This is a genomic window from Mesorhizobium sp. M0571 (genome assembly GCF_040320985.1).
Taxonomy (GTDB): domain Bacteria; phylum Pseudomonadota; class Alphaproteobacteria; order Rhizobiales; family Rhizobiaceae; genus Mesorhizobium.
Genome location: NZ_JAMYQT010000005.1, coordinates 113,033 through 227,566, shown reverse-complemented (window position 1 = coordinate 227,566; position 114,534 = coordinate 113,033). Strand labels below are relative to the sequence as shown.

General features: G+C 63.3%; 102 protein-coding genes, 1 other RNA gene and 4 pseudogenes (1 of these 107 running past the window's edge). 29 read left to right on the top strand and 78 right to left on the bottom strand.

Features of this window, described 5'->3' with window-relative positions; all coding sequences use genetic code 11:
- Nucleotides 1-27: 27 nt before the first annotated feature.
- Complete coding sequence (locus tag NKI85_RS09085; RefSeq protein WP_352776618.1) at nt 28-480, bottom strand: MarR family winged helix-turn-helix transcriptional regulator; 453 nt, start codon at nt 478-480, stop codon at nt 28-30.
- A 100-nt stretch (nt 481-580) separates the two neighbouring features.
- Here NKI85_RS09085 and NKI85_RS09080 point away from each other — a divergent pair, with 100 nt between their 5' ends.
- Both NKI85_RS09080 and NKI85_RS09075 read left to right on the top strand, forming a co-directional pair.
- Complete coding sequence (locus NKI85_RS09080; protein WP_352776617.1) at nt 581-886, top strand: Rieske (2Fe-2S) protein; 306 nt, start codon at nt 581-583, stop codon at nt 884-886.
- A gap of 1 nt (nt 887) precedes the next feature.
- Nucleotides 888-1,605, top strand: a pseudogene (locus tag NKI85_RS09075) (glutathione S-transferase family protein).
- Here the strand turns inward: NKI85_RS09075 and NKI85_RS09070 are convergent.
- Both NKI85_RS09070 and NKI85_RS09065 read right to left on the bottom strand, forming a co-directional pair.
- Nucleotides 1,562-2,800, bottom strand: a complete 1,239-nt coding sequence (locus tag NKI85_RS09070) for an FAD-dependent oxidoreductase (protein WP_352776616.1) — start codon at nt 2,798-2,800, stop codon at nt 1,562-1,564. The pseudogene NKI85_RS09075 and the gene NKI85_RS09070 overlap by 44 nt on opposite strands.
- Nucleotides 2,801-2,872: 72 nt before the next feature.
- Complete coding sequence (locus NKI85_RS09065) at nt 2,873-3,280, bottom strand: winged helix-turn-helix transcriptional regulator (protein ID WP_352776615.1); 408 nt, start codon at nt 3,278-3,280, stop codon at nt 2,873-2,875.
- Nucleotides 3,281-3,417: 137 nt separating this feature from the next.
- Here NKI85_RS09065 and NKI85_RS09060 point away from each other — a divergent pair, with 137 nt between their 5' ends.
- On the top strand, nt 3,418-4,308 hold the full coding sequence (locus NKI85_RS09060; RefSeq protein ID WP_352776614.1) for an SDR family oxidoreductase: 891 nt from the start codon (nt 3,418-3,420) through the stop codon (nt 4,306-4,308).
- Between the two features lie 43 nt (nt 4,309-4,351).
- Here NKI85_RS09060 and NKI85_RS09055 read toward each other — a convergent pair whose 3' ends face one another.
- The 3 genes from NKI85_RS09055 to NKI85_RS09045 all read right to left on the bottom strand — a co-directional run bounded on the left by NKI85_RS09055 (nt 4,352) and on the right by NKI85_RS09045 (nt 9,178).
- On the bottom strand, nt 4,352-6,271 hold the full coding sequence (locus NKI85_RS09055) for a potassium transporter Kup (protein WP_352776613.1): 1,920 nt from the start codon (nt 6,269-6,271) through the stop codon (nt 4,352-4,354).
- Nucleotides 6,272-6,427: 156 nt separating this feature from the next.
- The gene (locus tag NKI85_RS09050; protein WP_352524408.1) at nt 6,428-8,341 is read right to left on the bottom strand and encodes a potassium transporter Kup; all 1,914 of its coding nucleotides are present in this window, start codon (nt 8,339-8,341) and stop codon (nt 6,428-6,430) included.
- A gap of 78 nt (nt 8,342-8,419) precedes the next feature.
- Nucleotides 8,420-9,178, bottom strand: a complete 759-nt coding sequence (locus NKI85_RS09045) for a pyridoxine 5'-phosphate synthase (protein ID WP_352524407.1) — start codon at nt 9,176-9,178, stop codon at nt 8,420-8,422.
- Between the two features lie 115 nt (nt 9,179-9,293).
- Between NKI85_RS09045 and NKI85_RS09040 the strand changes: the two genes are divergently transcribed.
- Nucleotides 9,294-9,698, top strand: coding sequence for a SpoIIAA family protein (locus NKI85_RS09040; RefSeq protein ID WP_352524406.1), 405 nt, complete (start codon nt 9,294-9,296; stop codon nt 9,696-9,698).
- Between the two features lie 19 nt (nt 9,699-9,717).
- On the opposite strand, the gene NKI85_RS09035 is transcribed toward NKI85_RS09040, so the two are convergent.
- The 10 genes from NKI85_RS09035 to NKI85_RS08990 form a co-directional block, all read right to left on the bottom strand.
- Entirely contained in the window at nt 9,718-10,845 is a 1,128-nt protein-coding gene (locus NKI85_RS09035; RefSeq protein WP_352524405.1) for an ATP-dependent DNA helicase, read from the bottom strand.
- A gap of 146 nt (nt 10,846-10,991) precedes the next feature.
- Nucleotides 10,992-11,375: a nitrile hydratase accessory protein gene (locus NKI85_RS09030; RefSeq protein WP_502895991.1), complete on the bottom strand. Its 384-nt coding sequence runs from the start codon at nt 11,373-11,375 to the stop codon at nt 10,992-10,994.
- A complete protein-coding gene (nthB, locus tag NKI85_RS09025) occupies nt 11,344-12,003 on the bottom strand; it encodes a nitrile hydratase subunit beta (protein ID WP_352776611.1) in 660 nt (219 codons plus the stop codon). Before nthB ends, NKI85_RS09030 begins: the two co-directional genes overlap by 32 nt.
- Nucleotides 12,000-12,605, bottom strand: a complete 606-nt coding sequence (gene nthA / locus NKI85_RS09020) for a nitrile hydratase subunit alpha (protein ID WP_352524401.1) — start codon at nt 12,603-12,605, stop codon at nt 12,000-12,002. The genes nthB and nthA overlap by 4 nt, the downstream gene beginning before the upstream one ends.
- 56 nt (nt 12,606-12,661) lie before the next feature.
- Entirely contained in the window at nt 12,662-15,826 is a 3,165-nt protein-coding gene (locus NKI85_RS09015) for an efflux RND transporter permease subunit (RefSeq protein WP_352776610.1), read from the bottom strand.
- Complete coding sequence (locus NKI85_RS09010; RefSeq protein ID WP_352776609.1) at nt 15,823-17,073, bottom strand: efflux RND transporter periplasmic adaptor subunit; 1,251 nt, start codon at nt 17,071-17,073, stop codon at nt 15,823-15,825. Before NKI85_RS09010 ends, NKI85_RS09015 begins: the two co-directional genes overlap by 4 nt.
- Before the next feature lie 168 nt (nt 17,074-17,241).
- Nucleotides 17,242-17,838: a LysE family translocator gene (locus tag NKI85_RS09005; protein WP_352524397.1), complete on the bottom strand. Its 597-nt coding sequence runs from the start codon at nt 17,836-17,838 to the stop codon at nt 17,242-17,244.
- Nucleotides 17,839-18,025: 187 nt separating this feature from the next.
- On the bottom strand, nt 18,026-18,598 hold the full coding sequence (gene ilvN / locus NKI85_RS09000) for an acetolactate synthase small subunit (protein WP_023676680.1): 573 nt from the start codon (nt 18,596-18,598) through the stop codon (nt 18,026-18,028).
- A gap of 66 nt (nt 18,599-18,664) precedes the next feature.
- Complete coding sequence (locus NKI85_RS08995) at nt 18,665-20,446, bottom strand: acetolactate synthase 3 large subunit (RefSeq protein ID WP_352524396.1); 1,782 nt, start codon at nt 20,444-20,446, stop codon at nt 18,665-18,667.
- Between the two features lie 293 nt (nt 20,447-20,739).
- Nucleotides 20,740-21,078 carry a PcfJ domain-containing protein gene (locus NKI85_RS08990; protein WP_352776608.1) on the bottom strand — a complete coding sequence of 113 codons (339 nt, stop codon included), beginning with the start codon at nt 21,076-21,078 and terminating at the stop codon, nt 20,740-20,742.
- A 1,199-nt stretch (nt 21,079-22,277) separates the two neighbouring features.
- Here NKI85_RS08990 and NKI85_RS08985 point away from each other — a divergent pair.
- On the top strand, nt 22,278-24,080 hold the full coding sequence (locus NKI85_RS08985) for an NAD(P)-binding domain-containing protein (RefSeq protein WP_352776607.1): 1,803 nt from the start codon (nt 22,278-22,280) through the stop codon (nt 24,078-24,080).
- A 26-nt stretch (nt 24,081-24,106) separates the two neighbouring features.
- On the opposite strand, the gene NKI85_RS08980 is transcribed toward NKI85_RS08985, so the two are convergent.
- The 3 genes from NKI85_RS08980 to NKI85_RS08970 all read right to left on the bottom strand — a co-directional run bounded on the left by NKI85_RS08980 (nt 24,107) and on the right by NKI85_RS08970 (nt 25,582).
- The gene (locus tag NKI85_RS08980) at nt 24,107-24,634 is read right to left on the bottom strand and encodes a GNAT family N-acetyltransferase (RefSeq protein ID WP_352776606.1); all 528 of its coding nucleotides are present in this window, start codon (nt 24,632-24,634) and stop codon (nt 24,107-24,109) included.
- A gap of 70 nt (nt 24,635-24,704) precedes the next feature.
- A complete protein-coding gene (locus NKI85_RS08975) occupies nt 24,705-25,013 on the bottom strand; it encodes a hypothetical protein (protein ID WP_352776605.1) in 309 nt (102 codons plus the stop codon).
- Between the two features lie 2 nt (nt 25,014-25,015).
- Nucleotides 25,016-25,582 carry a helix-turn-helix domain-containing protein gene (locus NKI85_RS08970; protein ID WP_352776604.1) on the bottom strand — a complete coding sequence of 189 codons (567 nt, stop codon included), beginning with the start codon at nt 25,580-25,582 and terminating at the stop codon, nt 25,016-25,018.
- Between the two features lie 152 nt (nt 25,583-25,734).
- Between NKI85_RS08970 and NKI85_RS08965 the strand changes: the two genes are divergently transcribed.
- The gene (locus tag NKI85_RS08965; RefSeq protein ID WP_352524390.1) at nt 25,735-27,564 is read left to right on the top strand and encodes an ATP-binding protein; all 1,830 of its coding nucleotides are present in this window, start codon (nt 25,735-25,737) and stop codon (nt 27,562-27,564) included.
- A gap of 215 nt (nt 27,565-27,779) precedes the next feature.
- On the opposite strand, the gene NKI85_RS08960 is transcribed toward NKI85_RS08965, so the two are convergent.
- The gene (locus NKI85_RS08960) at nt 27,780-28,574 is read right to left on the bottom strand and encodes a GGDEF domain-containing protein (RefSeq protein WP_352524389.1); all 795 of its coding nucleotides are present in this window, start codon (nt 28,572-28,574) and stop codon (nt 27,780-27,782) included.
- Nucleotides 28,575-28,678: 104 nt separating this feature from the next.
- Entirely contained in the window at nt 28,679-29,671 is a 993-nt protein-coding gene (miaA, locus tag NKI85_RS08955; RefSeq protein ID WP_352776662.1) for a tRNA (adenosine(37)-N6)-dimethylallyltransferase MiaA, read from the bottom strand.
- Here miaA and serB point away from each other — a divergent pair.
- Together serB and NKI85_RS08945 are read left to right on the top strand one after the other, a co-directional pair.
- The gene (gene serB / locus NKI85_RS08950) at nt 29,661-30,548 is read left to right on the top strand and encodes a phosphoserine phosphatase SerB (protein WP_352524388.1); all 888 of its coding nucleotides are present in this window, start codon (nt 29,661-29,663) and stop codon (nt 30,546-30,548) included. The two genes, miaA and serB, sit on opposite strands and share 11 nt — an antisense overlap.
- Nucleotides 30,545-31,117: a GNAT family N-acetyltransferase gene (locus NKI85_RS08945; RefSeq protein WP_352524387.1), complete on the top strand. Its 573-nt coding sequence runs from the start codon at nt 30,545-30,547 to the stop codon at nt 31,115-31,117. Before serB ends, NKI85_RS08945 begins: the two co-directional genes overlap by 4 nt.
- Before the next feature lie 45 nt (nt 31,118-31,162).
- On the opposite strand, the gene NKI85_RS08940 is transcribed toward NKI85_RS08945, so the two are convergent.
- From NKI85_RS08940 to NKI85_RS08920, 5 genes are all read right to left on the bottom strand, one after another.
- Nucleotides 31,163-32,680, bottom strand: coding sequence for a DegQ family serine endoprotease (locus tag NKI85_RS08940; protein WP_352524386.1), 1,518 nt, complete (start codon nt 32,678-32,680; stop codon nt 31,163-31,165).
- 145 nt (nt 32,681-32,825) lie between these two features.
- Entirely contained in the window at nt 32,826-33,785 is a 960-nt protein-coding gene (gene hflC, locus NKI85_RS08935) for a protease modulator HflC (protein ID WP_352524385.1), read from the bottom strand.
- Nucleotides 33,785-34,879: an FtsH protease activity modulator HflK gene (hflK, locus tag NKI85_RS08930; RefSeq protein WP_352524384.1), complete on the bottom strand. Its 1,095-nt coding sequence runs from the start codon at nt 34,877-34,879 to the stop codon at nt 33,785-33,787. The genes hflC and hflK overlap by 1 nt, the downstream gene beginning before the upstream one ends.
- A 159-nt stretch (nt 34,880-35,038) precedes the next feature.
- The gene (locus NKI85_RS08925) at nt 35,039-35,557 is read right to left on the bottom strand and encodes a dihydrofolate reductase (RefSeq protein WP_352524383.1); all 519 of its coding nucleotides are present in this window, start codon (nt 35,555-35,557) and stop codon (nt 35,039-35,041) included.
- Nucleotides 35,557-36,567: a DUF4424 domain-containing protein gene (locus NKI85_RS08920; RefSeq protein WP_352776603.1), complete on the bottom strand. Its 1,011-nt coding sequence runs from the start codon at nt 36,565-36,567 to the stop codon at nt 35,557-35,559. Before NKI85_RS08920 ends, NKI85_RS08925 begins: the two co-directional genes overlap by 1 nt.
- 242 nt (nt 36,568-36,809) lie before the next feature.
- On the opposite strand from NKI85_RS08920, the gene cobF reads away from it, so the two are divergent.
- Nucleotides 36,810-37,586, top strand: a complete 777-nt coding sequence (gene cobF / locus NKI85_RS08915; RefSeq protein ID WP_352776602.1) for a precorrin-6A synthase (deacetylating) — start codon at nt 36,810-36,812, stop codon at nt 37,584-37,586.
- A gap of 35 nt (nt 37,587-37,621) precedes the next feature.
- Here cobF and NKI85_RS08910 read toward each other — a convergent pair whose 3' ends face one another.
- From NKI85_RS08910 to NKI85_RS08885, 6 genes are all read right to left on the bottom strand, one after another.
- A complete protein-coding gene (locus NKI85_RS08910) occupies nt 37,622-37,963 on the bottom strand; it encodes a winged helix-turn-helix domain-containing protein (RefSeq protein ID WP_023676697.1) in 342 nt (113 codons plus the stop codon).
- Nucleotides 37,964-38,047: 84 nt separating this feature from the next.
- Nucleotides 38,048-39,160, bottom strand: a complete 1,113-nt coding sequence (gene modC / locus NKI85_RS08905) for a molybdenum ABC transporter ATP-binding protein (RefSeq protein WP_352776601.1) — start codon at nt 39,158-39,160, stop codon at nt 38,048-38,050.
- Nucleotides 39,157-39,861, bottom strand: coding sequence for a molybdate ABC transporter permease subunit (modB, locus tag NKI85_RS08900; protein WP_352524378.1), 705 nt, complete (start codon nt 39,859-39,861; stop codon nt 39,157-39,159). Before modB ends, modC begins: the two co-directional genes overlap by 4 nt.
- 15 nt (nt 39,862-39,876) lie before the next feature.
- Nucleotides 39,877-40,668 carry a molybdate ABC transporter substrate-binding protein gene (gene modA, locus NKI85_RS08895; RefSeq protein WP_352776600.1) on the bottom strand — a complete coding sequence of 264 codons (792 nt, stop codon included), beginning with the start codon at nt 40,666-40,668 and terminating at the stop codon, nt 39,877-39,879.
- 321 nt (nt 40,669-40,989) lie between these two features.
- Nucleotides 40,990-41,784, bottom strand: a complete 795-nt coding sequence (locus NKI85_RS08890) for a thymidylate synthase (protein ID WP_352524375.1) — start codon at nt 41,782-41,784, stop codon at nt 40,990-40,992.
- A gap of 112 nt (nt 41,785-41,896) precedes the next feature.
- A complete protein-coding gene (locus tag NKI85_RS08885; RefSeq protein WP_352776599.1) occupies nt 41,897-42,208 on the bottom strand; it encodes a DUF2853 family protein in 312 nt (103 codons plus the stop codon).
- 160 nt (nt 42,209-42,368) lie between these two features.
- Here NKI85_RS08885 and ssrA point away from each other — a divergent pair.
- Nucleotides 42,369-42,724: a transfer-messenger RNA gene (ssrA, locus tag NKI85_RS08880) on the top strand.
- Between the two features lie 294 nt (nt 42,725-43,018).
- The gene (locus NKI85_RS08875) at nt 43,019-43,759 is read left to right on the top strand and encodes an SDR family oxidoreductase (protein WP_352776598.1); all 741 of its coding nucleotides are present in this window, start codon (nt 43,019-43,021) and stop codon (nt 43,757-43,759) included.
- An 84-nt stretch (nt 43,760-43,843) separates the two neighbouring features.
- Here the strand turns inward: NKI85_RS08875 and NKI85_RS08870 are convergent.
- Nucleotides 43,844-44,662: pseudogene (locus NKI85_RS08870) on the bottom strand (LysR family transcriptional regulator); the annotation flags it as partial.
- Between the two features lie 86 nt (nt 44,663-44,748).
- Nucleotides 44,749-45,954: a multidrug effflux MFS transporter gene (locus NKI85_RS08865; protein WP_352524369.1), complete on the bottom strand. Its 1,206-nt coding sequence runs from the start codon at nt 45,952-45,954 to the stop codon at nt 44,749-44,751.
- A gap of 169 nt (nt 45,955-46,123) precedes the next feature.
- Between NKI85_RS08865 and NKI85_RS08860 the strand changes: the two genes are divergently transcribed.
- The 4 genes from NKI85_RS08860 (at nt 46,124) to NKI85_RS08845 (ending at nt 47,979) form a co-directional block, all read left to right on the top strand.
- A complete protein-coding gene (locus NKI85_RS08860) occupies nt 46,124-46,813 on the top strand; it encodes a TetR/AcrR family transcriptional regulator (RefSeq protein ID WP_352524368.1) in 690 nt (229 codons plus the stop codon).
- Between the two features lie 117 nt (nt 46,814-46,930).
- Nucleotides 46,931-47,467, top strand: coding sequence for an SspB family protein (locus NKI85_RS08855; protein ID WP_352466938.1), 537 nt, complete (start codon nt 46,931-46,933; stop codon nt 47,465-47,467).
- A gap of 18 nt (nt 47,468-47,485) precedes the next feature.
- Nucleotides 47,486-47,731: a DUF4169 family protein gene (locus NKI85_RS08850; RefSeq protein WP_352524367.1), complete on the top strand. Its 246-nt coding sequence runs from the start codon at nt 47,486-47,488 to the stop codon at nt 47,729-47,731.
- A 17-nt stretch (nt 47,732-47,748) separates the two neighbouring features.
- A complete protein-coding gene (locus tag NKI85_RS08845) occupies nt 47,749-47,979 on the top strand; it encodes a ribbon-helix-helix domain-containing protein (RefSeq protein WP_352524365.1) in 231 nt (76 codons plus the stop codon).
- Here the strand turns inward: NKI85_RS08845 and NKI85_RS08840 are convergent.
- From NKI85_RS08840 to NKI85_RS08830, 3 genes are all read right to left on the bottom strand, one after another.
- Nucleotides 47,976-51,953: an AsmA family protein gene (locus tag NKI85_RS08840; protein ID WP_352776597.1), complete on the bottom strand. Its 3,978-nt coding sequence runs from the start codon at nt 51,951-51,953 to the stop codon at nt 47,976-47,978. The genes NKI85_RS08845 and NKI85_RS08840 overlap by 4 nt on opposite strands.
- A 115-nt stretch (nt 51,954-52,068) precedes the next feature.
- Nucleotides 52,069-52,590 carry a hypothetical protein gene (locus tag NKI85_RS08835; RefSeq protein ID WP_352776596.1) on the bottom strand — a complete coding sequence of 174 codons (522 nt, stop codon included), beginning with the start codon at nt 52,588-52,590 and terminating at the stop codon, nt 52,069-52,071.
- 88 nt (nt 52,591-52,678) lie between these two features.
- Nucleotides 52,679-54,091 carry an FAD-binding oxidoreductase gene (locus NKI85_RS08830; RefSeq protein WP_352776595.1) on the bottom strand — a complete coding sequence of 471 codons (1,413 nt, stop codon included), beginning with the start codon at nt 54,089-54,091 and terminating at the stop codon, nt 52,679-52,681.
- A gap of 120 nt (nt 54,092-54,211) precedes the next feature.
- Here NKI85_RS08830 and NKI85_RS08825 point away from each other — a divergent pair, with 120 nt between their 5' ends.
- The gene (locus NKI85_RS08825) at nt 54,212-54,718 is read left to right on the top strand and encodes a thioesterase family protein (RefSeq protein WP_352776594.1); all 507 of its coding nucleotides are present in this window, start codon (nt 54,212-54,214) and stop codon (nt 54,716-54,718) included.
- Between the two features lie 125 nt (nt 54,719-54,843).
- The gene (locus NKI85_RS08820) at nt 54,844-55,041 is read left to right on the top strand and encodes a hypothetical protein (protein WP_023676715.1); all 198 of its coding nucleotides are present in this window, start codon (nt 54,844-54,846) and stop codon (nt 55,039-55,041) included.
- Between the two features lie 22 nt (nt 55,042-55,063).
- Here NKI85_RS08820 and NKI85_RS08815 read toward each other — a convergent pair whose 3' ends face one another.
- Nucleotides 55,064-55,543, bottom strand: coding sequence for an Lrp/AsnC family transcriptional regulator (locus NKI85_RS08815; protein WP_352776661.1), 480 nt, complete (start codon nt 55,541-55,543; stop codon nt 55,064-55,066).
- 90 nt (nt 55,544-55,633) lie between these two features.
- On the opposite strand from NKI85_RS08815, the gene NKI85_RS08810 reads away from it, so the two are divergent.
- Nucleotides 55,634-56,542: an EamA family transporter gene (locus NKI85_RS08810; protein ID WP_352776593.1), complete on the top strand. Its 909-nt coding sequence runs from the start codon at nt 55,634-55,636 to the stop codon at nt 56,540-56,542.
- On the opposite strand, the gene NKI85_RS08805 is transcribed toward NKI85_RS08810, so the two are convergent.
- On the bottom strand, nt 56,543-57,436 hold the full coding sequence (locus NKI85_RS08805) for a dienelactone hydrolase family protein (protein ID WP_352776592.1): 894 nt from the start codon (nt 57,434-57,436) through the stop codon (nt 56,543-56,545). It lies immediately after the preceding gene.
- A gap of 415 nt (nt 57,437-57,851) precedes the next feature.
- On the opposite strand from NKI85_RS08805, the gene NKI85_RS08800 reads away from it, so the two are divergent.
- Complete coding sequence (locus tag NKI85_RS08800; protein WP_352776591.1) at nt 57,852-58,283, top strand: hypothetical protein; 432 nt, start codon at nt 57,852-57,854, stop codon at nt 58,281-58,283.
- 8 nt (nt 58,284-58,291) lie between these two features.
- Here NKI85_RS08800 and NKI85_RS08795 read toward each other — a convergent pair whose 3' ends face one another.
- Entirely contained in the window at nt 58,292-60,604 is a 2,313-nt protein-coding gene (locus tag NKI85_RS08795; RefSeq protein WP_352776590.1) for a glucose/quinate/shikimate family membrane-bound PQQ-dependent dehydrogenase, read from the bottom strand.
- A 264-nt stretch (nt 60,605-60,868) separates the two neighbouring features.
- Here NKI85_RS08795 and NKI85_RS08790 point away from each other — a divergent pair, with 264 nt between their 5' ends.
- Nucleotides 60,869-61,708, top strand: a complete 840-nt coding sequence (locus NKI85_RS08790) for a DUF2059 domain-containing protein (protein ID WP_352776589.1) — start codon at nt 60,869-60,871, stop codon at nt 61,706-61,708.
- A gap of 92 nt (nt 61,709-61,800) precedes the next feature.
- Nucleotides 61,801-64,524 carry an ATP-dependent helicase gene (locus NKI85_RS08785; RefSeq protein WP_352776588.1) on the top strand — a complete coding sequence of 908 codons (2,724 nt, stop codon included), beginning with the start codon at nt 61,801-61,803 and terminating at the stop codon, nt 64,522-64,524.
- A 14-nt stretch (nt 64,525-64,538) separates the two neighbouring features.
- On the opposite strand, the gene NKI85_RS08780 is transcribed toward NKI85_RS08785, so the two are convergent.
- The 5 genes from NKI85_RS08780 to NKI85_RS08760 form a co-directional block, all read right to left on the bottom strand.
- On the bottom strand, nt 64,539-65,588 hold the full coding sequence (locus NKI85_RS08780) for an ABC transporter permease (RefSeq protein WP_352776587.1): 1,050 nt from the start codon (nt 65,586-65,588) through the stop codon (nt 64,539-64,541).
- Complete coding sequence (locus NKI85_RS08775; protein ID WP_352776586.1) at nt 65,585-66,382, bottom strand: ATP-binding cassette domain-containing protein; 798 nt, start codon at nt 66,380-66,382, stop codon at nt 65,585-65,587. Before NKI85_RS08775 ends, NKI85_RS08780 begins: the two co-directional genes overlap by 4 nt.
- Nucleotides 66,383-66,468: 86 nt before the next feature.
- Nucleotides 66,469-67,482 carry a substrate-binding domain-containing protein gene (locus tag NKI85_RS08770; RefSeq protein ID WP_352524342.1) on the bottom strand — a complete coding sequence of 338 codons (1,014 nt, stop codon included), beginning with the start codon at nt 67,480-67,482 and terminating at the stop codon, nt 66,469-66,471.
- 102 nt (nt 67,483-67,584) lie between these two features.
- Entirely contained in the window at nt 67,585-68,493 is a 909-nt protein-coding gene (locus tag NKI85_RS08765) for a sugar phosphate isomerase/epimerase family protein (RefSeq protein ID WP_352524340.1), read from the bottom strand.
- Nucleotides 68,490-69,524, bottom strand: coding sequence for a Gfo/Idh/MocA family protein (locus tag NKI85_RS08760; protein ID WP_352524338.1), 1,035 nt, complete (start codon nt 69,522-69,524; stop codon nt 68,490-68,492). The genes NKI85_RS08765 and NKI85_RS08760 overlap by 4 nt, the downstream gene beginning before the upstream one ends.
- A 196-nt stretch (nt 69,525-69,720) precedes the next feature.
- Between NKI85_RS08760 and NKI85_RS08755 the strand changes: the two genes are divergently transcribed.
- Entirely contained in the window at nt 69,721-70,746 is a 1,026-nt protein-coding gene (locus NKI85_RS08755) for a LacI family DNA-binding transcriptional regulator (RefSeq protein WP_352524336.1), read from the top strand.
- Between the two features lie 31 nt (nt 70,747-70,777).
- Here the strand turns inward: NKI85_RS08755 and NKI85_RS08750 are convergent.
- From NKI85_RS08750 to NKI85_RS08725, 6 genes and pseudogenes are all read right to left on the bottom strand, one after another.
- Nucleotides 70,778-71,672, bottom strand: a pseudogene (locus NKI85_RS08750) (ribokinase).
- Between the two features lie 31 nt (nt 71,673-71,703).
- Entirely contained in the window at nt 71,704-72,579 is an 876-nt protein-coding gene (locus NKI85_RS08745; protein ID WP_023721163.1) for a MurR/RpiR family transcriptional regulator, read from the bottom strand.
- The gene (locus NKI85_RS08740) at nt 72,576-73,553 is read right to left on the bottom strand and encodes an ABC transporter permease (RefSeq protein ID WP_352776585.1); all 978 of its coding nucleotides are present in this window, start codon (nt 73,551-73,553) and stop codon (nt 72,576-72,578) included. The genes NKI85_RS08745 and NKI85_RS08740 overlap by 4 nt, the downstream gene beginning before the upstream one ends.
- A 16-nt stretch (nt 73,554-73,569) precedes the next feature.
- Nucleotides 73,570-75,096, bottom strand: coding sequence for a sugar ABC transporter ATP-binding protein (locus NKI85_RS08735; RefSeq protein ID WP_352776584.1), 1,527 nt, complete (start codon nt 75,094-75,096; stop codon nt 73,570-73,572).
- Between the two features lie 57 nt (nt 75,097-75,153).
- Nucleotides 75,154-76,215 (bottom strand): sugar ABC transporter substrate-binding protein, encoded by a 1,062-nt coding sequence (locus tag NKI85_RS08730; protein ID WP_352776583.1) that lies wholly within the window; start codon nt 76,213-76,215, stop codon nt 75,154-75,156.
- Nucleotides 76,216-76,254: 39 nt separating this feature from the next.
- Nucleotides 76,255-77,244 carry a TIM barrel protein gene (locus tag NKI85_RS08725; RefSeq protein ID WP_352776582.1) on the bottom strand — a complete coding sequence of 330 codons (990 nt, stop codon included), beginning with the start codon at nt 77,242-77,244 and terminating at the stop codon, nt 76,255-76,257.
- A 248-nt stretch (nt 77,245-77,492) separates the two neighbouring features.
- Here NKI85_RS08725 and NKI85_RS08720 point away from each other — a divergent pair, with 248 nt between their 5' ends.
- Nucleotides 77,493-78,971, top strand: coding sequence for an esterase-like activity of phytase family protein (locus NKI85_RS08720; RefSeq protein WP_352524321.1), 1,479 nt, complete (start codon nt 77,493-77,495; stop codon nt 78,969-78,971).
- A gap of 56 nt (nt 78,972-79,027) precedes the next feature.
- Here the strand turns inward: NKI85_RS08720 and NKI85_RS08715 are convergent.
- Nucleotides 79,028-79,815 (bottom strand): annotated as a pseudogene (locus NKI85_RS08715) (L,D-transpeptidase).
- 198 nt (nt 79,816-80,013) lie between these two features.
- Here NKI85_RS08715 and NKI85_RS08710 point away from each other — a divergent pair.
- Nucleotides 80,014-81,486, top strand: coding sequence for an MATE family efflux transporter (locus NKI85_RS08710; protein ID WP_352776581.1), 1,473 nt, complete (start codon nt 80,014-80,016; stop codon nt 81,484-81,486).
- A gap of 9 nt (nt 81,487-81,495) precedes the next feature.
- Here the strand turns inward: NKI85_RS08710 and NKI85_RS08705 are convergent, their stop codons facing one another.
- On the bottom strand, nt 81,496-82,704 hold the full coding sequence (locus NKI85_RS08705; protein ID WP_352776580.1) for an MFS transporter: 1,209 nt from the start codon (nt 82,702-82,704) through the stop codon (nt 81,496-81,498).
- A 157-nt stretch (nt 82,705-82,861) separates the two neighbouring features.
- Here NKI85_RS08705 and NKI85_RS08700 point away from each other — a divergent pair, with 157 nt between their 5' ends.
- A complete protein-coding gene (locus NKI85_RS08700; RefSeq protein ID WP_352524315.1) occupies nt 82,862-83,437 on the top strand; it encodes a TMEM175 family protein in 576 nt (191 codons plus the stop codon).
- 7 nt (nt 83,438-83,444) lie between these two features.
- On the opposite strand, the gene NKI85_RS08695 is transcribed toward NKI85_RS08700, so the two are convergent.
- Nucleotides 83,445-83,726 (bottom strand): hypothetical protein, encoded by a 282-nt coding sequence (locus NKI85_RS08695; protein ID WP_352524313.1) that lies wholly within the window; start codon nt 83,724-83,726, stop codon nt 83,445-83,447.
- A gap of 130 nt (nt 83,727-83,856) precedes the next feature.
- On the opposite strand from NKI85_RS08695, the gene NKI85_RS08690 reads away from it, so the two are divergent.
- The gene (locus NKI85_RS08690; protein ID WP_352524311.1) at nt 83,857-84,726 is read left to right on the top strand and encodes an SDR family NAD(P)-dependent oxidoreductase; all 870 of its coding nucleotides are present in this window, start codon (nt 83,857-83,859) and stop codon (nt 84,724-84,726) included.
- 69 nt (nt 84,727-84,795) lie between these two features.
- On the opposite strand, the gene NKI85_RS08685 is transcribed toward NKI85_RS08690, so the two are convergent.
- The 3 genes from NKI85_RS08685 to NKI85_RS08675 form a co-directional block, all read right to left on the bottom strand.
- Complete coding sequence (locus NKI85_RS08685) at nt 84,796-85,227, bottom strand: low affinity iron permease family protein (protein WP_352524310.1); 432 nt, start codon at nt 85,225-85,227, stop codon at nt 84,796-84,798.
- 169 nt (nt 85,228-85,396) lie between these two features.
- A complete protein-coding gene (locus NKI85_RS08680; protein ID WP_352776579.1) occupies nt 85,397-86,038 on the bottom strand; it encodes a DapH/DapD/GlmU-related protein in 642 nt (213 codons plus the stop codon).
- A gap of 127 nt (nt 86,039-86,165) precedes the next feature.
- Nucleotides 86,166-86,654, bottom strand: coding sequence for a CreA family protein (locus NKI85_RS08675; protein ID WP_352524307.1), 489 nt, complete (start codon nt 86,652-86,654; stop codon nt 86,166-86,168).
- A gap of 206 nt (nt 86,655-86,860) precedes the next feature.
- On the opposite strand from NKI85_RS08675, the gene NKI85_RS08670 reads away from it, so the two are divergent.
- Both NKI85_RS08670 and NKI85_RS08665 read left to right on the top strand, forming a co-directional pair.
- Entirely contained in the window at nt 86,861-87,439 is a 579-nt protein-coding gene (locus tag NKI85_RS08670; protein ID WP_352776578.1) for an SCO family protein, read from the top strand.
- 11 nt (nt 87,440-87,450) lie between these two features.
- Nucleotides 87,451-88,323: a 50S ribosomal protein L11 methyltransferase gene (locus NKI85_RS08665; RefSeq protein WP_352776577.1), complete on the top strand. Its 873-nt coding sequence runs from the start codon at nt 87,451-87,453 to the stop codon at nt 88,321-88,323.
- A gap of 39 nt (nt 88,324-88,362) precedes the next feature.
- On the opposite strand, the gene NKI85_RS08660 is transcribed toward NKI85_RS08665, so the two are convergent.
- Nucleotides 88,363-88,707, bottom strand: a complete 345-nt coding sequence (locus tag NKI85_RS08660) for a hypothetical protein (protein ID WP_352524301.1) — start codon at nt 88,705-88,707, stop codon at nt 88,363-88,365.
- A 35-nt stretch (nt 88,708-88,742) separates the two neighbouring features.
- Between NKI85_RS08660 and NKI85_RS08655 the strand changes: the two genes are divergently transcribed.
- The gene (locus tag NKI85_RS08655) at nt 88,743-90,587 is read left to right on the top strand and encodes an aminopeptidase P family protein (protein ID WP_352776576.1); all 1,845 of its coding nucleotides are present in this window, start codon (nt 88,743-88,745) and stop codon (nt 90,585-90,587) included.
- Here the strand turns inward: NKI85_RS08655 and NKI85_RS08650 are convergent.
- From NKI85_RS08650 to NKI85_RS08555, 20 genes are all read right to left on the bottom strand, one after another.
- Nucleotides 90,577-91,467 carry a LysR family transcriptional regulator gene (locus NKI85_RS08650; RefSeq protein ID WP_352776575.1) on the bottom strand — a complete coding sequence of 297 codons (891 nt, stop codon included), beginning with the start codon at nt 91,465-91,467 and terminating at the stop codon, nt 90,577-90,579. The two genes, NKI85_RS08655 and NKI85_RS08650, sit on opposite strands and share 11 nt — an antisense overlap.
- A 370-nt stretch (nt 91,468-91,837) precedes the next feature.
- The gene (locus NKI85_RS08645) at nt 91,838-92,134 is read right to left on the bottom strand and encodes an AzlD family protein (protein ID WP_352524294.1); all 297 of its coding nucleotides are present in this window, start codon (nt 92,132-92,134) and stop codon (nt 91,838-91,840) included.
- Nucleotides 92,131-92,859: an AzlC family ABC transporter permease gene (locus NKI85_RS08640; protein WP_352524292.1), complete on the bottom strand. Its 729-nt coding sequence runs from the start codon at nt 92,857-92,859 to the stop codon at nt 92,131-92,133. Before NKI85_RS08640 ends, NKI85_RS08645 begins: the two co-directional genes overlap by 4 nt.
- Nucleotides 92,860-92,981: 122 nt before the next feature.
- Nucleotides 92,982-93,674, bottom strand: a complete 693-nt coding sequence (locus NKI85_RS08635; RefSeq protein ID WP_352776574.1) for a DUF2461 domain-containing protein — start codon at nt 93,672-93,674, stop codon at nt 92,982-92,984.
- Nucleotides 93,674-95,881 carry an NAD-dependent DNA ligase LigA gene (ligA, locus tag NKI85_RS08630; protein WP_352776573.1) on the bottom strand — a complete coding sequence of 736 codons (2,208 nt, stop codon included), beginning with the start codon at nt 95,879-95,881 and terminating at the stop codon, nt 93,674-93,676. The genes NKI85_RS08635 and ligA overlap by 1 nt, the downstream gene beginning before the upstream one ends.
- A gap of 139 nt (nt 95,882-96,020) precedes the next feature.
- Nucleotides 96,021-97,694 (bottom strand): DNA repair protein RecN, encoded by a 1,674-nt coding sequence (gene recN / locus NKI85_RS08625; protein ID WP_352776572.1) that lies wholly within the window; start codon nt 97,692-97,694, stop codon nt 96,021-96,023.
- A gap of 13 nt (nt 97,695-97,707) precedes the next feature.
- Nucleotides 97,708-98,577, bottom strand: a complete 870-nt coding sequence (locus NKI85_RS08620; protein WP_352524287.1) for an outer membrane protein assembly factor BamD — start codon at nt 98,575-98,577, stop codon at nt 97,708-97,710.
- 204 nt (nt 98,578-98,781) lie between these two features.
- A complete protein-coding gene (gene lpxC, locus NKI85_RS08615) occupies nt 98,782-99,729 on the bottom strand; it encodes a UDP-3-O-acyl-N-acetylglucosamine deacetylase (protein ID WP_352776571.1) in 948 nt (315 codons plus the stop codon).
- Nucleotides 99,730-100,009: 280 nt separating this feature from the next.
- Nucleotides 100,010-101,680 (bottom strand): cell division protein FtsZ, encoded by a 1,671-nt coding sequence (gene ftsZ / locus NKI85_RS08610; protein ID WP_352524284.1) that lies wholly within the window; start codon nt 101,678-101,680, stop codon nt 100,010-100,012.
- Nucleotides 101,681-101,747: 67 nt separating this feature from the next.
- Complete coding sequence (ftsA, locus tag NKI85_RS08605; RefSeq protein WP_352524283.1) at nt 101,748-103,055, bottom strand: cell division protein FtsA; 1,308 nt, start codon at nt 103,053-103,055, stop codon at nt 101,748-101,750.
- On the bottom strand, nt 103,052-103,993 hold the full coding sequence (locus NKI85_RS08600) for a cell division protein FtsQ/DivIB (RefSeq protein ID WP_352776570.1): 942 nt from the start codon (nt 103,991-103,993) through the stop codon (nt 103,052-103,054). Before NKI85_RS08600 ends, ftsA begins: the two co-directional genes overlap by 4 nt.
- Nucleotides 103,981-104,907, bottom strand: coding sequence for a D-alanine--D-alanine ligase (locus tag NKI85_RS08595; protein WP_352776569.1), 927 nt, complete (start codon nt 104,905-104,907; stop codon nt 103,981-103,983). Before NKI85_RS08595 ends, NKI85_RS08600 begins: the two co-directional genes overlap by 13 nt.
- A 315-nt stretch (nt 104,908-105,222) precedes the next feature.
- Nucleotides 105,223-106,188 (bottom strand): UDP-N-acetylmuramate dehydrogenase, encoded by a 966-nt coding sequence (murB, locus tag NKI85_RS08590; RefSeq protein WP_352776568.1) that lies wholly within the window; start codon nt 106,186-106,188, stop codon nt 105,223-105,225.
- Nucleotides 106,185-107,591, bottom strand: coding sequence for a UDP-N-acetylmuramate--L-alanine ligase (gene murC / locus NKI85_RS08585; RefSeq protein ID WP_352524277.1), 1,407 nt, complete (start codon nt 107,589-107,591; stop codon nt 106,185-106,187). Before murC ends, murB begins: the two co-directional genes overlap by 4 nt.
- Nucleotides 107,588-108,715: an undecaprenyldiphospho-muramoylpentapeptide beta-N-acetylglucosaminyltransferase gene (gene murG, locus NKI85_RS08580; protein WP_352776567.1), complete on the bottom strand. Its 1,128-nt coding sequence runs from the start codon at nt 108,713-108,715 to the stop codon at nt 107,588-107,590. The genes murC and murG overlap by 4 nt, the downstream gene beginning before the upstream one ends.
- 1 nt (nt 108,716) lies before the next feature.
- The gene (ftsW, locus tag NKI85_RS08575; protein WP_023676765.1) at nt 108,717-109,868 is read right to left on the bottom strand and encodes a putative lipid II flippase FtsW; all 1,152 of its coding nucleotides are present in this window, start codon (nt 109,866-109,868) and stop codon (nt 108,717-108,719) included.
- On the bottom strand, nt 109,868-111,268 hold the full coding sequence (gene murD, locus NKI85_RS08570) for a UDP-N-acetylmuramoyl-L-alanine--D-glutamate ligase (protein WP_352524274.1): 1,401 nt from the start codon (nt 111,266-111,268) through the stop codon (nt 109,868-109,870). The genes ftsW and murD overlap by 1 nt, the downstream gene beginning before the upstream one ends.
- Nucleotides 111,269-111,276: 8 nt before the next feature.
- Nucleotides 111,277-112,359 carry a phospho-N-acetylmuramoyl-pentapeptide-transferase gene (mraY, locus tag NKI85_RS08565; RefSeq protein ID WP_352524273.1) on the bottom strand — a complete coding sequence of 361 codons (1,083 nt, stop codon included), beginning with the start codon at nt 112,357-112,359 and terminating at the stop codon, nt 111,277-111,279.
- A 24-nt stretch (nt 112,360-112,383) separates the two neighbouring features.
- Complete coding sequence (locus tag NKI85_RS08560; RefSeq protein WP_352524271.1) at nt 112,384-113,817, bottom strand: UDP-N-acetylmuramoylalanyl-D-glutamyl-2,6-diaminopimelate--D-alanyl-D-alanine ligase; 1,434 nt, start codon at nt 113,815-113,817, stop codon at nt 112,384-112,386.
- Nucleotides 113,814-114,534, bottom strand: partial view of a UDP-N-acetylmuramoyl-L-alanyl-D-glutamate--2,6-diaminopimelate ligase gene (locus tag NKI85_RS08555; protein WP_352524269.1) — the 3' end only. 734 nt of this gene lie beyond the right edge of the window; only the last 721 of its 1,455 coding nucleotides appear in the window; the start codon falls outside the window, past its right edge; it ends in the stop codon at nt 113,814-113,816. The genes NKI85_RS08560 and NKI85_RS08555 overlap by 4 nt, the downstream gene beginning before the upstream one ends.

Here is a 114,534-nt window from a genome sequence, read left to right as displayed (position 1 = left end):
CCGCGCCATCTTCGGCACGAAGGTGTGTCACTCCATGACGGCCGGATGGCGCAGCCGCCCAAGCAGAACTGACAGCGCGTCGAGCTCATCATTGGAAAGCCGGGCGCCGACCAGCCCCGCGATCGACCGGCCGTAGACGGCCCACATGCGGCGGCGCGTCTCGCGCCCCTTGCCGGTGATGCGGACCGTTTGCCCGCGGCCGTCATCGGCAACCCTGAGCTTCTCGACCAGCCCGTCGGCTTCGAGCCGCGCCAGGAGCCGGGAGACGTTGTATTGCGCAAACAGGGTACGCTCGGTGAGTTGGAACGGCCGCAATCCGCCCTCGCCTGCCTCGGCAAGCTCATGCAGGACGTCGTACCAGGCAAGCGACGGCAAGCCACTGTCCTTCAGCGCGTCCTCTGCTCTTTCCAACAGCTGGCGCGAAACCCGCATCAGGCGGGCCCAGGCCTTGATGGCTGGCGGTGAAGGAATCCCGGTCATGGTTGCAGCATAAGCGATAGATGCAATTGCATCAAGCTTGACGATAGATGCAAATGCATCTAGATAGATGCGATCGCATCAATCGTGAGAAGCAATTCCGATGAAGCATGAAATCTGCAAGATCGCCGACATTCCGGAAACAGGCAGCCTGATCGCTCCGTTTTTCGGCCGCGACGTCCATGTCTACCACAGCGGCGAACGTATCCGCGCCGCCGCCAATGTCTGCCTGCATTTCGGTGGCCCGCTCGACTGCAAGGACGGCAAGCTCGTCTGCCAATGGCACGGCGCCTCGTTCGACATGGCGAACGGTGATCGCCTCGAAGGCCCGGCGCCGAAGGGCTCCCGCCTGATGTTCCTCTCCACCCGCGTCGAGGACGGCGCCTTGAATTATGTCTGGGGAGAGTGAGATGACCGACAGGCTCACTCTCGTCAGCCACCATCTTTGTCCCTACGTGCAGCGCACGGCGATTTCACTTCGCGAAAAGGGCGTGCCGTTCGAGCGCGTCGCGGTCGATCTCGCCAACAAGCCTGCCTGGTTCAAGGCAATATCGCCGCTTGGCAAGGTGCCACTGCTTCGCATTGAGCATGACGGCCAGGAGACGGTGATCTTCGAATCGCTCGTCATCCTCGAATTCCTCGAGGAAACCCAGACCAATCCGCTGCATCCGACCGGTGCCTACGCCCGCGCCCGGCATCGTGCCTGGATTGAGTTCGGCTCGGCAATCCTCAATGCCATCGGCCGCTTCTATTCAGCACTCACCGAAGCCGCCTTTCTTGCGGAAAGCGAGGCTCTGTCGGCAGATGTTCGATCGCCTGGAAGTGGAACTGGCGAATGGCGCGGCTGGACCATGGTTCGACGGCGAGCGTTTTTCACTGGTCGACGCGGTCTACGGGCCGATCTTTCGCTATTTCGACGTCTTCGACCGGATCGGCGATTTCGGCATCCTGGACGGAAAGCCGCATGTCCAGGCCTGGCGCGAGGTGTTGCACAAACGCCCATCCGTGAAGGGCGCGGTCGCTCCCGATTATCCGCAACGCCTCCATGCATTCCTGCAGGCGAAGGGTTCGCACCTTTCGGAAATCATTCGCCGAAACGATCCGGCCATTGCGCTTCCGCAAGCCTGATCGGCCTGAACGGATCAATCACCGTTCCTGTAACCATGGAAGCAAGAAACAGCGGCGCCGGTGGGATTTTCGCCAGCGTTGCCACCAGCCTGTCGCGGACGAACGGCATCGCGGTCGAATCCGACTGATAGAACGGCGTCAGCACCAGCGACAGCACCTGAAAGACCCGCACATGCCATCGCCGCGCCCGGACGTAAGCCTCCAGCGCAGTATCGATACGATCCGTTCCTATGACCGCGTAGTTGAGCGCTGCTGCATCGAGTAGCGCCATGTTCGCGCCCTGCCCGAGCTGCGGGCTCGTCGAATGCGCCGCATCGCCGATAACAGCCAATCGCCGTCCGGCTGGCGTCTTCATCGTGTGATGGCCATAGCGCGCCAGTGAAAGCTGGTCGAAATTGTCGATCTGGTCGGTGAAGGCCGCGCATTCAGGCCACAGCCCGACCAATCTCGCCTTCCATGCCTCGAGGCCTGTTGCCCTTACCTGCTCGGCATCCGGCGGCTTTAGGCTCCAGAAGAATGCCGCCATCTTTTCAGTACCCGGTTCCGGCCGGCCGATCGGCAGCACGCCAATCATCACGCTCGCTCTGTCGTAGCGCTGCAGCAGCGCGTGCTCGTCGAAACCCCCGCCGCGCCAGCCAAGCGATCCCCAGAACGCGCCATAGGCGAGCGGCCGCGGTTCGCCCGGATTGTTTATGCACTGCCGCAATTTGGAGCGCGAACCGCTGGCATCCACTACCAGGTCGAACGGCCCTATCCTTCGTCCGTTGCCGCAGACCAATGTTGCCCGTTCGCCAGTTTCCAGCGTCTCGAGCTCGATACCTGTCTCGATGGTGATCGCTTGGCGCCGGACGGCGCGGAAAAGCACGCCGAACAGAGCCGCGCGGTGCACCGCCAGCCCGAAACGGCCGCCGCGCTGGGCATCGTAGCGGACGTCGAGCACTGTGCGGCCGGTTCTGGCGTCTGCACCATGCAGGCGGTCTATGCGGCTGCCTAGCGCTAGTATGTCTTCAAGCAGGCCGAGATCGGCGAGCACCGTCAGCCCGGTCGGCTGCAGGATCAGCCCGGACCCGACCGGCGTTGGCTGCTCGAAGCGCTCGAAGACAGTGACCCGATGCCCTGCGCGCTTGAGATAGAGCGCGGCGGCAAGTCCAGCCGGACCGGCACCGGCAATCGCGATATCCAGAGAATTGCCCATTTGCCCGTCCCAATCCAGGCCGGACAATCCTTTAGCGCTGTCCCTAAATCAAGCCGCCGTGTTCGTTGAGGCTTAGTCTTCAGCGTCGAAGACAGCACGCGCTTCACGCACCGCGCCATGGTTGAGCTCGGCCCACTGCATCAATTGATGCAAGGGTCCGAACATCGAGCGCCCGAGATCGGTGAGGCTGTATTCGACGCTCGGCGGTTTGGTCGGGAACACCTGGCGATGCACATAGCCGTCGCGCTGCAGATCATGCAGCGTCTGGGTGAGCATGCGCTGTGAAATGTCGGGCACCAACCGTCGCAATTCACCGAAGCGGTACGGCTTCTCGGCCAAGGCCATTATCAGCAGCGAACTCCATTTGTTGCTGATGCCCTGGATCACATCGCGAATAGGGCAATCCGCAAGCTTTGCGCCACCGTTGCCGGCTTTGTATATCTCGAGCTTCGATCTCAGATTGACGATCCTGCCGTCCATGGCTGGTTCCCTGGGTGTGCCTACCTCCCGCAAAACTGCCTTCTTTACGAGGGTCGGTCAATTCTTATTTTAGCGCTGGTCTCTTTTTGAGACTTACCTATGCACCCCGCCGCTTCGGCGCAACGTCAGGACATCTCATGACCGACACCCTTCTCGTCACCGGCGCCTCCGGCCAGCTTGGCCGCGGCGTCATCAATCATCTGCTTGACACGCTCAAGGTCTCGCCTCAGCGCATCATCGCCGCCACCCGCAATCCGGAAAATCTCGCCGATCTGGCAGCGCGCGGCGTCACCATCAGGGCGGCCGATTTCGACGACACGGCATCGCTGGCCAGTGCATTCACGGGTGCCGACAGGGTTCTGATCATTTCGACGGACGAGCTCGCCCTTCCCGGCAAGCGCCTGAAGCAACATGAGACCGCGGTCGCCGCCGCAAAAAGCGCGGGCGTTTCGCATCTGCTCTACACATCGATGCCCAATCCGGAGCCAGGATCGCCGGTGCTGTTTGCGCCCGATCACCACGGCACCGAGCAGGCGATCAAGACGAGCGGTATTCCCTACACCATCTTCCGCAACGGCTGGTATCAGGAGAACCTGTTCATGGCGCTGCCGCACGCCATCGCCTCGGGGCAGTGGTACACATCCGCTGGAGACGGCCGCATTGCCCATGGCGCGCGCGACGACATGGCCGCGGCGATCGCCGCCGGCCTCGCTTCGGGAGCAACCGAAAGCACGACATACACGCTGACGGGTCCGCAGGCCTATACGGTCGCCGAGATCGCAGGTCTCGTCGCCGAGGTTACCGGCAAGCCGATCGAAGTCGTCCAGCTTTCGGATGAAGCGCTGACCGAGGGATTGAAGGCAGCTGGCGTTCCCGAAGCCTTCGCCCCCATCATCGTTTCCTTCGACACCAACACCCGCTCCGGCCGCATCAGCATGGTGACCGACGCGGTCGAGACGCTGTCCGGCAGGAAGCCGCAGCCGCTGAAGCAATTTCTTGAAGCAAACAAGGCGGCTCTGGTGAGCTGAGCCTGACAAACGGCCGTGCCCTTGGAAGGGCACGGCCGTTTGTTCAGATCGCCACCTGAGTTCCGATCTCGACAACGCGTCCGGTCGGGATCTGGAAATACTCCGTCGCATCGGCCGCCGTGCGCGCCAGCCCGATGAACAGCTTGTCCTGCCAGACCGGCATGCCGGAATTGGGCGATGCCTTAAGCGAGCGCCGCGACAGGAAGAAGGACGTCGTCATGATGTCGAACTTCCAACCCTGCTTGCGGCAGATCGCCAGCGCGCGCGGGATGTTGGGCTGCTCCATGTAGCCGAAGGTCAGCGTCACCCGCATGAACAGCTCGTTGACGGTCTCCATCTTGACGCGCTCGCTGTCGGGCACGACAGGCTGCGGTGCCGTCACCACCGAAAGGATGACGTTCTGCTCGTGCAGCACCTTGTAGTGCTTCAGGCTGTGCATCAGCGCGGTCGGCGCACTCAGCGGATCGCTGGTCAGGAACACCGCGGTGCCTGACACCAAATGCGGCTTCTTCTTCAGCAGATTGCCGGCAAGGAAATCCAGCGGGATCTCGTTCCGGCGCGTCTTTTCGAACAAATAGCGGCTGCCGCGGATCCAGGTCCACATGGCCAGCACAATGGTGAAGGCCACCGCCAGCGAAGCCCAGCCGCCTTCGAACACTTTGACGATGTTCGAGGCAAAGAAGCCGATGTCGATGAACGCGAACAGCACTGTCAGGGAGATGGCCAGCCAGAGCTGCCATTTCCAGATGCGGCTCATGATCACGTAGAGCAGCACCGTCGTCACCAGCATGTTGCCGGTCACCGAAATGCCGTAGGCCGAGGCAAGCTTGCTGGATTCACCAAAGCCGACCACCAGAAGCATCACCACCAGCGCCAGCAGCATGTTGACGCGCGGCATGTAGATCTGGCCGGACTGTCTTTCCGACGTATGCAGGATTTCCAGGCGCGGCAGCATATTGAGCTGCACCGCTTGCCTGGTCAGCGAGAAAGCGCCGGAGATTACCGCCTGGCTGGCGATGACTGTCGCAGCTGTAGCCAGGACGACCATCGGAATAAGTGTCCAGCCTTCGTTCATCTCGAAGAAGGGATGGCCGACCACTCCGTTTTTCGCCAGCACGAACGCGCCCTGCCCGGCATAGTTCAGCAGCAGGCAAGGGAACACGATTGCCAGCCAGGCGAGCACAATGGGCTTACGGCCGAAATGGCCGAGATCGGCATAGAGCGCCTCGGCGCCGGTGACGGCGAGGAAGATGGCGCCGATCGTCACGAAGGCAACGTCGGGTGAATTGATCAGGAACGCGACGATGTAATGCGGGCTAACCGCCAGCAGGATCTCCGGGTCGGCGATGATGTGATTTAGACCGGAAAGACCAATGGCCAGGAACCAGACCGCCGTGATCGGGCCGAAGATCAGGGCGACGCCGCCGGTTCCAAACCGCTGTGCCGAAAACAGGATCGCCAGGATGACCAGCGTCAACGGCACCACATAGGGCTGGAAAGTCGGCGTGACGACATTCATGCCTTCGACCGCCGACAGCACCGAGATCGCCGGCGTGATGACGGCGTCACCGAAAAACAGCGAGGCGCCAACGATGCCGATGCCGAGGATCACCGCCGAGCGCGTCGGGAAACTGTTGCGTGCCAGCGCCATCAGCGACAGCACACCGCCCTCGCCGCGATTGTCGGCCCTGAGCACGAACATGATGTATTTGATGGTGACGATGATTGTCAGCGACCAGATGATCAGCGACAGCACGCCGAGGATGTCGCCACGATTGGCGACTTCGCCTCCGGAAGATGCCACCAGTGCCTCGCGGAACGCATAGATCGGGCTGGTGCCGATATCGCCGTAAACCACGCCGAGTGCGCCCAGCATCAGCACTTTTGTGCTGTGCTGCTCGACCTCAGAATGGCTCGATTGTTCGACGGGTTCTGCCTCGTTACCAGTACTGGTAAGGGCCATGGACGACACTCCGATAAGCGGGCGGTGCTCTACGCTTGCTGCGCTGCAATATCAAGTGCCGTCACGTAATGGCTCCGTGTCGGTATTGCGAGTCTTCCCGGCTTGGCAGCTCGATCCCTATCGGCAGACTGCCTGGAACGTTGCAACAGGCACGTTCTAGATCGCCACCTGAGTTCCGATCTCAACCACGCGTCCGGTCGGGATCTGGAAATATTCCGTCGCATCGGCCGCCGAGCGCGCCAGCCCGATGAACAGCTTGTCCTGCCAGACCGGCATGCCGGAATTGGGCGATGCCTTGAGCGAGCGTCGCGACAGGAAGAAGGATGTCGTCATGATGTCGAACTTCCAGCCCTGCTTGCGGCAGATCGCCAGCGCGCGCGGGATGTTGGGCTGCTCCATGTAGCCGAAGGTCAGCGTCACCCGCATGAACAGCTCGTTGACAGTCTCCATCTTGACGCGCTCGCTGTCGGGCACGACAGGCTGCGGTGCCGTCACCACCGAAAGGATGACGTTCTGCTCGTGCAGCACCTTGTAGTGCTTCAGGCTGTGCATCAGCGCGGTCGGCGCACTCAGCGGATCGCTGGTCAGGAACACCGCGGTGCCCGACACCAAATGCGGCTTCTTCTTCAGCAGATTGCCAGCAAGGAAATCCAGCGGGATCTCGTTCCGGCGGGTCTTGTCGAACAAATAGCGCGTGCCGCGGATCCATGTGGACATGATCAGCCCCATGCCGCAAGCGACCGTGATCGACACCCACCCGCCTTCGAGGATCTTCACGACGTTTGCGAGGAAAAATCCGGTATCGATCGTGCCAAACACCAGTGTGAGCGCGGCCGCCAGTGCAAGCTGCCATTTCCACCGGAACCGCATCACGACGAACAGCAGGATGGTCGTCATAAGCATTTCGCCAGTGACCGAAATGCCGTAGGCGGAAGCCAGCGAACTCGAACTGCCAAAGCCGACGACCAGCAACATCACGCCCAGCGCGACCACCAGATTGACCCGCGGCATGTAGATCTGGCCGGACTGCATCTCGGAAGTATGCTGCACCTCGATGCGCGGCAGCAGATTGAGCTGCACCGCCTGGCGCGTCAGCGAGAACGCGCCGGAGATCACCGCCTGGCTGGCGATCACCGTCGCTGCCGTAGCCAGCCCAACCATGGGCATCAGGGCCCAATCAGGCAGCATCTGGAAAAATGGATTGGTGGGTTTGCCGCCGTTGGCCAGAACGAACGCGCCTTGTCCGAAATAGTTGAGGAGCAAACAAGGAAACACCACGGAAAACCATGCCAGCACGATCGGCCTGCGCCCGAAATGGCCGAGATCGACATAGAGGGCTTCGGCCCCGGTGACCGCCAGGAACACCGCCCCGACCGTGACGAAGGCACCGGTGGGCGTATTGGCAAGATAAGCGACCGCGTAATAGGGATTGATCGCCAGCAGGACCGACGGGTCGTCCAGCAGATGGTAGACCCCGGCGGCGCCGATGGCCAGGAACCACACTGCCGTCACCGGCCCGAACACGGCCGCCACCCGGCCGGTGCCGAACCGTTGCACGGCAAAGAGCATTGCCAGGATGACAAGAGTGATCGGAACGACAAAGGCTTCAAGCGTCGGAGCCACCACTTCCAGGCCCTCGACAGCCGAAAGCACGGAGATGGCCGGCGTTATGATTGCGTCGCCGAAAAAAAGCGCCGCGCCGCAAAGTCCGATCCCCAGAATGAACCGGGCTCCCTTTGGATAAGCGCTGCGCGCAAGCGCCATCAGCGACAGCGTGCCGCCCTCGCCTTTGTTGTCGGCTCTGAGCACGAAGGCGACGTATTTTATCGTGACGATGATCGTCAGCGCCCAGACGATAAGCGACAGCACGCCGAGAACATCGTTGCGCGCTACCGGTCCCGACGATGCGTGCAGCGCTTCCCGAAACGCGTAAATTGGGCTCGTGCCGATATCGCCGTAAACCACGCCCAGCGCACCCAGCATCAGAACCTTGGTGCTGTGCTGCTCGACCTTGGAGTGGCTGGATTGTTCGATGGGTTCTGCCTCGCTACCAGCGTTGGCAAGGGCCATGGACGACACTCCCATAGACGTGCGGTGCTCTATGCTGCGGGGATGGAAAGGGCGTGCTGCCATGCCGGGAACGCAGGGCTATCGGCCCGCCTCTCTCCCCCAGCCACAAGCCTTCAGAAACCGTCTGATCGTTCCGGCCATGCCATACTCCAACGCATCGGCTGTCAACCCATGTCCGATGGACACTTCGGCCAATGCCGGGATGCGCCTGGCCAGTGCCGGCAAATTGCTCACTACAAGGTCGTGCCCGGCATTGACCTGGAGCCCTGCAGCCAGTGCGGCATCCGCCGTTTTTCCCAATTTCTCCAATTCCTTCGCCGCTTTTGCCGAATCGGAATGATAGCTGCCATATGGACCCGTATAGAGTTCGATCCGGTCGGCGCCGGTGTCGCGAGCGGCTTTCACGCCATCGGGATCCGGATCGGAAAACAGCGATACGCGAAAGCCTCCCTTCTTCAGGCGCTTGACGACCGGTGTCAGGAACGCAGCCTCTGCGGTGAAGTTCCAGCCATGATCGGAAGTCGCCTGCTCCGGGTGGTCCGGCACCAGCGTCACCTGCTCCGGCTGGTGCTTTTCCACAAGCGCCAGGAAATCCTCGGTCGGATAGCCCTCGATGTTGAATTCCGCATTCGGGAACTCGTCGTCGATCAGCGCCCTGATCTGCGGCAGATCGGAATGCCTGGTGTGCCGCTCGTCGGGTCGCGGGTGCACCGTCAGCCCATGCGCGCCGGCAGCAAGGGCGATGCGTCCAAGCCCGGTCACGCTTGGCCACGGCAGGTCGCGCCGGTTGCGCAGCATGGCGATAGCATTGAGGTTGACGGAAAGCTTTGCAGGCATTTGCACGGCTCCAGGCTGATCTTGGCGCGCATCTATACCGCCTTTAACGGGAACAGACAGAGGGTTTCAGGTGTTCCAAGGTGAGCGAAGAAAATCGAGTGCAAGGAGTTCCCTGTTGAATTTTCTCGATACCGTGCCGGCGGTCCGCCGCATCGACACCGATAGCGAAGATCTCTTCGCCATCGATGTCGTCGGCCATGTCGCAGCGGCTGACGCCGAAAACCTGTTCGGATTGCTGGAGGCGGCCTACGCGCTGCATCCGAAGATCGACGTGCTGGTGCGTCTGATCGACCATGAGGGTGTCGACTGGGCCGACGTATCGGACGAGACGATCGAACAGGGCATAGCTCATGCCGTGGAGCATATCGGCCGCTGCGCGGCGGTCGGCGAACCGAACTGGATAGCGGAGGCAAGAGCCTTTTTGCCCGCTTCTTTGCCCATCGAACTCCGGCATTTCGAGGCCAAGGACGAAGCCGCTGCCTGGGAATGGCTTGGCGCCAGACCGATCGCCCAGCGCTGATACGACGGACCAGACAGCCCTATCGGACGATCGTCAGCCGTTCGGCCGCGCGCGTGATGGCGGTGTAGAGCCAACGCTGGCGGGTTTCCTTGAATGCCCAGCTTTCGTCGAAAAGCACGATCTCGTTCCATTGCGACCCTTGCGCCTTGTGCACGGTCAGCGCGTAGCCGTAATCGAAATCGTCGAAGCGCTTCTTCTGCTGCCAGGGAATATCGGCGTCGGGATCCTCGAATGCGGCTTTGAGCAGCTTGATCTTGGCGACGCCGCGATCCGGGTCATCTTCCTCCGGCGAGACCAGCAGATTGATGCCGGGCTTGACCGTCTCGCGCGACGAGGTCATCACCTTCCAAAGCGACCCATTGAGCAGCCCCTTGGCCGGATCGTTGCGCAGGCAGACCAGCTTGTCGCCGGCTTGCGGATAATCGGCGTTGAACCCCTTCAGCTCGCGCAGCCGCTGGTTATAGCGGCGGCGCGTGCGGTTGGTGCCGACCAGCACCTGGTCAGCCTTCAGCACCAATTCCTGGGTGACGTCTTCCTTGCCGATCACTTGCGCCGCGCCATAGTCGCCGCGCATGAACTCGCGGCCCTCGCGCACGTCGAGCGCCAGCCTGATGATCGGGTTATCGCGCGCCTGGCGGTGGATTTCGGTGAGCAGAATGTCCGGCTCGTGGTCGGTGAAGAAGCCGCCGCCGGAGATCGGCGGCAACTGGCCGGGATCACCGAGAACCAGGATCGGCGTGCCGAAGCTCATCAGGTCACGGCCAAGCTGCTCGTCGACCATCGAGCATTCGTCGATGACGACGAGCTTGGCCCGCGAGATCGGACTCTGCCGGTTGAGCGAAAACGTCGGCGACATCGAGGTCTTGCCGGTCACCTCGTCCGATACCGATTCCTCGCCCTTCGGCCGGTAGATCAGCGAATGGATGGTGCGGGCATTGACCGCGCCCTTGGAACGCAGCACCTGCGCCGCCTTGCCCGTGAAGGCGGCGAACTGCACCTGGCCGTCGACATGCTCGGCGAAATAGCGCGCCAGCGTCGTCTTGCCGGTGCCGGCATAGCCAAACAGCCGGAACAGCTGCGGCCTGCCGGTTTTCAGCCAGCCGGCCACCGCCTTCAGCGCCTCATCCTGTTGAGGAGAGAATTCCATCAGCGCGACAGACCGGATTCGCGAGGGAAAGACAAGGTGACTGCCATCACCATCAATTTCATCGCCGGCAATTACGCCGCTGCGACAGGGTCAGGCTATCAGCGACGAACAGGAACGTAAAGAGAACAACATCGGGCGACGACAGCTTACCCAGCCCGCTGCGGGTCGTTCTCCAGCAGGATCGGCTTGCCATGCGGCGTAGCATGCGCGGCGCGTTCCCAGGCAGCGGCAAGGATATCGACGTCGTTCCTACCGGCAACGCCTTTGGTCGACAGCAGATTCTCCAGTGCCGCCAGCCAGTGCTCGTAGTAATCGTGACCGTCGCTCGCGGCGCCCGGCCGCTTCACCTCGGTCGACAAGGCATCCGCCCATTCGCTCCAGGAAAACAGCCCCCTGTCGTGCAGCGCCACTGTGATGGCGAAGGCTTCCGCTTGCCACGGCTCGGCAAACACCGGCGCCTCGACACCGGCGGGCAATAAGGCGGCAACTGAGCTGGTCTCACGCCGGTTCAAGATAGCTCTCCCAGGCATCGATCGACACGACAAGTGTCGGATCGGCGCCCTCGCCCCAGATTTCGCCGCCGGCGAAGGCCACCGTATAGACCCATTGCGGGTTTTCGCCCTGGCCGTGCGCATTGGTGTCGGGAAAGACAAAGCCGTCGCGCACAGCCTCGACGAGGCCTCGCTTGCCGCGTGCATAGCGCGGCAACCTGGTGTGACCGGTCGGATGAAAGTTCTTGGTTCGCACGAGGTCGCCCGCCTTGAACCGTGCCGGCGCAGCGACCGGCCGGTCGCAAGGCCCGCCTTTGGCCAGCACCGCCGGAACATCTTTAGCCTTGAGCACGCTTTTGGGTGTCGCTGCCTGGTCGACCGCGTCGCCCACGGCCAGATCGCGGTCGCTGACGAAACCATGGCGTTTGAGCAGCACCTCCAGCGCCTTGATCCAGATTTCGTAATAACTCGACGCATAGTAGTCGGCCGGGTGCAGCGATTCCCGCGCATGCCGGCTTTCGTCGATGGTCCAGGCGCCCATGGCGCCGGCGCACAAGGTCACGCCAAGCGCCCGCCTTTCCCAATCGGCATGGAAATAGGGTTCGTCCTGTTCGGGCGCGACCGGCCCGAAACCCATCTGTCCGCCGAGATCCTGCGGCCCGTTCATGCCGGCTCCCGCGCCAACGCCGTGCCGATCATGGCATCGCGCGTCACCAGATCAGCGAGCCGTGCCTCATCCCAGCCCTCCGTGCCCCTGGGCCGCATAGGCACGACCAGATAGCGCAGCTCGGCGGTCGAATCCCATACCCGGATTGTCGTCGTCGCCGGCAAGGTCAGCCCGAATTCCTCGAGCACGCCGCGCGGATCGATCACTGCGCGCGAACGGTAGGGCGGCGCCTTGTACCAGACCGGCGGCAGGCCGAGAACTGACCACGGATAGCAGGAGCACAGCGTGCAGACGACGAGGTTGTGTGTGTCGGCCGTGCTGAACACCGCCTGCATGTGCTCGCCTTGTCGGCCGGTGTAGCTGAGCGATCCGATGGCGGCCGTCGCGTCGCGCTTCAGCCATTCGGCAAAGTCGGGGTCAACCCAGGCTTTTGCCACCACCTTTGCGCCGTTGCGCGGCCCGATCCTGGTTTCGTAGGTGTCGACAATGACATCGATCGCCGCCGGATCGATCAGGCCCTTGCGGGTGAGGATCGTCTCCAGCGCGCGCACGCGCGCCGCAAAAGGATCGAGTTCGTTGTCGTGGTCGTGGTCGTGCGGCATGGCGTCAAATTACGATCGCGGACGCCCGGCCGCAAGCACCACGGCTTGGGCCAGCATTATTCAGCTGCCGCTTTCTGCGGCTCACCCAGCGGTTCTTCCTCATCATCGAACAGTGACGGCTGAGCGACGGTTTCGACTGAGCCCGGCTCGCCATGGCGCCCCGCCCACAGCCTAACAAGCCAACCGGAAAAATGCTCCATGTAAACGTAGATGACGGGCGTGACGAACAGCGTCAGTGCCTGCGAAGCGACGAGACCGCCGACCACCGCCACGCCGAGAGGCTGGCGCAATTCAGCGCTGGCGCCGGTGCCGAGCGCGATCGGGATGGTGCCCATCAGCGCGGCGAGCGTCGTCATCATGATCGGCCGAAAGCGCATGAGGCAGGCCTTGTGGATGGATTCGACAGGCGACATCCCCTCGCGCCTGAGTTCAAGCGCCACATCGATCATCATGATACCGTTCTTCTTGACGATGCCGATCAGCATCAGGATGCCGATCACCGCGATCACCGACAGATCCATCCCCGCCAGCCGCAATGCCACCAGCGCGCCAAGCACCGCCGACGGAAGCCCGGTCAGGATGGTGAGCGGGTGGATGAAACTCTCATAGAGCATGCCGAGCACGATATAGATGGTGAGGATCGCGCCGCCGATCAGCAGTCCCTGGTTGGAAAGCGAATCCTGGAATGTCTTCGCCGTGCCCGAGAAGGTGGTCGAGATCGTCGGCGGCATGCCGATCTTTTCCTTCAGCGCATTGATGTGGCTCACGCTGTCGCCGAGGGCCACGCCTTGCGGCAGATTGTAGGAGATGGTCACAGCCGGAAGCTGGCCGAGCTGATTGACGGTCAAGGCGCCGGCGGTCCGATCGACACGGGCGAAGGCACCGAGCGGCACCAGGCTGCCGCTCGCCGTTCTCACCTTGATGGCCAGCATCCGCTCGGGCGACCACTCGATGTTCGGATCGAGTTCCATGATCACGTCGTAGCTGTCGGCCGAGCCGAAGATGGTCGACACCTGCTGGGTGCCGAAACCGCCATAGAGGCTGGAGCGCAATGTGTCGGTATCGATGCCGAGGTTCGCCGCCTTGTCGCGGTCGATTACCAGCGTCGCCTGTAGCGCGTTGTTCTGCAGATCATTGGTGACATCGGTGAAGGCGGCATGATCGGCGGCCATTGCGTCTGTGAGCTTTTGCGCCCAGACGGTCGTCAGGCCGGTATCGAGGCCCTGCACGGCAAGCTGGTAGGCGCTCGCCGAAGAGCGCGCGCCGAGTCGCAGGTTCTGCACCGGCTGCATGTAGGTTTCGATGCCGGGTACATTGGCAAGCTGGCGCCGCAGATCCGAAAGCACCTTGTCGATGTTCGGCCGCTGGTCCTTGTCTTTCAGCTGCACGAAGAGCTGGCCCTGGTTGAGCGCATTGTTTCCACTGCCCGCCGACCAGCCGACATGCGCGACATAGGGCGAATGGGTGAAGACGTCTGCCACTTGCCCCTGCAGCTTCACCATGGCGTCGAAGGAAATGTCCTGACGCGCGATGGTCGTCACCGAGACCTGGCCGATATCCTCCTGCGGGAAGAAGCCCTTCGGCGATATCTGGATCAGCCAGACCGACAGCCCGGCGGTCACGAGGAAGACAAGGAAAACCAGGAAATTGTGGCGCAGGCAGAATGTCAGCAGCCAGTCATAGCCCCGCATGAAGAAGTTTTGTCTATGGTCCTCGCCATGCGCTGCTTCTCGCTCGGCTTTCGATAACGACAACAGCCGCGAGCACAGCATCGGCGTCAGCGTCAGCGAGACAAACATCGACGCCAGAATGGCGACCGTCACCACCACCGCGAACTCATTGAAGATGCGCCCGATCACGCCGCCCATCAAAAGCACGGGAATGAACACAGCCACCAGCGAGATCGAGATCGATATGATGGTGAAGCCGATTTCGCGGGCGCCCTTGAGCGACGCCTCCATTGCCGAGAGCCCGTCCTCCTCCATATGGCGGAAAATATTTTCCAGCATGACGATGGCATCGTCGACGACAAGGCCGACCGCCAGCGTCAGTCCCATCAGCGAGATGTTGTCGATGGAAAACCCGAACAGGTACATCACGCCCAGCGTGGCGATGAGCGAAATCGGTACCGCCACCGCCGGAATGACCGTCGCCGTCACCCGGCGCAGGAACAGGAAGATCACCATCACCACCAGCGCGATGGTGAGCAGCAGCGTGAACTGCACATCGTCGACCGCCTCGCGGATCGACGTCGAGCGATCGTTGAGCAACTGGATGCTCGCCGCCGCCGGCATCTGACCCTCGAAGGAAGGCAGCATCGCCTTGACGCGATCGACAACGTCGACGGTGTTGGCATCCGGCTGGCGCTGCACCGCCATGATGATGGCGCGGGTGCCGTCGTACCAGCTTGCCGTTGTCGTGGTCTCGACCGAATCGATGACGCGGGTCACCTCACCGAGCCGCACCGGATGGCCGTTCTTGGTGGCGATGATGATGTTGGAGAACCCTGCCGCGTTGGTCAGCTGCGTGTTCGCGGTGATGGTCAGCTGCTGTTTGTTGTTCTTGAGCACGCCGAGCGGCGTGTTGCTGTTGGCCGAGGCAATGGCCGTCTGCAGCTGGTCGATCGAGATGCCGCGTGCGGCGAGCGCCGTCGGATCGATCTGGACGCGCACGGCATATTTTTGCTGGCCAAAAATTGAAACCTGCGCAACGCCGTCGATCGTCGACAGCGACGGCGAGATCACATTCTCGGCAAATGCATCGAGATCGGTCAGCGGAATGGTGTCGCTGACCAGGGACATCAGCAAGATCGGCGCGTCGGCTGGATTGACCTTGCGATAGCTCGGCGGGCTGGTCATCTCCGGCGGCAATTGCCGTTGCGTGCGTGCGATCGCCGCCTGCACATCGGCGGCGGCTGCATCGATGTCGCGGTTGAGCACGAACTGAATGGCGATCGAGGTCGAGCCGAGCGAATTGGTCGTCGAGATCGAATCGATGCCGGCGATGGTGGCAAACTGCTTGATCAGCGGCGTTGCCACCGAGGTCGCCATGGTTTCCGGCGAGGCCCCAGGCAGCGAGGCCGAGACGTTGACCACCGGAAACTCGGCACTTGGCAGTGCCGCCACCGGCAGGAATTTGTAAGCAAACAGCCCGCCCAGCACCAGGGCGAAGGACATGAGCAGCGTGGCGACGGGCCTGCGGATGCAGAATTCGGAAATCATGGCTGTGTCCCGCCCGTTTTGTCAGCCTCGGCGACCTTCGGAGCCGCGTGATCGCCGGTGCCGGTCGAAGTCTTGCCTTCGCGCACTGCCGCACCGTTCTTCAGTTTGGTTTGGCCCTCGACGACGACACGCTCACCGCTTTTCAATCCTTGGCTGATCGCGGTGTTGGCGCCTTCTGTCAGCGCAACCTGCACGGGCCGCATTTCCACTGTGTTGTCCGGTTTGATCACATAGACGAACGGACCCTTCTGGCTGGGCTGGACGGCAACCGTCGGAACGGACGTCATTTGCGGCATGATGCCGGCATCGAGCACGACATTGACATATTGGCCCGGCCACAGCGAAAGATCGGCGTTCGGCACGCTCGCCCGCGTTGCGATCGTGCCGGAGGCCGTGTCCACGCTGGAATCGACGAAATCCAGCGTTCCCCTGCCGATCGGCTTCGGGTCGCCATCCCTGGTCAGCGTCACCGCGCCTAGCTGCGGCGCCGCCAGCGCCTTGTGCAGTAGGGCAAGATCGCTTTCGGGAAGATTGAAATTCACCTGCAGCGGGTCGACCTGCGTGATCGTCACCAGCGGGGTCGACGTGCTGCTGCCGTTGCTGGTGGTGACGAGATCGCCGACCGCGACACTGACCGCGCCAAGCCTGCCGGAAATCGGCGCCTTGATCGTGGCAAAGCCAAGCTGGACCTCGTCCGCATCGATCGTCGCCTTGTCGGCGTCGACGGTGGCCGCGGCGGATTTTTGCGCCGCGACGGCCTGATCATAGGTCTGCTGTGTTCCGGCTTGCCTGGCGACGAGATTTTTGGCGCGCTGAAGATCGGCCGTGGCGCTGGCAAGCAGCGCCTGGTCTTTTGCGAGCGTCGCCTGATCGCGTGCCAGTTGCGCCTTCAACGAGCGATCGTCCAGCGAGAACAGAAGGTCGCCGGCCTTCACCATCTGTCCGTCCTTGACCGCAATCGCAACGATCTGGCTCGAGACCCGCGCGTTGATGCTGACCACCGCGGGAGACGATATAAAGCCGATGGCATAGCGCCGGACCGGGAAATCGGCCGTCGAAGCAGTGGCGGCGACCACCGAGGTCGAGCGAGCAGCATTTGCCGCTGCGGCGGGTTTGTCTGCCGTCGCCGTCGTCTGCTTCGCCGACAGCATCTGCTGAAGACCGCTCATTGCGGTGGGCGAAAGATAGAGCCACGCCGCGGCAACGCAGGCTGCAGCAATCACCGCAAATACAATCTTTCCGCGCATCGACAAAAGGCCTCTCGATCCGACACGCCGTTATCCGGTGGTCGCAGTCTAGCTCAACTCGCAGCCTCTTGCCGCGATTTTGCCAGATAATAGAGGATGCCGAAGGCGAAAAAGGGCCAAAAGCCGTCATTACGAAGATTTAATGTGCAGTGCACAATAAAACGGCAGCTAGCGCAGCATCGGCCACAGCGTCGCCGCAAGCGTCACGCCCATGGCGATGTTGAACCATTTGAGCCGCACCGCATCCGCCAGAAAACCGCGCAGCGCCATGCCGAAACCGGCCCAGCTCGAAATGCTCGGCAGCATGACGACGGCGAAAGCGGCCGAGATCAGTACCACGGACACAAACGGACGATTCGGGTTGGTGTAGACGGCCATGGCGGTGATCGCCATGACCCAGGCCTTGGGATTGACCCACTGAAACGCCGCCGCCTCGATGAAGCGCATTGGCGGGCCCTTCGCCTCGCCTTCGCCGCCGAGCGAGCGCGACATGGCAATCTTCCAGGCGAGATAAAGCAGGTAGAGGCCGCCGGCGATCTTCAATCCGGTATGCAGCATTGGAAAGGCCGTCAGCACCGCGCCAAGCCCGAAGCCTACGGCCAGCAACAGGACGAGGAACCCGATGCCGATGCCCAGCATATGCGGAATCGTTTTGACGAAGCCGAAATTCACACCGGAAGCCAGAAGCATGAAATTGTTCGGACCCGGCGTGACCGAGGTCACGAAGGCATAGACCAGAAGAGCAAGGAATGCATCCAGCGTCATAGCTTCCTCCCAATTAAGTCAGCACTATTGTCCTTTTACGACCGTCGCGCAAAAGCCACTCCAGGCGCGCAGCCGGGCCAGGCGATCGCATTGCGACGGAACAGATATGCGGCGCCAGATCATCTTGCAGCCGAGTGGAATCACTTGGCGCCGCAGAAACGCGGCTAAAGCAACTGGATACTGCGAGCTACATCCCTTGCGGGCCGCGGTTCATCGCCGCCACCCCGGTGCGGCAGATTTCGACGAGGCCGAGCGGCTTCATGATGGCGATGAACTGATCGAGCTTGGAGCCCTTTCCGGTGATCTCGAAGATGAAATGCTCGGTGTTGGCGTCGATGACGCTGGCGCGGAATGCATCGGCGAGCCGGAGCGCCTCGACGCGGGCTTCGCCGGTGCCGGCAACCTTGACCAGCGCGAGTTCCCGCTCCAATGGCCGCTCCTGTCCGAATTCCTGCGACCGCACGGTGAGATCGACGACGCGGTGCACCGGCACGATGCGCTCGAGCTGGTGCTTGATCTGCTCCAGCACATGCGGCGTGCCGCGCGTCACGATGGTGATGCGCGACAGGTGTTTTTCGTGCTCGGTTTCCGAGACCGTCAGGCTCTCGATGTTGTAGCCGCGTCCGGAAAACAGGCCGATGACCCGGGCAAGCACGCCCGGCTCGTTGTCGACTAGGACCGAAAGCGTGTGGTTCTCTGGTTTTTCCGTCTCCTTGGCGATGAAATAGGCGGAGCCGGTCGGTTGCAACTGTGCGTTCATGACATGAATCTCGATTTCAAACTTTTTTGCTAATCTGCTGTTTTCGCACAGCTTCCTTGAACCAAGCTACACCAGTTCCCTGCCCTTGGCGTCGATCGCGTTGGCCACAGCCTCGTCCGTCGCCTCGTCAGGCAACAGCATCTCGTTATGCGCCTTGCCGGACGGGATCATCGGGAAGCAGTTGGCGAGCGTCGCCACGCGGCAGTCGAAGAGGACGGGCTTCTTGACCGCGATCATCTCCTTGATGGCGTCGTCAAGCTCGTCCGGCTTGTCGCAGCGAATGCCGTGGCCGCCATAGGCTTCGGCGAGCTTGACGAAATCCGGCATCGCCTCGGTGTAGGAATGCGACAGCCGGTTGCCATGCAGCAACTGCTGCCATTGCCGCACCATGCCCATATACTGGTTGTTGAGTATGAAGATCTTGATCGGCGCCTCGTGCTGCACCGCCGCGCTCATCTCCTGCATCGTCATCTGCACCGAGGCGTCGCCGGCGATATCGATAACAAGCGCGTCGGGATGGGCGATCTGCACGCCGAGCGCCGCCGGCAGGCCGTAGCCCATCGTGCCCAGTCCGCCGGAGGTCATCCAGCGGTTCGGCTTCTCGAAATGGTAGTGCTGCGCCGCCCACATCTGGTGCTGGCCGACCTCGGTGGTGATGTAGGTGTCGAGGTCCTTGGTCAGCGCATAGAGCCGCTGGACGGCATATTGCGGCATGATCACCTCGTGGTTCATCTTATAGGCGAGCGAATCGCGGGCGCGCCATTTGGCGATCTGCTCCCACCACGGGTGAAGTGCCTTCTTGTCGGCCTTGGCGGTTGCCCGCCACAGCCGCACCAGATCCTCCAGCACACGCCCGACATCGCCGATGATCGGCACGTCGGTATGGACGTTCTTGTTGATCGACGACGGGTCGATGTCGATGTGGATCTTCTTCGAATTCGGCGAAAACGCCGTCAGCCGCCCGGTGATGCGGTCGTCGAAGCGCGCGCCGATGCAGAGCATGACGTCGCAATCGTGCATCGCCATGTTCGCTTCATACGTGCCGTGCATGCCGAGCATGCCCATCCAGTTCTTGCCCGATGCCGGATAGGCGCCGAGGCCCATCAGCGTCGAGGTGATCGGAAAGCCGGTGAGGTCGACCAGCTCGCGCAGCAAATGGCTCGCCTCCGGGCCGGAATTGATGACGCCGCCGCCCGAATAGATGATCGGCTTCCTGGCGCCGGCCATCAGCTCGACCGCCGCCTTGATCTTCTCCAGGTCGCCCTGAACCTTCGGCTGGTAGCTGGTGCGCGGCGCCGTCTGCGGCGGGACATAGATGCCCTTGGCGAACTGAACGTCCTTCGGGATGTCGACGACGACCGGACCGGGGCGCCCTGTGGTTGCCACATGGAATGCCTCGTGGATCGTTGCCGCGAGCTCGTTGACGTCCTTCACCAGCCAGTTGTGCTTGGTGCAGGGCCGCGTGATGCCGACCGTGTCGCATTCCTGGAACGCATCCGAGCCGATCAGCGAAGTCGGCACCTGGCCGGTCAGGCAGACCAGCGGGATCGAATCCATCAGCGCGTCCTGCAATGGCGTCACCGCATTGGTGGCGCCCGGCCCGGAGGTCACCAGCATGACGCCGGCCTTGCCGGTCGAGCGCGCATAGCCTTCCGCCGCATGGCCCGCGCCCTGCTCGTGGCGGACGAGGATGTGCTCGACCTCGTCCTGTTGGAAGATCTCATCGTAAATTGGGAGAACCGCGCCGCCCGGATAGCCGAAAACATGCTTGACGCCATTGTCCTTCAGCGCCTGCACCACCATTTCAGCGCCTGTCATTTCGCGCCGCTCACTCTGTCCACTGCTCATCGGTCTGGTCCCGTACTGTTCGCCATCTGGCGATTGCTGGTCGTTTAGTCGTGTTTCGGGCAATAAAAAAGGCCCCCGAGGGAGCCTGTGTCTTGCGCATGGGAGGTCATCGCCCGGCGGTTACACCGCCTTGCCCACGCGCTTTCCTACGAGAATGAGTGCCTTTTTCATGGTCGCGGACCATAGAATTGGTTTGATGGCGCTGTCAACGGTGAATATGCGCTTGGCCTGACGTCGGCACATTCGCTCATTGGGCAACCCGCGCGGCACTTCCGCCGCGCGGGGTCTTCGTTTCAGGCCGTGAGCACCACGCCTCTCGCCTTGGCCCAGCGCTCGACGATCTTGCGCTCCTCGAGCGAAGCGAGACGATTGCCGAAACCGCGCACCTGCACCGCACGGTTTTGCGGGTCGAGTTCGATCGTCAGCATCCGCTCGATCTTGCCGAGCGCTGTGCGCCGCAGCACCCAGATCGAGGCATTGCCGGCGATGCATTTGGCCGCGTACATCGAGACGCAATGATGCATCGCTCGGCTCTCGGCGACCAGATCTTCGGCTGTCTTCAACTGACGGACGAAGAAATGCTCGCCATGCTGCCTTTGCCTCCTTGGTCGACGGCTGCCAGTCCCAGTCATCGAGGCGCGAGCCATCCCAGGCGCGGCCCTGCGACTGCATTCCGGCAGTATGTGGAGCCCGCCCGGCAGCGCGGCGGCGCATCGCCTCGATGCGTTCGATCGCGGCGATATCGCGATGCCATTCCACCATGTGCCGACGCAGTGAGGCGAGCGTGCGACCCTTCAGGCTGTACGCTGCACGGCGCTGGTGCATGGCGCCGATATAGTCGCACAAATCGTCGATCTCCTCCTTCGACGTAGGTTGTGCGCAGAAGAACCGCGCCACCTCGCGCCAGAAGGCCAGATCGTTACGTGGCGTGCGCGCGATTTTCGACTTGGCAAGTCGGGCCGCCAACCCGGAATCATCCGTGTAGGACCGGGCGATCGCCACCCAAAATGCCTCGTCGAAGGTCAAATCGCCGGACAAGTTCAGGAAGCAATGCACCTCCTTGCGGGACAGCCATGCACTGGCGCCCGCCTTGTAGAGCGAGTCACCACGCGCTACTGCGATATACCAAGCCTTGCGGAGCGCAATCTCGCTTTGGACGCCATAGGGCGCCGTCGCGGATCGCCATCCTGGCAAAGCACGGACGTGCCTCGTCAAGCGCCCGCTCGAAATCTGGAGCGGGACGCGCGACGGGAAAAACCCGCCGCAGCGTTACTGCATATGCTTCAATACGTTCGCGCTGGCGTCCTGCCTGCGCTGGATCATGGACTTTGCCATGGCCGTTCTTCCTGATTGGAACCCCGTCAGCCGCACGCAATTCCAGCGTCGGCACGGAATGTGTCGATCTGGATTGCCGGGTCATTGACAGGTCTCCCTTCAGGACGACGGGTTAGAATGGGCGGCTTCTCTAAGCTCGCGGCAAATTTGACGCAAGAGCCTTTCTTTCAATATTTACAATGACCGTGCGTAGTGTTGCAAAGACGCATCTCTAGTCTTCAGACAGCTAGGACTATCGGCGAGAGCTTCAACTTCCCATCGTATCAGCGGTCCGGACACGCCGAAGCTGACCGTCGTCGGCGCGCCCGAGATATGGGGCCGAATGATTCGCTGCGGCACGGATGATCTCCTGCCAAGTCAACAACTACTGTGATAAACCATTGAAACCACGCCAAACTATTTGACGACGTGACGCCGCGCACATTTTGCCGCGATACTTCGGCCAACCGGGCTGGGAGGGTCCGGTGAAGCCACAGGACTTACGGGAGGAAATTTGATGCTCGACAAGGCCCCAGCCAAGAAACTGTCCGACCTGCTCGATCAATTCGGCGCAGCACTTGCCGCCAGCGATATCGACAGAGCGGTCGAATGCTTTCAGGAAGATTGTTACTGGCGCGACCTGGTGACCTTTACCTGGAACATCAAGACCATGGAGGGCCGCGATCTGGTGCGCGACATGCTGGTCAGCCAGTTGGCGAAGACGAAACCTTCGAACTGGAGGATCGCCGCCGGCGAGGACGCCAGCGAGGACGGCGGGGTGCTGGAGGGCTGGATCAGCTTCGAAACCGAAGTGGCCCGCGGCTTTGGGCACATCAGGCTGAAGGAAGGAAAGATTTGGACGCTGCTGACCAGCATGGTCGAGTTGAAGGGTCATGAGGAATCCGCCGGCTTCGCCCGGCCGCTGGGCGCCAAGCATGGCCACGGCAAGAACCGTCCGACCTGGAAGGAAGAGCGCGAAAGAGAGGCCGCTGAACTCGGCTTCAAGACGCAGCCCTACACACTGATCATCGGCGGCGGCCAAGGCGGAATTGCACTCGGCGCCCGCCTCAGGCAGCTCGGCGTGCCGACCATCATCGTCGAGAAGAACGAGCGTGCCGGCGACAGCTGGCGCAAGCGCTACAAGTCGCTCTGCCTGCACGACCCGGTCTGGTACGACCATCTGCCCTACATCGACTTCCCCCGGAATTGGCCGGTCTTCTCACCCAAGGACAAGATCGGTGACTGGCTGGAAATGTACACCAAGGTCATGGAGCTGAACTATTGGTCCTCCACCGAGGCCAGGAGCGCCACCTATGATGATGAGAAGAAGGAATGGACCGTCATCGTCCATCGCGACGGCAAGGACATCGTCCTGAAGCCCAGGCAATTGGTGCTGGCCACGGGACAGTCCGGCAAGGTTAATATGCCGAAATTCAAGGGCATGGAAAATTTCAAGGGCGATCAGCACCATTCCTCGCAGCATCCAGGCCCCGATGCCTATGTCGGCAAAAGCGCTGTCGTGATCGGCTCGAACAATTCCGCGCACGATATCGCCGCCGCACTTTGGGAAGCCGGCGCCGATATCACTATGGTGCAGCGCTCGACCACCCATATCGTCAAATCCGACACGCTGATGGAAATCGGGCTGGGTTCGCTCTACTCGGAAAAAGCGGTGCAAAGCGGCATGACGACCGCAAAGGCCGACCTCGTCTTTGCCTCGCTACCCTACAAGATCCTGCACGAATTCCAGATCCCGGCCTACGCTGAGATGAAGAAGCGCGACGCCGACTTCTACAAAGGGCTGGAGAAGGCCGGCTTCATGCTCGACTGGGGTGACGACGATTCCGGCCTGTTCATGAAATATCTCAGGCGCGGCTCGGGCTACTACATCGACGTCGGCGCGTCCGACCTGATCATCGACGGTTCGATCAAGCTGAAAAGCGGCGTCGAAGTGACGGAGATCAAGGAGCATTCCATCCTGCTCAGCGATGGTTCGGAACTGCCGGCCGACCTCATCGTCTACGCCACCGGCTATGGCTCGATGAATGGCTGGGCGGCCGACCTGATCTCAAGGGAAGTCGCCGACAAGGTTGGGAAATGCTGGGGCCTCGGCTCCAACACCACCAAGGATCCAGGCCCGTGGGAAGGCGAATTGCGCAATATGTGGAAGCCGACCCAGCAGGAAGCGCTCTGGTTCCATGGTGGCAACCTCCACCAGTCGCGGCACTATTCGCAATTTCTGTCGCTGCAGTTGAAGGCGCGGCACGAAGGCATCGCGACACCGGTCTACGGCCTGCAGCAGGTCCACCATAAGGGATAGATCAGCACTGGCAGCGATCGGCGCCGTTACCGTGTCTGGCCAATGCGCTTCCAGTAGATGAGCGTGCCTGTCAGCCCACCGTGCGGCTTCAGCGCGTAGTCCGGTATTTCGCCGGCCAGCGTGAAGCCGAGCTTCTCATAGAGACCGGAAGCCCCCTCCTCCTTTGCCGTGTCCAGGACCAGCAGCGTGCGGCCTTTCTCCACGGCGAGGGCTTCGGCCGCCTCCATGAGGCGGGTTGCGACGCCCTTGCCGCGATAATCGAGGCGGGTCATCAGCTTGGCGATCTCGGCCCGGTGCGGCTGGTTGGGAGGGCAGTCGAGCAGTAAGGTGACGGTGCCGATTAGAGACTCGCCGTTCCAGGCCCCCAGCACCGCCCTTTCGCCTCTGGCGGCCGCCTCGAACGACTTGTTCCAGAAGGCTGCGGCCATTTCCGGCGCCAGCGGATGCATGAAGCTGACCGATCCGCCGGCGGCAACCGTCCCGATCAGCAAATCGACCATTATTTTTTGCGTGCCGGCAGTATTGGTGAGCAGGTTGATTTCGATTGAATTCATGTGGTCTCCCCTTATCCACGACGGAAATGGTTCCAACCTGACCGGCAGCGTAACCCGCACGCGCCACCCATCAGTCGAAGTGACCGGTCCGCTTCCGCTTCCTGGCCCGGCGGATTTCCGCGATGCGCTCGGCGTCTTCCTCTTGCAGATGTCGCCCGCGCTCCAGCAGCTCGAGCGTATATTCCTCATAGGTCAGGCCCAGCCGCTCGGCCTTGTCCAGCCGCATCAGCATGATATCGCGGCCTGGCGCCGTCCATGCCTGGGCATGAGCGGCCCGCCAGGCAAGAAAGACATAGGGGTCGCTCTTGCCCCAGGGCGGACCGTCATAGTCGTCGAGCGGCGGACCGCCATTGTCGGAGCGTTTCGGACGTCGTGCCATCATCAGCTCCTGGCCAACGCAACCAGATACTCGGCGGCGTCCGGCCCCGGAGAGTGGAAAACGCAATCGGATGGCGCGCCGAGTGCCAGGCAATCGCCGGGTTCGAGCCTGTGGACGACGGCGCCCTCGGTGAATTCCAGCCGCCCGGAAATCAGCCAGATCTGCTGCCGGATGAAGGCATAGGATGCCGCCGGAAAACTCACCTTGGCGCCCGCTGGCAACTGGACCCGTATCAGTTCGAGCGGCATGTCCGAAACCGGCGAAAGATGCCGCCGGATATAGCCCGTGGCCGGATCGCGCCAGACTGGCTGGTCCCTTTCACGAAGCAGGCCGCCGCCCTGCAATTCCGCCCGTGCGATCAGGGTGGAAAGCGTCATGCCGAAGGCCACCGCAATGCGCACGAGGAGTGCCGCAGTCGGGCTCGTCATGCCGCGCTCTATCGTGCTCAGCATGGCTTTCGAGACATCGGACCGCTCCGCCAATTCCGCCAGCGACCAACCGCGAGCCACCCTTTCGGCGTGTATCCTTCTGCCGATAGTGGAGGAGATATCGTTCGCTATATCGTTCATTCATCCAATATATCGAAATTCTGCCGTCGAGCAAAGGGCCGTTTGGTTCAGTTTTCGCGAACTCCTTAATGTCCGCTACACCATCCAGCCTCACCCCACCTTAACCCCGTTCGGCTAGGCTCATCCTTTGGGAAAAGGGGATCGGCCTGTCCATGCTCGTTGAACGCGAAGCCTCCATTGGAGAACCGACTTTGCTGGAGCGCCGCAGGGCGGAGCAGAACGACAAGCGGATCCTGGGCAATGTCGTGCAATGCGACGGCGCCCGCGCCACCATCAGCGCCTATGCCGATGATGTCGAAGGCACGGTCACCGGTCTGTGGAGCGTCGGCAAGATGATCTCGATCAATCTCGGCACATCACGAACCGTCGGCCTGGTTTATGAGATCGGCAAATCGGATCGTGCCTGGAGCAGCGAGGGCCAGAATCCGATCGAGGTCAGTATCGAACTGATCGGCGAGGTGCGCGATGGCGCCGAACCCGGCGCGAAGCCGGTCTTCGACCGAGGCATCACAACCTATCCGCATATCGGCGCCATTGCCCATCGTATCCGCAGCCGCGACCTGCAGGCCGTCTACGATCTCGCCGGACGTCACTCGATAACCATCGGCACGCTGTCGCAGGACGAGGCCATCGACGCCAATATTGCCATCGACGATACGCTGGCGCGCCATTTCGCCATTGTCGGCACCACCGGAGTCGGCAAATCGACCGCCGTGTCGCTGCTTTTGCGCAAGTCGATCGCCGCTCGGCCCGAGCTGCGCGTGCTGATCCTCGATCCACACAACGAGTTCGCCGCGTCGTTGCCCGAATATTGCGTCCGGATCGATTCGACGACGCTCGACCTGCCCTTCTGGATGTTCAAACTCGAGGAATTTGCCGAGGTGCTGTTTCGCGGCCGCGAGACGGTCCCGGAAGAGGTCGACGCCTTGCGCGACCTCATTCCCGCGGCCAAGAACCTCTACCGCAATCCGAACTCCGGCAACTACCTGCGGCGCAGCACCGACGCGCTGACCGCCGACGCGCCGGTGCCCTATCGCATTGCCGACCTCATCAAGCTGGTCGACGAGCGCATGGGATTGCTGGAAAGCAAGAACGACCGCCCGACCCTCAGGTCACTGAAGACACGTATCGAATCGGCGGCATCCGATCCGCGTTACCGTTTCATGTTCAATTCGCGCCTGATCGAGGACACCATCCACGAGACGATCGGCAACATTTTCCGCGTGCCGCATCACGGCCGCCCGGTGACCTGCTTCGAAATGGCCGGCATGCCGTCCGAGGTGGTCAATTCCGTGTGCTCGGTGCTGGCGCGGCTGGCCTTCGACCTGGCGTTGTGGAGCGAAGGCCGCTTGCGGCTGCTCTTCCTGTGCGAGGAAGCGCACCGCTATATGCCGGCCGATCCGCGCCTCGGTTTCGCGCCGACGCGGCACGCGCTGTCGCGCATCGCCAAGGAAGGCCGCAAATATGGCTGCTATCTCGGCGTCGTCACCCAGCGCCCTGGCGAGCTCGACCCGACCATACTGTCGCAGTGCTCGACGTTCTTCGCCATGCGGCTCGCCAACGAGCAGGACCAGGCGATCATCCGCTCGGCGATCGCCGATTCCTCGGCTTCGACGCTGGCGTTCCTGTCTTCGATGGGCCAGCGTGAGGCCATTGCCTTCGGAGAAGGCGTGGCGACGACGATGCGGATGAAGTTCGAAAAGCTCTCCGAGGATTTGATCCCCGGCACGGCCAAGCGCGAGGATGCCTTGCCGTCCGAAACCGGCAACGAGGTCGACCTTGTTGCGATCGTCGAACGGCTGCGCAACGTGCCGAAACCACAACAGGCAATGCCGTTCGCGGAAGTCGTCGATTCGGGCCGGCAGGCCGGCGATTCCGACTATCGCAAACCGCCGGCCGCACGCAGCCAGCGGGACGACGATTTCGATCTGCGTTACGGCCTCAAGCCGGCGACCTTCGGGCTACGCCCGCAAAACGATTGAGCCGACCAGCTTCTAGCCTGTGAGGCCAAAGGCTTCCGAAGTTAAACCATTGTCACCCAGGAAACCGGGGCAAATCCCGGAAGGGAATTCATCAGGCCGGATCGAATGACGTGGCTTTTGAGAACCCGGAGCGGAGTGGACATTTGAGTCCATGAGCACCGGAAGTCGAGAAAGCTGCGTCAGTCGGCCGGCCTCATGAATTCTTCTCCGGGATTTCAGGCGCAGACGCGGTTGCGGCCCTGCCTCTTTGCCTCGTAAAGCTGGCGATCGGCGCGACGATAGAACTCCTCGGCGGTCTCCTTGCGGTCCCAGACGGCAAGTCCGACGCTGGTGGTGATTTTCAGTCGGACATTGCCGGTCAGCACCGACATGTTGGCGATCGCCTTGCGGATGCGCTCGGCGAATTTGGACAGCAGCTCGGCGTCCATATTGGGCGTGACCACCGCGAACTCCTCGCCGCCCAGGCGCGCCACGACATCGTGATAGCGTGTCATGTCCTTGAGACAATTGGCGACGGCCCGCAACACCTCGTCGCCGACATCGTGGCCGTGGCTGTCGTTGACCTGTTTGAAATGGTCGAGGTCGAGGATCATCAGCCCGACTGGCTTCTCGATGCGGCGGAACTCTTCGAGATATTCCTTCAGCGCATCGTCGAAATAGCGCCGGTTCTGCATGCCGGTGAGGCTGTCGGTCAGCGCCGCATGCTCCAGCGTCTCCGAGCGCGCGCTGAGCGAAACCGTCATGGCGCGCAGCTTGCCCTCCTCCGTCGCCTGCTTTCGGATCAGCGGATAGATGAAGAAAATGCCGAAGAACAGCGCAGTCGCCAGCAGCACGCCGGTCGCAAACAGCAGCTTGTTGAGATAGACGATCTCATCGAGTTTGGAAGGCGTATTGCTAACGTCGGCCGCCAAGGCTTGCAGGAGCCCATAGGCGTGAAGCGTCACCAGGCCGGCGGCCAGGATCACGAAAATAAAGACGAAAAACGCTGACTCCGCCTTGTGGAAACGCATCTGCTCCCCGTTGGAAAGTTCCCACCGACCTTATGGCATGCGGGACCTTACGGACAGTTAACCTGGACAACTTCAACGCGAAGTGCCCTTTCGATGTCGACTTTTCAGGTTGCGCTCGAAGGAGGGGGTGAGATCGTCGAGTCGATCCCCTCACCAGGACGCAAACTCTGCCATTCCGGGCCCAATTGGTGCCTGAACCAGGTTGCCTGCCGCTTTGCATATTGCCGCGTCGCGATCTTCGCGCGCTCGATGGCCTCGGGAAAACTCGTGGCGCCGGCCAGCGCGGCCTGGAGCTCGCGAACACCGATCGCCTTCATCGCTGGCAGGTCGGGATCGAGGCCGAGGGCAGAAAGCTGTTTCACCTCGTCAAGGGCGCCCTTGTCCAGCATGCGGTCGAACCGGGCATCGATCCGCTCCACCAGCGCCGCCCGCTCCGGCTCGATGACGAAGAAGCGCGCGCTGCTCCTGTCGATCAACGGCCGGCCACGCGCAGCCTGCCAGTCCAGGATGGAACGGCCCGATGCGTCGAGCACCTCCAGCGCCCGCACGATGCGCTGGCTGTCGGTCGGCTTCAGCATCATGCCGGCCGCCGAATCCTCGCGCAGCAGGATGCGATGCAATCTCACCGCGCCCTGTTCCTGGAGCTCATAGCGCCAGCGCTCGCGGATCGATTTCGGAATGTCGGGCATCTCCGAGATACCTTCCGCGAGCGCCCGGAAATAAAGCCCGGTACCGCCGACGAAAATCGCCGGTCCTTCGGAGAACGTGCCACCCAGCCGCCCCGAAAGCGTGCCGTCGTCGATCAGCTTCATGACGTCGCGCAGCCAGGCGCCGGTGGAATAGGCGGTGGACGGATCGACGTGTCCATAGAGAAAGTGGGGGACGCGTGCGAGTTCGGCAGGACCCGGCCGCGCCGTCAGCACGTCGAGCACCGAATAGCCTTGCATGGAATCGGCGTTGACAATGACACCGCCATTGCGCTCGGCGAGGTCGAGTGCGAGTGCCGACTTGCCGCTGGCGGTCGGCCCGGCTATCAGGATCGCGTTCTTCACGCGGCCTTCGCCCGCCTGCCCGCTGGAATTTTCGATGCCGCTGATCGCCACGCTTGTATCCCATCCCGCCGGCCGCGCATTGTCGCCGGCGCTAGCGAATATGGCGTCGGGGTCTGTCGGCGCAAGCGCTGTTCGCTGGTTGGCCGAAGGCGTCGCCTGCGAGTTCGTTTTGCCGGAGACCGCCGAAGCCTCCGAAATGACCGCCGGCCTGCGTGCCGCGCTCGCTTCCGAACCGATCGACGTGGTCGTCCAGCCGGCTGAAAACAGGCGCAAGAAGATCCTCATCGCCGACATGGATTCGACGATGATCGACCAGGAATGCATCGACGAGCTAGCCGACGAGATCGGCGTCAAGGATCGCGTCGCGGCGATCACGGCGCGATCGATGAACGGCGAGATCGCTTTCGAGCCGGCCTTGCGCGAGCGCGTGGCGCTGCTGAAAGGTCTCGATGCCGCAATTATCGACCGCATCATCGACAATCGCCTGACACTGGCCTCCGGCGGCCGCACGCTTGTCCAGACGATGGCGGCGAACGGTGCCTGGACGGCGCTGATCTCCGGTGGTTTCGACATCTTCACCACGCGCATCGCAGCACTGCTCGGCTTTCACGAAAATCGCGCCAACAGCCTTGTCGAGCAGGATCGCCGCTTCACCGGCTTGGTCGCCGAGCCCATCCTCGGCCGCGCCGCCAAGGCCGAAGCCCTTATCGAGATTTCCGCCCGCCTCGGCCTGACGCCTGCCGACGCCATTGCCGTCGGTGACGGCGCCAACGATCTCGACATGATCCGCCTTGCCGGCATCGGCGTCGCCTTGCACGCCAAGCCGGCAGTGGCGGCCGAGGCAAAGGTCCGCATCGACCATGGCGACCTTACCGCATTGCTCTATCTGCAGGGTTATCGCCGGGAAGAATTTGTCGAATGACGCCGATCCGCACCGAACGCTTGATCCTACGCAATTGGGAAGATCGCGACCGCGAGCTCTTCCATCGCATCAATTCCGAAGAGCGCGTCATGGAGTTCTTTCCGTTCCGCCGCGACCGCGCCCAGGCAGACGCCAAGATGGAGGAATTGCGCGCGGCTATCAACCGTGACGGCTTCGGCTTCGCAGCCGCCGAGATCGCCGCTACCGGCGAATGCATCGGCTTCGTCGGAATAACCGGGACCGGTCATTTGCCGTTCCTGCCTGCCGGCACGATCGAGATCGGCTGGCGCCTGGCGCCCGAATTCTGGGGCAAAGCCTATGTCACTGAAGCAGCCGAAGCCTGGCTCGCCCATGGCTTCGAAACGCTCGGCCTCGAGGAAATCGTGTCTTTCGCGGTCGAGAGCAACCGCAGGTCCATCGCCGTGATGGAGCGTATTGGCATGACCGCCGACCCGGCCTCCGATTTCGACCATCCCGGCATTCCGGCCAGCCACGCCACACTCAGGCGACATGTCTTCTACAGGCTCTCACACACAGGCTGGCAGGCAAGAAAAAAGGCGGCCCGCTAGCCGCCCTTCTCCATTAAAATCAGAGTGCTGCAGTTCCTACCGGACTCAATCCATCCGGATTGTCACAAACCGCAGCTCGCCGGACTTCGACGCCAGCATCAAAAGCGCGTTCTTGCGCCCCTGCTCCTTCAGCGCGCCGATCCGGTCCATGACGTCCTTGGGCGTGCCGACCGATTCCTGCGCGATCTCGGTGATCACCTCGCCGGGCTGGATGCCGCGTTCGGCCGCCGCCGAATCCTTGGCGACGTCGGTTACGACGACGCCGGAGACGTCGGCCGCGATGCCGAATTTCGTGCGCGTCTCGTCGTTGAGCTCGCCGATCGTCATGCCGAGCACGGAAGCCGTCGAAACGGCAGGCGCCTTGTCAGTATCATCCTGATCGGTGTTGCCGTTTTCACCGCCGCTTGCAAGCTTTTCGCCGTCCTCGAGGCGGCCGAGCGTCACCTTCACGGTCTGCTCGACCCCCTTGCGCACGATGATCACGTCGACCGCTTTGCCGACCGGGCTTTCCGCTACGACCCGCGGTAGGTCGCGCATTTCATGGATATCCTTGCCGTCGAACTTGATGATGACGTCGCCGGCCTGGATGGTGCCGTTGTCGACCGGCCCGCCCTTGATGACGCCGGCGACCAGCGCGCCCTTGGCGGTCGCCATGCCCAGGCTTTCGGCGATGTCGTCGGTCACCGGCTGGATGCGCACGCCGAGCCAGCCGCGCCGCGTCTCGCCAAACTGGCGAAGCTGGTCGACGACCCCCGAGGCAAGCTGCGAAGGGATGGAGAAGCCGATGCCGATCGAGCCGCCCGACGGCGAGATGATTGCCGTGTTGATGCCGATGACCTCGCCGCTGCTGTTGAACAGCGGTCCGCCGGAATTGCCTCGGTTGATCGCGGCATCGGTCTGGATGAAGTCGTCATAGGGGCCGGAATTGATGTCGCGATTGCGCGCCGAGACGATGCCGACCGTCACCGTGCCGCCGAGGCCGAACGGATTGCCGATCGCCATCACCCAGTCGCCGACGCGCATCGTGTTGGAATCGCCGAATTTCACCGCCGTCAGCTTGTGTCCCTTCGGATCGACCTTCAGCACCGCGACATCGGTCTTGGTGTCGGTGCCGACCAGCGTCGCCTTGAGCGTCACGCCGTCGGAGAAATTCACCTCGATATCGTCGGCATCGGCGATGACGTGGTTGTTGGTCACCACGATGCCCTGCTCGGCGTCGACCACGAAGCCGGAGCCCAGCGACTGCACCTTTTGCGCGCCGCCGCCCTTGTCGCCGCCACGGTTCTTGAAGAAATCGTCGAAGAAGTCCTGGAAGGGCGAGCCTTCTGGAAGCTGCGGCATTGGCACCGCGCCCGGACCCTCCGTGCCCTTCACCGTCTGCGAAGTCGAGATGTTGACCACTGCGCCGAGCAGGCCGGCGGCGAGATCGGCAACCGAGGGCGGCCCGTCGGCTGCCACCGTCGGCGTCACGAACGACGGAACGGCAACGGCGCCGACCAGAAGCGCTGCGGCCCCGGCGATGAACGTCCGCCTCGCTGCACGCAGAAGGGTGGTGGATGTCATCGAAAAGGCCTCCGGGTGTTCTGAAAAAAAGCGCTTCGGCAAAATGCCGCGTCGCGTCATGTTGGCAAGAAATACGGCACGTTTGCGGCTATGGCTACCGCCAGAGGATAAATCCTCCGTTACGCCGGCTATCCCTGCACCGGCCCTACTGGCCGGTGCTTGGCTGCGCCGCCGGTGCGGGAGCGGCAGGTGCTGACGGTGGTACCGCCGGTGCCGCAGGCGTTTCCTTGCTGTTCGGGTCGCGGAAGAAGCGGAAGAACTCGGAATTCGGCGACAGCACCATCGTCGTTCCGGCGCTGTTCAGCGCCGTGCCATAGGCATTCATCGACCGATAGAAATCGAAGAAGGCCGGATCGCGCTGATAGGCCCCGGCAAACGTCGCGCTGCGCTGGGCTTCACCTTCACCACGCAGGATTTCAGACTCTTTCTGCGCTTCGGCGACGATCTCCACCACTTCGCGGTCGGCGCGAGCCTTGATGCGCTGCGCCGCCTCATTGCCTCGCGCCCTCAGCCGCTCGGCTTCCGCGAGACGTTCGGCCTTCATGCGGTCGAAAGTCTGTTGCGAGACCTCGGCTGTCAGATCGGTGCGGCGGATGCGGACATCCTCGATCTGCAGGCCAAGCGAGGTGGCATCGGGCCTCAGCTGATCGCGCACCTCGCGCATCATCACGGCGCGCTCTTCCGAGAGCGCCGCCTCGAAGTCGCGCAGGCCGTAGACGCGGCGCAAGGCGGCGTCGAGACGCGTCCTCAGCCGGGCCTCGGCCAGTTCGATCTGGCCGGAGACCGCGGCGCGGAACACACGCGGATCCGAAATACGATAGGCGATGAAGGCGTCGACCTCATAGAACTTGCCGCCCGAAACCTGGACGCGGATGTTGTCGAGGTCAAAGCGCAGCACCCTGTTTTCGATCAGCTGCACGGTGTCGGCATCGAAGAAGGAGAATGGCGCCTTGAAATAGATGCCGGGCTGGGTCTTGACGTCGACGATCTCGCCGAACCTGAGCACCAGCGCCTGCTGGCGCGCATTGACGACGAACACCGACGAATAGAGCAGGAACAGGATGACCGCGGCTATGACCGCAATGACGGGAAGACGGTTGGCCATCACTGGTTTCCTCCGGTGGCCGGTGCCGGCGCCTTCTGCTGCAATGCGGGCAGCGGCAGATAGGGAACGACCCCTTGCCCATTGCCTTGCTCGACGATGACCTTGCTCGAATCCTTCAGCACCCTCTCCATCGTTTCCAGATAAAGTCGCTTGCGCGTCACCTCCGGCGCCTTGGCATATTCGTCATAGACCGAGATGAAGCGCTGCGCCTCGCCTTCGGCCTCCTGCACGACCCTGTTCTTGTAGGCGGCCGCGTCCTCGCGGATCTGGGCGGCCGCACCGCGCGCCTGGCCGAGCTTCTGGTTGGAATACTGATTGGCCTGCTCGACGAACTTGTCCTCGTCCTGCTCGGCTCGCTGCACCTCGTCGAAGGCATCTGCAACTTCGCGCGGCGGCGCAGCGTCCTCGATCGAAATGGCGTTGACGTTGAGGCCGGCCTTGTAGCCGTCCAGCGTCGTCTGGATGATCTCACGCACCGACGCCGCAATGCCTTGCCGGTCGTCGCGGAAAATGTCCTGCGCCGGGCGCCGGCCGACCGCTTCGCGCATCGCGCTTTCGGCCACCTGCCGCAGCATGCCGGCCGGATCGGACACGTCGAACAGATAGGCCCTCGGATCGGAAACTTGGTAGGCCACGGAGAATTGCACGTTGACGATGTTCTGGTCGCCGGAAAGCATCAGGCCGTTGCCGCTGGTATTGCCGCCGCCGATATCGACGAGCTGCTCGGCGATGTTGGCGGTCTCTACCGTTTCGATGGGCCACCAATGGAAATGCAGGCCGGGCTGCGAGAGCTCCGCCTTCGGCTTGCCGAACCTGAGCTCCACCGCAACTTCGTCGGGCTGCACGGTGTAGACCGCCTTGAACGCCCACAGCACGACCAGCGCCGCCGCAATCAGCCCGAACACGGCCGGGCTCGCACCTCCGCCGCCCGGCAGCGCACGCCGCAACCTGTCCTGGCCGCGCCGGATGATATCCTCGAGATCGGGAGGCGAACCCTGCGGGCCGCTGGGTCCCTTGGGTCCCTGACCCCAAGGTCCCTGGTTGTTGCCGCCGCCCCACGGGCCGCCGCCGCCGCTCTTGTCGTTCCAGGGCATGAATGTCCTTTCGCTTGGAATTCCCTCAAGCGCCGCTTCAGCGGCGCAAAATCCAATATTATTCTTCTATAGGTATGCGACGGCACGCTTTCAACGCGATCGGCTGCCGGCACTGTCCGTCTAGGGCTCATTTAGACCCGTCGCGACCCTTTGTCGTCTTCAATGCACGTCGCGGCGCCGCTCGTAAACCGAATAGCGTGTCGGATGGCTGTCCTTTTCACCAGCCTCCACCTCTTGCGAGCGGACCACCCGCCATAGCGCCGGGTCGATCGGCGGGAAATGGGCGTCGCCGTCGACCGGTGCCAGCACATGCGTGACGTGCAGCCGATCGGCCAGCGGCAGCGCCTGAGCGTATATCTCGCCGCCGCCGATGACGCAGATCTCGTCGGCACCGGCCATGCAGCGCCCGCGCACATTCGCCAGCCTGATCGCGTCTTCGAGCGAGTGCGCGACTTCGACACCCTCGGCCCGCCATGCCTTGTCCCGCGTCACCACGATGTTGAGCCTGCCCGGCAATGGCCGGCCGATGCCTTCATAGGTCTTGCGGCCCATGATGATGGGCTTGCCCATCGTATCGGCCTTGAACCGCTTGAGATCGGTGGAAAGCCGCCACGGCAACCCGCCATCGCGTCCGATCACGCCATTCTCGGCGATGGCGACATAGATCGCGAGGTCCATCAGCCGCCGTTCCCGCCATCGGATGGCTCCAGCAGCAATATGTCAATGTCGTGCTCGGGGTGGAAGTTCTGCGCCTTCATCTCGAACGTCGTCGGCCCGACCTTCCTGACGTTTTCGCCGCAAAACGAGACCAGGTTCTTCGGATCGCCCTTGTCGACGGTCAGCTTGAACGTGCCGATGTTTCCCGACGCCCAGTTGCCGCCCGTGGTCAGGATATAGGCGATGCGGTTCTCGAAATATTTGGGGTAGCCGTCGGGATCGTCCTTGGCTGCCTTGCGCACGGCGTTCTCGAACGTGCCATCCATGCAGTAGCGGGTCTTGTAGGCGGCATACTGACCCTGGAACTGGCCGTCATAGAAGAAGCTGACCGACGAGGTGCCGCCGACACTCGGCTTGTAACGATGCGAGACATGCACCGCCTTGTTGGCCGGAAAGGTCGAGCGCCACCAATAGGTCGAGCGCAATTGCCAGAACGGCGTATAGACGGTCTTCATGCCCGAACCGTCATCGGCAGTGTCCTCGATGATGATGCCGCGGTTGACCCAGTCGTCGGCGACCGCCTGCGGCAGCTTTTCCAGTGCCGCCTTGGCTGCATCGCCGAATGGATAGAACGGCACCCCCTGCGCCTTCAGATCGGCGCCGACGTCGATGCCGAGCGCGAACACCTTCTGCTCGAGCTGCGGCTTTGCCGGCACCCCGTCGATCGTCACTTCGAAGCCGAGGAAATTGTCGCTCTGCGCCTCGGGAATCGCCGGCATCTCTTCGGGATCGCCCTCGATGTCGGGCATCGGAAACGCGACGATCGCATCGACATCCTTGTCGGTGTTGTTGCGGAAAACGTAGTCGACCGTCACTTTTTCCGGCGCGATGTAGAGATCCTCGCTTTCCATCGCCACCGCATCGCTGCGCGACAGTATCAGCCCACCGGTGCCGAGTTCGGCGACCGAATCATTGGCGAGTGCGGGCGTAGCCGAGAGCGCCAGCGCTGCGGTCAGGACGTAACGGAACATGGAAACTCCCCCGGCGAGAATGCCAACGTGACTCTAGCTGTTCAATGTGGCGTTTCAAAGCCTTTCAGCACATATGCCGGCGCTGCCGGCATGCCGTGTCGGCCTAGAGCATTTTGCAGCCAAGTGGAACACTTGGCGTCGCAGAAATGCGGCCAAAACAAATAGATAGAGCGGGATGCACGGTTCAATTTGAATGCGTCCCGCTCTAGACACGCCGATCCCGATCGGGCAGGAGTTCGCCCATGCGCAAGCTTCTCGTTATCGGCATCGGCGCCGGCAATCCCGATCATATGACCGTGCAGGCCATAAACGGCCTCAACCGGGCCGACGTGCTGTTCATTCCCGACAAGGGCGCGAAGAAGAACGATCTCGCCGAATTGCGCCGCCAGATCTGCGACCGCTTCGTCACCAATCCGAACTCGCGCCGCGTCGAATTCGACGTGCCGGTGCGCGCCGAGCCGGCGCCGTCCTATCGCTCGACCGTCGACGAATGGCACGAGGCGATCGCCGCGATCTATGAAGGCCTGATCCGCGGCGAACTTTCCGAAGACGGCTGCGGCGCCTTCCTGATCTGGGGCGATCCTTCGCTGTACGACAGCGCGCTGCGCATCCTGGAGCGCGTGCGCCTCAGAGGCAATGTCGGGTTCGAACTGGACGTCATCCCCGGCATCACCGCCATCCAGGCACTCGCCGCCAGCCACAAAATCGCACTGAACCGCATCGGCGACGCTATTTTGATCACCACCGGCCGCCGGCTCGCCGAGGAAGGTTTGCCCGAAAACGCCGGCAGCATCATCGTCATGCTGGACGGCAAATGCGCCTTCAACACGCTGGACGACAAGGATGTTAGCGTCCACTGGGGCGCCTACCTCGGCACGCCCGACGAGATCGTTGTCTCGGGCCGGATTGGCGACGTCGGCGACGAGATCGCGAGGACCCGTGAGGAGGCCCGCCGAAAAAAAGGCTGGATCATGGACACTTATCTGCTGCGCAAGCCCGGCGAACCCGACGAGCAATAGCGGATTACGCGCGGTAGGCACAAATTCCCCGGCCTTTACGCAGCATCGATTTCTGCCTGCAGCGCCTCCATATGCGCTGCCGCAGCTGAAGACGCAGCCCGCTCGATGGCGCGGAACCGGCTGACCACCGCAAGCCCGACGGAGGTCAACTGAGCGCCGCCACCCTTTTTCCCACCGGTCTGTGCCGCGACCAGCGGTTTGCCGAACACCCGGTTCATGTCCTCGACGAGATCCCAGGCGTGCTTGTAAGACATCTCCATGCCGCGCGCCGCGGCCGAGATCGAGCCGAAGGCGGCGATCTGTTCCAGAAGCTCGATCTTGCCCGGCCCGATGCGGCCATCCGGATCGAGATTTATGCGCAAGCTCAGCGACGGCATTTTGCTCCTCCGCGGTCACGCCATTCTACAAGTTCTCCAGCGATACCGCTATTCCAAAACGATATAGCGACAATCATCCGCCGTTCACCCATCCGCCTCGGCCGGCAGGCCGGCGCCGGTGTTCGCCCGGTCGAAGCTCACCGTCTTGACCACCGCGAAGACCTTTCGACCGAGCCGAAGCCCTAGCGTCTGCCGCGACTGTTCGGTGATGCGGGCAAGCACGGTTGCGCCATTGCAGTCGATGCCGACCTCGACCGTAGGCCCCTCGCCCGGCTCTATCGCCACGATCGCGCCCGGCAATATGTTGAGCGCGCTGAGGCCAACCGGCTGCTCGGTGGCGATCATCACGTCGCGGGCACGAATGCGAACGCGCACCGGCGCACCGACCGGCGCTGCTAGAAGCGGCACACGGATCTCGCCCGCCAATGAGCCTAGCACTGTCATGCCAAAGACTTCGTCGTGGCGCAGAACCGCAGTATCCAGCATGGCACCGCCCTCGCTGCGCTCTTCGGCCGGCAATAGATCGAGACGCTGCATGATCGCGCCGGTCGGACCGGAAGCAGCGACCTTGCCTTGCATCAGTACCACGACGTCGCTCGCCAGCCGCGCCACTTCGGCTATCGAGTGGCTGACATAGACGATCGGGATTTTCGTCTCGTCGCGCAGCCGCTCGATGTAAGGCAAGATCTCGGCCTTGCGCGCCTCGTCGAGCGACGCCAACGGCTCGTCCATCAGCAGCAATTTCGGGCTGGCAAGCAGCGCCCGGCCGATTGCCACGCGCTGCTTCTCGCCACCGGAGAGTTTTGCCGGGCGCCGGTCAAGCAAATGACCGATGCCGAGCAGTTCGACCACGCCATCGATATCCGCGTAGCGCTCAGCCGCCGGCGTGAACCAGCGGCCGTAGCGCAGATTGCTCGCCACGCTCATATGCGGAAACAGCCGCGCATCCTGGAACACCATGCCGATCCGCCGCTTGTGCTTCGGCACGAACAGGCCGGCACCGCTATCGACCAGCACACGGCTCTCAACCGCGATGCGGCCTCTGTCGGGGCGGATCAGTCCGGCAATCAAATTGATCAGCGTCGTCTTTCCGGAGCCGGATGGCCCAAACAGCGCGGTCAGCCGCCCGGCGCTCTCGAAGCGGGCATTGACGGCGAAATCGCCAAGCCGGTGGCTGATGTCGACCTGAATCGTCATTCAATGTCCATCCGCCGGCCGATGCGCCGCGCCAGCACTTCCGAGGCCACAAGTGCCGCCATCGAGATGACGATCGAGATCAGCGTCAGCCTGAGCGCGCCGGCGTCGCCGCCGGGAACCTGCGTGAAAGTGTAGATCGCCGATGGCAGCGTCTGCGTCTCGTTCGGGATGTTGGAGACGAAGGTGATCGTCGCGCCGAATTCGCCCATCGCCTTGGCGAAGGAGAGGATCGCACCGGCGATCAGGCCGGGCAGGATCAGCGGCATCGTGATCGTGCCGAATACCCATAGCGGATTGGCGCCGAGCGTGCCGGCGGCCGTCTCGATTTTACGATCGACCGCCTCGATCGACAGCCGGATCGCCCGCACCATCAGCGGAAAACCCATCACGCCGCAGGCGAGCGCGGCGCCTGTCCAGCGAAAGGAAAAAACGATGCCGAAATGCTCGGCCAGAAAAGCCCCGGCGGGACCGCGCTTGCCGAAAGTCAGAAGCAGCAAGTAGCCTGTCACCACCGGCGGCAGGATCAGCGGCAGATGCACCAGCCCGTTGAGCAGCGTCTTGCCCCAGAATTGGCCGCGGGCGAGCACAAGGGCGATCAGAATGCCCGGCGGCAGGCTGGCAATCATCGCCACGGTCGCCACCTTGATTGACAGCCGGACCGCATTCCATTCGTCGGGAGCGAGATCCAGCAGCCAGCTCATGCTCAGGGCGGTTCGTCAGTTGCTCGGCGCGAGGATTGTAAAACCTTGCGCCTTGAAGAGTTCGCCAGCCTTGGCGGATTGCAGGCATTTCAGGAATGCCGGGGTATCCTTGCCCTTCGAATCCGCAAGCTGGGCAACCGGATAGATGATCGGCGGATGGGAATCCGCAGGGAAAGTGCCGATCACTCTCACGCCGGGCTCCGCATGCGCGTCCGTGGCATAGACGATGCCGAGTGCAGCCTCGCCGGTCGACACCAGTTTTAGGGCGGCGCGCACATTCTCGGCCTGCGCCACCTTGCCTTCGACGGAAGACCAGACACCGAGCGATTCGAGCGCCGCCTTGCCGTATTTGCCTGCCGGCACCGCCTTGAAATCGCCCATGGCAAGTTTGCCGTCGCCGACGAGCCCGGCAAGATCGAAACCCTTTTCGATCCTGGTTTCAACCTTGGAATCCTGCGGCGCAATCAGCACGATCTGGTTGCCAAGCAATTTCACCTCCGTGCCGGGCTTGGTCAGTTTCTTGTCGGAGAGATACCTCATCCAATCGAGGTCGGCTGAGATGAACACCTCTGCCGGCGCGCCGCCCTCGATCTGCTTGGCCAGCGCCGAGCTCGCCGCGTAGGAAATGGTTGCAGCCTCGCCGACGTCGGCCTCGCAGGCCCTGTTGACGGCGTCGAGCCCGTCCTTGAGGCTCGCCGCGGCAAACACGACCACCTGGTCTTCGGCACGGGCCGCCGGCACCGCGGCCATCAGCATCGCCACAAAACCCGCGATAGCAATCGTCGTCGAACCTTTGCGCGCCAGCATGAAACTCTCCTCGTCTTGGACCGACCCGAAGCCCGTCCATCGATATATCCATGTGAACATAACAAGGAAAGGCCCTTTACCGGGCGACGGCATTCTGAGCCGAGGTTTTCTTGGCCTGCGATAACCTTCGTTGCATACAGCGGTATCCAGGCCGAAGGAGACATCGCACGAAGTCAGTGCCCGCCGCAAAAGGCAAACACGCCTATGCCGCGGACCAGGCATTGGGCGTTATGGTCGACGTCGGTCGATCAAGATGGATGCGGACAACGCCGAGGGCCTAGCGGCAGTAGGCAATTTCGATATGCAGTTAGGTATGGCCGCCTAGACCGCGATCGGCGCCTTGATCGTCGCGTCGGCGAAATAGTTCTCGAGCCGGAAATCCTCGAAGCGGAAGGCAAAGAGATCCTTCACCTCGGGATTGATCCATAGCGTCGGCAACGCCTTCGGCGTGCGCCGCAATTGTTCGCGCGCCTGCTCGAAATGGTTCGAATAAAGGTGTGCATCGCCGAGCGTGTGGATGAAATCGCCGGGTTTCAATCCGGTCACCTGCGCCACCATCAGCGTCAGCAACGCATAGGAAGCGATGTTGAACGGCACGCCGAGAAAGATGTCGGCGGAGCGCTGGTAGAGCTGGCAGGAAAGCTTGCCTTCCGAAACATAGAACTGGAACAGGCAGTGGCAGGGCGGTAACGCCATGGCCTCCACCTCGGCCGGGTTCCACGCCGAAACAATCAGCCGCCGCGAATTAGGATTTTTGCGTATCTCCTTCAGAAGATTCGCAATCTGGTCGATGGCGCCGCCATGGCCGTCCGGCCACGACCGCCACTGCTTGCCATAGACCGGGCCGAGATCGCCATTCTCGTCGGCCCACTCATCCCAGATCGAGACGCCGTGATCGTTGAGATATTTGATGTTGGTGTCGCCCGCCAGGAACCACAAAAGCTCATGGATGATCGACTTCAGGTGCAGCTTCTTGGTGGTGGTGATCGGAAAACCGCGGGCCAGATCGAAGCGCATCTGGTAGCCGAATACCGAGCGCGTTCCGGTGCCGGTACGGTCGCCGCGATCAGCGCCGTTTTCCAGCACATGTTCAAGAAGGTCGAGATACTGGCGCATCGGCTCTGGCTCGATTCGGGTTCTCAGCCATCATAGCCGAATGACCGTCGGCCGAACACAGCAAAGCGAGATGATTCCACCGGAAAACCCACCGGCATCAGCGGCGAGTTCTTCAGAGCGAGCCGAGCATGCCCAGATCTTTGGCGACGAGGTAATAGAACGTCACCCGGCTCTTGCTGTTGTCGGCCGCCATCGCCTTGCAGGTCTTTTCGATAGCCGCATCCGCCTTGGCGCCATCGGTGACGCCGAGCTTGCCGGTGACCCAGCTATTCCTGACGCGCTTCAGTTCCTCCGGGTCGGTGCAGGACACCAGCGAGGAATCGCGGTTCCTGAGCGCGATGCCCAAATGCTTGACGATCTTGGCGACCGCGTCGGCGTCCGCCGCTGCATCGTATTTCTTTACGTCTGCGAGATAGTCGGCCATCGAATTTCCCCTCGTCGGCGCCACGGGATCCGGTCGATGAGGATTGTGGCGCGCTGCCGCAAGTATGCGCTGGGTCTCCTCACCGCACAAAGCTTCGGTTGAGACCGACTGCAAGTCAACCCTTCATGGTCCACTTTGACACAGATGAAAGTGGCATTCCGGCCTTTCATTTTCCACCGCCAGTCCCTATATTCGCCTCGTCGGCTCGACCGACTATGGCGATAAACAGGCGATGAAATAAGCCGTTCGGACCCGGGGGCGGTACCCGGCGCCTCCACCAAAAACCGCTGCTCAAGAGCGGCTTTTGCTGGGGGCGAAATAGGATCGACGAAGGTGTAAAGATCGTACTTTTGCCCGGCATTGTACCACCGTTATCGGGCTGAACTTATAGTTGCCAACGACAACTATGCGGAAGCACGTCTCGCCGCGTAAGCGGTGCGATAGCTTCAATTCAAGCCCTAGTGGTTCGCACTTCTAGGCGGGGTTCGGAGGTACCTGGCAACAGAAACCTCCATTTCTCCCCTTCATCACACTTATCTCCCCCTATCTTTCGCCGCGGCCTGAACCGCATCCGGCGTTGATTCTTTCGCAACTGCGCCGGGCGGCATCGAGCGGCAGCAACGCGGAGAACGCTTGAACGGCATTCTGCTCTGAGCACCGCTTCATCCTGCCGCAATGGCTTCCATCATCGGAAGCTCCGATGGCAGCATTCGTATCTTCCCGTTTCCCTTCTCCCATGCCTTTGCGGGAAAAGGCTTCAGTTTCTCGCCGCGTGTGGTCACGCCCCGGCAGCTACCTGATGGAGACAAGATGAACCAGGAAACCACACCAACACCCGAACGCATCCTTATCGTCGGCGGCAGTTCCGGCATGGGGCTGTCGCTCGCCGAACAGCGGCTTGCCGCCGGCGCCGAGGTTACGATCGTCGGCCGTTCCGAGGACCGGTTGTCGGCCGCACGGCAGCGCTTGCCTCACCCGGAAAGGCTGAGGACGATCGCAGCCGACGTCACAAGCGAGGACGAGGTCCAGCGCCTGTTCCAGGACGTCGGTACGCTCGACCACATCGTCTCGACCGCCGCCGACATCACCGGCGTCTATGTGTTGCTTCCCGATATGGACATCTCGGTGGCGCGGAAGGTGATGGATTCCAAAATTGTCGGGCCGCTTCTTCTTGCCAAACATGGCGCGCCTCGTCTGACGCCCAGGGGATCGATCACGCTGACCTCAGGCATTGCCGCCTATCGTCCAGCCGCGAAAGGTTCGGTGGTGGCGGCTGTCAATGGGGCACTTGGCTCACTCGCCTATGCGCTTGCGGTCGAACTGGCGCCGATCCGCGTCAACGTCGTTTCGCCGGGCTGGGTCGACACCCCGATTTGGGATGCCGTCGCCGGCAGCGGAAAGACGGCCGCGCTGGACGCCATGGCAAAGCGTCTGCTCGTCGGCCGGATCGGCCAGGCAGCCGACATCGCCCAAGCCATCACGTCCCTGATGCATAACGGCTTCATCACCGGAACGGTGCTTCATGTCGATGGTGGCCAGCGACTGGTCTAGCGATGGCCAGATTTCGCGCGCCCGAGTTTCACGCGCCATTGCGAGGAACAGCCGCAGGACAGGCGCTTGAACGCGCCGGTGGCGCCATACCATGGTGACCGGCGTCGTCGAGTTGCTTCCGATCCAGGGCAGCACAAGGATCTCGGCATCGGCCGAAGTGGCCACGAGACGCGGGACCAGCGCGCATCCAAGACCGGCTGCAACAAGGCTCCGTATCGCGCCCATGCTGGCGAACTCGCCGACGAGCCTCGGACGGTCGGGCAGCGTTGCTGCGAACGCTTCGTCGAACATCCGCCGATAGACGCAACCGGGCTGGGTGACGAGGAAGGCCTCATCAGCCAGATCCTCGGGCGTTATGGCAGCATATCCGGCCAGTCGGTGATTTGCCGGCGCTATGATGGCGAGCTCTTCTTCCGCCACCTGTTCGCTTCGCAGCTCCGGCACCACCACCGGGACGGGCCCGAAATGGAAAGACACGTCCAGCGCCCCGCTGGTCACGCCGGCACGCAACCCACTGCTATCGTCCGCCCTGAGGTTCAGTTCCACATCGGGATGGCGCCGGTGGAATTCCCCCAGCAAAGCTGGCAAGCGTGTCGAGCAAAGCGTCTCCAGGCCGCCGACAGTCAGGCGACCGGCAACCGTGCCGCCCGCGTCGGCGACAGCGGAACGGGCTTCGTGTGCGAGGTCGAGGAGATCGCTTGCATACTCCAGCAGGCGCTGTCCCGCCGCCGTCAGCTTCAAGCCACGCCGCGACCTGTCGAACAGCGACGTGCCCAGATCGGCTTCCAGCGCTTGGATCTGTTCCGTTACGCTCGATTGGGCAAGATGAACCCGCTCGGAGGCGCGTGTGATATTCAAGGTGGTGGCGACCGCCACGAACGTCTTGAGATGTCGAAGCTGCATGTCCTGAACCCGCCGTGTAAACCGGGATCGCAAACGTGAAAAGGCCGGGAACGTCGCCCGGCCTTTTTATTCTCGATGGTCGACGCTTACTCCGCCGACGCTTCCGCAACGTCCCGGCTACGGCCGAGCGTCACCTTGGCAAGCGTGAAGGAGATCACCGCGCAAAGCGTGATGCCCGCCACCATCGGCAGCGGCGTGCCGTCGAAGAACACGCCGGCGACGCCCATTGCGACCGCGCCGATGGCGAAGTGCAGCGTGCCCATCAGTGCCGAAGCCGTGCCGGCGATCTCGCCATGCTCTTCCATCGCCAGCACCGACGTCGTCGGGATGACCAGGCCGAGAAAGCCGTAGCCGATGAACAGCAGTGCCGCCATCACGTCGAGCCGGTCGACACCCGAGGCCATCACCGCGAACAACACCACCATCGTCGTCGCATAGCCGGTCACCGCGATCCGCACCACGCGCTGCAGCCCGAACCGCTCCGACAGCAACCCGGTCAGCTGCGACATGCCGATGAAGGCAACCGCATTGATCGAGAAGAACACGCTGTAGACCGAAGGCGACAGCCCGTAATGGTCGATCAGGATGAAGGACGAGCTCGACAGATAGACGAAGAAGCTCGCAATGCCGAAGCCGCCGATGGCCGTCAGGCCAAGGAAGTTGCGATCCCCCATCAGGAAACGGTAGCCGGAAAGTGCCGTGCCGAAGGAGGAGCCGGCGCGCTCTTCGACCGGCCGCGTCTCCTTGAGCGAGGTAGCCAGCAGGATCGCGGCGAGCACAGCCGCACCGGTCACCGTCCAGAACACGGCGCGCCAGCCGAAATTCTCGATGATCTGGCTACCGGTCAGCGGCGCCAGGATCGGCGACACCGAAAAAACCAGCATCAACAGCGACATCAGCTTGGCGGCTTCAGTCCCGGTGTGCAGATCGCGCACGATCGCGCGCGGCACGGCCATACCGGCGCTGGCGCCGAGCCCTTGCAGGAAGCGGAAGGCGATCAGCCATTCAATCGAGGGGGCCAGCGCCGAGCCGACGCCGCCGACCATGAACAGCGCCAGGCCGCCATAGAGCGGCAGCTTGCGGCCAACCATGTCGGAGATCGGTCCGACGACGATCTGGCCGAAACCCATGGAAAGAAAGAAGATCAGCAGGCTCATCTGCACCGCGGCGGTGCCGGCATGCAGATCCTCGCCGATCGACGGCAGGGCCGGAAGATACATGTCGATGGCAAACGGGCCGATGGCGGACAATAGGCCGAGCACGACCGCAATGCGGAGGAATTTGGCGTTCATGATGGCAGGCTCTTTCGAATTCTGGTTGCCGCCGCGGACCGGCGTATAACCCTAGGACGTTGCATCCCGTGGGGTTCCGACTCTTCTGCGGAACGAAAACCCCTTCGTGTTTAGTCCACAAATTTAGACAGGCTTGTCTAATTCGTCAACCACCTCTATATAGTTTTGTATGAAGGCCAGCGTTTCTCCTGACATTTTCCCGCCACGCGGCCATGAGGCCAAGCGTATGTCGATTGTCGACGCAGCCGCTTCGGTCTTCTGCCGTGAAAGCTTCGCCGGGGCCAATATCGACATGATTGCCGCCGAGGCCGGCGTTTCCCGCCAGACCATCTACAACCATCATGGCGACAAGGAAAAACTCTTCGTTGCCATCGTTCGCGACCTCACCGAACGTTGCAATGCCGGCATCTTCGCCACGATCTCCACCTTCCCCGATCAGCCGAAGGATCTCGAGGCCGACCTCATCGCCTTTGCCGTCCGGATGAACCACAACTGCATCTGCAACCGCGACGGTAAATTCCTGCGCAAGCTGATCCAGACCGAGGGCGAGCGCTATCCCGAACTTTTCGCCGAATGGCGCGAAGAAGGACCGGGCAGGACATGGCCGGCGATCGCCGCCCGTTTCGCCCGGCTCGCTCATGCCGGTTTCCTTGAGATCGACGATCCCGATGTCGCGGCACGCCAGTTCATGGCTCTTGCCAACGCGGAGCTGCAGACGACCTTCATGCTCGGCAGTACACCAACCGAGGACGAGGTGGTGCAGTCCGCGACAAATGGCGTGCGCACCTTCCTGCGCGCCTTCGGCAAGCGGCAGCCTGTGACCCGAGCAGGCAAACAGACCGCGCTCGCCAGCGCTTGACGATTAAATCGTCGCCAATGGGCTTCGCTTCCGCACGCCAGCGATCTATATCCGGTTTACGCCGCGCTCAAGCTTGACTACAGCTATCAGGACGATTCAACGGAACCCGACAGCCACATGGCCGATGACCACATCCGCTACGACATTCTGGCCCAAGAGGCGTTGCGCGGCGTCATGCGCAAGGTCCTGGCCGAGGTCGCGCGCACCGGTCTCCCGGGCAATCACCACTTCTTCATCACCTTTCTCACCGGCGCGCCGGGCGTGCGCGTGTCTTCGCGGTTGCGCGAGCGCTATCCCGAACAGATGACCATCGTCATCCAGTTCCAGTATTGGGACCTGAAGGTGAGCGACACCGGCTTCGAGGTCGGGCTGTCGTTCTCCGACGTGCCGGAGAAACTGGAAATCCCGTTCTCGGCCGTGCGCGGCTTTTACGACCCGTCCGTCAACTTCGAGCTCGAATTCGACGTGAAGACGGATACCCCGGCGGAACAGGAGACAAAGGCCAAGCCCGCTCCCGAGCCGCTGGCCATCGTCGCCGAGAAAAAGCCCGAGACGAAGAAGAAAGCCGCTGAGGCGGAAAAGAAGCCCGCTGCGGCCGACGCCGGCGCCAAGGGGGCCGACGTGGTGTCGCTCGACGCCTTCCGCAAGAAGTGATCCGACAGGCGGCGTGACATGGCCGAGATCGTCAATCTCCGTCAGGCCCGCAAGCAGAAGGCGCGAACCGAGAAGGAACGCCTGGCCGAACAGAACCGGACGCTGCATGGCCGTTCCAAAATCAGCCGGGATCGCGACCGCCTGATCGCCGACAAGGCCGCCAAATTCGTCGCCGGCCATCGCCGCGAAAAATCGGGCGATTCGAACACCGAGAGCATCGGACCGAAAAGTGCATCGCGGTTTTCGGACGAATCCGATGCTTGAAGTATGAGTTGGGTCGCGTGAGCCCGGTCGAAAAGCGCTCGGTCACCATTCGCGGCCACCGCACCAGCTACTCGCTCGAAAAGCCTTTTTACGTCGACCTGGTCGCCATCGCGGCCGCGCGAAAATTGACGCTCGCCGCCCTTGTCGCCGAAATCGACGAGAGCCGCCCGCGCAATGCGAACCTCTCCTCGGCGCTCAGGCTCTATGTGCTGGACTGGGCCAAGCGCGGCATGAAGGGTTCGCTCTAACCTCCCCCCAGCGACTTCAGCAAATTATCGATCGATGAGGGATCGAGCTTGGGTGGCGCAGCTTCTGCTGGCGGCCGATTGTCATTGACCGGAGGCTGCGCCGGTTCCGCTTTCTGCGCTTGTTCCGCCGCGGCCTTGCGTTCGGCGTCGAGCTTTGCCTTTTCTTCCGAGGCGATGCGTAACGCCTCTTCCGCCCTCTGGCGTTGCTGTTCTTCGGCCTGCGCTGCCTCCTCAGCAGCCTGTTGCGCCGCATCCGCTTTGGCCTTTGCATCCGCCGCGGCTTTCGCCCTGGCCTCGGCTTCGGCCTTCGCCTCTGCATCCGCCTGTGCCTTGGCGTCCGCTTCAGCCTTCGCCTCGGCCTCAGCTTGCGCCCTCGCCTCCGCTTCGGCTTGGGCCTGCGCATCCGCTTCGGCCTTTGCCTTGGCGTCGGCCTCAGCCTTCAGCCGCGCCGCTTCCTCCTGCTTGCGCAGTTCCTCCGCGGCTCTTTCACGCTCGGTTTGCAAGGCAGCGTAGTAGCGCACCTCACGCCGCAGCCTTTGTTTTTCGAGCAGTGCGGCTTGCATGGCTTCGACCCGCTGCTGCTCCTTTTCCAGCGCACGCTGGGTCAGGAACTGCGCCAGCGGCTCGCTGTCGAACTGCCGTTTGGTGGCGCCGAACGGCCCGTCGACGCTGAAATTCAAAATCGGTTCGGAGCCGACCAGCGCCTCGTCGCCGGGTCTGTAGGCGATCTCGCCCTGGGCATCGACGGTGCCGGTGCTCAGATCGGCGGTGATGTCGGCGGACAGCGTCGCGCCCGGGCTTTCGAATTTGACCGGCGGCGCCCTCAGCGTGCCGCCGGCGATCGTGAAGGCAATACCGGTGTCCTGCGCCGGAAAACTGCCCGCCGCGGCGATCTGCGGCACAAAGCCGGCAGTCTTTGACACGTCGATGTCGCGCCCTATCGCGTCGGCCTTGGCGATGAAGGCGGCAAAGGCATCGGGATTGATGCCGGCAATGGTCATGCCCTTCAGCGTCGCCGTGCCGGAACCGGACAGCGCCGCGACCATCGCGTCGACCGATTTGCCGCTGGTCGAAAGCGCCGTCGAGAAATCGCCGCTTCCGCTGATGCCAGCTCCCGGCAGCACGGCTGCCAGATCGGCGCCGGCGAGTTTCATCTGGCCGGAGAAAAGCCCGGTGCCGTCATTGTTCTTAAGCTCGAACAGGCCGCTCAGCGCGCCGCCGAGGAACTTTGCCTTGAGGTCGGAAACGCGGATGCCTTCCTGGTCGAGCTGCAGCGACAGCGCTGCGTCATAGGCGGTGGCAAGCGGGCCGGCGGCAAGCGACGCCGCCGCCAGATCGAGATCGGCGGTAAATGGCAGGCTGGACTTCTGGCTGAACGGTGCCGTCGGCCAGGCCCCGTCATTTGCAAGGAAGGCCTGGTCACCGAACAGCATCACCGCCATCGGATCGAGGTCCAGTTCGTCCAGCGACAGCGCGCCGGCAAGATGCGGCAGCCCCTCTTTGACGTCGATGTTGACGTCACCGGAAACCGCCGCCTCGTTGACGGCGCCGCTGAGGCCGCTCAGCACCAGCAGGCCATTGCCGTAGTCGGCATCGGCCGCAAGTGACGTCGACATGCCGGTCCCCATGCCTGGCAGCCCGACGCCGGTCGTCATCAGCCATGGTTCGATATCGGCCGCTTCAACGCTGACTTTGCCCTTGGCGGCCGCGCCCTGAGGCGTCTCGGCAATTGTCCCGTCGAAACCAGCCTTGAAGTCGTTGCCGGCGAGGCTGAAGCGTGTCGCCAGGCCGCCGCCAAGCGTGCCTTTGGCCGAGACCTCGGTGGTCGCCTCTCCGAGCATGCCGAGTGGCAACGCCGGCAACCCGTAAAGCGCCAGAAGCGCGGTGGCGTCGGCGTTCCGGGCGTTGAAGGTCAGCGTCACCGGCGCTTCGAGAGGCCGGTCGAGCGCACCTTTGCCGGATAGCGACGCCGAAAAGGCCGAACCACCGGCCTTGCCCTGTGCGCTCATTGCCAGTCCCGTCGTACCGTCGCCATTGTCTGCCGCACTCGTGACCGCGTCGATACGCGCATCCTGGAACAGCTCGGGATAGGCAGCAGCACGCTCCGCAAGCCACTTCAGCACTGCATTATCCGGATAATGCTGGGCGGCGACGTCGATCAGCGGCTTGAGGTCGACGGCGACCACCGAGGCGTCGAGCTTGCCGGTCGGGCTCGCCGGGAAATCCTTGATCCGTCCGGTGGCGCTGATCGAGGCGCCGGCAAGCCCGCCGACCGATAGCCGGTCGATCTCAAGCAGTCCGTCGCGCAACCTCAGCGCGGTGTCGACGCTATCGGCGGTCAGCCCGCCGGCGCTGACCGGCCCGGCCTTGATCTGGAAATCGAGGTCGCGGTCGGAAAAGCGGTTGGCGCCCTTGTCGCTGACGAAGATCGAGGCGAAGGCGGCGAGCCCATCAACGTCGAGTTCGCCACCTTCCAGTTGCATCAGCACCGATGGCCTTGTGTCGTCGGGCTGGCTGGAATCGATGCGGCCGGAGAACTTCGCCTTGCCGAGGATGAGTTCGAGATCGCTGAAGGCCTGGTGTTTTTCACTCAAGTCGACCTTGGCCTTGAAGCCGGCGGCTGGCAAACGGCGGATCGCCTCGTCGACGTCCTTCGACAGCCATGCGGCAAAGCCGGAGGGCTGCGCCACCGCCAGAAGCAGCGATCCGGTGAAACCAAAATGGTCCTCGACGCTGACCATGCCATTGGCTTCCAGCTTGGCGCGACCGGGCAGCGTGGCGGCCAGCGATTTCACCGCCCAGCCGCCCTCGGCCGGTTCGGCGGACAGATGCACGTCGCGAACCGTCGTGTCGCCTGCCACCACCGCCGGCAGTTTCACCTCGACCGTGCCCGGTATGGTCGGTTTCGGCAGATCGAGCAGCGCCTCCTCCAGCGCCGCCACCCGCTCGGACAGCGTCAGTCCGGCACCGGCCGCCGCCCCCACGGCCTCGTCGAACTGCACCTGCGCGCCATTGGCCTCGATCGCAAAGCGCGGTTTCAGCCCAAGGTCGACCGCAGCCTTGCCGTCGGCGGTATAGGGATTGTCGAGCGGTCCGGTCTCGAAGCGGAATTCGTCGACGCCGAGCTTCTGGTGGTCGAGCGAAAACTTGCCGTTCAGCCTGAAGCCTGGGTCCGGTTTGCCGGCGCTGACTTTCAGCGCCTCGCCGTCGGTGCCGCGCGACTGCGCCGCAGCCCGGTCTGCACCCGATATCTTGAACTGACCCGAATAGACGGCGGCGCCCTCGACGAGGCCCACATTTCCGTCGGTCTCGATGACCAGCGGATAGGCATCCGGATCGGCTTTGAGCCTGAGCCGCATTTGCCCGTCCGGTTCAGCCTTGCCGGTGGAAGCGGCGATCGTGGTCCGCAACCCGTCCAGCAACAGCGAGCCGTCCAGCCGCCAGGGGCCGGCCAGCGACTTGGCCGAGATCGTCGAGTTGATCTCGGAAATAAGATGGCTGCGCCCGCCTGCGGCGTGGCTGAGCGCGATCTGTCCTTCCGTCACCGTCAGCTTCTCGATGGAGATCTGGCCGGGATCGAAGGGCGAGGACGGCCGCATCGTCCAATCGACGGTGCCGTCGGCGGCGATGTCGATCGTCGCCTTCGGCCGCACCAGCCGCATGTCGAAGATCAGCACCTCGCCGCGCAGGAATGGCGCCAGTTCGGCATCCATCGAAAAGGTTTCGACGGTCATCGCCGGCTGGCCGTTGGGGCCACCGGCAACGGCGACGTTCGAGAACGTCAGCGAGGGAAACGGCAACAGCCTCGCCGTTGCATCGCCTTGCACGGTCACCTTGCGGCCCAGGACGGCACTCGCCTCGCGCTCGAAATCGGCACGGTAACCCGTCCAGTCGACAAAGTACGGCACCACCAGCGCCGCACACAGCACCAGCACGAGAAGCCCACCGAAGATCACGAACAGGCGTGCGAGCATGAACTCCGAAGCGGTTGATTGAAAGTCAGCCGCACTCTATCCGCATCAGCGTGTCGATAAAGAGGCAATTCCCGCCAGACAGGCTTCTAGAGCAAAAGAAGACAGCCAAGAAAACTCAGCGCGCGTCGCGCTTTGCTTGCGCCACCTTTGCCGCCTGCCGCTGCCGGCCGAGTTCCATCGGCCGGATCAGATTCTCAGGCCGCCGGCTCACGATCGCGCGCATGCCTTTGTGCGCGGTGCGCGTGTTGAACTCGGGACCATCCGCCGCAGCGCCTTGCTTCATGGACAGCGCCTTGCGTGCATTCTCGACCAGCGAAACACGCGCCGCCAACTGGCGGCGGCGTTCGGCCTCGCCATTGAGCCGCCGCATGGTCATCGCCAGAACCGCTAGCTTCAACTGCGAGCCTTCATCGGCCTTCGAGGCGCCGGCGCCCTTTGGCGCACCTTTGCCGCGCATTTCGCGGCGGCGGCGATGCGCCTCGGTCTGGGCCTTGTCGCGCCGCTCCCTTAGGAGCTTGACCAAGCTGGCGAGTTCGGCGTCGGCAAGATGCTGTACCACTGGATGGTGCGACTTCTCGACGAGAGCATGTTCGTCGGCGCTCAGCGCCCGAGCCTCTTCCTTGCGTGAAATCGCCATGACACCATTCCTCCGTCTGTGACGCCTGCCTGGAGTCTTGATCCAAATGGTGGTGCGGTCAAGCCAAGGACCATTGGATCTTCCTCCACTATACGGCCGGCAATATCTTGCCCGGGTTCATGATGTTCAGCGGGTCGAGCGCCTGCTTGATCGTGCGCATGATGTCGACGCCATGGCCGAGTTCATGCCGCAGGAAGCCGATCTTGCCTTGCCCTATGCCATGCTCGCCGGTGCAGGTGCCGTCCATGGCGATGGCGCGCATGTTGAGCCGCGCCACGAATTTTTCCGCCAGCGCGATCTCCTTCGGATCGTCCACGTCCATCAGCACCAGCACATGGAAATTGCCGTCGCCGGCATGGCCGACGATCGGCGCGATCAGGCCCATCTCGGCGATGTCCGCCTCGGTCTCGGTGACACATTCGGCAAAGCGAGAGATCGGCACGCAGACATCGGTCGACAATCCCTTGGCGCCCGGCCGCAGCGTCAGCGACGACCAGTAGGCATCGTGCCTGGCCTTCCACAATTTCGTCCGCTCTTCGGCGACGCTGGTCCACAGGAACGGACCGCCGCCATTTTCCTCGGCGATCATGCCGAAGGTTTCGGCCTGCTCGGCGACGCCGGCATCGCTGCCGTGGAACTCGACGAACAGGCACGGGCTCTCCGGATAATCGAGCTTGGAATAGGTCTTCATCGCCCGCATCTGCAGCGCGTTGACCAATTCGATGCGTGCCACCGGAATGCCCATCTGGATGGTCGCGATCACCGCATTGCAGGCCGCCTCGACACTGGGAAATGGGCAGACGCCGCCCGAAATCGCCTGCGGAATGCCCTGCAGCTTCAAGGTCAGCTGGGTAATGATGCCGAGCGTGCCTTCCGAGCCGATCAGCAGCCGTGTCAGATCGTAGCCGGCCGAGCTCTTTTTCGCGCGCTTGCCGGTCGTTACCGCCTCGCCGTCGGCCATCACTGCGGTCAGCGACAGGACGTTTTCGCGCATCGTGCCGTAGCGCACGGCGTTAGTGCCCGACGCCCGCGTCGCCGCCATGCCGCCGAGCGAAGCGTTGGCGCCCGGGTCGATTGGAAAGAACAGGCCGGTGTCGCGCAGATGCCGGTTGAGGTCCTCACGCGTCACGCCGGGCTCGACGGTGCAATCCAGATCCTGCGGATTGACCGCGATGATGCGGTTCATCCGTGAGGTATCGAGCGAGATGCCGCCGCCCGGCGCATTGGTGTGGCCTTCCAGCGAGGAACCGACGCCAAAGGCGATCACCGGCACACGATGTGCCGCGCACGCGCGCACGATTTCCTGCACCTCCTCCGTCGTCTCGGCAAAGGCGACGCCGTCCGGCGCCTGCGTCGGAATGTAGGTGGTGGTATGCGCGTGCTGGGCGCGGATCGCCTGGCCGGTCTGGAATCGCTCGCCGAGCCGCTGCTTGAGGATGCCGAGCACGGCGGCGATGCCTTCTTCGTTGCGCTCGACCGGGTTGAGGTCGCCTAAAGCCATCGATTCCTCCGCGAATGGACCAGCGTCCACCCTTGTTCTGCATCTAGGGATGCGTAGTCTCACCAACCACGCTCTGTCCAGTCCACGCTCGTTTCAGCATGACGCCAAGGAAGTTCCCGTATGCCCATCCCCGCCCCTTTCGTCTCTCGCGCCATGGACATCGAGGAGGCCTGGATCGACTACAACGGCCATCTCAACATGGCCTACTACAACGTGCTGTTCGACCGCTGCTCCGACGAAGCCTTCGAGATGATGGGGATGGGGCCGGATTATGTGAAAGAACGGCGGCTCACCATCTACACGGCGGAAGTCCATGTCTGCTACGTCCAGGAGCTGCATCTCGATCACAAGGTCACGGTCTCCTTCCAGCTGCTGGACCATGACGAGAAGCGGCTGAGGGCCTATCAGGAAATCCGCCATCTCGACGGCTGGCTCGCCGCCACGTCCGAAACGCTGTCGCTGCATGTCGACATGTCAGGCCCGAAGGTGGCGCCCTTCCCCGCCAACGTTCTGGCCAAGGTTGAAGCGATGCGCGCCGCCCATGCGGCGCTGCCGATGCCGGAGCGCGCCGGCCGTTCGATCGGCATTCGTCGCAAGACGCTTGAACCGCCGTCAGACCGCCGTTAACCTTACCAAGGTTTTAACGTGAACAAGCCGAATTGAGGCGTTGAACGACTCAGCGCGGCGTTGGAAAACCATCCGCATCGAATTGCGATACGGGCGGCGGGGCGAAAGCGGTTCGGGGAACGTGCATGAAAACCGACATCAAGGTCGAGGCGGACAGGCTGGCGGCTGACCCACGCATTACCGATTATGATTTCTGGCGCTCGCTGAAGAACCTCAACAACGAGATCTTCCACATCGCCAACAACAACGAGCCGATCCCTTTCGCCATGATCCGCTGGCGCGCCATCCTGAAACAGGCGCGGATGAAGCGCGGCCACGCCTGACGGGACCTTCATTCCCTCCACATCAAGGCAGCCGTTTCACCGCCCCAAGCGGCGAGCGCGCCACGACAGGCGACGACTGGATGATCGCCGTGTTGGTCATCGCATAGGGAATGATCCGGTCGATCACCCGTTCGAGTTCGGCCACCGAGCCGACATGCGCCAGCGCGATGAAACAGTCTTCTCCGGTGACCCGGTCGCATTGGGCGATTTCCGGCAGCTCACGGATGATCTCGGCCACGACAGCCAATTGCCCCGGCACCGGCCTGATGCGCAGCCACGCCGACAGCTTCATGCCGAGCGCGGCCGGATTGATGCGCACCGTATAGGCCTCGATCACGCCGCTTTCCTGCAGCCGCTTGATGCGCTCGGCGACGCTCGGCGCCGACAGGCCGACCGATCGCGCCAGTTCGGCAATGCTGGTGCGCGCGTCCTTTTCCAGCACGCGCAGGATTTTCAGGTCGGCCGTATCCAGATCTGGATTTTCATTTCGAAGGCGTTTCAGCGGAATGCTCCTTGCTTTCGGAAAGGAAATAGCCACAGCGCCCGGCCATCATCCATGTAAATCGAAAAAGTTGCCTGCGATACTGATCCCATGCAAGATCGGACGCAACCCCCGGCAGCACATCCTGCCCTCGCCGGCTCCGCCATTACCTTGGCAAACTCGATGCCACCGCATCTCTGGTTCGGCGTCAGCGCCGTGTTCCACTATCTCGGACCGGCCTTCGCGGTGCTGCTTTTCCCGCATGTCGGCGTGCTCGGCATGGCGTGGCTGCGCATCGCCACCGCCGCGCTTGTCTTTGCCCCGCTGACCCGGCCATGGGCGGTCTTCACCCGCGCTGATCGCTCGACGCGGTTGTTGCTTCTGGCCTTCGGCGTCTGCCTTGGCGTGATGAATTGCTCGTTCTACCTAGCGCTTGACCGCTTGCCGATCTCGCTGGTGGCGGCTATCGAATTCGTCGGCACCATCGGCGTCGCGCTTGTCGGCCTCAGAAGCCCGCGCAATCTCGCCGCCCTTGCCGTCGCGCTCGCCGGAACCTTGCTGTTGATAGAGGTCAAATGGTCGAGCGATCCTGTCGGCCTGTTCTGGGCCTTCCTCAACGGGGCGCTGTTCGTCTTCTATATCGTGCTCGGCCACCGCGTCGCGCGCGCCGGCGCCGGCAATGGCATCGCGGGACTGGGTGCCGCCATGGCGGTCGCCCTTTTCATCGTTCTGCCGATCGGGTTTAGCGATGCACTGCCGGCGTTCTCGGCGCCGCCGCTGCTGCTTGCGGCGGTCGGCGTCGGCATCTGCTCGTCCGTCATTCCCTACATTTGCGACCAGCTTGCCATGTCGCGGCTGCCGCGCTCCAGCTTCGCGCTGATGCTGTCATTACTGCCGGTCACCGCAACGTTGATCGGCGTCATTGTGCTGCGGCAGGTGCCGAGCCTCACCGACTGTCTCGGCATCGCCTTGGTGGTGGCCGGCGTCGCCTTTCACAAACCGGCGCCGGCGCCCGCCTGATCAGGCCAGCTTCTCCTTGAGGAAGGCGATCGTCCGCCCCCAGGCGAGGTCAGCCGCCTTCTTGTCATAGCGGGCCGCCGATGTGTCATTGTTGAAGGCATGGTTGGCGCCTTCATAGACATAGACTGAATATTCGACATGAGCCGCGTCGAGTTCCTTCTTGAAGGCGTCGATGCCCGCATTGGTGCGGGTGTCGAGCCCGGCATAGTGCAGCATAAGCGGCGCCTTGATCTTCGGCACGTCCTCGGCCTTCGGCTGCATGCCGTAATAGGCGACGGCGGCGGCAAGATCCGGTGCGTTGACGGCCAGCATGTTTACCGTGCCGCCGCCCCAGCAGAAGCCGACGGCGCCGACCTTGCCGTTGCCGTCCTTGTCTCGCTTGAGGTAGGCGATCGTTGCGACTGCATTGGCGGCGACCTGTGCTGGATCGAGCTGCGAAAACAGGTCACGCGCCCTGTTTTCATCGTCCGGCGTGCCGCCGAGCGGCGTCATGAAGTCCGGCGCAAGCGCCACGAAGCCTTCCAGCGCAACGCGCCGCGCCACATCGCGGATATGCGGGTTGAGCCCCCGGTTTTCATGCACGACGATGACCGTGCCGAGCTTACCGGTCTGATCCGCCGGCTTGACCAGATAGCCCTTCATCTCGCCGCCGCTGCCCGGATAGCTGATGTCCTCGCCTTTCACGCCCGGATCGTCTTCCGCGACGATTGCCGCCTGGGCCGAATTTGCCGTCAGCAGCGGCGCGATCGCGGCCGCTGCCGCACCCGATCCGGCAAGCCTGGTCAACTGCTCCATGAAGCGCCGCCGGTCGAGCGTCAGATGCGTGTATTCGTCATAGGCATCGATCATCGCCTGGGTGATGGCAGGCTTGGCGGGGCCGGCAGGTGTTGTCATGGCGCGCGCTCCTCGTGCATCGGGCATCGCCCCCCGCGGCAACATAGTGCCGAAGCTTGCCCGGTCCAGTCACGGCTGAGTGAGGGCTGCCATAAGTCCCTGCACGATGGCCGTGATGCCCCGCGCGGCGCTGTCATTAAATTTCGGTCATTTGTGGCAATTCTAAATGCACGCACCACCATATAAAACAAACTTACCAGGCTAGGCCTCGCTCGCGCCATTTGGCGAGGAAAGAATGCCTGATTGACGACGAAGGAATTACGCCCATGACCTTTCCCTCCCCGCTTCTGGCAAGTGGGTTCGCACTCGCCGCTATGGCTTTGCTGGCGCTGCGGATCACCGCCGCTAGACGATCGATGGTCAAGGCCCGCGGCAACCGGCACCGCCCCACAAACAGCAAAGGCTGAGGAAGATCATGGACGTTCAGGACATCATCAACACCGTCTCCCAGAAGGCCGGTCTCAACCAGGCCTTGACCGAAAAAATCGCCGGCACGATTTTCTCGGTGCTCGAACACGAAGCGGAAGGCACGACCCTGTCCAGCTTCTTCGCCAAGATTCCGGGCGCCGACGCCCTGGCCAAGCAATATGATGTCATGGCTCCCGGCGCGGCTTCCGGCGGTGGCCTCCTGTCGTCGCTGGAGGGCGCGCTCGGCGGCGCTCTCGGCGAAAAAACCGGCGCGCTGATCAACGGCGTCGCCATACTCAAGGCGTCAGGCCTCACCCTGGCACAGATCAGCCAGGCCGGCACGATGCTGGTCCAGCAGGCCGAGGCAGCCGCCGGCCCGCAGCTGACCAATGAGGTACTTGCATCAGTACCTGACCTGAAAGGGCATCTCGGGCTCTGAAGGACCTTCTACTTCGGCAGCGTATAAGCCATCACATAATCGCCCGGCTTGGTGCCGACCGAGCCGTGGCCGCCGGCAACGATGACGACGAACTGGCGCCCGTCGGCCACCGTGTAGGTCATCGGCGTCGACTGTCCACCGGCCGGCAGCCGCGCCTGCCAGAGCTGCTTGCCGGTCGTCAAATCATAGGCGCGAACATAGTCGTCGACCGCCGCACCGAGGAAGGCGACGCCGCCGGCGGTGATCATCGGCCCGCCAATGCCGGGCACGCCGACCTTGAAAGGCAGCGGCAGCGGCGTCATGTCGTAGACGGTGCCGTTGCGATGCTTGTAGACGATCTTGCCGGTCCGGAGATCGGCACCCGCCACATAGCCCCAGGGCGGCGCCTGGCAGGGAATGCCGAGCGGCGACAGGAACGGCTTCAATATCACTGCGTAAGGCGCACCGTCATTGCGGTTCAGGCCTTGTTCGCTGCCTTTGGTATCGCCCGGCGGCGGCACGTCGGCGCGCGGCACCAATTTGGAGATGAACGCCAGATATGTCGGCATGCCGAACATTACCTGCCGGACCGGATCGACTGCCACGCCGCCCCAGTTGAAGGTGCCAAAATTGCCGGGATAGATCAGCGAACCCTGCAGCGATGGCGGGGTATAGCGGCCCTCATAGCGCAGTTTCAGGAACTCGATCCGGCAGGCCAGCTGGTCGAACATGGTGATGCCCCACATGTCGGCGCCGGTCAGCGGCTTCGGACTGAAGCTCAGGTCCGAGGACGGCTGCGTCGGCGAGGTATGGTCGCCCTCGATCGCGCCGCCAGGTGCTGGCACTTCCTTGACCGGAACGATCGGCTCGCCGCTGCGCCGGTCGAGCACATAGAGGTCGCCCTGCTTGGTCGGCCCGACCAGCGCCGGCACCACGCCACTTTCCGTGGTGACGTCGACCAGCGTCGGCTGCGCCGGCACGTCCATGTCCCAGAGATCGTGATGCACGGTCTGCCGCACCCAGCGCAATTGTCCGGTGTTGAGGTCGAGTGCGGTGATCGAGGAGGAGAATTTCTCGTCATTGGCGCTGCGCCCGGCGCCGAGCTGGTCCGGCGTCTTGTTGCCGAGCGGCACATAGAGCAGCCCGAGCTTCTCGTCGGCGCTCGCCGTCGACCACATGTTGGGCGAGTTGTGGGTATAGGTCTGGCCGGGCGGCAGCGGCGTCGTCTGGTCCGGATTGCCGGAATCCCAGTTCCAAATCAAAGCGCCTGTGTCGACGTCGAAGGCACGAATGACACCGGACGGCTCCTCGGTCGAATAATTGTCGTTAACCGCGCCGCCGACGATGATCTTGTTGGCGACGATCAGCGGCGCCGACGTCGAATAATAATAGCCCGGCTTCGGATATGGCATGTTGGCGAGCAGGTTCAGCGTGCCGGCTTCGGCAAATGTCGGACAGACCTGGCCATTCGCGGCGTCGAGCGCGATCAGTCGGGCGTCGGATGTCGGCAGATAGATGCGTGTGGCGCAGGGCTGACCGGCGGCGGTCTTGGCGTCGGCATAATAGGACACGCCGCGGCAGGTCTGGTGCTGGCGGTCCTTGTTGAGCTTGACCTGTGGATCGAAGCGCCATTTCTCCTTGCCGCTCGCGGCATCGATGGCGATCGCGAAATTATGCGGCGTGCAGATGTAGAGCGTGTCGGCAATCTTCAGCGGCGTCACCTGATAGGTCGTCTCGCCGATGTCGTCGGGCCCTTTCACATCGCCGGTCTGATAGGTCCAGGCCGGCTGCAGATTGGCGACGTTTTCCGGGGTGATCTGGTCGAGCGGCGAATAGCGCTGGCCATATTGCGTGCGACCGTAATAGTGCCATTCGCCGGCCGGCACGTTGCCGCCGAGATCGGCCGTCGGCGTCACCTTGTCGGTGTTGATTTGGCCGGCAATATCCTTTGGATCGGTCGTCATCGAATATCCGGCGACGCCGAGCGATGCCAGCACCGCGAGGATCAGCGGTGCGCGTCCGTCGGGACCGGTAAGCCCGCGCCGCGCCCATGGCGTCAACAGCCACAGCGCGACAAGCACGATAATGCCGCCGCGCGGGCCTAGCTCCCACCAGTCGAAGCCGGTTTCCCAGACAGCCCAGGCGAGCGTGCCGAGCACGATCGCCGCGTAGAGCCACAGCGCCGTGGATCTGCGCCTGTAGAGCAGCCAGGCGGCGACAAGGAAAGCTATACCGGCGATGACGTAATACCAGCTGCCGCCCAGCGTCACGAGCCAGATGCCGCCGCCGCCAAGCGCCAGGCCGATGAGGAAAAGGATCAGGGAGGTGATAACGACAGCCAAGACGGTGCTCCTTCGACTGGTGTGCTCCGCGACGCGTCCATGGGCAACCCCGCATTGCGTTCCTGCCCCTGCGCAACTTTCTCCGGCCCGCCTTGCGTGTCAAGCGAGCTCGAAGCAATCCATAATCGGACCAACGAGGACGCTGCTGATTTTCAACGCTATGGCAAATTGGAGGCCACACGCTAAAGTAGCGATCTCACCTTGCCGGTATCCAGATTTTCCAGCAATCTGCCTTGAGCCACCGAAACCCTTGGAGCAACCAGAGTGACGTCATTCCTTGTGCCTACGACGCGAGCAGTGCTTGTCGTGTGTGCTCTCCTCCTCGGCTTGGTCGCCGCGACAGTGGCCGCGCCGGCACAGACGATCGGCGAGATCAACAGGGCAAACGGTTTTCATGAGATGCTGATGGGCATTGGTCCCAATATCGCCAATGGCATAAAGTCCATACCGGAACCCCTGCCGAAAAATTTCCATGAAGCCTGGTCGGCTGCGATGGAAGGCTCCTTTGACGGCGCCAGAATGGAGACGGCCGTCGAATCGCAGATGGCGGACAAGCTGGCCGCTGCCGATCTGTCCGATCTTGCCACGTTCTACGCTTCGGCTTTGGGCAAACGCGTGACCGCTCTGGAAATTCAATCGTCTGGTTCTGAAGGTAAGGAAAGCAAGAGGACAGACGGCAAACGCATCCTCGCCGAGCTTCCATCCAAGGATCCGGTCCGTCTCGAATTGTACAGGAAGATCATGGATGACATCAGCGCCGTCGACACGGGAGAAGCAATGGCGCTGAATATAGGCTACGCGATGTTTTCTGGCGTACTGGGAGCGGCAGGAAAACCCCTCCCGGATGACCAGATCATGGCTCTGGTGCATCGGCAATACGCAAAAGTTCGTCAGACAATCGAAAAAAACGTCATGGAAAGTGCTGCCTACACATACAGGGATCTGCCGCTTGAAGATCTCAAACTTTATTCGACATTCCTGGCGTCGTCCGCCGGACACCACTACTACGATCAGATGCTGACTGCTCTGAGCGCGGTGATGGCAGTGGAAGCGCGCTCGTTCGGACACCGATTGTTCGTCGCGCTTGGTTACCGCAAGGCCTGAGCAGGCGGGTATCACACCGTTCAGGTGCTTTGCCGGAACAAAACGGAGACACTTCTGGCCTTTCCCTGCCGAATCACTACATTCGGGGGGAGATGTCCGGCTTTTCGGAAGACATGCCCTTTTTTGACGAACCGAACGCGCGGCCCGTGGCCCCGTCGGGCATTGCCGCGCGCGCCATGGCTGCCCGCAGCAATCAAAACAACGCGCCCGATTATCTCAACGGCCTCAACCCCGAGCAGCGGCTGGCGGTGGAAACCACCGAAGGCCCGGTCCTTGTGCTGGCCGGCGCCGGCACCGGCAAGACGCGCGTCTTGACCACCCGCATCGCCCACATCCTTGCCACCGGCAAGGCCTTCCCCTCGCAGATCCTCGCCGTCACCTTCACCAACAAGGCGGCGCGCGAGATGAAGCAGCGCATCGGCCTGTTGATCGGCGAAGGCAATGTCGAGGGCATGCCGTGGCTCGGCACCTTCCACTCGATCGGCGTCAAGCTGCTCCGCCGACATGCCGAGCTGGCCGGGCTCAAATCCGACTTCACCATTCTCGACACTGACGACGTCGTGCGCCTGATCAAGCAGCTCATCCAGGCCGAAGGGCTGGACGACAAGCGCTGGCCGGCCAAGCAGTTCGCCCAGATGATCGACGGCTGGAAGAACAAGGGCCTCGGCCCCGCCGACATCCCCGAGGGCGACGCCCGTGCATTCGCCAACGGCAAGGGCCGCGAGCTCTACAAGGCCTATCAGGAGCGGCTGCAGACGCTGAACGCCTGCGACTTCGGCGACCTGCTCTGCCACCCGATCCGCATCTTCCGCGCCAATCCGGATGTGCTGAAGGAATACCACAAGCGCTTCCGCTACATCCTCGTCGACGAATACCAGGACACCAACACCGCCCAATACATGTGGCTGCGGCTCTTGGCGCAGCGGCCGCAATCCTCCCCCCTTGAGGGGGAGGTGCCCGCGAAGCGGGCGGAGGGGGTTGCCGCAGTAGGCACCGCCAGCGCGTCGAGCACTGCCGCCAGCAGGTCGAGCACTGCCGCTCGGACCCCACCCGGCCGGGCTTTGCCCGGCCACCCTCCCCTCAAGGGGGAGGGAAGCCCGCGCCTGTCCACCGTAAATATTTGCTGCGTCGGAGACGACGATCAGTCGATCTATGGCTGGCGCGGCGCCGAGGTCGACAACATCCTGCGCTTCGACAAGGATTTTCCCGGCGCCACCATCATCCGGCTGGAGCGCAACTACCGCTCGACCGCGCACATTCTCGGCACCGCCTCGCATCTCATCGCCCACAATGAGGGCCGCTTCGGCAAGACGCTGTTTACCGAAAAGATCGCCGAGGACGACGAGAAGGTGCATGTCCATGCCGCCTGGGATTCCGAGGAGGAGGCCCGCGCCGTGGGCGAGACCATCGAGGCCTACCAGCGCCAGAAGCACAATTTGAACGATATGGCGATTCTCGTCCGCGCGTCCTTCCAGATGCGCGAGTTCGAGGACCGCTTTGTCACGCTCGGCCTCAACTACCGCGTCATCGGCGGCCCGCGCTTCTATGAGCGGCTCGAGATCCGCGACGCCTTGGCCTTCTTCCGCGTCGTCGCGCAAGGCGCCGACGACCTCGCCTTCGAGCGCATCGTCAACGTGCCGAAGCGCGGGCTTGGCGAGGCCACCATCCGCCAGATCCATGATACCGCACGCGCGCTGCGCACCCCGATGCTGGAGGCGGCGGCAAAACTCGCCGAGAGCGACGAGCTGAAGCCGAAGCCGCGCGCCGCACTTCGCGAGGTCGCCGCCAATTTTGAACGCTGGCAGAAGGCTCTGGAAACCACCCCGCACACCGAGCTCGCCGAGACCATTTTGGAGGAGAGCGGCTACACCGACATGTGGAAGAACGACCGCTCGGTCGAAGCGCCGGGCCGGCTGGAAAACCTCAAGGAGTTGATCCGCTCCATGGAGGAGTACGAATCGCTGCGCTCCTTCCTCGAACATGTCGCACTCGTCATGGACGCCGAGCAGAACGCCGAGCTCGACGCCGTCAACATCATGACGCTGCATTCGGCCAAGGGCCTCGAATTCGAGACCGTGTTCCTGCCCGGCTGGGAGGAAGGGCTGTTCCCGCACCAGCGCGCGCTCGACGAGGGTGGCCGCTCCGGGCTGGAGGAAGAACGGCGGCTGGCCTATGTCGGGCTGACCCGCGCCAAGAAGAACCTGCATTTGTGGTTCGTCTCCAACCGCCGCATCCATGGCCTCTGGCAGTCGACCATTCCCTCGCGCTTTCTCGACGAACTGCCGGAAGCCCATGTCGAGGTCGCCGAAAGCGGCAACTCCTATGGCGGTTACGGCAACGCCTATGGCGGTGGTTCTTTCGCCTCCGGTCGTGGTGGCCAAGGGGCAGGAAGACAGAACCCCTACGGGGCGTCGCGCTTCGACAACATTGGCGGCAATTCCGGCGCCGAGAAATCCGGCGCTTTCTCCAACACCTATGCGACGCCGGGCTGGCAGCGCGCTCAAGCGAACCGCACCGAGGCGACCGACCGCAATTGGGGCACGCGCTCCGGTCACCAGGTCGAGCGCATCGGCTATGGCGAAACCGACTCCGGCTACGGCGCCGGCCGCACCTCGGTCAAGGGCCGCACCATCGACGGCGAACTGGTCGCCAAATCCGTCGCCGACACGCCGTCCCCCTTCAACGTTGGCGACCGCGTCTTCCACCAGAAATTCGGCAACGGCAACATCTCGGCAATCGAAGGCAACAAGCTGACCATCGACTTCGACAAGGCCGGCCAGAAACGCGTGCTGGACGGGTTTGTCACCGGGGTTTGAGCGTTCGCCGGTCGCTAGCGATACCGCGCCTGGTTCCATTTGTGGCCGAGCAGCGACAGGATGATGATCAGGCCGTTGAAGAACTGGACGTAGAAGCCGCTCAGCCCCGCCGCGACGACGCCGGTCTGGATGAAGGAGACGGTGACCGCGCCGATTGCGCCGCCGACAACGGTGCCGATGCCGCCCCAGGTCGGGGTGCCGCCGACGAACACCGATGCCAGCACCGGCAGCAGGTAGCCGTCGCCGGCCGTCGGCCACCAGGTGAAGTTGATCATCACCGAAAAGGTGCCGGCGATCGCCGCGCCGATGCCGACGAAGACGAACACTTTTACGCGCACGCGCTTGACATCGATGCCCATCTGCTGGGCGCTGTCGGGATTGTCGCCGACCACCTTGACCTGCGCGCCGAAGCGATGGCGGTTGTAGAGCAGCGCCGACAGCACGACGAAGGCGATGGCCCAGAAGATCTGCACCGGAATGCCGTAAAGCTGGCTGGAGAAGATCTTGTAGGCCCAGCTGTCGGCAAGGCCGGTCAGCGCCGTCGACCTGCCCTCGTTGATGATCTGGATCAGGCCGCGCAGCAGGAAATTCATGCCGAGCGTGGCGATCAGCGACGACAGCCCGCCATAGACGACCAGCGAGCCGACCAGGAAGCCGAGCAGCATGCCGGTGACCATTGCGGCGGCAATGCCGAGGAACGGGTCGTAGCCGGCCTGCACGACCAGCGCGAAGACCCATGAGGCGAAGCCCATCGTCGCCGGAAACGACAGGTCGATCTCGCCGCAGGTGACGACAAAGACCAGCGGCACCACCACGAACAGCGCCACCGGCAGCGTGGTCAGCACGGAACTATAGAGATACCAGGTGGTGAAGACGGTCGGGTTGGCGATCATGAACACCGCCATCATGACGATGAACACGGCAAGCGTGCCGAGCGCGGCGCGGTTGTCGAGGATGAACCCGCGCAGCCAATTGTCGGACGGGTGTCTCCACTCTTTCCCGGCGGTTTCGCCATGCGGGCCGCCGAGGGGGCTCTGCAGATCGGGTTCCATGGTCTTGCTCATCGTGCCGCCCTCCCCGCATCGCCCGCGTCGTGCAATCCCGGCAATCCGCTGGGGTGGGCGACGTCTTCCATGAAATTGATCAGATCCTCGGCCGACTTGACCTCGCCGCGGTCGGCGGTGAGCGCGACCTTGCCGCGGTCCAGCACCACGAAACGATCGGCGATATCGAAGACGTGGTGGATGTTGTGGCCGATGAACAGGATCGAGCGTCCGCTCGCCCGCACCTGGCGCACGAAGTGAAAGACCTTGGCGGTCTCGGTCAGCGATAGCGCGGTCGTCGGTTCGTCGAGGACTATCAGCTCCGCCTTCTTATAGATGGCCCGCGCGATCGCCACGCCCTGGCGTTCGCCGCCCGAGAGCTGGCCGACGATCGACTGTGGCGTGAACACTTTCGAGGTGAAGCCGATCTCGCGCATCAGCCGGCTCGCCTCCGCGATCTCGTTGTTGACCTTCAGCCAGCCAAGCCAGCCGGTGAGCTCGCGGCCCATGAAGATATTGCGCACGATCGTCTGCTGCACGGCGAGCGCCCGGTCCTGGAACACGGTCTCGATGCCGGCGTCGCGCGAGCGCGCAGGGCTCCATCCGGTCACCGGCTTGCCGCGGACGAGAATCTCGCCGCTGGTCGGTTTGACCACGCCGGACAGGATCTTGATCAGCGTCGACTTGCCGGCGCCATTGTCGCCGATCAGGCCGACCACCTCGCCGCGATCGACGCTGAGATTGACCCCGCCCAGCGCATAGACCTGGCCATAGGACTTGCTGATGTCGCGCAGTTCGATGATGCGTTCGGCCATGGCGATCCTCGCTTGATTGTCGCGTGCCGGCTTTTTCGCCGGCGGTCCCGCCGGCCGGGCTCGATCCCGGCCGACGGCTTGGGAGGTCAGCGCAGCGCCTGCTTGGCGAGCTCGGCGACGATCTCGTAATTCTGTGGCGTGACGAAGCCGGCGCCGGTGTCGACATTCATCGGCGCAAGGCCGAGCACCACCTGCTGGCAGAGGCTGAGGATCGGCAGATAGCCTTGCAGGAACGGCTGCTGGTCGGCCGTCAGCTGGACCCAGCCGCCCTTGAAGCCCTCGACGATCTGCGGGCTGGTGTCGAAGCCGAAGTTGAAGATATCGCCCGGCTTCCTGCCCGCCGCCTGCATGTAAGTGGCGACGTTGCCGAGCATCTGTCCACCGGGATAGCCAACCGCCTTGACGTCGGGATTGTTGAGCAGTGCCGCGGTGATCACCGGAATGGCCAGATTGGGGTCGGAAGCCCATTCGCCGCTTGGCGGCGAGGAGAGCTGTATGACCTCGACGCCCGCCTCCTTGAGGGCAGCGACAGTGCCGCGCTCGCGCGCGCCGCGGCTTTCGTTCTCGAACGGGCCGATCATGATCGTCTTGTCGCCGGCCTTGAGCCCGGCCAGCTTGACCGCCTCGGCGCCAAGCGCGCGGCCCTGCTGCTCTTGCTGGGCGCCGACATAGCCGCCGCCGAACGCCGCCGTGACCTTCGGCACCGGCACATTCTGGTACATCATCTTGATGCCGTCCTTGTGCGCCTGTTCGGCCAGCGGCATGATCGAAGCGTCGCCCGGGTGGCCCATCATGGCGATGCCGCCGGGCTTGACCGCGACAGCCTCGCGCAATTGCTGCACCATCTTCTCGACATCCCACTGGGAAAAGATGTAGTCGACCTTGGGTCCGAGATCGGCTGCCGCCTGCTTGGCGCCATTGTAGACGATGGTGCCGAAGGCATCGCCCTCGGCGCCGCCGACGAAGAAGCGGATATGGACGTCCTTGCACCATTGGGCGTCGAGCGCCTGCGCCGGCAAGGTCGAGAGTGCGGCGGCGAACGCCGTGACGGCCGCCGCGACGGTCGAGCGCAGAACTGTCCTTCTCATCGTAATGCTCATGCACGTTCCTCCCTTTGTTCCCTCGCTAGCCGAGGGGTTTCGACGATCGCTTCGGCAATGCGCCGCAATGCTCACTAGCCGGCTCCTCCCGCCGGCCGATCCTCAAGCTGGGCTCGGCAGATAGGTCGTGCCTCCTCTGCATTGCTTGAGATAGTCAAGTGCTCGGACTTGTCCGGTGATCTCGAGGTCGCCGCGATAGACCGGGTCGTGCCAGCCTTCGATGTCGATGGCGCCCTTGTAGCCGGCGAGCCGCAATTCGCTGATCACCCGCGTCCAGTCGCTGTCGCCAAAGCCTGGCGTGCGCATCTGCACGAATGGCAGGCGGCCGAACACGCCATGCTCGCGGATCACGTCCCAGCGCACCGTCGCGTCCTTGCCATGGACGTGGAAGATGCGCGGCGCCCATTTGCGGATCTGCGGGATCGGGTCGATCAGGTAGACCAGCTGATGACAGGGCTCCCACTCCAGGCCGAGATTGTCGTCCGGCAATTCGTTGAACATCAGCTCCCAGGCGTCCGGATTATGGGCGATGTTCCAGTCGCCGCTCGCCCAGTTGCCGTCCATGGCGCAGTTCTCGAAAGCAATGCGCACGCCCTTGTCAGCAGCACGTTTTGCCAACTTCCCCCAGACCCCGCGGAAACGTGGCAGGCTGTCTGGCAGCGGCTTGCCGCGGATGCGGCCGGTGAAGCCGCTGACCATGCTGGTGCCGAACAGATGCGCGTTGTCGATGATCGTTTCCCAGGCCTGGAGGACGCCGCGATCGACTTCGCCGCTCTCCAGCGGATTGCCGAACACGCCGATCGACGAAATGACGACATCGGCATCGCCGATCGCCTCGCGGATCTCGCCTGCCAGCCGTGGAATGTCCTTGCCGCCCAGCGTCTGCCAGAAGAACGGCTGGATGCTCTCGAAGCCGAGCGGCAGAATCTGCCTGATATAGGCGGCCGGGTCGTCGAGATTGGCCCTCACCATTGTGCCGATCCTGATGTCGAGCAGCGGGTTTGGCATCATGATCCTTCCTGTGCTGTGATAGCGACCCGGCGCCCGGTTTCGGCGCTCTCGATCGCAGCGAAAACCATGGCCAGGCTCTTGATGTTGTCGGCGCCGCGCGTCTCCGGCTCGGTGCCGGTTTCGACGGCGCGGACGAAATCCTGGATAATGCCGAGATGGCCGCCGACGCGATCGGCCGGGTCGAGCGGCGGCACGGCTATCGGTTCGGTGCGGTCGAACAGGCCTTCACGGACCGGCTGCACGACTTCCGCCTTCAGCCCGTCCTCGCCGTCCCAGACAATGCTGCCGCGCTCGGCGACGATCCGCCATGTACTGTCCCAACTGGTGCGGAAGCCGGCCGCGCACCAGCTGCCGGCATAGGTGAACAGCTTGCCGCCGCCGAGGTCGAAGCTTGCAGTTGCCGACGACCCTTGCCGATACCAGGAATTGGTCGGCTCCCACTCCTGGCAATAGACGCCGGCCGGTTCGCCGGCCACCATGTAGCGGGCCGCGTCGAATGTGTGGATCGCCATGTCGAGCAGCAGCACATGGCGCATCTCTTCGCGAAAACCGCCGAAATGCGGCGCAACGAAGAAATCGGCGTGGATGCTGGTTGGCGCACCAATGGCGCCGGAATCGAGAAAGCGCCGGATGCGCCTGACATTGGCGACATAGCGGCGGTTCTGAACGACGGCATGGATACGCCCAGCGCTGCCGGCGGCCTCGACAATGGCACGCGCATTGTCCGGGCTGTCGGCGAGTGGCTTTTCGGTCAAGAGATGGCAATGATGGGCAAAGGCGGAAAACGCGACCTCGCGGCGGGCTGCCGGAACCACCACGTCGAACACCGCGTCGGGCTTAGTCTGGTCGAGCACGGCGTCGAGGTCGGTTCCGATGACGGCGCCGGAAAGCTCGTATTCGCGCGCCCTCGCCCGCGCCCTTTCGGCGTCGAGATCGACCAGGCCGACAATGGCGAGCCCGTCGATCTGCCTGGCCGCATCGAGCCAGGCCTTGCTCATCGCTCCGCAGCCGACCAGGACGACATTGATCATCCAGTGCTCCTCCCTCTCGGCCCCTCCAGACCGATCCTCACGGCGTTCACGGCAGGGCCGTGAAACGTTTTCCGTAAACGTTTACGAGAACACACCCGGTGGCGTAGAATGTCAATTGGCCGGCTGCGAAAAATCGTGGTGTCGGCTTGGCCCGGAGAGCAGCCGGTGCTAGCCAAGCAAGGGGGAGAACTGTCCTTTGGCGTCCAGCATTCACGACCTTGCGCGTCACCTGAACATTTCGATCGGCACGGTGTCGCGCGCGCTCAACGGTCGCGCCGACGTCAATGCCGACACACGCCAGCGCGTGCTCGATGCGGCCAAGAAGCTGAATTATTCGCCGAACCAGTCCGGCCGCAGCCTGCGGCGCGGCGCCACCCATTCGGTCGCCTTCATGCTGCAGCCGCATCCGGGCGACCAGGAATATGGCGAGCCGTTCTTCATTCCATTCCTGACCGGGCTGCAGGCCAAGCTCGCCGAAAGCGGGCTCGACCTGATCGTGGTGATGGGCGCGCCGGGCGACTATCAGCAGGAGCGCCTGCGCCGTGTCGTCGAGACCCGCCGGGCCGATGCCGTGGTGCTGGCCTGGACGCGGCGCGAGGACGAGCGCATTGACTATTTGACCCAGGCCGGTTTCCCGTTCGCGACGCTCGGCCGCAGCCGTTCCGGCGGCGATTCCTACCCCTCGCTCGATCTGGACTTCGAAAAAGCCGGAGCAGACGCGGTCGATCGTCTCGTCGCGCGCGGTCACCGCCGCATAGCGGCCATCCGCCCGTCGCTCGATCTCAACTTCGGCTATCTGTTTCTCGCCGGATATCGCAAGGCGTTGCGGCGGCACGGCATTGAGTTCGACCCCGAGCTGATCGCGGAAGGCTTCATCAACGAGGCCGGCGGCTACGCGGTGACGCCCAAGGTCATGCGCTCCAAGGACCCGCCGACCGCCATCATCTTCAACAACGACGCGATGGCGCTTGGCGGCTGCAAGGCTCTGGCCGAGGCGGGCATCAGGCCCGGCCACGACGTTGCGGTGATCGTCATCGTCGACACGCCGCTCTGTCGCTATTTTTCGCCGGCGCTGACCGGCTTCCGCCCGGCGCTGGAGCCGATGGGCGAGCGGCTGGCCGAAATGCTGCTGGCTTCGATCCCGGCCTTCGCCGGCACCGAAGGCGCCCGCATCATCCGCGAAGTCTGGCCGCTGGAGCTGATCGCGCGCGACAGCGACTGATCAGGGCAGTCACTGAGCAGGCCGGCCTTGCTCAAAGCCGCCCGCGCTCGCGCTCCGGCGTTGCAACTAGCAAGGAAGCCGCGGCAGTGGCGGCGGCAAGGGCCGCCTCGACAGGCTCTCCACGCGCAAGCCCCGCCGCGAAGGCGCCAACGAATTCGTCGCCGGCGCCATGCGTGCTGACCACCTTCACCGGCATCGCAGGCAAGGCGAACGCCTGGCCGTCGCGGTCGCGATAGGCGACCCCCTCCCCGCCGGCGGTGACGATGGCAGCCGGATAGGAACCGACGAGCATACCGGCCGCCTTCGCAGCACCCTCGAGCGTGTCTACGACAGGAACGCCGGCCAGGAATTCCGCCTCGATGGCGTTGACGATGACGATGTCGGTGAGCGCGATCAGCTCGGCGGAGAGGTTTCGGGCGGGTGCCGCGTTGAGGACGACGCAGCCGCCATGCGCCTTCACCGCCCGCGCCGCGGCAATATTGGCAGCTTCCGGCACCTCGTTCTGCAACAGCAGCACCGCCGTTTGCGCGATCAGCTCGGCCGCCTCTGCGATGTCCTTTTCGCCCAGAGTAAGGTTGCTGCCCGAGACGATCACCGCGCCATAGTCGCCGCTGTCGTCGAAAATCGCCACGCTCATGCCCGAGCCGGCACCGGAAGCCACCCGCACGAGGCTCCGGTCGACGCCGTTGCGGTCGAGATTGTCGAGAAGCGCGGCCGAAATCATCGTCGCCGACAGCTCCGATCATCGCCGCACGCACGCCGGCCCGCGCTGCCGACACCGCCTGGTTGCCGCCCTTGCCGCCGCATTTCGGATGCCAGGCATGGCCGGTGACCGTTTCGCCCTTGCGTGGGCGATCGGGGGCTTCGACCATGATGTCGTAATGCAGGCTGCCGAATACGGTCACCAACGGCGGAGGAGCCGTCATGTGCCCCAGACCTTCATGAGCCGCTTGCCTTTCATGAGTTCTTATCTTTCCGTTTCGACGTCACCGCAGACATGGTGCGGCCGAGATTGCGCTCCGCCGCCTGGTAGTCGCGTTGCGCGACCGCCACGAACAGCGCGTCGAGAATGTTGAGCTGGGCAATGCGCGCCGCTGCGTTCTCACCCATCAACGGCGAGCCTTGGGCGGTCGAGCAAAGCACGATGTCGGCGACGGCTGCCAATGGCGAGTTGTCATAGTTGGTGATGGCCAGCGTGCGCGCGCCGCTTTTGCGCGCAAGTTGGATGGCGTCGATGACGGCGCTCGTGTTGCCGGAATGCGAGAAGCCGACGGCAATGTCGTCGGCGCCGAGCAGCGAGGCCGACATTAGCATCATGTGCGAATCGTCGTAAACGGAGGTGCGGATGCCGATGCGCAGGAATTTGTGCGAAACGTCGCGTGCGATCTGCGCCGAGCCGCCGACGCCGTAGAAATCGCGATTCCTGGCGCGGTAAAGCAGATCGGCGGCACGGTCGAAATCGTCCATGTCGAGGATGGCGAGCGTCTCCTCCAGCGCCTGGATAGAGGTGCGGAACACCTTCTGCACGATCTCGGCCGAACTGTCGTCCACCGACAGCTCCTGATGCATCTCGGCGGTCGGCAGGCGGCTGTATTCATAGACCGCCGTGCGAAAGTCGCGATAGCCGGAAAAACCCAGCTTCTTGGCGATCTTGACGACCATCGCCTCCGAGACACCGGCCTCCTCGGCGATCTGCTTGAGCGGTATGGTCTCGTCGAAGCCGCGCCGTCCGAAGACGGTTTCAACCACCTTCGCCTCGAGCGGCGTCAGATGCGGCATCATCATACGGATGCGCGGTCCTACAGCTTTCAGATCCAGGCCGGTCAAGGTCATCCACGTCCCCTCGTCACGCGATCGATAAGCATCGCGGCGAGGATTATAAGGCCAGTTGCCAGCAGCTGATAGAAGGACTGGACATTCATCAGCGTCAGGCCGTTGCGCATGGCGCCGAGGATGACGGCACCCACAATGGTGCCGACCACGCTGCCCTTGCCGCCCATCAGCGAGGCGCCGCCGATGGCCGCCGCGGCGATCGCGTCGAGCTCCCAGAGGTTGCCGAGAATCGGCTCTGCGGCACCCAGTCGGCCGATCAGGATCTGCGCGGCAAGAGCTGCCAGCAGGCCCGAGATCATATAGGCGGCGATCTTGGTGCGGGCGATCGGCACGCCGGCTATGTAGGCCGCCTCCTCATTGCCGCCGACGGCGAGCAGATATTCGCCGAACGGCGTCTTCTTGAGGATGATCCAGGCAACCAGCGCGACCACGGCCACGATGACGACCGCCAACGGCAATCCGAACAGCGAGCCATTGAAGATGGCGCGAAAGCCGGCAGGCAGGCCGAGCACCGGATTGCCGCCGGTATAGATCAGCGCCAGCGCCCGGTAGGTGCTGAGCGTGCCGAGCGTGACGATGAAGGGCTGCAGCCCGACATGGGCGACCAGCACGCCGTTGAGTAGGCCGCAGAGCAGGCCGATGGCAAAGCCGGCGGCGATGGCCAGCGGAAACGGCACGCCGGCAACCAGCATGGAGGCAGAGATGACTGCCGAAAGGGCTGCCGTCGGTCCGACGGACAGATCGATGCCGCCCGAGATGATCACCAGCGTCATGCCCAACGCCAGGCAGGCGTTGATGCTCGACTGCTGCAGGATGTTGATCAGATTGCGCTCGGCAAAGAAACCCGGGACCAGTGCCCCGAAGACGGCGAGGATCACCACCAGGCCGATCAGCGTACCGGCGTCGCGCACGGAAAACCGGTGCAGGAAATCGGCCGCTGGGCGCGTTACTGTGTGTTCGGTTATATCGGTCATCCGCTGGTCCTGTCCGTTATGCACCGGCCCGACGGCGTTGCGCCTTGCCGGCCTGAGTCTCCGTTTGGGGTATGGCGTGCGCGGCGATCGCCTGTTCGCTGAGACTTGCGCGGCCCAGTTCGGCGGCGACCGTGCCGTCGCGCATGACCAGCACGCGGTCGGCGAGCCGGATCACCTCGGGCAACTCGGACGAAACGACGACGACCGAATGGCCTTCGGCGGCGAGCTCCTCGATCAGGTGGTAGATCTCCGCCTTGGCGCCGACATCGATGCCGCGCGTCGGCTCGTCGAACAGAAGGATCGGCGTTCCCGCCGCCAGCCAGCGGCCGATGATCGCCTTCTGCTGGTTGCCGCCGCTGAACAGGCGGATCGGCCGGTCGAGCAGGAACGGTCTGAGATTGACGCGTTTCATCTTCTCGGCTGCCACGCGCTTCAGCCGGCGGCGGTCGATGAGGCCGCGCGGCGCGAACACGCCCATCGAGGCGAGCGCCATATTGCTGGAGATCGACCGCAACGGCACGATGCCTTCGCGCTTGCGTTCCTCCGGCACCAGGCCGATGCCGGCCGCGATGGCGTCGCGCGGGCTGAAAAGTTTTACCGCCTTGCCGTCGATCTCTATTGTGCCCGATGAGACGCGGTCGGCACCGGCCAGCAGCCGCAGCAGTTCGGTGCGGCCCGAGCCGACCAGGCCGGCAATGCCCAGCACCTCGCCGCGATGCAGGTCGAACGAAACGTCATGGACCTTGGTCGCCGAGGCGAGATCACGCACGCGCAGCCTGATCTCGCCGGAAGCATGCGGGCGGTGCTGTGCCTGGGCAAGCTCGCGGCCGACCATCATCGAAACGACGGCCTTTTCCGACACCTGCGCGAGATCAACGGTTTCGACCACGACACCGTCGCGCATGATGGTGGCGCGCTGGCAGATGCCGAACACCTCGTCCAGCTTGTGCGAGACATAGACGACCGCGACACCGTCGCGCGCCAGACCGGCAATCACCTCGGCCAGCCGTTCGAACTCGCTTGGCGTCAGGCTGGATGTCGGCTCGTCCATCGCCACGATCCTGGCGCGGTCGAGCAGCGCCCGGGCGATCTCGACGATTTGCCGCTGCGCGACCTTCAGGCTGCCAAGCGGGGCTGCCGGATCGATGGTCGGGTCGATGGCGGCGAGAGCTTCCGCAGCGCGGCGTTCCTGCTCGCGCCGGTCGACGAAGACGCCGCCGCGCGTCAGCGGACGGCCGAGGAACATGTTCTGGGCGACGCTTAGGCGCGGCACCTGCTGCAATTCCTGATGGATCATGGCCACGCCCGCGGCGCGTGCCGCGACCGGGTTGTTCAGCGTCACCGGCTTGCCGTCGATCAGCACGCTTCCCGCTGTCGGCCGGTAGACGCCCGACAGGATGCGCAGCAGCGTCGACTTGCCGGCACCGTTCTCGCCAAGCAGGCCATGGATTTCGCCGGCGCCGACCGAAAAGGACACATCGCTCAGCGCCCGCACGGCCGGAAACACCTTGGAAATGCCCTCGAATTGCAGCCGCGCTGACATTGCTTCAGTTCTCCAGGCAAGGATGCCGACCCAAGGCCGGCACCCGCCGCCCCTGCTCTACTGGCCCGCTGCCGCGTCCTCGAGCAGCGCCTTGCGCACGGCATCGCCGCCGCCGGAGTAACGGTCGGCATTGTCCTTGGTGATCAGCGCCTGCGGCGTGGCAACGACGCGCGGCAGCTTCTGCCCGGCCACCAGTCGCAGCGCCGATTCCAGAGCCACCTCGCCGGTCAGCACCGGGAAGCTGTCGACGGTACCGGTCAGCTCGCCGGCGCGGATCGAAGCGTAGGCGTCGGAAATGCCGTCGGTGCCGAAGACGGCGACCTTGTCCTGCAGGCCGGCGGCCTTGACCGCTTCGACGATGCCGAGCGCCATGCCGTCGTTGTTGGCATAGAAGCCGATCAGGTCGGGGTGCTGCTGCAGGATGTTGGTGGCCGCGTCGTAGGAGGTCTGGCGATCCCAATTGCCGGGCACGCTGGCGACGACCTCGAACTTGCCGGCCTCGGTGATCGTGGTCTTGAAACCGTCGGTGCGCTGGACGGCGGCATAGACGCCGGCCTGGCCTTCGACGATGGCGACCTTGCCGCCATCCGGCCGGTTCTTGATGAACCATTTGGCGACGCGCACGCCATTGTCGCGCTGGACATTGCCGACATAGTACTCGGCCTGCGGGATGACCGCGTCATTGACGTTGACCACCGGCACGTTGGCGGCCTTGGCCTGTTCCATGATCGGCTGCAAGTTGGAGTCGGTCTGCGGCGAGACGAGAAGCACGTTGTAGCCTTGCGTAACCAGGCCTTCGGCGATGGTGAGCTGGCCGAGCTGGTCGCCCTCGCTCTGCGCCGCCTGGTAGACGACGGGCACACCGATACGGTCGCCGAACGACTTGTAGCCCTCACCCAGCGAGCGCCAGTATTCGTTGGTCAGCGTCTTGGAGACCGCACCCGCCTTAGTGCCCTCGGGCAGCTTGGGGAAAGCCCCGAACTTGGCCTCGAGCTGCGACCAGTCGATGCGATCCTTCTCGGTGTCGGAATTGAGCGGCGCGAGGTCCGCGGAAAAGGCCGAGCCGATGGACAGCGCCATCAGGCCAGCGGCGGTGGCGGTGGCAAGCAGAAATTTCATGGTCTTTCCTCCCTTGTTGAAACGGTAATGGCGCGAGCCTCAGCTGTCCGGCCCGAGCATGGCTTCCTGGATGATGGCCTGCGACGCGACCGCGTCCTGACGGTCGACGGCGGTGGAAAGGCGGTTGTCCTTTTCCAGCCGATCGACGACGCGCAGCATGCGCTTGACGGTCGCGATGTTGACTTCGCATTCGTGGACCGGATCGAGCCCGGTCATGTCAGGGAACGTGTCGAAATAGATGGCGCCGGCGTAGCCGTCGCGGCGGATCTGCCTGAGCAGCTCGATCGTCTGAACCGTATGCACCGCGCCGACCATCAAGCCGTCGTCGCGCTTGGCGTAGCCATCGTTGAGGTGCACGCCGAGCAGCTTGCTGTGCCGTGCCACGAGTGCGGCGGCGAAAGCCGGCTGCTCGTCGGCATAGAGCACATGGGCGAAATCGAGCGTCACGCCGAGATTGGGCAGGCCGATCTCGCGGATCGCCAGCAATGTCGTGGCCGCATCGGGCATCAGGCTGTAGGAGCGCGGCTCGTTGGGTTTGTATTCAAGGCTGATCCGGCAGTCCGGATCATGCGTTGCAACTTCACGAATACCATCGATCTCGTGTTGCCAGAGCGCTGTGTAGTCAGCCTGGAAGGCATAGTCGAAGCCATCCTGCCCGAGCCACAAGGTCATCAGGCTGGCGCCGGCCTCCCGAACGGCGTCGATGCCGGCCTTGGTCAGGTCGATGGCCTCCCGGCGAACGGAAGGATCCGGGTTGGTGAAGGCGCCGAGCTTGAAGGCCGGATTAGAGTAGTAGCGCATGGCGAAACCATTGATGGAAAGCCCGAGATCGCCAAGTTTCCGCGCCATTTCCGCAGGCTTTTCATCGACATGGTCGGGAAAGTTGAGGTCGAGATCGGTCAACTCTGCAACCTTCGCTGCACGCGCCGCCATCTGCAGCATGGACGGTTTGCCGACAAGATCAGTCCACTCGGCCTGCGGCCGCGAGGCAAAGGAATTGAGGCGGGTGGCGAAACGATAGACTGTCATCGGTGACCTTTCATTGTCATAACTTCACATAAGAATGATTATTTGTAAAGTCGTTAATTGCCCTCTCGGCGGCGACGAGTTCGCCAGACCCAGGCCAGTTGCAACCGCATGGGGACAAGCAAGCGCGGCAGTGTCACGCAAATATCATGTTCGCGTCCTAGATCGCTTCTCCGAAGGCTTTCGCGGCATCGTCGATGCGGCGCGGCGCTTTTTCAGGTCCGGCACCTTTGTTACCAAAGAGGATATCCATGAAAAACCCGCACCGAACCGCGTCCCTCGCCGTCGCGCTGGCGATGTTCACCGCCTCGACTCCGGCCTTGGCCGACAACTCCGCGACCGTCGGTGGCGTCAGCTTCGTCAACAAGGGGCTGGTCGGCGTCGGCCGTATCCCGGCCAGCCAGAAGGACAAGTTCGGCGAGACGTTTGGCTCCGGCTCCGGCATGGCGATCGACGCTGCCGGCTGGACGCATGGCGCGGACGGCTACAAGGGGTCGCTATGGCTGTTGCCGGATCGCGGCTACAATGTCGTCGGCACCACCGATTACCGGCCGCGCCTCAACACGATTGCCATCGAGTTCGCCCCGATCGCGCCGGGTGCAGTACCAGCCGCCGGCCAGGAACAGTCTGGCGTCAAGGCGACGCTTGCCGACACCATGCTTTTGACCGACGACAAGGGCGCCGATGCGACCGGCCTCGATCCGCTCAACGGCGTGCGTGCGGCGACCGACGACATGCCGATCCTGCCCGAAGCCAACGGCAAGCTCGCGCTCGATGACGAGGCGATCGTGCGGCTGTCCGACGGCACCATGTTCATCTCGGACGAATACGGCCCGAACATCTACCGCTTCTCCGCCGACGGCCATCTGATGTCGGCAACGCGGCCGCCGGCAGCCCTTGTCCCGATGCGTCATGGAACGCCGAATTTCGCGTCCGACAATCCTGGGCCTGGTGCGGCGGAGCCCGATCCGAAGGATCCCGAGACCGGGCGCCAGAACAACCAGGGCCTCGAAGGCATGGCGCTGACGCCGGATGGCAAGTTCCTGATCGCCGTGTTGCAATCGGCCCCGCGGCAGGATGGTGGCGATTCCGCCTCGACGCGCCAGAACACGCGCGCGCTGGTCTACGATGCCTCGGATCCCGCCCAGCTCAAGCTCGCGCATGAATATATCGTGCCGCTGCCGGTGTTCACCGATGCCAAGGGCAAGACCAAGATTGCCGCGCAGAGCGAGATCGTGGCGCTGTCGGACAAGACCTTTCTGATGCTGGCGCGCGACAGCGGCAACGGCCAGGGGCTGAAGGGCGACACTTCGCTCCATCGCGAGATCAGCATCGTCGATGTGTCGGCGGCAACCGACATCGCCGGCAGCGAGTTCGACAAAGACAAGCCAGTGGCGCCCAAGGGTGAGCTCGATCCATCGGTGACGCCGGCCAAGCTGACGCCGTTCATCGACATCAACGACAAGAGCGAACTCGGCCGCTTCGGACTGCACAATGGCGCGCCCAACGACCGCAACAACCTTTCAGAGAAGTGGGAGGCGATGTCGGTGGTGAGCGTCCTCGATCCGAAGCTGCCCGACGACTATTTCCTGTTCGTTGCCAATGACAACGACTTCCTCACCCAGGACGGCTTCCAGGTCGGCGCGCCCTACAAGGCCGAGGACGGCGCCGATGTCGACACCATGTTCCTGGTCTATCAGGTCACGATTCCCGGCTTGGCCGGGAAGTAGCGACACCCATGCAGGCGGACGCGCCGACCGCATCCGCCTAGAGATCGTGAAGGCACTTACCTCAACATCTCTGCGTCCTTTGGCACACCCGCATCGATCGGCTCGGCCGTCCTGTTCGACACGGCGGTGGTCTTCGCGGCGGCCGACAGGTTCGGGCGCACGAAGACCGGCGCGACGCCGTTGACGCGGCTGTAGAGGTCGATAATGTCCTGATTCATGAAGCGCACACAGCCGGACGAGGCGTTCTTCCCAATGGAATCCCACTCCGGCGTGCCGTGCAGCCGGTACATCGTGTCCTTGCCGTCGCGGAAGAGATACAGCGCGCGGGCGCCTAGCGGGCTCTGCGGGCCGGGCGGCATGCCGTCCTTGTATTTCGCCAGTTCCGGCCGGCGCTGGATCATTTCCGGCGGCGGCGTCCAAACCGGCCACATCTTCCTCGCCTGAACCACGGCGCTGCCGGTCCATCCGAAACCGGCCTTGCCGAGGCTGACGCCATAGCGAATCGCCCTGCCGCCGTCGCGCACCAGATAGAGGAAGTGCTCGGAGGTATCGACGACGATCGTGCCGGGTTTTTCTCCGGTCGGGTCGGACACGATCTGGCGCACGAACTTCGGATCGATCTTGGCTACCGGGACTGCCGGCAGTTGATAGCCCTCGTCGACGCGCGCGGCATACATGCTTGCGACATCGCCGAAAGCCGGTTCGCTTGGCGCCACTGTCAGTGGCGGCTTCACCACGTCCGTCGTGGTGCACGCCGAAAGAGCCACGGATGCCGCGCCCAAAGCGGATGCACCGAGAAACGCGCGCCGGTCAGGCGCTCAAAAAACAACGGAATATCGGACATGCCCCCCCGCTTACCCATAGGATTTAGTAAGGAATGCGGCCCCCCGCATCCAGGATCAATATCCGATTCCGGAAGCTTTGAGAACATGATTAGATCAAGGCGCGCTAGACGGAATTTGCAACGCCGCATCGACCTGTCCCGTTAAATCGGCAATCATTGCGGACCGGACCCAAATAAGCCGTCGCCGAGTTGCCTGCCATGGACGATAAGATGCCCGCGCGCCGGCGGACCGGCGATCTCACCAGTGGCCCCATCCCGCGCACGTTGCTGCTTTTCGCCCTGCCGGTGCTCGGCTCCAATGTGCTGCAATCGCTCAACGGCTCGATCAATGCCGTGTGGGTCGGCCGCTTCCTCGGCGAAGCGGCGCTGACCGCCACGTCCAACGCCAACCTCGTGCTGTTTCTCATCCTCGGCACGGTATTCGGCATCGGCATGGCGGCGACCATCCTGGTCGCGCAATCCGTGGGCGCTCGCGATCTACCCGAAGCCCGCCGCATCGTCGGCACCAGCGCCACGTTCTTCTTTCTTGTCTCGGTGGTGTTCGCGGTCTGCGGCTGGATCTGGGTCGATGCGATCCTGAACGCGCTCGGCACGCCGGCCGATGCCTTGCCGCTGGCCCGCTCCTATCTGCGCATCATATTCATCGCCGTGCCGATGATGAACCTGCTCTCCTTCGTCATGACGGTGCTGCGCGGCGCCGGGGATTCGCGCACGCCCTTCTTTTTCATGGCGCTGGCCGTCGTGCTTGACGTCATTCTGAACCCACTGCTCATCCGCGGCATCGGCCCGTTCCCCGAACTTGGCATCGCCGGCTCGGCCACCTCGACGCTGATCGGCCAGGCGGTGAGCGTGATTGCCATTCTGATCGTGCTTTATGCGCGCAAGCATCCGCTGCGGCTGGCCGGCGCCAATCTCGCCCTGCTCCGGCCGGACCCAACGCTGCTGCGCATCGTCGTCGTCAAGGGCGTGCCGATGGGCCTGCAGATGATCGTCGTCTCGGCCGCGGCGCTGACCGTGATGGGCATGGTCAACGCCTACGGCTCGCAGGTCGCAGCCGCCTACGGCATAGCCGCACAGCTCTGGACCTACGTCCAGATGCCGGCGCTCGCCATCGGCGCCGCGGTCTCGTCCATGGCGGCGCAAAATGTCGGCGCCGGACGCTGGGATAGGATCGGCCGCATAGCCGCCTCCGGCGTCGGTTTCAACCTCGCCCTGACCGGCGCGCTTGTCGCGCTGCTGTTCCTGTTTGACCGCGCGGTGCTCAGCCTCTTCCTCAGCAGCGACAGTGCGGCCATCGACATCGCCGTGCACATCAACAACGTGGCGTCCTGGTCCTTCATCCTGTTCGGCATCACCATCGTGCTCTTCGCCACCGTGCGCGCCACCGGCGCGGTGATGCCGCCGCTGATCATCCTGGTGATCTCGGTGCTGCTGGTGCGCACCAGCTTCGCCTATTTCTTCCGAAGCATGATCGGCGAGGAAGCTCTGTGGTGGAGCTTTCCGGCTGGCTCTATAACCTCGCTCGTGCTGGCCGCGGCCTATTATCGCTTCGGCCGCTGGCGCAGCCTGCACATGATCGAGAGCCGGCCGGCTGCCGGCGAACCGCCGGATACCGGCCTCGGCGTACCGCGCCAGCGCGCGCACCTTTCGCCGGAGACGCCGAACGGCTGAAAGACCGGCTCAGCGCGCGCATTTCGCGCCAAACCCGAGCGCCACCAGGGAAAAGATGACGATCATGCCGGCAAAGGCCAGGCTTGCCATGGTCGCGCTTGCCATGGTCGACAGGACGCCGATGCCGATAACCGGCAGTGCGTTGCCGCAAAAACAGCAGATGAAGAAAGCGGAAACCACTTCGGCGCGCCGGTCGGCCGGCGCGATCTCGTTCACCACCTGCAAGCCGCCGCGATAGCCGAACGCCGCCGACACGCCGCACAAGGCGGTTGCGACGATCATGATGGCCATCGAAGCCAAGATCTGCGCCGCAACGATCAGAGCAACGGTCGGGATCATCAGGGCAAGTGCCGTAAACATGGTGGCTCGGCTCGAAAGACGCGTCGTCGCCAGAATGGTGGCGGCAGCCACGATCGCCAGTTCGAAGAACAGAGCGCCAGCTTCGGCATGGTTGGTTACCTGCAGTTGCTGCGCCAGGATGCTCGGCGCCAGTGCTGCATAAAAGCCGACCAGCGACATTGCGCCGAAGCCGGTCACCGCCGGCGCGACGAAACCCGCGCGGATGTCATCAGGCAGCGAAAGCCGCGGCCGCATCGAGACATCAGCCAGTTTCCCCGGCCGCGAAACGGTTTCCTGCGTACGCCAGATCAGCATGGTGACAATCGCAAGCATTGCCAGGTAGACGACGAATGTCAGCCTGAGCGGCCAAGGCGCGTATTCGGCGAGCAAGCCGGCCCCAAGCGCACCAAGGCCGAGGCCGAGAAAGTTGGTGCTGGTGGCAATCGTCGCCGCCTGTGACTTGTCGTTGGTCGAGACCAATTCGGCGAGCCAGGCGGTGCCGGTGCCGGCGCCGACCCCAATTGCCAATCCGCTCAGAATCCGGGCGATGTCGAGCCAGGCGACATTTTCGGCGAACAGGAAGAACGCGCCGCTGACGACGGCCACCGCCATCCCGGCCAATGCCATCGGACGGCGCCCGATGACGTCGGACATGCGCCCGAACACCAAAAGCGCCGCCAGATTGCCGACGACGTAGACGGCATAGACCAGCGTCAAAGTGATCTGCGAGAAGCCGAAGGCCTGCTTGTAGATGACGTAAAGCGGCGTCAGCGCCGTGCTGCCAGCGAAAAGGGCCGCGATCATGGCAGCGACGGCGGCCGCCGCAGCGTTGCCGCCGAGTTCGTGATCGCGCGTCATGACTTGAGCGTGAGCGGTCATTTTTCGATCTTTTGATATTCGGGATCTGACACTCTAACGCCTTTTTCGCGTAAGCCGTTCCCCCTCCCCCTCTTGCTCCTGACAAATTTGGCAGCTTTTGCCGATGGCGCTGAGTGATATCCTCTTTTAAGTTTTGAGGATTGTTAGGGAAGCAATTATGGGAAAGGGACGGGTCGAAGCATTCACCGATGGCGTGGTCGCCATCATCATCACCATCATGGTGCTGGAATTGAAGGTGCCGCATGGCGAGGATTTTTCGGCGCTGGCACCGCTGTGGCCCGTCTTTCTCAGCTATGTGCTTTCCTTCATCAATGTCGGCATCTACTGGAACAATTTGCACAATATGTTCCATACCGTGCAGCGGGTCGACGGCCGCGTGCTGTGGGCGAACCTCAACCTCTTGTTCTGGCTATCGCTGATGCCGGCGACGACGGCCTTCATGGGCGAGAACCATTTCGCGCCGGTGCCGGTTGCCGTCTATGGCGTCGACCTGGCGCTCTGCGCCATCGGCTTCAACATCCTCACCATGGCCCTGCATCGACTGCACGGCAACGAGACCCTCTTCGCCAGGGCGTTGGGCAACGACCTCAAGGGAAAGATCTCGCTGGTCCTCTATCTTTCCGCCATCGCGCTGACCTTCGTCAATCACTGGATCGGTGTCTCGATCTATGTCCTGGTGGCGATGATCTGGTTGGTGCCGGACAGGCGGTTCGAGCGGCTGATCGAGAAATAGGCCCCGTTTAGCCTCGCATTGCTTTCAGCTTTTCCGCTACCGAAGCGGCAAGGTCGGCGTAGCGCTCCTCCAGCCGCTCGGCCGCCTTGATCACTGAAAAATCATGGCCGAATTTTTCCAGCGCCATGCGCAGCTTTTCGACGAATTCGGCCTGTTTTTCGAGCGCCGAAAACAGCGTCGTCACTTGCGCTTCGCTGATGTCGGGATTGGCGAGCATCTGCGGCACCTCGCGGCTCATCTGGTCGCCGGTGGCGGTCTGTTCTTTCAGGATCTCGATCCAGTCGGTCAATCGTCAGGTCTCCTTTTCCGATATCAGCATGCGCAGCGCCCGCCGACGCGGTCAACCCGAAGATGCCGACACCTGCTTGCGCGAGCCTCTTTCCGCGCTAAGTTCGCCGCGGCCAGAACAGGAGAAAATCATGACCACCGACGCCGAGATCCAGACCGCTTTGCCCGCACTCGCTTCCGGCAATGTCGCCGTCATCACCGGCGCGGCCAGCGGCATCGGCCTTGCCGCGGCCAAACGGCTGGCGGCGTTGGGCATGAACATCGTGCTGGCCGATATCGGCGGCGCACGCCTCGACGAGGCCCGACACGCCGTCGCCGCCATCGCCGGCGACAGCGCCGTACTTGCCGTCGCCACCGACGTCTCGAAAGCCGACGAGCTCGACCGGCTGGCCGAAAAGGCATTCGACACCTTCGGCGACGTCTCGCTGCTGATGAACAATGCCGGCGTCGGCAACAATCCCGGCAAGCCGTGGGAGAACCGCGACACCTGGAAACGGCTGCTGGATATCAATTTCTGGGGCGTCGTCCATGGCGTCGAGGCCTTCGCGCCGCGCATGCTGGCGGCGGGAAAGCCGGGCCTGATCGTCAACACCGGCTCCAAGCAAGGCATCACCACACCGCCCGGCAACCTCGCCTACAATGTCTCCAAGGCGGGCGTGAAGACCTATACCGAAGGCCTGGCGCACGCGCTGCGCAACGAGCCCGGTGCCAAAATCGCGGCGCATTTGCTCATTCCGGGGTTCACGTTTACCGGCCTGACCGGTGCGGATGAGAAACCGCCAGCGGCCTGGACCGGCGAGCAGGTCATCGACTTCATGCTGGCCTCGCTGCTGCGTGGCGATTTCTACATCCTGTGCCCCGACAACGAGGCGACCCGGTCCATGGACGAAAAGCGCATGGCCTGGGCGATTGGCGACATCATCGAGAACCGTCCTGCTCTGTCGCGCTGGCACCCGGACTACAAGGATGCTTTCGCGGCATTCATGACGCGCAGCGCATGATCCCGAGCCGAAGCTCAGCGTAGCAAAGAATCGGGTCCGATCTTCGCAGGTATGCGCCGGACCTTTATATCACGCCGCCGCGTGCTTCTTCGTGTTCCGTTTCTTCGCCATGGCTTTCTCGGCTGCCAACTCGGCAAGCTTCTGATCATGCCGCTTCGCTGCCTGTTCGCATTTCTTGCGAATCTCTTCGACCTCGGTCTCGGTCAGGTGTTCGATACCGATGAAGGTGTTCTGGGCTGTGCTGACCCGGATCAATTCGTCGAGCTTCGCCTGGATCGCGGCGCCATCGCGGTTCTGGGTGTTCTGGATGAGAAACACCATCAGGAAGGTGACGATCGTCGTGCCGGTGTTGATGACGAGCTGCCAGGTGTCCGAAAAGCCGAACATCGGCCCGCTTGCCGCCCAGACGACGATGATCAGGAAACAGACAGCAAACGTCGGCGGCAGGCCGGCAAAATGGGCGACGTTGTTGGCGATCCTGGTGAAAAGCTTCTCAATCATTCAAACTCCCTCAACGGCCGGGCGACGAACCCGGACGGAAGCCGAGTTCATTGTGTCAGCAGAAACAGTTGGCAGCCGCTCCTGGTTCCCTCGTGGCGGAAGGTCGCGGGTACATTGTTGGAGGACCAGATCGCGCAGGCCGTCGGACCGCTTGCAGATAGGCCCGAAGTCAGGCGGCGCCGTTTTCCCAGCGGTCGAGGAAAGCCTCGATGGGCAAGGCCTGCATGTCGGGAACTGCCGTGGCCAGCTTCTCGACCGGCCAGTCCCACCAGGCGAGACGTTCGATCCGGGCGGCAGTTTCCGCGCTGAAGCGCAGGCGCAGTTGCCTAGCCGGAACGCCGGCGACAATGGCATAGGCCGGCACGTCGCGGGTCACCACCGAATTGGCACCGACGATCGCGCCATTGCCGATCACTACGCCCGGCATGATCACGGCGCCATGGCCGATCCAGACATCATGGCCGATGCTGACGGCTTTCGCCCGCCGCCGGTCCCGGAACGCCTGATCGACACCCAGCCAGCGGAAGTACTCGTTAGGCCGGTAGCTGATCTTGTGCTGGGTCAGCCGCTCGACCGGATGCTCCAGCGCGTTGATGCGGCTGTTTGCGGCGATCGAGCAGAATTTGCCAATCGTCGTGTAGATCGCCTCGGCGTGACGCTCGAAGTAGGAGAAGTCGCCGACCGTCACCTCGCGCAGGATGACCCGCTCGCCGATCGACGCGTAGCGTCCAAGCTTGCACGCCTTCAGCTCCGCCGTCGGATGTATGCGCGGCTCGGGATCTTTCAGGACAAGGTGTTCGGGACGATCCATGCGCGCGCTTTACGCCGGCACGCATAGTCTCGCAAGCCGACTACGGCGCCGCGCGTCCGTTTGGACGCGCTAAGGACGCTGCAGCACTTTCAATTTCTACTTCGGCTAATTTCTATTTCGGCCAATTCTATTTCGGCTTGCCGTTGGTCCACACCACGTTCTGGCCGTAGAGCGGCACGGTGGTGACCGACATTTTTGCCGAGCCGTCCTGCACCTGGCGCGAATGCGACAGGTAGATCAGCGTCTCGTTGGCCTTGTCGTAGATGCGGTTTACCACCTGCTTCTTCCAGATCAGGCTGATGCCTTGCTTGAAGACCTCCTCGCCGGCCTCGCTCATGTCGATGTCGCCAATGGTGATCGGCCCGGTCTGGCGGCAGGAGATCGAAGAATCGGACGGGTCCTCGAACCAATTGCCCTTCTGCAGGCGATCGATCACGCCGCGGTCGAAATAGGAGACGTGGCAGGTCACGCCCTCGACCTTCGGATCCTTGATTGCCTCGACGATGATGTCGTTGCCGAGCCAGTCGACGCCGACCTTGCCGACTTCCTCGGCGGCGGCAGCGCCGGCGCCAATGACAAGGCACACGGCCAACGCGCCGCCAATCAGTTTTCGCAAAGAGACCTCCTGCGGTTCGAATTTTGCCGACCTCAGGTGGGACGAACGGCAGCGCTTTGCAAGCAGATCGCCTTCCCACAGGATTGCCCGGTTGCGGCAACGCGACATCTTTGCGTCCGCGCGACCGAACCGCTAAGAGTGTTCGCCAAGCCAAGGCCTTCACGGCGCGAATTCGGCGGCCGATGAAATCACGACGGACTTCTCTGATGATGCGTTCAATTCTGGTCGGCATTCTCGTCCTGATGGCCGCAGGCATCGGCTGGCTCACCTTCGACTGGTACCGCGGACATTATGGCGGCGAGCCGTTCGGAGCACCGTTCACGCTGGTCGACCAGAAGGGCGGGCCGGTCACCGAAGCCGCCTTTCGAGGCCACCCCAGCGTCGTCTTCTTCGGCTTCACGCATTGTCCGGAAGTCTGCCCGACCACGCTTTTCGAGTTGGCCGGCTGGCTGAAGACGATGGGCGACGACGGCAAGAACCTGCGCGCCTATTTCGTTACGGTCGACCCTGAGCGCGACACGCCCGAAATCATGAACGCCTATGTCAGCAATTTCTCCGATCGCATCCTCGGCATTACCGGCGATCCGGACAAGGTCCACGCCATGGCCAAATCCTTCGGCATCTACTGGAAGAAAGTCGACACGAACGACGGCGACTACACGATGGACCACACCGCTTCTGTGCTGCTGCTCGATGCCAAGGGCGATTTCGCCGGCACCATTGCCTACGGCGAAAGCCCGGACACCGCCATCGCCAAGCTCAAACGGCTGGCGGCGGAAGGTTGACGTATCCAGTAATGACGCAGACGCGTTTGTATTTCACCGCGGGCAAGATCGAGGCTGACCGCATCTTCGCGGCGCTCGGCGCGGCGTTCGACGACGAAGGCCTGCCGGTTGCGTTACTTGAGGTCGACGAGGACCGCGATATTCATGAAGTATCGCTCTATGCCGACGACGACGTCGATGCGATCGAGGCGCGGCTGCGGGACGTCCTTGCCGGACTGTCGCTGTCGAAGCCGATAGCGCGCGAAACGCTGCCCGACGTCGACTGGGTGGCGCGCTCGCTGGAGGGATTGAAGCCGGTGCGGGCCGGGCGCTTCTTCGTCCATGGCGCGCATGACCGCAGGAAGCGCCACAGCGGCGAACTCGCCATCGAGATCGAGGCCGGCCTTGCCTTCGGCACCGGCCACCACGGCACCACCGCCGGCTGCCTCGAAATGCTGGAGCAGGTCGTGCGGCGCGAGCATCCGCGCAACGCGCTCGACCTTGGCACCGGCAGCGCGGTGCTCGCCATCGCAGTGGCCAGGCTTGCGCATATTTCGGTGCTGGCGACCGACATTGATCCGATCGCCGTCAAGGTGGCCGCCGCCAATGCGCGGCTGAACCACGTCAAGGCGCTCATCGAAACGGTGGCTGCACCCGGTTTCCACCATCCGATCTTTGCCGCGCGCGCGCCTTTCGACCTGATCGTCGCCAACATATTGGCGCGGCCGCTGATGCGCCTGGCGCCGCAAATGGCTGGGCATATCGCGCTCGGTGGCTCGATCGTCCTGTCGGGCATCCTCGACCGCCAGCGCGATGCGGTGATCGCGGCCTATGTCGGCCAGAAATTCCGGCACGTCCGCACCTTGCACCGCGATGGCTGGGTGACGATCCATCTCAAGCGCTGAGGCGGAGCGCTTTCAACGCAAGCCGGAATTCGCTCGGATCTAGCGCGAGATTGCCGCTTTCTTCAGTTCTTCGCGATCGTAGCCGTGAGCCTTCAGCGTTTCATCGTCAAAGCCAAGCAGAACGCCGCTCACATATCGGCTCGCTTCGCGCTGGCGAGCTTCGATCAAAGCGCTCATGGCGCTTCTGAAAAATCCGCGTCTGGCTGAAATCGTGGACATGATGGTCTCCTTTGCAGGCAATAACACGCTTTCCTCCACGTTAAGAAGGTAAGCCTTGCTGACGCTTTTTGAAATCGCCGATTCTGCATGGCCTCTATGCGCAAAAAGACACTGTAGCGGCCAGCCATGATCGGTCCGAAAATCGATTCCGATTTTCGAAGTCATGCGCTACGGTCGCGCCAGCATTCGAGGAGAGCCATATGTTCCAAACCTTCGATTCCGCCGGCGACCCGGCCGTTGGCAAGCCGCGCGTGGCAATGCTGCGCCAATGGCTGGCGGCGAACGGGCTGGATGGTTTCATCGTGCCCCGCGCCGATGAGCACCAGGGCGAGTATGTCGCCGACCGCTCGGCACGGCTGAAATGGCTGACCGGCTTCAGCGGCTCGGCCGGCGTCGCCATTGTGCTTGGCGAGCGCGCCGTCATGTTTGTCGACGGGCGCTACACGCTGCAGGTGCGCCACGAGGTCGATCTCGGCATCTTTTCGATCGAGAGCCTCGTCGACAATCCGCCCGCCAACTGGATCAAGGACAATCTCGGCAAGGGCGTGCGGCTGGGCTTCGATCCGTGGCTGCAGACGATCAGTGACGTCAAGGCGCTGAAAGCCTCGGCCGAGAAGTCCGGCGCGACCTTGGTGCCGCTCGAACAAAATCCTATCGACGCAATCTGGCAAGATCAACCCGGGCCGCCATTGGCACCGGTAGAGATCCACCCGATCGGCTTTGCCGGCGAACTGGCTAAGGACAAGCTGGCGCGGCTGGCGGCGGCTATCGAGAAGGACGGCGCCACCCATGCCGTGCTGACTGACCCCTCCTCCATCGCCTGGGCCTTCGACATTCGTGGCGGCGACGTGCCACACACACCGCTGGCGCTCGGCTTTGCCGTGCTCGCCGCCGACAGGTCGCATCTGCTTTTCATGGACCAGCGGAAGTTCTCACGCACCGTCGCAGCCTATTTGACGCAGCTCGCCGAATTGCACGAACCCGGTGAATTCGAAACGGCGATCGTCACCCTGGCCAAGGGCGGCGCAAAAGTCGCGCTGGACCCGGCTCTGGCGGCGGAGAAGCTCAGTATGCTGGTCGAGGACAATGGCGGCACCGTCATTGCCGCGCCGGATCCGGCCCGCATTCCACGCGCAACGAAAAACCAGGCCGAGATCGCCGGCGCCCGCGCCGCGCATCGCCGCGACGGCGCCGCGGTCGCCAAGCTGCTGTGCTGGCTCGACCGTCAGGAGCCCGGCACGCTCGACGAAATCACCGTTGTCACCAGGCTTGAGGAGACGCGCCGGCAAACCGGCGAAGAAACACAGATGCCGCTGCGCGACGTCTCGTTCGACACCATCTCCGGCGCCGGCCCCAACGGCGCCATCATGCACTACCGCGTCTCCCGCGCCACCAACCGCAAACTGGAGAATGGCGAACTGTTCCTGCTCGATTCCGGCGGGCAGTACCAGGACGGCACCACCGACATCACCCGCACAGTGCCGATCGGCACGCCGACCGAGGAAATGCGCGAGCGCTTCACGCTGGTGCTGAAGGGTATGATCGGCATCTCGATGCTGCGCTTTCCACCGGGCACGCGCGGCTCCGAAATCGATGCGGTGGCGCGCCTGGCGTTGTGGAGACACGGCTGCGATTTCGCCCATGGCACCGGCCATGGCGTGGGCTCCTATCTGGCCGTGCATGAGGGCCCGCAGCGTATTGCCAAGACCGGCACCGAAAAGCTGCTGGCCGGCATGATCGTCTCCAACGAGCCGGGCTACTACAAGGAAGGCTCCTACGGCATCCGCATCGAGAACCTCGTCCTGGTGACGCCGGCCGAGGCGATCGACGGCGGCGACATCGCCATGCACGGCTTCGAAACGCTGACGCTGGCGCCTATCGACAAGCGGCTGATCCGGTCGGACCTGCTGACCCGCGATGAGCTGCATTGGCTCGATCAATACCACGCGCGGGTGCTGGCTGAGATCGGGCCGATGCTCGACGGCGAGGCGTTGGCCTGGCTGGAAAAGGCAACCGAACCGCTGCCGCACGACTTCAAGCAATAGCCGCGGCGGCAACGCCGGTTGACAGGCTTTGCTCCGCAAGCAGTCCCTGCAGAGCCGTGACGTTGGGAGAACCGGCTCCCTTGCGCCAGAACAACACCGTGACGGCATTATCTTCATCAGAGGGCAGTTCGTGCAGCTTTAGCCAGCGGCTCTCCGGGAAACCCGAAAGCACACTTTTCGGCATTAGCGCTATGCCCATGCCAGCCACCACGCAACCAAGGATGGCATGGTATGAACCGAGCTCAATGGTTTTTTCGGCCATGAACCCTCTGCGCGCATACCATTGTTCCAGCCGCTTGCGGTGCGGGCAGCCGTGCTCAAAGGCTATCATGGTTTTGGGCATGTCCCGGTGGTCCTCGACCGAAATGCGCGATGCCGCAGAGACAATGACCAACTGCTCGTGAAATGCTGACTGCTTTTCGAACGGAGCATCGGCGATCGGCTCGGCTGCGAACGCTGCATCGAGTTCGCCGGCAAGCATGGCGGTCGCGAGAACCTGCGGATTTCCGGTGCGCAACTGGATCTCTACTTCGGGATAGCGTGCGTGATATTCGGCGAGCAGGCCCGGAAGCCGTGCCGCGGCGGTGCTCTCCATCGCACCTAGGCGAAGCGTGCCGCGCGGGCGTGGATCGAGCATAGCCGTTCGCGCCTCCTCTGCAAGCGCCAGCAGCCGGTCTGCGTAGCCGATCAACCTGTGGCCGGCAGGCGATACGTGCAGTCGCTTACCCTCCCGGATAAACAGCTGCACACCGAGATCCTCTTCGAGCTGCCGGATGCGTGTGGTCACGTTCGACTGCACGCGAAACAGTTTTTCCGCCGCTCTGGTGATTCCGCCTTCGCGCACCACCGTGCGGAAGATGCGCAGATCAGCTAAATCCATCAATCTCTCCCGCAGAATGAAATGATCCTAATTATTCATTTTATGTGATGAAGCGTCTCCGGTAAATCGCCTGTTGTCAGCCTCAATCAGGACGGACCACAAGGGAGATGGAAATGTCGCCTGAGCCCTTCGGCCTCCAGCCCATCGATCTAAGCGCATTGACGCCAAAGCAGCGAGAGGCAATTTATACCGGCGCCGTGCGACGCGCCCATCGGGAGAGATCAGCGGCGATCCGGCTGAGCCTGTCGTGGGTCGCGTCGATATTCAAGAACCGTGCGTCCTGGACAGGCGCTATCGTGTCGTTCGTTACGCTTGCGAGCGTTATCGCGAAACGCACGCGTCGAACTCACCGTCAGACGAACGTCGACGATTACCCCATGACCTGCCGTGCAACGATCAGCACGGCCGCACCGGCCAGGAACATCGCCATCAGCCCGCCGCGCAGCGAGACCAGGCCGGCGACGATCAAGGCCAACCATTCCGCCGGTCCGGCGCTCAGGGCCGCCGGCGCCACCAGCGTGGTCAGCACCGCCGCCGGCACGGCGTTCAGCCCAGCCTCGACCCGAGGATGGATGTTTTCGAAGCGCGAGATCACCAGATGACCGCCGATGCGTGTCAGATAGGTCGCGATCGAAGCGGCGACGATGATCCACAAGGTCGTGCTCATGGCCGCGCCTCCACGCCGCTGTGGCGGGGCGGCAGGATGACGGCGAGCAGCACGCCGGCTAGCGCGCCGATGGAGACATGCCAGGGCGAGCCGACCGTCTTGTAGGCGATGATGGAGGCGGCAGCGCTGGCGACGACCACCGGCAGCCACAGCGGCCTCTTGCGGAAGCTCATGACCAGGCCGAGAAAATAGATCGGCAGCAGGAAGTCGATGCCCAGCGCGTGGGTGTCGGGGATAAGCTTGCCGAACATCGCGCCGAGCGCACTTTCGATGACCCAGAACAGATAGACCGGCAGCCCAAGCCCCATATACCAGGCGAAGCCGACGGTCTCACCGGCCTCCGCTTTGCGCTCGGCCACAGCGAACTGCGGATCGGTGAGCACGAAATAGCCTATCGCCTGCTGCACCAGCGGCCAATGCGCGATGCGCCGGCCGATACCGGCCGAATAGAGCACATGGCGAAAATTCACGGCAAAGATCGACAGGACGATCAGCCACGGCGCGACATGCTGGCCGAACAGCTCGATGCCGACCATCTGGCTGGCGCCGCCGAAGACCGTTGCGCTCATCAAGAACGCCTCGAGCACGGAAAACCCGTTGTCGACTGCGAGCGCCCCGAACAGCAATGCAAACGGCGCCGACGCCACCACGACGGGCATGCTGAGCCGCACGCCGTCCCAGAAATCGTTTTTCACACCGTTTTCTGAGATTGCTTCCGCCGACATCAAGCGCTCCTTGGGAAGGGTCGTATGTAGGGAGGGCCGCCCGGCTTGTCACACCAATTCGCTTGAGGCAAACGATCAGCGGAAATGATGGCTGAAGCGTCGCGGCAAGCTCGCTTCCGTGCCTAGCGCGGCGAAGCCTTGCCTTCGATTGCCCTGCCCCAGTCGAGCAGCGGTTTTGCCCGCATGGCAAAGTCGACAAGCTCGTCGACCAATCCAGCTCCGTAGATACCCGCCGGCTCGATCGCGTGCAGGACGGCAAAATGCCGGTTGCGGATCGCAGCAGCGAGATCGGGCTCGGCGATATGCTCGAAGCCGCGCGGCGTACGCTTCATGCAGCCGTCCGGGTCGAGCTCGAGGCCGTTCTTCTTCAGCGTCGCGACCAGAGCGCGGAACTCGGCCGGCCGCGCTGCAATTGCATTGCGCAGCGCCAGCAACAGCTCCGGTCCGGGCTGCCACCAGGCAACGCCGGCAAAGCAGCGCTCGAGTCCGATATGGACGAAGAACACGCCCTGTTCCATCTTGGTACCGTCAGGCGAAAGGATCGCCGACAAATGCCGATTGTAGGGCCGCTTGTCCTTGGCGAAACGTACGTCGCGATTAATCCGGAACAGCGACTTCTTGCGGTCGCCGCGCAGGCCGAGCCTTAATGCCGCGAAGCGCTCGGAGAGCGTTTCGACCAGATCGCCGAAGGGGTCGCGCAGTTCGCATTCGAAAAGGTCGCGGTTTTCCAAAAACCACTCCCGGCTCTGATGAAAATCGAGCGCCTTGAGGAAGGGAATGGCTTTCTGACCAAAACCATTGAATTCAGCCGGCATCACGCGCCCTTGCCGATCCGCTCGAGCCAGGCATCCTCGTCGATGACTTCGATACCGTGTTCGGCAGCCAGCTTGAGCTTGGAGCCAGCACCTGGCCCGGCGACGACGAGGTCGGTCTTCGCGGAAACTGAGCCTGCAACCTTCGCGCCAAGACGTTCAGCCATCGCCTTGGCCTCGGGGCGCGTCAACTTTTCCAGCGTGCCTGTAAACACGATTGTCTTGCCGGCGACCGCACTATCGGCTGAGACGTTCACAATGTAGGGCTTCGGGTGGACCTGTGTGAGCAGCGCTTCAAGCACGTCGTCATTGCGTTCATTGCCGAAGAAATCGCGAAGCGCGCCTATCACCGTATCGCCGATGCCGTTGATCGAAGGAAAAACGGTGTGTGGATCGGCTGCCGCTGCTGTCTCCTTGCCAATGCGGATCAACTCCTCGATCATCGAGAAGGTTCGGGCAAGCACAGCGGCCGTCGTTTCGCCGATATGGCGGATGCCCAGTGCAAAGATGAAGCGATCGAGTTCCGGTTCGCGGCGGGCATCGATGGCGGCGAAGAGCTTGTCGAGGCCCTCGTAGTTGCGTTCCTCGACACTGCGTACGTTCTTGCGCGTCTTGCCCGATGCGGCCTCGCGCTGCCTGGCCTGCTCCTCCCGCCGCTCCGCCAGCGCCTTGGTGACGGCGGGACGGCGGTCCCTGAGAGTGAAGATATCGGCGGCTGTCTTGATCAACCCGGCATTGAAGAACAGATCTATGTTTTCAGCGCCCAGGCCTTCGATATCCATGGCGCCGCGTGACACGAAGTGGCGCAATCCTTCCACGGCCTGCGCGGGGCAGATCAGTTCGCCGGTGCAACGTCGGCGGGAATCTTCCTTGCCAGTCTTCTCGTTGATCTCGCGCGTTGCGGGTGAGCCGCAGATCGGACATTTGTGCGGGAATTCGTAAGGCACGGCATCGGGCGGACGCTTGTCGGCCACGACGCTGACGATCTGCGGAATGACGTCCCCTGCCCGCTGGATGACCACCGTGTCGCCGATACGTACGTCATTGCCGTCGCGGATCGGCTGGCCGTTGCTGTCCAGACCTTTGATGTAATCTTCGTTGTGAAGCGTGACGTTTTCGACCACGACGCCGCCGACCGTGACGGGTGCAAGCCGGGCAACGGGCGCCAGCGTACCCGTACGGCCGACCTGGATGTCGATCCTGAGCACGGTTGTCATCGCCTGTTCGGCCGGAAATTTGTGGGCCACGGCCCAGCGTGGTTCGCCGGTGACGAACCCCCATCTGCGCTGCAACTCCAACTGGTCGACTTTGTAGACGACGCCGTCGATGTCGTAGCCAAGTGATGAGCGCTGGGTTTCGATAAGGTGATAATGCGCGACCAGTTCCTTGACCGACTTTGCCCGTACCATCAGCGGACTGATCTTGAACCCCCACTCCGCGAATTTTTGCACGGAATCGTACTGGGTCGGAGCGGGATCCTTTGAGGTATAGCCCCAGGCATAGGCAAAGAACTTGAGGTTGCGGCTGGCGGTAACGGACGGGTCCTTCTGGCGGAGCGACCCGGCCGCCGTATTGCGCGGATTGACGTAATCCTGGCCGCCGATCGCCGCCGAGCGTTTCTTCAACGCCTCGAATTCCGCGTAGGTCATATAGACCTCACCGCGTATTTCGATGACCTCCGGCCAGCCCGATCCCTTCAAGGTCTTGGGGATGTCGGCGATGGTCCTGAGATTGGCCGTGATGTCCTCGCCAACCGCACCGTCGCCGCGCGTTGCGCCCTGCACGAACACGCCGCCTTCATAACGCAGCGAAGCCGATAGCCCGTCGATCTTCGGCTCAGCCGTGAAGGCGATGTCCAGATCCTTGTCGCGGTCAAAGAATCGCCGGCCCCGTTCGATGAAGTCAGCGACGTCCTGGTCGGTATAGGCTTTGGCGAGGCTGAGCATCGGCAGCGCGTGGCGCACCTTGGCAAAGCCTTCCGCTGGCGGCGCGCCGACCCTGCGCGAAGGCGAATCCTCGCGCACCAAAGTGGGGAAGCGCTGTTCGATGGCGAGGTTGCGCTGCGTCAGCGCATCATATTCCGCGTCCGTGATTATCGGCGCGTCCTCGCCGTGGTAGCGCCGGTCGTGCTCGGCGATCTCCTCCGCCAACCGCTTCAACTCGCTTGCCGCCTCGCTTTCGCTGAGCGAATCGACTGGTTTTTCGTCCATGCACTGCTCCCTCCACGGTGGCGCGACACAATAGAACAGTATTCTCTCATGAGGGAGAGACCAGACACGGAAAATCATTCCTGAACAGCAGGATGGAGCCATACCCTGACTCGGGTCACGAGCGCCGGAGACGACTCGTCTAGGCTGCCGCGGTGTTCTCCCGCAGCAGCCGCTCGGCCGCCGCGCGTGCTTCATCGGTGATGGTGGCGCCGGCGAGCATGCGTGCGATCTCCTCCTGCCGTGCCGCCCGGTCCATCTCGGCGATGCCGGTCGAGACCCGGTCGGCACCGCCTGATTTGGAGATCAGGAAATGCGTCGCCGCGCGCGCCGCCACTTGCGGCGCATGCGTGACCGAAAGCACCTGCACGCGTTTTGCCAGCCGCGCCAGCCGCTGGCCGATGGCATCGGCAACCGCGCCGCCGACGCCGGTGTCGATTTCGTCGAAGACCAAAGTCGGCGCCGACCCGCGATCAGCCAGCGCGACCTTGAGCGCCAGCAGGAAGCGCGAAAGCTCGCCGCCGGAAGCGACTTTCATCATCGGGCCGGGCCTGGTGCCGGGATTGGTGCGCACCCAGAACTCGACCTGGTCGATGCCTTCTTCCATGCGGCTCTCGGCATCGCTTGCGATCTCGACGATGAACTCGGCCCGTTCGAGCTTCAGCGCCGGCAGTTCGGCCATCACCGCCTTGGTCAGCCCGACGGCCGCCGCATGGCGAAGCGACGACAGCTGGGCCGCCGTAATGTCATAGGCCTGGCGCGCCGCTGCGGCCTGTTTCTCCAGCGCGTGCCGGCGCTCCTCGCCGGCGTCGAGATCGGCAAGGTCGGCAGCCATGGTGTCACGCAATTGCGCCAGATCGTCGACGGCGACGCTGTGCTTGCGCGAGGCGGCACGCAGCGAAAACAGCCGCTCCTCGGCTTTCTCCAGCCGCTGCGGATCATATTCGGTGGCGCGTAGCGCGGCTTCGACGCCCGACTGCGCCGCGTCGAGCGACAGCATCGCCTCGTCAAGCGATTTGACGACCTCTTCAAGCAGGCCGGGCGCTTCCGTCACCTTGCGCTGCAGCCGCCTGAGCAGGCTGGCCAGTTGCGGCAGCGGCGATGACGGGCCCGAAAGCACATCCTGCGCATCGTGGATTTCCGATGCGATCTTTTCGGCCCGCATCATCGAGGCGCGCAATTCGGCAAGCTCGGTCTCCTCGCCCGGTTGCGGATCGAGCCTGGTCAATTCGGCGACCGCTGCGCGCAGATAATCGGCCTCGCGCGCCGCCGCCTCGACTTTGGCCCGGTGCCGTGAAAATTCCTGCTCGCAGGCGCGCCAATGCCGCCACGCCTCGCCGGTTGCCCGAGCAGCGCCGAGGTGGCCGCCGAAACTGTCGAGCAACTCGCGATGCGCGCCGGGATCGACTAAAGCGCGCTCGTCGTGCTGGCCATGGATCTCGACTAGCGCATGGCCGACGTCGCGCATCAGCGTCACGCTGGACGGCTGATCGTTGACGAAAACGCGCGTGCGGCCGTCCGCCGTCTGGACGCGGCGCAGGATGATGTCGCCGTCGTCCTCGATGGCGTTCTCGGCAAGCAGCATGCGGGCGGGGTGGTTGCGCGGCACGTCGAACACAGCGATGACCTGGCCTTGTGCCGCGCCATGCCGCACCAGCGAGGCGTCGCCGCGGGCGCCAAGCGCCAGCGACAAAGCGTCGAGCAGGATGGACTTTCCGGCGCCGGTTTCGCCGGTCAGCACCGAAAGGCCGGACGAGAAGTCGATATCCAGCTTCTCGATCAGAACGATATCGCGGATCGACAGCCTGGAGAGCATGGTGACGCGCCGCTCAGGCGCCGGTGATCAGCTTCCCGGCCTTGGAGATCCACGATCCGGCATTCTCGCGCGGCTCGAGCCCACCACTTTGCAGGAGCTTGTAGGAATCCTTGTACCACTGGCTGTCCGGATAGTTGGTGCCGAGCACGGCGGCAGCGGTCTGCGCTTCCGACGTCAGCCCCATCGCATAGTAGCTCTCGGTAAGACGCGCCAGCGCCTCCTCGACATGGCGTGTGTTGGAATAGTTCTCCACCACGTTGCGGAACCTCTTGACGGCGGCGATGTATTCGCGGCGCTCGAGATAGTAGCGGCCGATCTGCATCTCCTTGCCGGCGAGCTGATCGTTGGCGAAGCGGATCTTTTCCTTGGCGTCGTCGGCATATTCGGAAGTGGGCCAGCGCGTCACCAGGTCCTGCATCGTCTGCACGGTAAGACGCGCTTCCTTCTGGTCCTGGGTGACGTCCTTGATCTGGCGGTAGTAGCTCAGCCCGATAATATATTGGGCATAGGCTGCATCGTCGGTCGATGGGTAAAGGGTCAGGTAGCGCTTGGCCGAACCGATCGCCTCGTCGTAATTGCCCTGACGATAGTCGGCAAAGGCACCCATCACCATCGATTTGCGGGCGAATTCCGAATACGGATGCTGGCGGTCGACGGCATCGAATTTGCGGCTTGCCTCCTGCAGGCGCCCGGCATTCAGATTGGCGAGCCCCTGGTTGTATAGAACGTCCGCCGGCTCGGTCTGATCGACATAGGTCGACAGATCGACGTCTTTCTCCGAAGACATGCAAGCCGACAGAAACAGCGATGGAACGACCACCGAAAGTGCCAGGAAAACAGCCCGCCGCGGCGCCTTCGATTGATCAACTCGCTTGAAAAACATGATTGGATTCCGCCCTTTCGGCGTCATTTCAGTCGACGGCAGCAGCCATAAACCATAACCGCCTTGCCCGGCAACGCTATCCCCGGCCAATCGCACATTTTTGTGGCGGTTTGCCGCCACCCCGAAAGCTGTGCGATTTGGCCAACCAGTGATGCATCCATGCAACACAGCTGATCGCAAGAAGAGCCGCAAAAACGTTAAGAATCAGATCATCCAGGGCGCATAGAGGGGCGCGTTGACGGCGCTCATCTCCGCCGTACGGCCGCGCTCACGGCGCGTCGTCTCGACGATCTCGAAGGCCGAGCGGTCGGACAAGAGGCGGCGCAACGCCGCGGCGTTCAGCCTGTGGCCGCCACGATAGGAGCGGAAACAGCCGATGAACCGGGCGCCGGCGAGCGCCAGGTCGCCCATCGCGTCCATCGTCTTATGGCGCGCGAACTCGTTGGGATAGCGTAGGCCTCCCATGTTGATCACGCGGTTGTCGTCGCCGATCACCAGGGAGTTCTCCAGCGAGGAGCCGAGCGCGTAGCCGGCCGCCCATAACCGCTCGACGTCCTTCATGAACCCGAAGGTGCGGGCACGCGCGACGTCGCGGCGGAAAATGTCGGCATTCATGTCGGATGCAAAAAGCTGGCGGCCGATCGCCGGGCTCTCGAAATCGATCTCGATCTCGAAGCGCGTGCCGTCATAAGGCCTGAACTCCGCCCAGCAGGCGCCGTTCTCGATGCGAACCGGCTTGACCACCCTTATGTAGCGACGCTTGACCGGCAGCGTTTCGATGCCCGCTTGGTCCACGGCCTCGACGAACATCACCGCGCTGCCGTCGAGGATAGGCACCTCACGGCCGTCGATTTCGATGACCAGATTGTCGATTCCAAGCCCGAAAAGCGTCGCCATCAGATGCTCGACCGTGGCAATGTGCTCGCCTTGCAGATCGCCAAGCATGGTGCAGAGGTCGGTAGCGCCGACCTCGGAAACCAGCGCGCGAAATTCGTGGCTTCCGCTTGCATTCGAAAGCTGGAAGACGACACCCGTATCGGCATCTGCCGGCAGGAAATGGACGGTGACCGGGTTGCCGCTGTGGACGCCAATGCCGGTCAGCGTCGCACGCGATTTAAGTGTCGTCTGATAGTCGTGCAAAACAATCCCCATAGCCCATAACTGCCTAGGTCCGCTTCATCTGCCCTGAGGGCGCGGCTCTTGATTAATCGGCAGGCAGGGCCACTTCCCCGAGACTCCCAGCAAACCGACTTTGGTCGGTGGCGAAGATAATAGTCCCGCAGGGAGACTCCAAATCACGGTTTCTTACTCTCTGTAACCGCTATCCAGCGCGGGAGCGCCTCGTAAGTCCTTGTTTTAAAAGCACTTTTAATGTTAACAGGCGAACAGTCTCCTGCTCGCCTGTTAACAACTGTTACGAACCGTTAACAGATCAATTGGCCTGTCGGCGCAGAAAGGCGGGAATCTCCAACTGATCGTCTTCCTGGACAGCCCGGCTCTGCGGCGTCAGGCGGCCCTGCTCGTCCAGCTGGCCGCGGCGCGGCGCGTAAAGTTGCGGATCCTGGCTGGCCAGGCGGCGCACTTCGGCCGGCGCCTGGCGCAGTTTCGGTTCGCGCGGCTGCGCCGGCTGCAGCCGTGCAGGCTCCTCCTCGCGGCGGGTCAGGCCGTTGGTCAGGCGCTTGAGCAGCCCCATCGGACCGCTGTTTTCGTGGTCGGCCGGACGGGCCTTGGCTTCCACTTCGGCCTTCACCTGCGGCGGGAAGTCCTCGACCCGCGGCATGCGCTGGGGTGCTGCGGCAATCGGCTGCGGCATTTCACGCTGCGGAGCGGGCTGCATCGCTTGCTGAACCATGGGCTGCGCTATCGGCTGCTGCTGAGCCGGAGGCGCCTGGAAGATCTTGCTCTGCGGACGGAAGTCTTCCGCATGGGCGACCGGTACCGGGCGGGCCTGCGCCATCGCTGCCGCATTCGCCTCGGCGAGCTGAATGGCCTCGGCGACCGGATCGGCAGCACGTGATTCATAGATCGGTTGCTGGACAGGCGCCGGGCGCATTTCCGTGACCTGAGCCGCCGGGCGGCTGACCGGCTTCGGCGGAGCCGTGCGGATGGAGATCGGCGCGGCAGCGATTTCGGCCGCCGATTTGTCGATGCCGGTGGCGACAACCGACACGCGGATAACGCCTTCGAGTTCCTCGTCGAAGGTGGCGCCCAGAATGATGTTAGCGTCCTGGTCGACCTCTTCGCGAATGCGCGTTGCGGCCTCGTCGACTTCGAACAGGGTCAGGTCGCGGCCGCCGGTGATCGAGATCAGCAGGCCCTTGGCGCCCTTCATCGAGGTCTCGTCGAGCAGCGGATTGGCGATGGCGGCTTCCGCCGCGGCCATTGCGCGGCCCTCGCCCGAAGCCTCGCCGGTTCCCATCATCGCCTTGCCCATTTCGCGCATGACCGAGCGGACGTCGGCGAAGTCGAGATTGATCAGGCCTTCCTTGACCATCAGGTCGGTGATGCAGGCAACGCCCGAATAGAGCACCTGGTCGGCCATGGCGAAGGCATCGGCGAAGGTGGTCTTGTCATTGGCCAGCCGGAACAGGTTCTGGTTGGGAATGACGATCAGGGTATCGACGCATTTCTGCAGTTCCTCGATACCCAAGTCGGCCGTCTTCATACGGCGCTGGCCTTCGAAATGGAACGGCTTGGTGACGACGCCGACGGTGAGGATGCCTTTTTCGCGAGCAGCGCGTGCAACGACGGGAGCCGCCCCGGTGCCGGTGCCGCCGCCCATGCCGGCAGTGACGAAGCACATATGCGTGTTGGAGAGATGATCGATGATCTCGTCGATGCACTCTTCCGCAGCCGCGCGCCCGACTTCAGGCTGCGATCCGGCGCCGAGACCCTCGGTGACATGCGCACCGAGCTGGATCAGCCGCTCGGCCTTCGACATTGTCAGTGCCTGCGCGTCGGTGTTGGCCACCACGAACTCGACGCCGCGCAAGCCGGCGGTGATCATGTTGTTGACGGCATTGCCGCCGCCGCCGCCGACACCGAACACGGTGATGCGCGGCTTGAGCTCGGTGATGTCCGGCTTTTGCAGATTGATGGTCATTGTCTTCGTCCTTTGCCTTTCCCGCCGCTTCGCCGCCGCGGCCGCCTATGGGGCTGTCCCCGTCAAATTAAAAACTGTCTCTCAACCACTGACTCATTCGATGCAGTTTTCCGCCTGTTCCGGTCATCCGGAGACCGGAAATTCCCTTCGCCGGACGGCTCTCGAAGCTCGCCATCTGCGGGTAGATCAGAAGTCCGACCGGCGTCGAAAAGGCCGGCCCCTTGGCCGCCTCCGGCAGGCCTGCCACGCCGAGCGGGCGGCCGATACGCACATTGCGGCCAAGAATGCGGCGCGCCGCTTCAGGCAGGCCTGCAAGCTGGCTGGCGCCGCCGGTCAGCACCACACGCTTGCCGACGGCATTGCCGTAGCCGGATTTGTTCAGCCGGTCGCGCAGCAGTTCCAGCGTCTCGTCGATGCGGGCGCGGATGATGCGTGTCATCACCGAACGTGGGATCTGCAACGGCACCTCGCCGTCCTCGCCGATCGGATGGATCGAGACCAGGTCGCGGTCGTCGGCACTGCCGGGCAGCGCCGAGCCATGCATCACCTTCAGCCTTTCGGCGGCATCGAGCGAGGTCGACAGGCCCTTGGCCATGTCCAGCGTGACGTGGTTGCCGCCGATCGCGATGGCGTCGCCATGGACGAACTTGCCCTCGGAAAACACCGAGATCGTCGTGGTGCCGCCGCCCATGTCGATACAGGCCGCGCCCATTTCGAGCTCGTCATCGACCAGCGCGGCAAGCCCGCTGGCATAGGGCGTCGCCACCATGCGCTCGACCGACAGATGCGAACGGTTGATGCAGAGCTCCAGATTGCGCAACGGCGCCGCGTCGCCCGTCAGCACATGCATGTCGACGCCAAGCTGGTCGCCGACCATGCCGCGCGGATCGCGCACGCCGCGCTCGGCATCCAGCGAAAACGCGACGGGAAGCGAATGGATGACCTCGCGCTCGGCCCGCAGCGCCTGCTTGGCGCCGGCGGCAAGCACACGCTTGATATCGGCCTCGTCGGCCTCATGGCCGCCGAGATTGATGGTGGCCGAGAAGGCCTCGCTCTTCAGCCGGCCGGCAGTCATGTTGACGATCAGCGAATCGACCGTCAGTCCCGCCATGCGTTCGGCGGCGTCGACGGCAAGACGGATGGCGTGCTCGGCGCGGTCGAGATCGATGACGACGCCCGATTTCACGCCTTGCGATTTCTGGTGGCCGATGCCGATCACCTGAATGCGATGCGAGCGTCCGCGCAGCAGCTTGCCATCGTCGCGCGGCTTGAGCTTGGCCACCACGCAGCAGACCTTGCTGGAGCCGACATCCAGCACCGTCAGTATGCCGGACCGGCGCGCCGAGGCATCGCTGTTGCCGCCAAGCCAGTTCATATCTTCGTCTCCGGCTTGCGCTTCAGCATCTTGGGCTTTTCGTTGAGCGCGGCCTGGCGCTGTGTCGCCGCTTCCGGCGTCAACTGGACGACCAGACGATCGGAAAGGCGCATGTCGACGGCGGCGATGTCGCGCGTCAAAAGCCCGTTCTCGTGGTCCATCCTGACCAGGTCGGCAATTGCCTGGTCCTCGCCGTCTTCGGGAAGCTTGACCGTGATGCCATTCTCAAGCTTGAGGTCCCAGCGCCGTTCGCCGATGCGGATATAGCCTTTGATCCGCGCGGCAAGCTCCGGATAATTCTTGATCTTGGCAAGGAAATCCGGCGCCTTGGCCGGTGCGCCGGTGCCGATGATCAGCGGCAGCAATATCTGCTTGCCGCCGGAGAACGGCGCAATGACGGTGCCGGATTTCTCGATGACCGAAAGCGCGCTGCCTTGCTGCCACAGCGCGAACGGCTCGCGCTCCTCGACGCGCACTTCCAGCGTATGCGGGTAGACTTTGCGCACTGCCGCGGCCTCGACCCAGGGCAGCGTGGTGATGCGTTCGCGCGCAGCTTCGGCATCGAAGCCGATCAGCGAGGTCCAGCCGTCGAGCTCCAGCCTGTCAAGGATATCGATCTCGGAGGTTTCGCGGTTGCCGACGACCTTGACCTGGTCGACGGCAAAGCCGGTGCGGGCGGTGACACTCTGGACGATGGCGTCGGCATGTCCGCCGAGATAGGCGCCATAGGCGCTAGCCGATATGAGCAACGCCGCCGACAGGATGACAGCGGAATAGGGCGGCGCTTCGAAATCGCCCTCGCCGAGGCGCGCCAGCACCCGCACCGGCCGGCGAAGCAGGCGCGGCAGCACGAAATGGTCGAACGACAACGGCCTGCCGAACAGCGTCGGCCCGGCCGCGCCCTTCCCCTTGCCCTGTCCCCACTTCAACGCAGACACGAAGCGTCCTCCACCATCCAACTCAACAAATCGCCGAACGAGTGTCCCGCTTGCGCGGCGATTTCCGGCACCAAAGACGTCGGCGTCATACCCGGCTGGGTGTTGACCTCGAGCCAGACAATTTCGCCGTTCTCGGAGTGACGATCGTCATAACGGAAGTCCGACCGGGAAACGCCCCGACAGCCGATAGCTTGGTGAGCCTTGAGTGCCAGTGTCTGTATTTTTTGGTAAATATTCGATGAAAGTTTTGCCGGGCATTCGTGTTTTGATCCGCCCGCGACGTATTTTGAATCATAGTCGTAGAAGGAATGGCCGGTCGGGATGATCTCGCAGACACCGAGCGCCACATCGCCCATCACCGCGCAGGTCAATTCCCGCCCGTGCACATAACGCTCGACCATGACCGTATCGCCATATCTCCACTCGGACGAGCCAATGATCTGCGGCGGATGCGACTGGCCTTCGTGCACGATGACGACGCCGAAGCTCGATCCTTCGTTGACCGGCTTGACCACATAGGGCGGCTTCATCGGGTGCTTGTTCTGGATGGCGAAGCGATTGGCCACCTTCGATTCCGCCACCGGAATACCGGCCGCCTTGGCGACCTTCTTGGCCTGCTCCTTGTTCATCGCGAGCGCCGAGGCAAGCACACCGGAATGGGTATAGGGAATGGCGAGGTATTCAAGGATGCCCTGGATGGTGCCATCCTCACCGAAGGGGCCGTGCAGCGCATTGAAGACGACGGCAGGCTTGAGCTCGGTGAGCACCGAGCCGATGTCGCGCGAGACGTCGACGCGGGTGACCTGGTAGCCCTCCCCCTCGAGCGTATCGGCGCAGGCTTTGCCCGACGACAGGGACACGGGCCGCTCGGACGAGAATCCACCCAGAAGGACGGCCACGTGCTTGCTTGTCATTCCCCGTCATTCCCTCTCACAGCAGGCCTGCACCATCGTGCATGACCCGAAAAGCATCGCGCGCACTCAAATACGCCGAGCAGCTTTGCTCCCGTGTTTCCGCAACATTGAGTCCGAGTCTCCCGGCAGGTTGCCCCCCAGACGGAAACGCGAGTAACGCGTCGAAACGACTCAAATCAGGAAACGCTTCAGGGCAGAGAATCAGAGAGTTGATTCGCTGGCAAGTGCTTACGATTCCGATGGATTCACTTTCCGCAAAAACGGCAGCAAAATGTGAATTCATGAGGTCCGAAAGGCAACGGTCTTCGAGTTGCGCTAAAGCAGCTGCCCGAGAAATTCCTGAACGGCATGGCCCGGCCGAAAATTGCCGATGCGCTTGATCTCCCACTGCAGCCGGATGCCCGATCTTTCGAGCACGCGCGCACGCACCGTCTCACCGAGATATTCAAGCTCGTAGCCTGTGGCGGTTCCGGTGTTGATCATGAAGTTGCAATGCATCGGCGACATCTGCGCCCCGCCGACCATCAGGCCGCGGCAGCCGGCCTTGTCGATTTCCTTCCAGGCCGAGGTGCCCTCGGGATTCTTGAAGGTCGAGCCGCCGGTCTTTTCGCGGATCGGCTGTACGGTCTCGCGATGGTTCTGGACAGCATCCATCGCAGCCTTGATCGCCGCCTTGTCCTCGGGAACGCCTTCGAACAGCGCCGATGTGAAAATCAGCCCGGACGGCGCCGCTGAATGGCGATAGGCATAGCCCATGTCGGCATTGCTCAGCGTATGCACATTACCCTTGCGGTCGAGCGCCCGCACCTCGACGACACGCTCGCGCGTCTCGACGCCATTGGCGCCGGCGTTCATCCTCAGCGCTCCGCCTATGGCGCCGGGAATGCCGTGGTAGAAATGAAAGCCGCCGATGCCGGCCTCGTAGGCAACGGCCGCAACGCGCTTGTCGGGCGTCGCGGCGCCCGTCTTGATCGTGGTCGGCGCAATCACTTCGGTCTCGCCAAAGCCTTTGGCCGAAAGCCGGATGACGAAGCCCGGAATGCCGCCGTCACGGACAAGCAGGTTCGAGCCGACGCCGACGATGGTCAGCGGTATTTCCTCGGGCACCGCCTTCAGGAACGCGGCAAGATCGTCCTCGTCGGCCGGCTGGAACAATGCGTCCGCGAGCCCGCCGGCTCGGAACCAGGTGATCTTGTCCATCTCGGCATTGGGCGTGATGCGGCCGCGCAGAGCGGCAAGCCGGTCGCCAAGCTTCTCGATCAACGCCTGGCCGCGCATCATGAGATGGTCCCGCCGAGTTCCTTGGGCAGCGCATAGGCCCATTGGGTGATGTTGCCGGCGCCGAGGAAGACGACGAAATCGCCCGGCTTCGCCACCTCGCGCACGATCGGCGCAATCGCCGCCGGACCTTCGATGTAGCGTGCGTCGCGATGGCCGCCGGCGCGGATGCGCGACACCAGTGCGTCGGACGTTACCCCCTCGATCGGTTCCTCGCCGGCCGCATAGACGGGCGCCACCATTACCGTATCGGCGTCGTTGAAGCAGACGGAAAACTCGTCGAACAGATCGCGCAGCCGGGTGAAGCGGTGCGGTTGGGTAACGGCGATGATGCGGCCCTTGGTAGCGCTGCGCGCGGCCTTCAGTACCGCCGTGATCTCGACCGGATGATGGCCGTAATCGTCGAACACATCGACGCCGTTCCACGAACCGGTATGGGTGAAGCGCCGCTTGACGCCGGCGAAGGACGACAGGCCCTTCTTGATCGCCTCGGCCGAAAGGCCGAGCTCATGCGCGACGGCAATCGCCGCCGTCGCATTGGAAACGTTGTGGCGTCCGGGCATCGGCAGCCGCAGGCCGGCAATCGTTATCTGACCGTGCGTCTTGCGGTCGCGGATCACCACGTCGAATTCCGAGGTGGGGCCGTCCATGCGGTGATTGGTGAAGCGCACGTCGGCCTGCGCATTTTCGCCATAGGTGATGACGCGCCGGTCCTCGATGCGGCCGACCAGCGCCTGCACCTCGGGATGGTCGGTGCACATCACGCCGAAGCCGTAGAACGGCACGTTCTCGACGAACTGGCGAAACGCCTCGCGCACTTTGTCGAAGGACCCGTAATGATCGAGATGCTCGGGGTCGATATTGGTGACGACGGCAATCTCGGCCGGCAGCCTGAGGAAGGTGCCGTCGCTCTCGTCGGCCTCGACCACCATCCATTCGCCGTCGCCCATGCGGGCATTGGTGCCATAGGCATTGATGATGCCGCCATTGATCACCGTCGGGTCGAGCCCGCCGGCTTCGAGTAGCGTCGCCACCATCGAAGTCGTCGTCGTCTTGCCATGCGTGCCGCCGATCGCCACCGCTTGCCGGAAACGCATCAGCTCGGCCAGCATCTCGGCCCGCCGCACGATCGGCAGCAACTTCTCACGCGCCGCCTTCAGTTCCGGATTGGATTTCTTGATTGCGGTGGAGACGACGACCACCTCGGCCTCGCGGAGGTTTTCGGCCTGGTGGCCGACGAAGCATTCGATGCCCTTGTCGCGCAGCCGCTGCACATTGGCGCTGTCGGCCTGGTCGGACCCTTGCACCTTGTAGCCGAGATTGTGCAGCACCTCGGCGATGCCGCTCATGCCGATGCCGCCAATGCCGATGAAATGCACGAGGCCGATCGTCTGTGGCATCTTCATGCGTGCGTCTCCTTCCTGAATCCCGAAACGGTTTTCCTGGACGCAATAGCCTCTGTCAGATCGGCGAGCAACCGCGCGGCATCCGGTTTTCCGGACGATTTCGCCGCCGCGGCCATTGTCGCCGCCCTGCCTGGATCATCCATCAGCCCGCCGACAAGCGCGGCGATCCGTTCCGCCGAAAGCGTGGATTGCGGATGCACCTCGGCACCGCCCGCTGCCGCAAGGGCCGCCGCATTCGCCGCCTGGTCGTGGTCGAGCGCGTGCGGATAAGGCACCAGCAACGCCGGCCGGCCGATCACCGCGATTTCCGATACGGTCGATGCGCCGGAGCGCGACATCACCAGATGCGCCGTCGCCAGCCGCGCCGCCATGTCGGTGAAGAAGGGCGACACCTCGGCCTCAATGCCAAGCGCGGCATAGGCGGCTTTCACCCGCGCCACATCGTCGGCGCGCGCCTGCTGCGTGATCGCCAGACGCCTGCGCTGTGTATCTGAGAGTTGAGCGATCGCCGCCGGCACCGCGTCGGAAAAGAACTGCGCGCCTTGGCTGCCGCCAAACACCAGAAACCGGAACGGCTCTTCGCCGCCCGATGCGGCGTAAGGCGTCTTGGCTGCTTCCAGTACTTGCGGCCTGACCGGATTGCCGGTGGTCACCGTCTTGGCGCCAGCGGCACTTGTGTCTTCCGGCAGGAACCCACCGGCAATGGCGTCGACGCGGTCGGCGAGCGCCCGGTTGGCGCGGCCCATCACCGCGTTCTGCTCGTGGATCAGCGTCGGCACCTTGCGCCGGGTGGCGGCATAGAGCGGCGGCAGTGTCGGATAGCCGCCGAAGCCGACCACGATGGCGGGCTTGATGCTGGCGATGACGGCCGATGCCTGCCGCACCCCGCGCCAGATTTTCCAAAACGCGGCGAGCACGGCAAAAGGATTTTTCGACCCCATCGTCGCCGACTGGATCGGATGGATGGCGGCTGCCGGGAACTGCCCGGCAAAGCGCTCGGCGCGGTCGTCCGTCGCCAGATGCACCGTCCAGCCGCGCCTGGTCAGTTCGTGCGCCAACGCCTCGGCCGGGAACAGATGTCCGCCCGTGCCGCCAGCCGCCAGAAGGATGACCCCCTTCGCCATCTCACTCCGCCGGCATCGCACGCGGCGACGGCATGAAGCCCAGCTGCTTGCGCTTTTCCGGGCGCTTGCGCGTCAGCGCCAGCACCATGCCCATCGAGATGGCGATCGCGATCTGCGAGGAGCCGCCGTAGGAGATGAACGGCAGCGTCATGCCCTTGGCGGGCATCAGCTGCAGATTGACGGCCATGTTGATGACTGACTGCAGGCCGAAGACCGTGACCAGGCCGCCAACCGCGTAGCGCGTGAAATCGTCCTGCTCCTTAAGCGCCGTGTTGAGGCCGCGCAGCACGATGAAGCCGAAGATGGACATGATGAAGAAACACATGATCAGCCCGAATTCCTCGCCGGCGACCGAGAAGACGAAGTCGGCATGGCTGTCGGGTATGACCCGCTTGACGGTGCCCTCGCCCGGCCCGACGCCGAACCAGCCGCCATTGATCAGCGCCTCGCGGCCCATGTCGACCTGGAACGTGTCGCCCTCGCCGGTCATAAAGCGGTCGATGCGGCCGGCAACGTGCGGGAACACCGCATAGGCGGCGAACACGCCGCCGACCCCGGCAGCACCCAGCGCGACGATCCACAGCCACGGCAACCCGGCCATGAAGAACATCACCCCCCAGGTGCCGAGCACCAGCATGGTCTGGCCGAGGTCAGGCTGCGCCACCAGCAGCGAGATGACCAGCGCAAGCAGCAACATAGCGAACAGATTGCCCGGAATGTCGGGCTGGCGCTTGTGCTCGGCGAACAGCCAGGCGCAGATGATGACGAAGGCCGGTTTCAGGAACTCGGACGGCTGGATCGACAGGCCGGCAAGCGACACCCAGCGCCGCGCGCCCTTCACCTCGACGCCAATATAGAGCACCGCCACCATCAAAAACAGCATGATGCACAGCATGACCAGCGCCATGCGCCTGATCTGCCTGGATTCAAGAAACGAGACGGCCAGCATCACCCCAAGCGCGGGAATGGTGAAGATGATCTGTCGTGTGGCGAAGTGGAAACTGTCGAGGCCGATGCGTTCGGCCACCGCCGGGCTTGCGGCGAAGGACAAAACGATGCCGAGCCCCATCAGCGACAGGAACGCCGCCAGGAACCAGCGATCGATCGTCCACCACCAGGTCGCAACCGGGCTTTTGTCGAGACGGCTTTGCATTATCGTGTCCCTCCGATGGGCTTCACGCCATCAATGGCGGTTGCGGCTTGCCTGAACGCCTCGCCGCGCACTTCGAAATTCTTGAACTGGTCGAAACTGGCGCAGGCCGGCGACAGCAGCACCACCGCCTCGCCGCTGTCATCCTTCGCTGCATCGCGGGCGGCGTGCTCGACCGCAGCGGCCAGCGTGCCTGAGATCTCGTAGGGCACCGCCTCGCCCAGCGTCGCGGAAAAGGCCGGTGCGGCTTCGCCGATCAGATAGGCCTTGGCGACGCGCGGGAAGAAGCCGCGCAAAGGCTCGATGCCGCCCTCTTTCGGCAGGCCGCCGGCGATCCAGTAGATACGCGCAAAGCTCGACAGCGCCGGTGCCGCCGCGTCGGCATTGGTCGCCTTGGAATCGTTGACGAACAGCACATGGCCCTTGCGTCCGACCTGCTCCATGCGGTGCGCCAATCCGGGAAAGCTCTCTAGTCCCGACTGGATCTCGCCGAGATCGAGCCCGACCTTGAGGCAGGCGGCGACGGCGGCCAGCGCATTCTGCGCATTGTGCTGGCCGCGCAGCGAACCGATGCCTTCGAGAAAGGCGATACGGCTGTAGCGGCCATGCACCGCCTCCATCAGATTGGTGCCGTCGGCGAAATAGCCGTCGGTCAGCGGCAGGCGCTTGGAAATGCGAATGACCTGCCGGCCCGCCCGCTCCAGCCGGTCGGCGATCTGGGCGCACCAGGAATCGTCGACGCCGATGATTGCCGTCTCGCTGCCGGCCACCAGCCGCTCCTTGATCGAGGCGTAGTGTTGCATCGTGCCGTGGCGGTCGAGATGGTCCGGCGTCAGATTGAGCAGGACGCCGGCCGTCGGATTGATCGAGGGGGCAAGATCGATCTGGTAGGACGAGCACTCAACCACATAGTGCCGCTCGGGCTGCGGCGGATCAAGCGTCATCACCGCGCGGCCGATATTGCCGCCCATCTGCGTGTCGCGCCCGGCCGATTTGAGGATGTGCGCCGTCAGTGCCGTGGTCGTCGACTTGCCGTTGGTGCCGGTGATCGCAATAAAAGGTGCTGCCGGCGCCCGCGCCGTCCGCTCGCGGCAGAAAAGCTCGACATCGCCGATGATCTCCACGCCTGAACCTCGCGCCAGCTCCACCGTCCAGTGCGGCTTCGGGTGCGTCAGCGGCACGCCGGGCGACAATACGAAGGCTGAGAACCTCGCCCAGTTGGCGCCGCGCAGGTCTGCGGTCGCAATACCGATCGCGCCGGCCTTGGCGACGCTGTCGGGATTGTCGTCCCAGGCAAGGACGTCAGCGCCGCCCTCGATCAGCGCGCGCGCCGTGGCAATCCCCGAGCCGCCGAGCCCGAAGAGCGAAACGCGCTTGCCTGAAAAGCATGCGGCGGGGATCAAGCGGCCTCCTATCTGAGCTTCAGGGTCGACAGGCCGACCAGCGCCAGGATGACGGCGATGATCCAGAAGCGGATCACCACCTGGCTTTCGGTCCAGCCGAGCTTTTCGAAATGATGGTGGATCGGCGCCATCAGGAAGACGCGCTTGCCGGTCATTTTGAAGTAGCCGACCTGGATGATGACCGAGAATATCTCGACGACGAACAGGCCGCCGACGATGACCAACACAATCTCGTGCTTGGTCGCCACCGCGACCGTGCCGATCAGCCCACCCAGCGCCAGCGAGCCGGTGTCGCCCATGAAGATTGCCGCCGGCGGCGCATTGAACCACAGGAAGCCGAGCCCGGCGCCGATCACCGCGCCGAGGACCACCGCAAGCTCACCGGTGCCGGGTACGAAATGGATCTGCAGATATTCAGCGAATACCGCGTTGCCGGAAAGATAGGCAATGACGCCGAAGGACGCCGCCGCGATCATGATCGGCACGATCGCCAGTCCATCGAGGCCGTCGGTCAGGTTCACCGCATTGCCGGCGCCGACGATGACGAAGCACGAGAACGGGATGAAGAACCAGCCGAGATTGACGAGAAGCTCCTTGGCGAAAGGAAACGTCAGCGATGACGAGAACGGCGCCTGGCCGTTATGCATGATCACCCAGGCGGCGATGCCGGCAATGACGAATTCGAGCCCCAGCCGCGCTTTTCCGGAAAAGCCGAGATGCGATTGTTTCGTAACCTTTAGGTAGTCGTCATAAAAGCCGATCGAGCCGAACCCCAGCGTCACCAGCAGCACCACCCACACGTATATGCTGGACAGGTTCGCCCACAGCAGCGACGAGCCGACGATGCCGGACAGGATCATCAGCCCGCCCATGGTCGGCGTTCCAGCCTTCTTGAAATGCGTCTGCGGCCCGTCGGCGCGGATCGGCTGGCCCTTGCCTTGCCGCAGCCTCAGCGAATTGATGATGGTCGGTCCGAAGATGAACACGATCAGTGCCGCTGTGATCAGCGCTCCGCCGGTGCGGAAAGTTATGTAGCGGAAGACGTTGAAGACCGAGATCTTGTCCGCAAAATCGACGAGCAGTGTTAACATGCGCTTGCGTCCCCCGGACCGATCCTAGGTCTGTCTGCTGGTTGTGGCTTCCGCCGGAAACTTGCCGAGCAATGCCTCGACCAGCTTTGAAAAGCCTATGCCTTTCGACGATTTGATCATGACCACGTCGCCGGGCTTCAATTCCGATAGAAGCACCGGCTTCAGATCTTCCGCGCCGGCGCGGTACTCCGTCTTGATCTCGCCGGGCAGCACGTCGGCCAGCGCCCGCATTTCCGGGCCGCCGAGAAAGACCGTGCGCGTGTCGGTGCCGACGATCAGGTCGGCAAGGGCGGCATGCAATTTCGCCGAATGGCTGCCGAGCTCGAGCATATCGCCAAGCACGGCAATTCGCCTGCCCTCGCCCGACACCGGTGTCGTGTTGAGCAGTGCCATTGCAGCGCTCATCGAGGCCGGATTGGCGTTGTAGCTCTCGTCGATCAGCGTGATCGGGCCCTTGGGATGGCGCAACACATAGCGCTTGCCGCGTCCGCGTTCGGGCGAAAGATCGGCCAGCGCCTGAGCAACCCTGGTGACGTCGGCGCCGACCAGATGCGCTGCACCCAGCACCGCCAGCACATTCTGCACCATGTGGCGGCCCGGCGCGCCGATCCTGGCGACGATCTCGTGCCCGCCAATCTTGGCGGTGATGACGGAGTGATCGGCATTGAGCTCGCATTTGATCAGTTTGAAGGTCGCCCGGGCATTCTCGCCGAACCCGTAAACATGCTCGACGCCGGCCTCTTTCGCCATCTTCTCCAGCAGCTTCCAACGCGGGTCGTCGCGGTTGAGAAGGGCGGCGCCACCGGGCTCCAGCCCTTCGAAAACCTCCGCCTTGGCCTTGGCGATCTCGTCCAGATTGCGGAAGAAGCCGAGATGAGCGGCCGCGATCAGCGTGACGATGGCGACATGCGGCCGGACCATCTTGACCAGCGGCCGGATCTCGTCCGGATGGTTCATGCCGATCTCGAAGACGGCATAGTCGCAATCCTGCGGCATGCGCGCCAGCGTCAGCGGCACGCCCCAATGGTTGTTGAACGACTGGGCCGATGCATGCACAGTGCCGACCGCGGACAGAGCGTGGCGCAGCGCTTCCTTGGTGGTGGTCTTGCCCGCCGAGCCGGTCACGGCAATGACCCTGGCCTTTGAGCGAGCGCGCGCCGCGACACCGAGCTTTTCCAGCGCGACAAGCACGTCCTCCACGACGATCATCGGTGCCGTCAGCCGCCCCAGCGACGGCAGCTTGCCCTCGGCGACGACAAGCACGCCGGCGCCCGCCTTAATGGCGGCGGTGACGAAATCGTGGCCGTCCATCGCCTCGCCCTTGATGGCGAAGAAGGCGTCTCCTGGCTGCAGGCTGCGGCTGTCGATGGAAATGCCGGCGATGCCTTCAGGCATCGGACCGAGCGGCCGGCCATCTATGGCCGCAACCAGCGCCTCGGAGGTCCACAGATAGTTCACGCCGCATGCTCCCTGAGCGCCGAGCGAACTTCCTCGTGATCGGAAAAATGCAGCGTCTCGGTGCCGATGGTCTGGCCTTCCTCATGGCCCTTGCCGGCCACGATCAGCGTGTCGCCGGCATGCAGCATGGCGACCGCCTCGTGAATGGCCTTGCGCCGGTCGCCGATCTCGATCGCGCCCGGCGCGGCCGTGAGGATTGCGGTGCGGATCGTCTCGGGGACTTCCGAGCGGGGATTGTCGTCGGTGACGATGACGACATCGGCCAGCCTTGTGGCGATCTCGCCCATGATCGGCCGCTTGCCCCGATCACGGTCGCCGCCGCAGCCGAACACGACGATGACGCGGCCAGTGGTAAAGGGGCGCACCGAAGCCAGCACGTTTTCCAGCGCGTCCGGCTTGTGCGCGTAGTCGACATAGACCGGTGCGCCATTGGCGGCCGTCCCAACGAGGTCGAGCCGTCCCGGCGCGCCCTTCAATTTCTCCAATGCCATCAACGCTTTGCCGACGGATGTTCCGGTCGAAATGGCGAGGCCTGCCGACACCAACGCATTGGCAATCTGGAAATCGCCGGCCAGCGGCAAGTCGATTTCGTGGAGGACGCCGTCCGCTTCCACCTCGGCGCGTTGGCGGTGGCGCTCGTGCTCGACCCGCTTCAGCCGCAGGAAATCGCCGCGGCGGCCGACTGTCAGCACGTTCAGTCCCGCTACCCGCGCCGCC

Coding starts and splice junctions, on each gene's coding strand:
- NKI85_RS09085 (WP_352776618.1), bottom strand. CDS start 480: ATGACCGGGATTCCTTCACCGCCAGCCATCAAGGCCTGGGCCCGCCTG.
- NKI85_RS09080 (WP_352776617.1), top strand. CDS start 581: ATGAAGCATGAAATCTGCAAGATCGCCGACATTCCGGAAACAGGCAGC.
- NKI85_RS09070 (WP_352776616.1), bottom strand. CDS start 2,800: ATGGGCAATTCTCTGGATATCGCGATTGCCGGTGCCGGTCCGGCTGGA.
- NKI85_RS09065 (WP_352776615.1), bottom strand. CDS start 3,280: ATGGACGGCAGGATCGTCAATCTGAGATCGAAGCTCGAGATATACAAA.
- NKI85_RS09060 (WP_352776614.1), top strand. CDS start 3,418: ATGACCGACACCCTTCTCGTCACCGGCGCCTCCGGCCAGCTTGGCCGC.
- NKI85_RS09055 (WP_352776613.1), bottom strand. CDS start 6,271: ATGGCCCTTACCAGTACTGGTAACGAGGCAGAACCCGTCGAACAATCG.
- NKI85_RS09050 (WP_352524408.1), bottom strand. CDS start 8,341: ATGGCCCTTGCCAACGCTGGTAGCGAGGCAGAACCCATCGAACAATCC.
- NKI85_RS09045 (WP_352524407.1), bottom strand. CDS start 9,178: ATGCCTGCAAAGCTTTCCGTCAACCTCAATGCTATCGCCATGCTGCGC.
- NKI85_RS09035 (WP_352524405.1), bottom strand. CDS start 10,845: ATGGAATTCTCTCCTCAACAGGATGAGGCGCTGAAGGCGGTGGCCGGC.
- NKI85_RS09030 (WP_502895991.1), bottom strand. CDS start 11,375: ATGCCTGGGAGAGCTATCTTGAACCGGCGTGAGACCAGCTCAGTTGCC.
- nthB (WP_352776611.1), bottom strand. CDS start 12,003: ATGAACGGGCCGCAGGATCTCGGCGGACAGATGGGTTTCGGGCCGGTC.
- nthA (WP_352524401.1), bottom strand. CDS start 12,605: ATGCCGCACGACCACGACCACGACAACGAACTCGATCCTTTTGCGGCG.
- NKI85_RS09015 (WP_352776610.1), bottom strand. CDS start 15,826: ATGATTTCCGAATTCTGCATCCGCAGGCCCGTCGCCACGCTGCTCATG.
- NKI85_RS09010 (WP_352776609.1), bottom strand. CDS start 17,073: ATGCGCGGAAAGATTGTATTTGCGGTGATTGCTGCAGCCTGCGTTGCC.
- NKI85_RS09005 (WP_352524397.1), bottom strand. CDS start 17,838: ATGACGCTGGATGCATTCCTTGCTCTTCTGGTCTATGCCTTCGTGACC.
- ilvN (WP_023676680.1), bottom strand. CDS start 18,598: ATGAACGCACAGTTGCAACCGACCGGCTCCGCCTATTTCATCGCCAAG.
- NKI85_RS08995 (WP_352524396.1), bottom strand. CDS start 20,446: ATGAGCAGTGGACAGAGTGAGCGGCGCGAAATGACAGGCGCTGAAATG.
- NKI85_RS08990 (WP_352776608.1), bottom strand. CDS start 21,078: ATGACTGGGACTGGCAGCCGTCGACCAAGGAGGCAAAGGCAGCATGGC.
- NKI85_RS08985 (WP_352776607.1), top strand. CDS start 22,278: ATGCTCGACAAGGCCCCAGCCAAGAAACTGTCCGACCTGCTCGATCAA.
- NKI85_RS08980 (WP_352776606.1), bottom strand. CDS start 24,634: ATGAATTCAATCGAAATCAACCTGCTCACCAATACTGCCGGCACGCAA.
- NKI85_RS08975 (WP_352776605.1), bottom strand. CDS start 25,013: ATGGCACGACGTCCGAAACGCTCCGACAATGGCGGTCCGCCGCTCGAC.
- NKI85_RS08970 (WP_352776604.1), bottom strand. CDS start 25,582: ATGAACGATATAGCGAACGATATCTCCTCCACTATCGGCAGAAGGATA.
- NKI85_RS08965 (WP_352524390.1), top strand. CDS start 25,735: ATGCTCGTTGAACGCGAAGCCTCCATTGGAGAACCGACTTTGCTGGAG.
- NKI85_RS08960 (WP_352524389.1), bottom strand. CDS start 28,574: ATGCGTTTCCACAAGGCGGAGTCAGCGTTTTTCGTCTTTATTTTCGTG.
- serB (WP_352524388.1), top strand. CDS start 29,661: ATGCCGCTGATCGCCACGCTTGTATCCCATCCCGCCGGCCGCGCATTG.
- NKI85_RS08945 (WP_352524387.1), top strand. CDS start 30,545: ATGACGCCGATCCGCACCGAACGCTTGATCCTACGCAATTGGGAAGAT.
- NKI85_RS08940 (WP_352524386.1), bottom strand. CDS start 32,680: ATGACATCCACCACCCTTCTGCGTGCAGCGAGGCGGACGTTCATCGCC.
- hflC (WP_352524385.1), bottom strand. CDS start 33,785: ATGGCCAACCGTCTTCCCGTCATTGCGGTCATAGCCGCGGTCATCCTG.
- hflK (WP_352524384.1), bottom strand. CDS start 34,879: ATGCCCTGGAACGACAAGAGCGGCGGCGGCGGCCCGTGGGGCGGCGGC.
- NKI85_RS08925 (WP_352524383.1), bottom strand. CDS start 35,557: ATGGACCTCGCGATCTATGTCGCCATCGCCGAGAATGGCGTGATCGGA.
- NKI85_RS08920 (WP_352776603.1), bottom strand. CDS start 36,567: ATGTTCCGTTACGTCCTGACCGCAGCGCTGGCGCTCTCGGCTACGCCC.
- cobF (WP_352776602.1), top strand. CDS start 36,810: ATGCGCAAGCTTCTCGTTATCGGCATCGGCGCCGGCAATCCCGATCAT.
- NKI85_RS08910 (WP_023676697.1), bottom strand. CDS start 37,963: ATGCCGTCGCTGAGCTTGCGCATAAATCTCGATCCGGATGGCCGCATC.
- modC (WP_352776601.1), bottom strand. CDS start 39,160: ATGACGATTCAGGTCGACATCAGCCACCGGCTTGGCGATTTCGCCGTC.
- modB (WP_352524378.1), bottom strand. CDS start 39,861: ATGAGCTGGCTGCTGGATCTCGCTCCCGACGAATGGAATGCGGTCCGG.
- modA (WP_352776600.1), bottom strand. CDS start 40,668: ATGCTGGCGCGCAAAGGTTCGACGACGATTGCTATCGCGGGTTTTGTG.
- NKI85_RS08890 (WP_352524375.1), bottom strand. CDS start 41,784: ATGCGCCAGTATCTCGACCTTCTTGAACATGTGCTGGAAAACGGCGCT.
- NKI85_RS08885 (WP_352776599.1), bottom strand. CDS start 42,208: ATGGCCGACTATCTCGCAGACGTAAAGAAATACGATGCAGCGGCGGAC.
- NKI85_RS08875 (WP_352776598.1), top strand. CDS start 43,019: ATGAACCAGGAAACCACACCAACACCCGAACGCATCCTTATCGTCGGC.
- NKI85_RS08865 (WP_352524369.1), bottom strand. CDS start 45,954: ATGAACGCCAAATTCCTCCGCATTGCGGTCGTGCTCGGCCTATTGTCC.
- NKI85_RS08860 (WP_352524368.1), top strand. CDS start 46,124: ATGAAGGCCAGCGTTTCTCCTGACATTTTCCCGCCACGCGGCCATGAG.
- NKI85_RS08855 (WP_352466938.1), top strand. CDS start 46,931: ATGGCCGATGACCACATCCGCTACGACATTCTGGCCCAAGAGGCGTTG.
- NKI85_RS08850 (WP_352524367.1), top strand. CDS start 47,486: ATGGCCGAGATCGTCAATCTCCGTCAGGCCCGCAAGCAGAAGGCGCGA.
- NKI85_RS08840 (WP_352776597.1), bottom strand. CDS start 51,953: ATGCTCGCACGCCTGTTCGTGATCTTCGGTGGGCTTCTCGTGCTGGTG.
- NKI85_RS08835 (WP_352776596.1), bottom strand. CDS start 52,590: ATGGCGATTTCACGCAAGGAAGAGGCTCGGGCGCTGAGCGCCGACGAA.
- NKI85_RS08830 (WP_352776595.1), bottom strand. CDS start 54,091: ATGGCTTTAGGCGACCTCAACCCGGTCGAGCGCAACGAAGAAGGCATC.
- NKI85_RS08825 (WP_352776594.1), top strand. CDS start 54,212: ATGCCCATCCCCGCCCCTTTCGTCTCTCGCGCCATGGACATCGAGGAG.
- NKI85_RS08820 (WP_023676715.1), top strand. CDS start 54,844: ATGAAAACCGACATCAAGGTCGAGGCGGACAGGCTGGCGGCTGACCCA.
- NKI85_RS08810 (WP_352776593.1), top strand. CDS start 55,634: ATGCAAGATCGGACGCAACCCCCGGCAGCACATCCTGCCCTCGCCGGC.
- NKI85_RS08805 (WP_352776592.1), bottom strand. CDS start 57,436: ATGACAACACCTGCCGGCCCCGCCAAGCCTGCCATCACCCAGGCGATG.
- NKI85_RS08800 (WP_352776591.1), top strand. CDS start 57,852: ATGGACGTTCAGGACATCATCAACACCGTCTCCCAGAAGGCCGGTCTC.
- NKI85_RS08785 (WP_352776588.1), top strand. CDS start 61,801: ATGTCCGGCTTTTCGGAAGACATGCCCTTTTTTGACGAACCGAACGCG.
- NKI85_RS08780 (WP_352776587.1), bottom strand. CDS start 65,588: ATGAGCAAGACCATGGAACCCGATCTGCAGAGCCCCCTCGGCGGCCCG.
- NKI85_RS08775 (WP_352776586.1), bottom strand. CDS start 66,382: ATGGCCGAACGCATCATCGAACTGCGCGACATCAGCAAGTCCTATGGC.
- NKI85_RS08770 (WP_352524342.1), bottom strand. CDS start 67,482: ATGAGCATTACGATGAGAAGGACAGTTCTGCGCTCGACCGTCGCGGCG.
- NKI85_RS08765 (WP_352524340.1), bottom strand. CDS start 68,493: ATGATGCCAAACCCGCTGCTCGACATCAGGATCGGCACAATGGTGAGG.
- NKI85_RS08760 (WP_352524338.1), bottom strand. CDS start 69,524: ATGATCAATGTCGTCCTGGTCGGCTGCGGAGCGATGAGCAAGGCCTGG.
- NKI85_RS08745 (WP_023721163.1), bottom strand. CDS start 72,579: ATGACCTTGACCGGCCTGGATCTGAAAGCTGTAGGACCGCGCATCCGT.
- NKI85_RS08740 (WP_352776585.1), bottom strand. CDS start 73,553: ATGACCGATATAACCGAACACACAGTAACGCGCCCAGCGGCCGATTTC.
- NKI85_RS08735 (WP_352776584.1), bottom strand. CDS start 75,096: ATGTCAGCGCGGCTGCAATTCGAGGGCATTTCCAAGGTGTTTCCGGCC.
- NKI85_RS08730 (WP_352776583.1), bottom strand. CDS start 76,215: ATGAAATTTCTGCTTGCCACCGCCACCGCCGCTGGCCTGATGGCGCTG.
- NKI85_RS08725 (WP_352776582.1), bottom strand. CDS start 77,244: ATGACAGTCTATCGTTTCGCCACCCGCCTCAATTCCTTTGCCTCGCGG.
- NKI85_RS08720 (WP_352524321.1), top strand. CDS start 77,493: ATGAAAAACCCGCACCGAACCGCGTCCCTCGCCGTCGCGCTGGCGATG.
- NKI85_RS08710 (WP_352776581.1), top strand. CDS start 80,014: ATGGACGATAAGATGCCCGCGCGCCGGCGGACCGGCGATCTCACCAGT.
- NKI85_RS08705 (WP_352776580.1), bottom strand. CDS start 82,704: ATGACCGCTCACGCTCAAGTCATGACGCGCGATCACGAACTCGGCGGC.
- NKI85_RS08700 (WP_352524315.1), top strand. CDS start 82,862: ATGGGAAAGGGACGGGTCGAAGCATTCACCGATGGCGTGGTCGCCATC.
- NKI85_RS08690 (WP_352524311.1), top strand. CDS start 83,857: ATGACCACCGACGCCGAGATCCAGACCGCTTTGCCCGCACTCGCTTCC.
- NKI85_RS08685 (WP_352524310.1), bottom strand. CDS start 85,227: ATGATTGAGAAGCTTTTCACCAGGATCGCCAACAACGTCGCCCATTTT.
- NKI85_RS08680 (WP_352776579.1), bottom strand. CDS start 86,038: ATGGATCGTCCCGAACACCTTGTCCTGAAAGATCCCGAGCCGCGCATA.
- NKI85_RS08670 (WP_352776578.1), top strand. CDS start 86,861: ATGATGCGTTCAATTCTGGTCGGCATTCTCGTCCTGATGGCCGCAGGC.
- NKI85_RS08665 (WP_352776577.1), top strand. CDS start 87,451: ATGACGCAGACGCGTTTGTATTTCACCGCGGGCAAGATCGAGGCTGAC.
- NKI85_RS08660 (WP_352524301.1), bottom strand. CDS start 88,707: ATGACTTCGAAAATCGGAATCGATTTTCGGACCGATCATGGCTGGCCG.
- NKI85_RS08655 (WP_352776576.1), top strand. CDS start 88,743: ATGTTCCAAACCTTCGATTCCGCCGGCGACCCGGCCGTTGGCAAGCCG.
- NKI85_RS08650 (WP_352776575.1), bottom strand. CDS start 91,467: ATGGATTTAGCTGATCTGCGCATCTTCCGCACGGTGGTGCGCGAAGGC.
- NKI85_RS08645 (WP_352524294.1), bottom strand. CDS start 92,134: ATGAGCACGACCTTGTGGATCATCGTCGCCGCTTCGATCGCGACCTAT.
- NKI85_RS08640 (WP_352524292.1), bottom strand. CDS start 92,859: ATGTCGGCGGAAGCAATCTCAGAAAACGGTGTGAAAAACGATTTCTGG.
- NKI85_RS08635 (WP_352776574.1), bottom strand. CDS start 93,674: ATGCCGGCTGAATTCAATGGTTTTGGTCAGAAAGCCATTCCCTTCCTC.
- ligA (WP_352776573.1), bottom strand. CDS start 95,881: ATGGACGAAAAACCAGTCGATTCGCTCAGCGAAAGCGAGGCGGCAAGC.
- recN (WP_352776572.1), bottom strand. CDS start 97,694: ATGCTCTCCAGGCTGTCGATCCGCGATATCGTTCTGATCGAGAAGCTG.
- NKI85_RS08620 (WP_352524287.1), bottom strand. CDS start 98,577: ATGTTTTTCAAGCGAGTTGATCAATCGAAGGCGCCGCGGCGGGCTGTT.
- lpxC (WP_352776571.1), bottom strand. CDS start 99,729: ATGGGGATTGTTTTGCACGACTATCAGACGACACTTAAATCGCGTGCG.
- ftsZ (WP_352524284.1), bottom strand. CDS start 101,680: ATGACCATCAATCTGCAAAAGCCGGACATCACCGAGCTCAAGCCGCGC.
- ftsA (WP_352524283.1), bottom strand. CDS start 103,055: ATGAACTGGCTTGGCGGCAACAGCGATGCCTCGGCGCGCCGGTCCGGC.
- NKI85_RS08595 (WP_352776569.1), bottom strand. CDS start 104,907: ATGACAAGCAAGCACGTGGCCGTCCTTCTGGGTGGATTCTCGTCCGAG.
- murB (WP_352776568.1), bottom strand. CDS start 106,188: ATGATGCGCGGCCAGGCGTTGATCGAGAAGCTTGGCGACCGGCTTGCC.
- murC (WP_352524277.1), bottom strand. CDS start 107,591: ATGAAGATGCCACAGACGATCGGCCTCGTGCATTTCATCGGCATTGGC.
- murG (WP_352776567.1), bottom strand. CDS start 108,715: ATGGCGAAGGGGGTCATCCTTCTGGCGGCTGGCGGCACGGGCGGACAT.
- ftsW (WP_023676765.1), bottom strand. CDS start 109,868: ATGCAAAGCCGTCTCGACAAAAGCCCGGTTGCGACCTGGTGGTGGACG.
- mraY (WP_352524273.1), bottom strand. CDS start 112,359: ATGTTAACACTGCTCGTCGATTTTGCGGACAAGATCTCGGTCTTCAAC.